The following is a 98,566-nucleotide window of genomic DNA, read 5'->3' as shown; positions in this document are numbered from 1 at the left end:
TGTTACAGGCTCATGTTCAACGACACGAATGCCGAACGGCCTGGGGCGGGCGAGAACATGGGCTGGTCGTTGCCGCCCCAGAAGAAGTTGTCGTACCAGACATATTCATATTCGCGGCCCAGCAAGTTCTTCACCTGCAGATCCACGCTGGTGGACGGGGTGATCCGGTAACTCACGCTGGCATCCACGACCACGAAGCCACCGTACTTGCCCTGCTCGTTGAGCTCATCGATGTAGTAGCTACCCTGTGCCCGCCCCTGCGCGCCGAACTTCCAATCGTCATTGTAGCGGTACTCGACGCCCACATTGCTGATGTAGCGAGGGGTGGAAAACACTTCTTTTCCTGACAGCGACTGGCCGTTGGCAGCCAGGCCCTTGACCACTTTCGCCTCCTGAACCGCGTGGGACGCCCAGACCGTCCACTGTTCATCCAGCTGTGCGCTGATCTGCATGTCCACGCCACGGCGGCGGGTTTCGCCGAGCCCCACCGTGGTACCGGTGCTGGGCATGTTCGCGACTTCATCGGTCGCATCCTGCTGCCACAGCGCAAGCCGCGCCTGGGCACCCGGGAACGGCTGGAATTTCACCCCAACCTCCTTGCCCGTGTTGATGGACGGGTCGTACGAGGCTTGCCCGGGCAGCAGGTAAGCCGGTTCCGCCGATCCGGTGAGCACCTGGAAGGTGCGCCCCCAATTGGCGTAAACGTCGATTTCGGGGGTGAGGCTGTAGATCACGCTGAGTTTCGGTTGGCGGATCCAGCCATAGTCCTGCAGGGATGCCTTGGCGCCGCCGAGCACCTCGGTGTTGCCGGAGAATTTATCCACCCGCATGGCCGGGATGATCTTCAGCGCATCGGTAGGCTGAATGACCGCCTGCACGTACCCGCCAATATTGCGCAGGGTGTAAGCGTCGTCATTTTGCACGCGCGCCGGCGGCGCGTCGAAGTCGGTTGGCACACCGTAGTTGTAGCGCAGGCGACGGTACAGGTTGTCCTGCTCTTCGTAGTTGATGCCGCCATCGAGCGTCAGCAACTCGTTGGCGCGCCAGGTCAGGTTGCTGAGCATGCCGCGCTGCTGCTCGTCCCACTGGCGTCGCTGGCGAGGTGCGTTGCCAGGCCGGTAATCGGTGAAAGTGACAGTGCGGTCATCGTTGTAGCTGTTGTAGTACAGCTTGCTGCTCAAGCCAAGGTCATCGGCCAGCTGCCAGTCACTGTGCAAACTCACCTGCTTCATGTCGCGGTCGTCACCATCATTGCCGTTCTTGGCAGGTGACTGGGTGCGGCTGGCGTGCAGCTGGTCACGGGTGAGGAAGCCCGGCTCCTGGGCTTGGTGATGATAAAGCCGGGCAATCAGCCCGACACGGAAGGTCTGGTCATCGTTGTTGACAAACCATTTGCCGCCCAACGCATATTTGTTCGAGTTGCTGTGGTCGCGGTAGCCGTTGCTGTCCTGCTTGGCGAGCATGTAGTTCTGGACGAAGTTGCCCTCCTCGTGGCCGACTGCCAACTGCACTTCACGGGTATCGAAGCTGCCGTAGGTCACCCGGCTATCGACATAGTTGCCGCCCTGGCGTGTGGCAAAGTTGATGTTGCCACCGATATTGTGCAGCCCATAACGCGGGTCGTTGGTACCGCGCACCACCTCGATGTATTCGATGTCCAACGGGAAAATCATGTCGATGAAGCGCTGGTTGCCGCTGTTGACGTTGCTTGGCACGCCATCGATCAACGTCTTGATGCCGTTGATGTAGCCCTCGCCGTTGAACGCACGGAAACTGACCTTGCCAGACTCTGCACCTTGGCCGGTTTCGGTCAACTGGATGCCTGGCATCTGCCCCAACAGCTGCCAGCTGTTCATCACGTTCTTGTCGCGCACCTGGTCGCTGCCAAGAACGTCGACCGAGGTCAGCACGTTTTCGGTGCTCAAGGCTACGCCGGCGGTCTGGGTGATGTTCACGTCACCGAGCGTGATGGTCGAGGTGCCGGTCTGTCCGGCGACAAGGTCAGGTGTGAACATTGCCGTAAAAATGGCAAACGATGCTTGGGGGAATCGCATGGAGAGTCCTGAGTCGGGCATGGGTTGTTGTATGGCAGACAAAAGCGCGGCAAGGCCAAAGGCCAGTGCCGCGTTAATTTATGTTATACCATAACCTTTTGCGCCACTAGCGTTGACTGCCGCTGCCCGATCACGCCTTGGCGCTGCGCCGCCTGCCCCAGCAGAACCGCCGGCTGCAGGCTGCTGGGGCCAGGCGGTTCTTGCCCATGCTAGGAAAGCTGACTTTTCTCCTGCCGAGCCTGAGCGTGCAGGCCTGCCAACACTTCCCCTGAGCGGGACCCGGCTGCCTGCGCATTCTGCGCGTACAAACTGTTCCCCTGCGCATCAATGGCAACCACTGCCGGCCCCAGGCCGTTCACATTGATTCGTGAAAGCCGATAGTGCGTGACCATCTCCGGCCAGCCGACCTCGACAACCCGCTGAATCGCCCGGGACAGCAAGGTGCAGCCGCCACCCAGGAAGGACAGGTATACGCACCCGACCTTCCTCATTGCCTCGACGCTATGTTCATCCAGGCCACCTTTGCCGCCGACCACCCGAAGGCCGAAACCCTCGATCAAGGTTGGCATGTACGGGTTGAACCGGGTGCTGGTCGTGGGGTTGATGTAGAGCATCTCGAAATGCTCGCCCTCCCCTTGGCTGTAGCCCCCAAGATGAAAAAGCGCTTGGCCGCGCAACTCGACAGGGGGGGCCTCGCCGCTTTCCAGGCAGTGCATCAACCGCTGGTGCGTGGGCAGGCCGGCGGTGATCACCACGTCGCCGTCAACCACCACCAGGTCGCCGGCACGAAGGGAACGGATAGCGTGTTCATCAAATGGCGCTTGAAGCCGCTTCATAGGGCGTTCCTCACTCGAAATAATCGACGCGACCGTCCGGGTGGATCCGGGCGGAACGACGTCGGTTGATCCAGCAGTTGAAGCACACGGCCACCGGCGTGAAACCATGGCCGGACGCGTAATCCACGTGCACCGCCATGGCCGTGCTATCGCCGCCGGTACCCATGGGGCCGAACCCTGTGGCATTGACGGCTTGGCGCAAGCGTTCTTCCATGTCCGCCAGCACTGGCTCGGGGTTGGATGTTCCGATCTGGCGCAGCATGGCTTGCTTGGCCAGTTTCGCGGCGTAGTCGAAGGTGCCGCCAATCCCGACACCGATCACCACCGGAGGACAGTGCTGAGGGCCAGCCTTGAGGACCACTTCCATGACATACCGCTCGATGTCTTCGAGGCTTGGAAAGGTGAAGATTTCCAGTGCTGCCCAGCGCCCGGAGCCCAGGGCCTTGGGTGAACAGGTGATCTCGACGTAATCAGCGTCATCGATCAATTCGAAGGTGGTGATGGGCATGTCCTTGCCCGCGTAGCCACGCTCAAGAGTCAGTGGGTTGGTCACATGGGCCAGCATGGGTGGCTGGATGGTGGCGACGAGGTCGCTGAACCCATCGGTGATGGCCTGCTTCACCGGCCCATCGAAATTGACCTTGGTGCCAACCTTGACGAAATACACCGGCACGCCCGAGTCGGAGCAGACAAAATGGTTTTCCTCTTCCGCCGCGCGTGCGCTGGCGATCATGATGTCCAGGGTCTGGCTTGCGGTCTGATTGCGCTCCACGGCCTTCGCCTGGGCAAGCGCGCGCTTGGTGTCTTCAGGGATTTTCTTCAGCGAGCGCTCATAGAGTTCGGCAGTCACTTGGCGTAGCAAGTCCGACGAGATGGTACCCATTACAGGCTCCTCAGCATTGTTCTTGTAAGAAGCCAGGCAAGCCTGGCTTGAGGTGTTGCGTCAAACGCGTTCAAAGGCCAGCACCAGGCCCTGGCCGACCCCAACGCACATCGTGGCCAAGCCGCGCCGGCCGCCCTGCCTCAGCCTTGCCCATTACAAACGGTGCTCTGGACATCGACTCGACCCCAACGGCAATGGCCAACACCATTTCGCCGCAGGCAACTGCCCGATTGCGGTTGTCCTCACCGGGCACAGCCCAGGAACACTTCCTCGTCAGTGGGCTTTAACGACGGGCTTGCCGGCTTCAGCCGGGGTGCCCAGCAGGATCATCGCGGCGCCGGTCAGCATCAGCACGCCATAGGCGGCCTGGGATGCGGCCATGCTGCCGGTCAGATCGATCAGTGCACCCACCAGCGCCGGCATGAACACGTTACCGACACCGGCCAGTGTGGTGACCAGGGCGATGCTGCCCGCTGCTGCCTTGCCGGTCAGCAGGCTGCCGGGCAATGTCCAGAACGGACCGGTCGCACCCAGAACCGATGCGGTGGCGACGATCAGCAGAATCACCGAGACAGTGGTGCTGGGTTGCAGAATGGCCAGGGTCAACCAGCCAAGCGCCGAAATGCTCAAGCAGATCGCCACATGCCAGCGGCGCTCCATGACCTTGTCCGAATGCTTGCCCACCAGGTACTGCGCGATCACACCCACCATGAACGGCAGTGCCGACAGCAGGCCGACATGGAACAGGTCGGTGATGCCCGTTTTGCGAATGATGGTCGGCACCCAGAATGCAGCCGCCACTGCGCCACTGAAAACCGCGAGTGCGGTGAACGCCAGCACATACACGCGCTTGTCCTTGAACGCCCCCCAGAGGGAATGGTGTTCGTTGGCATTGCTGGTGTCATCTGCCGCCAACTCGTCGAGAATGACTTGGCGCTCCTGCTCGGACAGCCACTTGGCTTCCTTGGGCGAGTTGTCCAGCAACAGGTAGGTGGCAACGCCCATCACGCAGGCCGGCAGGCCGGCGACCAGGAACAGTATCTGCCAACCCTTCAGGCCGAACAAACCGTCCAGGTGCTGCATGATGCCGCCCGCCAAGGGCCCGCCGATCATGCCGGAAATAGGGATCGCAGCCATGAACATCGCCGTTACGCTGGCTCGGCGGTTACGCGGCACCCACAGCGTGAGGAACAGCAACACCCCCGGGAAGAAGCCCGCTTCGGCCACACCCAGCGCAAAGCGCAGGATGTAGAACATGGTTTCGCTTTGCATCATGGAGAACGCCGCACAGGCGATACCCCACATGATCATGATGCGCAGCACCGTCTTGCGAAAACCGATGCGCTGCAGCATCAGGTTGCTGGGGATCTCGAACAGGATATAGCCGACGAAGAAAATGCCGGCGCCGATGCCGTACACCATTTCGCCGAAACCAAGGTCAGTCATGAAGCCGAGCTTGGCGAAGCCGATGACGTTGCGGTCAATCAGTGCCAAGACATAGCAGATCATGAGCAGTGGCAGGATCTTCCATTTCACACGGGCGAACGTCCGCTGGGCGAACTGTTCGTCGGTGTAAGCCTGGACGGCATCTGCACTTTCGCGCGCTGTGATCATTGTGGGTTGCCCTGTTGTTGTTATCGGTTTTGCCGTCACACGAGCGTGCCGCTCAGTGTACGGCTATCAGCCAAGCCCTGGGCGCTTGCTGTGATCCCATGAGACCGCTGCACGACCTAAAAGTCAATAGGTCATTTTTATAGCCTATTGACTTTTAGGCCGTCCTCGCCGGTAATTGTGGTGGGCTGACGCGATGCCAGCCGATAGAAACGCCCCCACATAGGACAGGTAACAATGACAACAAACCTGAACCGGCAGCTGCTGACGCTGACCACACTTACCCTCGCCGTGTCGTCAGGCGTACAAGCCGCTTTTCTCGATGACAGCAAGACCTCGGTGGACTCCAGAACCTTCTATTTCCAGAACGATTACCGCGATGGCAGCGGCCAGAACCGCGTCGAAGAAAGTGCCCAGGGCCTGACCTTTCGCTTCCAGTCTGGCTACACCGAAGGCGACATTGGCCTGGGCCTGGATGCAGCACTGATGTACGGCCTCAAGCTCGACTCAAGTCCGCAGCGAAGCGGCTCTGGTCTACTGCCGCGTAACGCCGAAAGCCGCCCGGGTGGCCCCAGCTATGCCCGCGAGTCACAGGACGAATACAGCAAACTGGCCCTCACCGCGAAGCTGAGGCTGTACCAGGACACGCAAGTGCTGGTCGGTACCATCAACCCGAGCCTGGGCGTGTTGCAGCCAAGCACCACCCGGCTGTTCCCTCAGGACTTCCGCGGCACCCAGGTCACCAACACCTCGATCACCGGGCTGACCCTGCGCGCCGGCAGGCTCGACCGCGCCCGCCACCGGGACTCCACCGATTACCAGGGCATCGGTATCGCCTACGCCAACGGGCAATACCCACGCACCGACAACCGCGACTTCAAATACGCCGCAGCAGACTACGCGCTGGGCAAGGATGTGGTGCTCAGTTACAACATCGGTGAGCTAGAAGACGTCTACCGCCAACACTTCGTCGGCATCAAAGGCAAGTTGCCGGCGGGGCCGGGGCGCCTGGTCAGCGACATCAGGCTGTTCGCTTCCCGGGAAGCCGGCGCTGGCGACGCCGGCGCTATCGACAACCGGGTGTACAGCGGGCTGTTCGGCTACGAGTGGAACGGCCACACGTTGCAGGCCGGCTACCAGAAGGTCGATGGCAAAGGCGCATACCCGCAGCTGGAAAATACAGCCACCTACCTGCACACCGAAATGATGCTGACCAACTTCGCCAAGCAGAACCAGGCTTCATGGCTGGCGCGCTATGACTACAACTTCGCGGCTGCCGGCCTTCCCGGGCTGATGCTGACCGTGCGCTATGTGAAAAGTGACAACGCCCACGTCGTCGGGGTGCAGCACGATGGCCGCGAGCGGGAACTGGATACCGATATCGGCTACGTGGTGCAAAGCGGCACGTTCAAGGACCTCGCCGTGCGCTGGCGCCATGGCGTGCTGCGCAGCAATTACCAGCGCAACAGCGACCAGGACCGCCTGATCGTCGACTACAGCTTCAAGTTCTGATCCAGCTCATTCCACCCTCCCCCACGCCGGCCACGCTCTGGCGGGTGGGGGGCAGGGGCTTCTCCCCAACCGGAAGGTGTTCAATGAAACTGTCGAAATTAGTCGCCCCTCTGAGTGTCTTGTGCGCAATTGCGCTCGCCCCGGCCGCCTGGTCGCAGGACAACATCGCCCACCGTACCATCCAGCATGCCGACGCCACCATCGCCTACTCGGTACAGGGCCAGGGGCCGCTGGTGATGATCCTGGCCTCCACTGGCCGCGGTAGCGCCGAATTCGCCCCATTGGCCGAGCAACTGGTGCGCCGCGGCTATCGCGTGGTCTTGCCCGAACCCAGGGGGGTGGCAGGCAGTAAAGGGCCGATGAAAAACGTGACGTTCCACGATTTCGGCGACGACTTCGCCAACGTGATCGCCGCCGAAGGCGGCCCGGCAATCGTTGCCGGGCATGCGTACGGCCAGTGGATCGCCAAGACCATCGCCAGCGACCACCCACAGGCTGTGCGTGGGATCGTGCTGCTTGCCGGTGGCGCACGCCAGTGGCCCAGCGAGCTGTCCGATGCCATCACCCGGATCAACGCCGAGCAAACGCCCGAGGATGAAAAACTCGCCGCGTTGCGCCTGGCCTTCTTCGCAGAAGGCAATGATCCGCGCCCCTGGCTGACCGGGTGGCACCCGCAGGTCACCCAAAGCCAGCGGGAGGCACGTGCCAATACCCCCAAGGAAAGTTACTGGGCAGGCGGCAGCGCCCCGATGCTGGACTTGCAGGCTGACGCCGACCCCTTCCGGCCCGAGCGCTCGCGCATGGAAACCAAGGAGGAGTTCGGCGACCGGGTAACGATCAAGGTCATCGCACATGCAAGCCATGCGCTGCCGGCGGAGAAGCCCTTGGAAACCGCCAACGCCATTGCCGATTGGGCTGATGGCTTACCTCGGTAAGCATGACGAAAAAAGGGAGATCATCACTGATCTCCCTTTGCGCCACCCCGCCTGATCAGCGCCCGACGAACACCGGGACGCGCTTCTCCACCACAGCCCGGGTCGCTTCACGGGCATCCTCGGTCGCCATCAGCCGGGTGCTGTAGCCCTGCTCGACCTGATAGCCGTCTTCGACCTGCATGAACTCGATCTCGTTGAGCGACGCCTTGCCCATGCGCAAGCCCAGCGGGCTCTTGCTCGCGATCAGCCGGGCCAGCTCCTGGGCCCGCGACATCAGCGCCTCAGGCGCCAGAACCTCCTCGACCAGGCCAATGCGCAGCGCCTCTGCGGCGTCGATCGACAGCCCGGTGAAGAACATCTTGCGCAGGTTGCCCTGCCCGATCAAACGCCCAAGGTGCGCGCCGCCGCCACAGCGGCCGACGTTGATCTCCGGCATGCTGAACTTTGCCCGTTCGCTGGCGAGGCGGATATCACAGACTGCCGCCAGCACGGTTCCGGCACCCAACGCAGGGCCGTTCACCGCTGCGATCACCGGCACGGCGCACTGGCGTACCGCCGCGAAACATTGCCGCACGACTGCCGCACGCGCAGGGTCTTCATCGACGGTCGCGGCAAGGAACTCGTGCAGATCCAGGCCAGCACAGAAGGCCCGATCACCGGCAGCGGTGAAAATCACGCAGTTGACCGCCGGGTCGTTTCCCAGGCGGGTGAACAGTTCGCCGATAGCCTGGTAGTGGGCCAAGGTGATTGCGTTCACCGGTGCACGGTCCAGCGTGACGACCGCCACGCCCTCGTTGATCTCAAGCTTCAAATCTTGCATCACGCGCTTTCCTTACTGTCGAAACCGAAAAGATGAGCAGGGTTGTCCACCAGGATCTGACGAACGATCGCTTCGTCCCCTACCCAGTTCATGAACACGTCCAGCAACTGGCCGACGTCCGGCGATTGTTCGGCCATGCGCACAAAGGGCCAGTCAGACCCCCACAGCAGCCTGTCTGGCCGCTTGTTCACCAGGGCCTGGTGGAATGGCTGCAGCTCGGCGTATGCAGGTGCCTGACGGGACACCCGGCACAGCGACAGCTTGGCCCACACCTGGCCGCTGTCGAGCAGGGCCAGAAACTGCTGGAACGCCGCACCTTCCACGCCGGCCGCCACATCGAATTGCCCCATGTGGTCGAACACGATCGGCATATCGAGATGCCTGACCGTCTCGAAGACACGCGGGCAGTCCTGGGCCTTGGCCCAGATGTGCGCGTGCCAGCCCCGTTCGCGCATGCGTGGCGCCAATTGGCACAGGGTATCGACGCCTATGCTGCCGGCGTAACGCTTGCCGCTGCTGGGGTCGAGCATCTCGATAAAGCGCAAACCGCGTACACCCGCCTGATGCAAGGTGTCGAGGCTGGCGTCGCTGATGCTCGCATCGGCAACGGCGACGCCCCGTGCCCGGCCGGCCAGCTCACCCAGGGCATTGACCAGGGCGCGGGTATCGGTGCCATAAGGTGCCGGCTGCACCAGCACGCCCCGGTCCAGGCCGACGCTGTCCAGCATCTGGCGATAGACCGAGGGCGCCGCCAATGGAATCGCATACGTGGCCGGGCCGGTGACAAAGGTATCGAGCGGGCCGAAGACGTGGCAGTGCACGTCACAGGCACCCGCCGGCACGCTTCGAGCGGTGTGCGCCGGCATGCGCGGTTCAATGGTGTCCATCAACGCTCCCCCATCGCAGGGTGTGCGCCAGCCTGGAAAACCGCCGGCGCCGGCTCTGTCAAACGCGGTAAGCCGCACTGGGCATCGGTTGCCACTTGCAGGGGCGCCTTGACCTCATCGGGCAACGGAATACGGTGCACGTTCAGGGTCATGGCAACCAAGGTGTAGTAGCCGATCACCGAAGACAATTCGACCACGCCCACCGTGCCCCAGCGCGCATGAATGCGCTCGTACACGTCTTCCTGAACGTCGCCATGCAGTTGCATCTGCCGGGCGAAGGTATAAATGTCCCAGGCCTCCGAGTCGTCGAACACCGGTGCCTCCCCTGCTGCAATGGCGTCGATGATCGTGCTCTGCAACCCGGCCTTGGCTGCGTCGTCGGCGTGAATATGCCATTCCAGCTGGCCATTCCAGCGCCGCGCAGTGACCAGGATCGCCAGTTCACTCAAGCGTTTGGGCAGCACCGTGTCGTAACGCAGTACCTCGCCCAGGCGCTGCCAGCGGTCAGCCAGCACCGGGTTATGCATGGCGGCCCGCAAAGGGCCCACAAGGCGCCCGCGGGGGCCACGGACAACGGCTTCATAAACTTCAGCCTGCGCCTCGGACATGGTGCGGGCATCAAACAGCGGAATTCTGGCCATGACTCACTCCTGCGAGGCGGCGGATGGAACAGGGATCGTGATGCCAAGCTCACGCAACACCTCAGCCGTGTGCTGGCCCAACAGCGGCGGTGCACGGTTGAAATCCAGGCTGGCATTGCGCATGCGAATCGGGCTTACCACTTGCGGTACCACGCCCGCCAGTGGGTGGGGCAGCTGACGCAGCATTTCTCGGGCCTGGACCTGCTCGTCGGCGAACACCATGGGCACCGTGTTGATCGGCCCGCACGGCACCTTGGCTGCTTCCAGCGCGCTCAGCCATTCCTGCAGCGGGCGCTCGGCAAGCCGCTCGGCGATAAGGCGCAGCAAGGACGGCAGGTTGTCGACCCGGGCCTGGTTGGTGGCATACAGGGGGTCGTCGGCCAGTGCTGGCACTGCAATCGCTTCGCAGAACCGCCGGAACTGACCGTCGTTGCCTACCGCCAGCACGATGTGGCCATCGGCACACTTGAAAACATCTTGTGGCTGTATGTTCGGGTGGCGATTGCCAGCGCGCTGCGGGGTCTTGCCCGATACCAGGTGGTTCATGGCCTGGTTCGCCAGCACCGCCGTCTGCACATCCAGCATGGCCAGGTCGATATACTCGCCCTCACCGGTGCGCTCGCGGTGCGCCAGTGCAGCCAGCACCGCCACGGTGGCATACATGCCGGTCATGATGTCGACGATCGGGATACCGACCTTCTGTGGCCCACCGCCCGGCAGGTCGTCCCGCTCCCCGGTCACGCTCATCAGGCCGCCCATGGCCTGGATCATGAAATCGTAGGCGGCGTTGTCACGCTTGGGTCCGGTTTGCCCGAACCCGGTAATGGAGCAGTAGATGATATCCGGCTTTACCGCCTTGAGATCGTCATAACCCAGGCCGTAGCGGCTCAAGGTACCGACCTTGAAGTTCTCCAGGACTATATCCGACGCGGCCGCCAGCTCCCTGACCACCTGCTGCCCGGCCGGGTCCGCCAGGTCGACGGTGACCGAGCGTTTGCCGCGGTTGACCGACAGGTAGTAGCCGGCTTCTTTCGTCGCGTTGCCTGCTTGGTCTTTCAGGAAGGGAGGCCCCCAGGTACGGGTGTCATCCCCGACCTCGGGGCGCTCGACTTTGATTACGTCAGCACCAAGGTCAGCCAGAACCTGTCCCGACCAGGGGCCTGCCATGATCCGGCTCAGATCGAGAACGCGGATATGTGAAAGTGGGCCTGCCATGTTATGGACTCCAGAGTTAGGTGGCGCTCGGCGCGTTGTCATCACGAATTGCGGTCGCGACCACGGCGGGGCGCGACTGGAACTGCTGATACCAGTGCGCCAGGGCCGGGTGGCCAGGGCGCCAGGCAATGAATGACCAGCGAAAATCCAGCTGGCCAAGCGCACAACCGATGGCGATATGGCCTAGCCCGAAGGGTGCGGCTTCAAGCTCGGCTGCCTGGGCTTCCAGGGCGGCGAGCACGGCGTGGCATTTTGCGTTGAAGGCATTGAGAAAGGGGTCGTCGGCACAGTCGTGGGGCAAGCCACGGTCGTTGTACCAGTTGCGCCACAGCAACAGCACATCGATGAAACCGTCACCCAGCGCTTGCCAGGTCATGGCTTGCAGGTACCGGGCGCGGTCGGCCGGGACCAGCCTGGTGCCATTGTGCAGGCCATCGAGAAAGTCACAGATGACACGCGAGTCGTAGAGCTTGCGGCCGTCAGCCAGCACCAGCGTAGGAATCTTGTTCAAGGGGTTATCCAGCATGACCTGATCATTGAGCTGGTTCATGCCCACGACATTGCGCACGCAGGTGACGCGGTCGAGCAGACCCGTTTCGTGCAGTACGATCATCACCTTGCGTACGAACGGTGAGCGCGGCGACCAGTGCAGGGTCATCGCTTGGCTTGCCGGGTGGGGAGTAGAGACAAAGGTCACTTTTGATCCTATGTGCTAACTTTATGACCTTTTCAGTATAGACCTATCTGAAAAGCGCTTGCCATCCCCCGGGCAATGATTTTTTCTCAGGCGTGCGCAGGCGCGCTCAACTGGCTGGATTCGCGCGCCTCGAAGCGCTGCTGCCATTGGGCAAGCTGGGGGTGGCTGGCATGCCACGACACGTCGGCGAAGCGAACCGCCAGGTAGCCCAGGGCGCAGCCGATCGCGATATGGCCAATACCGTAGGCAACCGTATCCAGTTGCGCCACCTCATGCTCCAGCAATTGCAGGGTCGATGAGAGCTTGAGTGCGCTGGCGTGCAGGAAGTCCTGCTGCTGTTGAGCCTCGGGCCGCTCACGTTCATGTCGCCATACAATCAGCGTGTCACACAAGCCATCGCCCAACGCCTGCCAGCGCAAGGCTTGCCAACGCCTGTCGGCCTGCTGCGGGTACAGCCCCGGGCCGTGCCCGAGGGTATCGAGGTATTCACAGATCACCACAGAATCGAACAACACCGAGCCGTTACCCAGCTCCAGTGTTGGAATGCGCATCAACGGGTTGATCGCCAGCAGCGCAGCATTGGGCACGTACCGGGAGACCTTGGTGCGCACACAGCGCACCTGGCCTGCCAGCCGGCGTTCATGGATCACGCACATGACCTTGCGCACGAACGGCGACAGTGGCGACCAATGCAGCGTCATCCCGCCAGTCATACGCTGACCTTGACGTCGAGCCTGACCACGTCACCTCGGTATACCCCATCCCCGACGAACACCAACCGCCCCTGGTCATCGATGGCAGACCGGTAACAATAGGCAACCGGGGCATTGAGCGGGATCTCCAGCGCCTCTGCAGTCGCCAGGTCTGCCGTGCCAATGGTGATCGTCTGGTGCACTTCCTTCAGCGTCAGGCCGGGCAGGTCCTTGAGGATTCGCAAGGTAGTGTGGGTTTCAAGCAGTTTCGCCGGAATCTTGCGCACCAGCCGCGCATCGATGAATGCGTTACCGATGTAATACGGTTTGCCTTCGCGCAGATGGCGGCGCCGCCAGCACCGGTACTCCGGTGCCATTTCACCGATCTTGTGCTGCACATTGACAGGCTGGGCCTTGACGTCGAAAGACAGCACCTCTGTCGTGACCCCTTCCGGTGACAGCAAGAGGCCCGACCAGTCGGTGGGCACTTCACACCACATCTGCTCTTGTGGCTGCTGGATGACGAAGGTGCCCTTGGCACGGAAGCGCCGTATCAGCTTGTCCTCTTCGAGGATGTCCAGCGCTTGACGCACCGTTGCGCGTGCGACGCTGCACTCCGCGGCAAGGTCATCCACCGTGGGTATCTGCCCGCCTACCGGCCACAAGCCTTGCTCGATCCTGCGGCGGAACAACGTGGCCAGCTGGATGTAGCGGGCTACGCCACTGCGGCTGAAATCAATGCCTGACTTGCTGGCCAATGCATCTAGGTCTTTCATCAATTGGTCTCGTCTGTGAGCCCCGTGGGGCATGCCTTGATCGCGCGGCGGCAGTATCGCATAAACCATAGGTTTGCATTATTAGCCTTTAAGGTCCATTGGTAGTTAATTCTATAGGTCATCCTATTGACCTTTAAGGCCTCGTGTACGTACAGTGTTGGCATCATTCGCACACTGTCACACGGGTATCAGGCATGAGCACCGCACTGAGCAAAACAGCCAGCATTGGCATCATAGGGGCAGGCACGATGGGTGCGGGCATCGTCGCCGTGGCCTTGCGAGCCGGGCATACCGTGTACTTGCACGACACGCGCCAGCAAGCGCTGACCCAGGGCGCCGAAAGCGTCACCGCCTCGCTGGATCGATGGGTCAAGCGCGGGCACCTGACTGCCCGGCAACGGGACGAATGCCTGGCCCGGCTGACCCTGGCAGCCGAGTTGAGCGAACTCTCGGCGTGCGCACTGGTGGTGGAAGCCATCATCGAAAACCTGGAAATCAAGCAACAACTGTTCAGCGCACTCGAAGCAGTGGTCGGCGAGCACACCATCCTCGCCAGCAACACCTCCTCCATTTCGATCACGGCGATCGCGGCAACCCTGCAAAGGCCGCAGCGCATGGTCGGCATGCATTTCTTCAACCCGGCAACGGTGCTGCCGCTGGTCGAGGTGGTCAAAGGCGAAGCCACCTGCACAACCGTGGTAGCCCAGGTCAGCGAACTGGCCACCCAGTGGGGCAAATGCCCAGTCGAGTGCAAGTCAACGCCAGGCTTCATCGTCAACCGCGTGGCCCGCCCGTTCTACGCCGAAGCCCTGCTGGGCCTGGAAGACCAGGTGGCGCCTGCTGCAGTGATCGATGCCGCGTTGCGCGATGCAGGCGGGTTTCGCATGGGGCCGCTGGAGCTGATGGACCTGATCGGCCACGACACCAATTTTGCGGTGACGCGAAGCATTTACGACGCCTTCTTCCAGGACCCTCGCTACCGCCCTTCGCTCACCCAGAAAGCACTGGTGGACGCAGGGTGGCTGGGCCGCAAGACCGGCCGCGGCTTCTACCGCTACGACCCGGGCTCGACGCCCGATGCCATCACCTATGAAGCCGCGTGCCCGCAACCAAAGCTGGTCCAGCAATTTGGCGATTTTCCTGGGGCGCAAACCGTTCGGCACGTGGCCGAGGAACATGGCTGCCACATCGAAAGGCACAACGGCGACGGCTACCTGATGGTAGACGGCGTGCAGCTACGCCCTTGCCTCGGGCTGACTGCCCTTGCGCTGGCGACCGCCCAGGAACTCGACCAGGTCGTGCTGTTCGACGCCTCTACCCACCTTGAAGCAGCCTCCCTGGTCGTGCTCAGCGGCGCCGACACCTGCAGGCGCGCCTCCCTGGATAGCGTGGTTGGCTTTTTCCAGGCGCTGGGCAAGCAGGTGGTCATCATCGACGACGTGGCGGGCATGCTCGTGACACGCACGCTGTGCATGCTTGCCAACGAAGCGGCGCAGGCCGTCAGCCAAGGCATCGCCACCGCGCAGGCGGTCGACCTTGCCATGCTCAAGGGGGTCAACTACCCGGTGGGCCCGCTGGCCTGGGCCGACGCGTTCGGCAACCACAACGTGGTCACCGTGCTGGACAACCTGGCCCGCGCCTGCCCCGATGGCCGCTACCGCGCCAATGCGCTGCTGCGCCGCAAGGCACTGACCAACACGCCCTGGAACCACGCTGAATAGAGCCCGAACATGCCTTCGACAAACCCCGTTCACCAGCAGATTCACACAGATGGCTACGCCATCATTACCCTCGACCGGCCAGAGCGTCGCAACGCCCTGAACCTGGAAATCAAACAGCTGCTGGCCGAGGCCGTAGAGGCACTGGCAGGCGACCCGCGCGTGCATGCCCTGGTGATCACCGGTGCAGGTGGCTATTTCGTCGCCGGCACAGATATCGCCGAGATGCGCGACATGACCCCCACTCAACACACGGCCCTGCAAACCGGACGCCTGTTCGAAGTCGTCGACCGCTGCGAAAAGCCGGTGATCGCCGCGATCGAGGGCTACGCCCTGGGTGGCGGCTGCGAGTTGGCCCTGGCCTGCGACATCATCATTGCCTCGCGCACGGCGCGCCTCGGCCAGCCGGAAATCAACGTTGGCATCATGCCAGGGGCAGGCGGCACCCAGCGCCTGCTGCGCACCATTGGCAAGTATCGCACGGCGTTGCTCACCCTCACAGGTGAACCCCTCAGCGCTGAACAGGCCTTCAATGCCGGCATGCTTTCCGAAGTGTGTGACGAAGGCGCTGCACTGCAGCGCGCATGTGCCATCGCCGCGCGTATCGCCGCTCAGCCGCCCTTGGCCGTGCGGGCGATCAAGGCACTGCTGGCCACCGGTGAGGACGCCCCCCTGCATAGCATGTTGAAGCTTGAAAGAAGCGCCTTCGTGCAACTGTTCGACAGCGAAGACCAGAAAGAAGGCATGACTGCCTTCCTGGAAAAACGCAAGCCAACCTATTGCGGGCACTGATGCCTGCTGCGGCAAGGCGAAACCCACCTGCAAGGACCATTGAACATGCCGACCATCGTCAATCTCGGGCCCATTCCCGACATGCTGGAGCGCCGCCTGCGGGCGCGCTTCGAGGTGTGCCCCATCGCGCAGGCCGAAGCGCCCGAGCAGATCGAAGTGGCCGTGACCACCAGCATGGTCGGCGCCAGTGCTCAGCAGATGGCCCAGTTGCCGCGTTTGCAGCTGATCCTGTGCAACGGTGCCGGCCTGGACCGTATCGACCTGGCTGAAGCGGCAGCACGGCACATCGAGGTGTTCAATACCGCCGACGCGGTTACCACAGACACCGCTGATTACGCCGTGGCTTTGCTGTATGCCGCCAAGCGCAGGGTTACCCAGGCGGATCGCTTCGTCCGGGCCGGCCAGTGGGGAAAGGAAGCCTTCACACCCACCCGCCGCGTCAGCGGCAGCAAAGTCGGCATTGTGGGGTTGGGCAAGATAGGCACGCTGGTGGCCCAGCGCATGCAGGGGCTGGGGCTTGAGGTGGGCTACCACACGCCCAGGCCAAAGCCGGCAGCCGGGCTTGCCTATTTCGATCACATCGAGCAACTGGCGGCCTGGTGTGATGTGCTGGTGCTGTGCTGCCCTGCAACCCCCGCCACCGACCGGCTGGTCGGTAGCCGGGTGCTGCAGGCGCTAGGCAGCACCGGCACGCTGATCAATATCTCGCGCGGCTCCGTGGTCGCGGAAGATGACCTGATCCAGGCGTTGGGCCAAGGCGTCATCGCAGCCGCGGCGCTGGATGTATTCGCCAGCGAGCCGGCAGTCGACAGCCGCCTCGCCACCCTGCCCAACGTCATTCTCTCCCCGCATGCGGCTGCCATTACCGTTGAAACCAGGGCCGAGATGGCAGCGCTGCTGTACCAGCGCGCTGCCGCTCACTTCCAGGCCGGGCTCACGGATTAGTGCACCGAACGGTCACGCCCATGTCAATGGGGCCCCATACGCCACCCAGCGGGATCACAAGCTCGGCACCTTTTTTTGACTCATTTTTCACAAGCGATGGGCGATCGTTGAGTCATCCCTACGTGTGATAGCAGTTCCCATTGGCCCGTCTAGCAGCGGGCTATCTTTTGTCCGCGATTTACGACCAGCGTCGGCAGTAGCCAATGCCAGCCACCGTTGCTGGCGCATCAGAACTCGGTGACCACGGTCACACCCGCGGTATCGAAGCGGTCCATGTTCATCAGCGCGTCGATGGACTGGGCCAGGCTGATGGTCTTGCCCACCAACTTTTCAGGGGCCAGCTTGCCCGAACTGATCATCTCGATCATGGCATCGTAGCGATGCGCTTGCATGCCATGGCTGCCGTAGATCTCCAGTTCATGGGCAATGACCTTGCTCATGGGGATCGCAGGCTGGGCGTGGTCTGCCAGCATCAGCCCGACCTGTACATGCCGGCCGCGACGGCGCAGGTTGTTGATGGAGTTGAAGCAAGTGGTCGGGTGGCCCAATGCGTCAAGCGACACATGTGCGCCGCCCCGGGTGATTTCCATCACCGCCTCCGTCACGTCCGCTACCTGACTGGCATTGATGGTTGCCACGGCGCCCAGTGCCCGCGCCAGTGCCAGCTTGTCATCCGCGATATCGATTGCGACCACATTGGCACCGATGGCCTGGGCGATCATCACCGCCGAAAGGCCCACGCCACCGCAGCCATGCACCGCGACCCACTGGCCTGCGCCGACCCTGCCCTGGTCCACCACCGCGCGGAATGAAGTGACGAAGCGGCAACCCAGACTGGCTGCAGTCGCATAGTCCATGGCTTCAGGCAGGGCGACCAGGTTCAGGTCCGCCTGATGGATACCCACGTACTCAGCGAAAGACCCCCAGTGGGTAAAACCGGGCTGGAACTGGGTGTGGCACACCTGCTGATTGCCACTGTGGCACTGCGCACAGGCGCCACAGCCGCCTACGAACGGAACGGTTACCCGGTCACCCACCTTCCACTGGGTCACATCGCCGCCTACGGCAGCGACCACGCCTGCCAGCTCATGGCCTGGAACGTGGGGCAGCTGTATGTCCGGATCGTGGCCTTTCCAACCATGCCAGTCGCTTCGGCACACGCCTGTGCCTTTGACTTCAATCACCACACCATGCCGCTCCGGGCTTGGATCGGCGATATTCATCAAACGCGGTGGCTGAGAAAAGGCTTCGTAGACGACAGCTTTCATGACTTTTACCCCTGCTGAAAACGGTTGGATGAGTCGTGGTTCCGGCAGCGCCCGAGCAGCGCCTTTCGGCGCCTATCAGTATGAAGAAACCGCCTGAAATTACCTTTCAGAGTTCGGTTGACATGGGTGCACAAGTGAAATAAACCTTCAAAAAGCTCATTGATTCTGAAGGATTTGCGCATGGCCGAGGCACTGGACAAAGTAGACATTGCAATAGCAGACAGGCTGCAACGTGACGGCAGGCTGTCGAACGTCAAGCTGGCCGAGCAGGTGTGCCTGAGTGAGGCATCATGCTGGAGGAAGCAGAAGCGGCTGGAAGCGAGCGGCGTGATAGAGGGCTACCAGGCCATACTCAACCGCAAGAAGCTGGGTTTGGGGGTGATGGCGTTCGTGCAGATTTCCTGCACCGACCACAGCGAAGAGGCGACTGCAAAGTTCGAAAAGATCATCGCGGCGGCTCCGCAGGTGCTGAGCTGCCACAACACCACGGGCGAAGCCGACTTCCTGCTTCAAGTTGTCGCTCGGGACCTGGACAGCTATAGCCGCTTCATCGACAAGGTGCTGCGCAAGCTGCCCGGCGTGGCAAGTATCAGGTCGAACCTGTCATTGCGCGAGATGAAAACAACCAACCAGTTCCCCGTGGCCGAACTCCTGAGCCTTTGAGCCGGGCTTGGGGCGCTGGCCGGCAGCGCTGGGCAACGCTGGTGGTCAGTCCTCCCGAATAGGCCGCTCCTGGCGTTCCTGACGCTCTTTCGCTTCGATGCACAGGGTGAGCCGCAAGCTCGGCACCGTGGAGGTCGGTGGGCGCTATACGTTCTTCTAGCGCCAAGCAGGCGTTCAGCGGGTGGTGCCAGCGGGCAGCCAAGTTGCACATCCGCCGCGAGCACGAGGCGCAGATACCGCCTCGGTGGACCCTTACACCTGCCGCAGCACTGCGTGTATTTCAGCCACTATCTGGCAGCTCGCCTGCTCGATGGTGCCTTCATTACGGCACAGCACCCAGCCCTGTTCGGCAACCGCACGTTCGAACGCCTCGGTGCAGGCTACCTGTTCATCCAGGGTGTGGATGACGGTACTGCGCAGCCCGCGGGTGCGCGCAGCCGCCCGGGCCCAGGAGGTTTCGGCGGCAGTGACCACGCCCACGTGCAGGTCAGGCACCTGCACGCCGCGCTCAAGGTTCAACTGCAGGATCTGCGCGAACGGCACGCTGCGGCGGAAGGCTGCGTCCGACGGGTACCAGCGATCGATCAGGATGATGCTGCCGGCCGGTTGCCGGGGCAGCACGTTTCGGGAAATCCAGGCACGGCTGTCGGCAAAGCGTTGGCAAACCTCATGCTCCAGCGTCAGGCAAGGGTTGCGAGCCAGCCTGTTGACCACGGCCATGGTATCGCCGCGGTAGGGATCGTTGTTTCTCTCGCACAGGCGGACCACCTTGTGCCCGCCCAGCCTGAGGGCTTGCGTAACGGCCTCCAGCAAGGTGGTCTTGCCGGTGCCTTTAGGGCCATCGAGAGAAACAAACAGCGGACGGTTCATCGTTCAAAACCCATAAGCGCAGGCGCGGGATGAGAGCATTGATCCCACCCCGCTTCAAGCGCTTCTGCTCAAGGAGTACATTTGTACTCCTCCGGAGACAGGCGGCCCATTCGCTAGCGCGAGGGTGCCCCCCCGTCAGATCTGCGCCTGCCCCCCATCGACGAACAACTCGGCGCCGTTGACGAAACTGGCTTCGTCACTGGCCAGGAACACTGCAGCGTTGGCAATTTCCACCGGTTCGCCGACCCGGCCCAGCGGTACCTGGGCGGCCAGGTAATCGAGCAGGCCCTGCTGTTGCTGGGCGTCCGGGCCAGCCAGCTCCACCAGGCCGGGCGTACGGGTGGCACCAGGGCTGAGCGTATTGACCCGTACCCCGCGGTCCTTCAGGTCGAGGATCCAGCTGCGGGCCAACGCGCGCACGGCGGCCTTGGAAGCGGAGTACACACTGAAGGCCGCCGTACCCGAGCTACCCGCGGTCGAGCCGGCCAGAATGACCGAGGCGTTGTGCGACAGCAGCGGCAATGCCTTTTGCACCGTGAACAACACGCCCTTCACATTGCGATCGAAGGTGTCGGCGTAGTGCGCTTCGGTGATTTCGCCCAGTGGCAGCATGCTGCCGCCGCCTGCATTGGCGAACAGGGCGTCGAGGCGCCCATGCTGCTGGCCGATCCGGGCATAGAGCTGGTCCAGCTGATCCAGGCGGGTGGAATCGACTGCCACCCCTGTCGCGTTGCCAATCAGCGCCACCGCCTTGTCCAGCTCTGCCTGGCGCCGCCCGGTGATGTAGACATGCGCGCCCTCCTCGGCGAAGCGTTTGGCGGTGGCCAGGCCGATGCCGGTGGTCCCTCCAGTGACCAGTGCGACTTTGCCTTCGAGTTTGTTGCTCATGGTGTTTCTCCCGTCAGTGTGGGTGAGTGACTGTGAGGAGAAGCGTATCGACCTGCAGGTAATTTCAAAATAGAATCATTTGAAAGTCATCATTGCAGAATTGAAATGGCAAGAATTCCGGATTTCGAAGGCTTGGCGATGTTCGCCAAAGTCGCAGAAGAAGGCTCCTACGCTGCGGCGTCCAGGGCCATGGGCGTGTCGGTGCCGACTGTTTCCCGGGCCGTGGCCCGCCTGGAGGAGCGCCTGGGTGGGCGCCTGTTCAACCGCACCTCACGCCAGCTGTCGGTGACCGAGTTTGGCCAGCGCATGGTGGACCAGGCCAGCGCGCTGTATCGCCAGGCCGAAGAGATGGAGAGCCAAGCGCTGGAACGGTCGGTGCAACCGCGCGGGCTGGTACGCCTGGCGATCCCCATGTCGTTCGGCCTGCGCTGGGTGGCACCGCTGTTGCCAGAATTGCTGGCACGTTACCCCGGCCTGGAGCTGGACCTGCATTTGTCCGACTCTACCGTAGACCTGGTGGCTGACGGCTTCGACGCGGCGTTGCGCATTGCCGCCCTGCCCGACTCTTCACTGGTGGCGCGGCATATCTGCGCAGTGACCCAGTACCTGGTGGCGGCACCCGGGTACCTCGCCAAGCATGGCCACCCTGCGCACCCGCGCGAACTGGCCGAGCATGCGTGCATGAGCTACGCCTACCGCGCCCGCAGCCAGGTGTGGCGTTTTACCCACGCCGATGGCACGCAACAGGATGTAACACCGCGAGGACCGTTGCGGGTCACCAACTCAGATGCACTGGTGGCGCCGTTGCTGGCAGGTGTCGCGCTTGCTGAACTGCCAGAGTTCATTGCGGCGCACTACCTGGCCGATGGTCGCCTGGAACGGGTATTGCCGGCATGGAGCATGACCCAGGGCGGCCTGTATTTCGTCACCCCTTCGGCGCGGAGTCGGCCACGCAAGGTGCAGGCATTGGCCGATTTCTTTGTCGAGCGCTTGTCCGCTGCTGCTTGGCGGGGCCCTCGGGCTGAGGGCTGAGCGCAGCGACCTGCCGGTGAAATGATTGGGGCCACCCTGCAGGCAGCCCCAAAGCGTCAGCTGGAGACTCAGGGCCGCATTGCGCTGGCCCTTTCACGGCGCCAGGACGCGCCCACCAAGGTGGGCTGCCCAGGCTCAGACCGCCAGCGCGCGCTCACGCAGCTCGCTATTGAGGATGCGGTCGTTTTCGCTGTAATCGACCGGGCAGTCGATCACGTGCACGCCTGGGGTCTTGATGCAGTGCTCCAGCAGCGGCAGCAGGCCGTCGGCGCTTTCCACGCGGTGACCATTGGCGCCGTAGGCTTCGGCATACTTGACGAAGTCCGGGTTGCCGTAGTCCAGGCCGAAATCGGTGAAGCCCATGTTGGCCTGCTTCCAGCGGATCATGCCGTAGCCGTCGTCACGCAGGATCACCACGGTGATGTGCATGCCCAGACGCACGGCGGTTTCCAGCTCCTGGCTGTTCATCATGAAGCCGCCGTCACCGCACACCGAAATCACCGGGCGATCCGGGTAGACCAGGTGTGCAGCCATGGCCGATGGCAAGCCGGCGCCCATGGTCGCCAGGGCGTTGTCCAGCAGCACGGTGTTCGGCTTGTGCGCCTTGTAGTTACGGGCGAACCAGATCTTGTAGATGCCGTTGTCCAGGGCCACGATGCCTTCGGACGGCAGCACGCGACGAATGTCGGCCACCAGGCGCTGTGGGTAGACCGGGAAGCGGTCATCGTCGGCACCTTCGGCGATCTGCGCTTCGTTGGCTTCACGAATCGCCATGAGGCGGGTGAAGTCCCAGTGCGAAGTGTCGCCCAGGCCTTCAGCGATCTGCCACACGGCGTTGGCGATGTCACCGATCACTTCAACCTGCGGGAAGTACACGGCATCGACTTCGGCGGAACGGAAGTTGATATGGATGACTTCGGTGCCGCCACGCACCATGAAGAACGGCGGCTTCTCGATCACATCGTGGCCGATGTTGACGATCAGGTCCGCCGCTTCGATCGCACGGTGCACGAAATCGCCGGACGACAGTGCGGCGTTGCCCAGGAAGCGCGGGCTGCGCTCGTCAACCACACCTTTACCCAGCTGGGTGGTGACGAATGGGATACCGGTATTATCGACCAGCTGCTTGAGGACCTTGGCGGTCATCTTGCGGTTGGCGCCGGCACCGATCACCAGGATAGGGCTACGTGCGGTGCGCAACTTCTCGATGGCAGCTTCGATGGCCACGTGCTCGGCCAGTGGGCGGCGGTGCAGGCTGCGCGGGATCGGCAGCGCGTCGGTCTGCTCGGCGGCGATGTCTTCCGGCAGCTCCAGGTGCACGGCACCCGGCTTTTCTTCTTCAGCCAGGCGGAAGGCTTCACGCATGCGCGAAGGGATGTTGTCGGCCGAAGCGAACTGGTGGGTGTACTTGGTGATGGGGTCCATCATGCCGCACACGTCGATGATCTGGAAGCGGCCCTGCTTGGACTTCTTGATCGGCTTCTGGCCGGTGATCATCATCATCGGCATGCCGCCCAGGTAGGCATAGGCGCTGGCCGTTACCAGGTTGGTGGCACCCGGGCCGAGGGTCGACAGGCTGACGCCGGTCTTGCCGGTCAGGCGACCGTAGGTAGCCGCCATGAAGCCTGCAGACTGCTCGTGACGGGTCAGTACCAGTTTGATCTTCGACTTGCGCAGGGATTCGAGCAGGTCGAGGTTTTCCTCACCAGGAATGCCGAATACATACTCGACACCTTCGTTTTCCAGACATTGCACAACGACATCGGCGGCCTTGGCCATTTAGGGTACTACCTCAAAATCTTTGGGGGATTGCAGCGAGATCGGCTGCGTGACTGAGATGTTGCAGGGGGTCTCAGTGGCGCGCATCGTAGGCCCTCTGGTTAATAATAATAAATATATTGTTATGATGCGTGGCATCACAGTTCGTTATAAATGCACTGACTAGGAAAGGTCTTACGCCCCAATGAACCTCAAGGCACTGCGTTGCTGCGTCGAAATCGTCCGCCAAGGCAGCTTCACCAAAGCAGCGCAACACCTGCACATTGCCCAGCCTGCGTTGAGCATGGCGGTTACCCGGCTGGAGGAAGAGCTGGGTGTGACCCTGTTTAACCGCACCACCCGCAAGGTGCTGCTCACGGCCGAAGGCGAGCAGTTTCTGCCACGCATTGCCTCGGCCCTGCGCGAAATGGATGTGGCCCGGCAGGAGCTGCGCGACATGGCTGACCTCAAGCGCGGCGAAGTGCGCCTGGGTATCCCGCCGATGTTCGGCCTGCACTACGTGCCAGGCTTGATGAACGCGTTCCGTCAGTCGTACCCCGGTATCGCCATGACCGTGTTCGAGGGCAGCGCCGCCGACATCGGCCAGCGCCTCGAACAACGGGAAATCGACCTGGCGTTGCTGGAATCGCGGCGCGTGCCGCAGGACAAGGAGTCGATCCTGCTGGGCAGCGACGAGATGCTGGCGTGCATGCACCCCGACCACCCCTATGCCGGCAAGGCATTTCTCACCGCCGAAGACTTGCGCAACACCGACATGGTGGTATTCGACCGGACGTTCGTGCAGCGCCACCTGCTGGACGCATTTTTCGCCGAACACGGTATTACCTACCAAGTGGCCCTGCAGAGCAATTTCGTCTCGCTGGTGGTGCAGGCAGCACTGGACAACATGGGCGTGGCCACCCTGCTGCGCTCGGTGCAGCAGCGTACACCGGGCATTGTCGGCGTGCCCTTCCGGCCAGCACAGCAGATGAGCTTCAGATTGTGCTGGCGTTCAGGGGAATACCTGTCGCTGGCCAGCAAACGCTTCATCGATTTCGCCGCGCAAACGCATTACCTGGAGCGCTGACCGGGGCCTGGCCCCTGATTTGAGCGGCGGCGTTGCCTCGACGTTACGCCCACCGATTGACTATCATCCCGCCTTGAACGTTTCAGCATGTTTCAATACAGGCCCAACAAGGGATTCAGATGTCAGTCCAGCAACTCCCCCCGTCGCCCAGCAAAAGCGCCGTCGCCAAGATGGAAGCCGCCATGGCGCTGGGCAGCTTCGCCATCGGTACCGGTGAATTTTCCATCATGGGCCTGATGCCCGACATTGCCAGCAACCTGCAGTTGAGCGAACCGCAAGTGGGCCACGCCATCAGTGCCTATGCACTGGGGGTCATGGTCGGTGCGCCGACCCTGGCGATTCTGGGCGCCAAACTGCTGCGCAAGCACATGCTGCTGCTGTTGATGCTGCTGTATGCGCTGGGCAACCTGGCCACCGCCCTCGCCCCGTCCTTCAGCGGCCTGGTGGCTTTCCGCTTCATCAGCGGCCTGCCCCACGGTGCCTATTTCGGCATCGCCGCGGTGGTGGCCTCGAGCATGGTTGCCAAGGACCAGCGTGCCGGGGCCGTGGCCCGGGTGATGCTGGGCCTGACGCTGGCCATGCTGCTAGGCAACCCTGTAGCCACCTTCCTCGGCCAGTACTTTGGCTGGCGCTCGGCCTTCGTGCTGGTCGGCGTGATCGCCCTGTGCACCATTGGCCTGGTCTGGCGCTTCGTGCCCCAGCCGCACGATGAGGTGCGCAGCGACCCACGCAAGGAACTGCGCGCCTTTGCCCTGCCGCAAGTGTGGATGGCACTGGGCATCGCGGCCATTGGCTTTGCCGGCATGTTCTGCGTATTCAGCTACCTGGCGCCGACCATGCTGCAAGTGACCCAGGTCGCGCCGCAGTGGATTCCGTTCGGCCTGGCGGCCTTCGGTGTGGGCGGTATCGTTGGCAACATTGCAGGCGGCAAGCTGTTCGACCGGTTGCAGTTCCGTGCGGTGGGCTTGGTGTTGGTATGGTCGATCGGCGTGCTGCTGTTCTTCACCGTCGCCGCGCAGGCGCTCTGGAGCCTGCTGCTGGGCATCGGCCTGGTGGGCACCATGATCGCCCTGGCGGCACCGTTGCAGATCCGCTTGATGGACATTGCCCATGAAGCGCCGAGCCTGGCCGCAGCGTCGAACCATGCCGCGTTCAACCTGGCCAATGCGCTGGGGCCTTGGTTGGGCGGTATGGCGATTACCGCCGGCATGGGCTGGACCAGCACCGGCTACATCGGCGCGGCTACCGCGCTGGTCGGGCTGGGTATCTATCTGGTCGCCCGGCGGATGCGTGGCGGTCATTGACCCGGCAGCGGCGCTGGGCAGGGGTAGGTTCACCGTCACACGGCGTTCGATGAACCTCCCCCCATTGCTCAACTCACTACCGTCAGCACCAGCCGCAGGCTGGGTTCATTCCTTCCCCTTCCAAGGAGATCACGATGCAGTACGTAAAGCTGGGTAGCACCGGCCTGGATATTTCCAGGCTGTGCCTGGGTTGCATGACGTTCGGCGAACCGGATGCCGGCACCCACCCCTGGACCTTGGGCGAAGAGGCCAGCCGGCCGATCATTCGCCATGCCGTCGAGCAAGGCATCAACTTCTTCGACACTGCCAACAGCTACTCTGCCGGCACGTCGGAAGTGATCGTCGGCAAACTGCTGAAGGCCTTCACGCGCCGTGAAGAAACGGTCATCGCCACCAAGGTGTTCTACCCACCGAACATGGGGCAAGGCACCCACCGGCCCAATGAACAGGGCTTGTCCCGCAAGGCGATCATGGCCAGCATCGACGCCAGCCTCGCGCGCCTGGGCACCGACTATGTGGACCTGTACCAGATTCACCGCTGGGACTACCACACGCCCATCGAGGAAACCATGGAAGCCCTGCACGACGTGGTCAAGGCTGGCAAGGCGCGCTATATCGGCGCTTCGTCGATGTATGCCTGGCAGTTCGCCAAGGCTCAGCAGGTGGCGGCCAGCAACGGCTGGAGCCGCTTCGTTTCGATGCAGAACCACCTCAACCTGCTGTACCGCGAAGAAGAACGCGAGATGATCCCGCTGTGCCTGGACCAAGGCGTGGGCTTGTTGCCCTGGAGCCCGATGGCCCGCGGCCGCCTCACCCGCCCCAACGGCCAGCAGACCGACCGCACCCGTAGCGATCTGTCCGGGCAGTCGTTCTATAAAGATACCGAGGTCGAAGATGGCCGGGTCATCGATGTAGTCGAGCAGATTGCCGGCGAACGGGGTGTGCCAATGGCCCAGGTCGCGCTGGCATGGGTGTTGGGCAAAAACGGCGTAAGCGCACCGATCGTCGGCGCCTCCAAACCCGCCCATCTGGATGATGCGCTGGCCGCGCTGTCGGTGCAGTTGAGCGCCGATGAAGTGGCACGGCTGCAGGCGCCGTATATCCCGCACGCGGTGGCAGGCTTCAAGTAGCGTGGGCCTTTGCCAGCTCGCCGGGTATGCCCGGCGTGCTGGCCAATGACGATGAAAGTATTACAATGCGCGTCCTCGCATTTGAATATTTTCTCTCATGAAATCACTGCTTTATGCCGTAACTCTACTGTTTTCCTTTAGCTTGCCCGCGTGGGCCACACCCCCTGCCACCTTCACCGAGGCCAAGGTCGTGGCCAAGCAGAAGGTGTACCTGGACCAAGCCAGCAGCGCCATGGGCGACTTGTATTGCGGCTGCAAATGGACCTGGGTCGGCAAGTCCGGTGGGCGGGTCGATGCGGCGTCGTGCGGCTATCAGACGCGCAAGCAGCAAAATCGCGCCGAGCGCACCGAATGGGAACACATCGTGCCGGCCTATACCTTCGGCAACCAGCGCCAATGCTGGAAGAACGGTGGGCGTGAGCATTGCGTGGACAGCGACCCGGTGTTCCGCGCCATGGAGGCCGACCTGTTCAACCTGTACCCAGCCGTGGGTGAGGTCAATGGCGACCGCAGCAATTTCAACTATGGCATGGTCAGCGGCAACGCCGGCGAATACGGCCAGTGCACCACCAAGGTGGATTTCGCCCAGCGTGCCGCCGAGCCCCGTGACGAAGTCAAAGGCCTGGTGGCGCGTACCACGTTCTACATGTACGACCGCTATCGCTTGAACATGTCGCGCCAGCAGCAACAAGTGCTGATGGCCTGGGACAAGCAGTACCCGGTGTCAGCGTGGGAAAAGGAGCGCGACCGCCGCATCGCCGCGATCATGGGGCATGCCAACCCTTTCGTCAGCGGCCAGCGCAAGTGGACGGCTGATTACAAACCCAGCGGGGTTGGCGTGGCGCAAGCGGCGCCCGCCCAGGCACCAGGCAAGCCGGGCCAGGCCAATGCGGGGGCGCCGGGCTCGGTGCTGGGCAACCGCAACAGCCACGTCTACCACCTGGCAGTGGGTTGCCCCGGCTACACCCAGGTAGCGGCCAAGAACCAGGTCAGCTTCGCCAATGAAGGTGAGGCGCAGGCGGCAGGTTACCGCAAGGCCGGTAACTGCCGCTGACGGCGCCGCCTGTGATCAGCCGTTGACCAGGTTCGCAGGCCGCTCCCCCGCCAGCGCGCTGAGCAGGTTGTCCACTGCACAGCGCGCCATGGCCTGACGAGTCTCTTGTGTCGCAGAACCGATGTGCGGGGTTGCCACCACGTTGTCCAGCTGCAGCAGTGGCGAGTCAACCGCCAACGGCTCCTGCACGAACACATCCAGCCCTGCACCACGGATACGCCTGGCGCGCAACGCGTCGATCAGCGCAGCCTCGTCTACCACCCGCCCGCGGGAAATGTTCACCAGAATCGCCTCGGGCTTCATCAACCCCAGCTCACGCGCACCGATCAGCCCTTCAGTACTGGCACTGAGCGGCACCGTCAGGCAGACGAAGTCCGCTTGCTGCAATAGCGCGTCCATGCTGCACCGGCGCGCAGCATGGCGTGCTTCTACTTCCGGCTTGGCGCGCTGGCTGTGGTACAGCACGCGCATGCCAAAGCCTGCGGCAGCACGCCGGGCCAACGCTTCGCCAATACGGCCCATGCCGACGATGCCCAGCGTTTTGCCATGCACATCACAGCCAAAATGCGCCGGCCCCAGGTTGGCCTGCCAATGGCCTTCACGCACCCAGTTGGCCAGCTCCACCACCCGCCTGGCGGTCGCCAGGATCAGGGCGAAACCGGTGTCCGCCGTGGTTTCGGTCAGCACGTCCGGGGTATTGGTCAGCATCACGCCACGGCGGCTGAGCTGCGCAACGTCGTAGTTGTCCACCCCGACCGAAACGCTGGACACAACCTCCAGCTGCGGCGCCAGATCGAGCAGGCTGGCGTCCAGGCGCAGGCTGGCGCCCAGCAACCCGTGCGCCCCTGGCAAGGCATCGCGCAGGCGCGCCAGGCCATCGGGCTGGGCAATGTCCACCCAGGTCACGTCCACCTGGGCGTGCAGGCGCGCCATCAGGTCATCGGAAAGGCGCTTGTACAAGACGATTCGTTTTTTCATTGCAGTCATTCCTAAGGGTTCAGCGCCAGGCGCGTGCCATTGCGTTTGGCCCGGCCGGAGGTCTGGGAGGTATTGAGGGCGGCCGTCAGCGCCACGGCAGTCAGCAGCGCACCGCACATGAACAGGTACGAGGCGCCAGGCCCACCCGTGGCGCCATTGAGGTAGCCCACCAGCCAGGAGCCGCCGAAAGAGCCCAGCGCCCCCATGCTGTTGATCAGCGCCATGGCACCCCCGGCGACATTGGCCGGCAGTATCTCGGGCACGATGGCGAAGAACGGGCCATAGGGTGCGTACATGCAGGCGCCAGCGACCACCAGCAGCGCGTACGACCACCAGAAGTGATCGGTGCCCAGGGCATAAGAGCCATAGAACGCCACGGCGGCGATCAGCAGCGGCGGCCACACGAAGCGCTTGCGCTTTTGCACGCGGTCAGACGCCCAGGACACGCCCACCATGGCCACAACCGCCGCCAGGTAGGGCACCGAGGCCAGCCAGCCGGCCTGCACAATGTCGACGTTGGCCGCCTGCTTGAGGATCGACGGCAACCACAGCACGAAGCCGTACACGCCAATGCTCCAGCAGAAGTACTGCAGCGCCAGGATGATCACCTGCGGCGAGCGGAATGCCTCGCGGTAGTTCTTGACCGGCTTGATGCCCTGTTGCTCGGCCGCCAGCGCCTGTTGCAGGTCTGCTTTTTCCTGGGCGCTCAGCCAGCTGACCTGGGCTGGGCGGTCATCCACCAGGCGCCACCAGAAGAACGCCCAGATCACCGCCGGCAGGCCCTCGATGATGAACATCCAGCGCCAGTCGTAATGCTTGATCAGGTAACCCGACACCACCGACATCCACAGGATGGTGACCGGGTTACCGAGCATCAGGAAGGTGTTGGCGCGGGAGCGCTCGGCACGGGTGAACCAGTGGCACAAGTACACCAGCATGGCGGGCATCACTGCGGCCTCGACCACGCCCAGCAGGAAGCGGATGCCGATCAGCATGTAGACATTGCTGACCATCCCGGTAAGCGTGGCCAAACCGCCCCAGAGGATCAGGCAGACGAATATCAGCTTCTTCACGCTGCGTTTTTCAGCGTAGATGGCCCCAGGTACCTGGAAGAAGAAGTAGCCAAGGAAGAACAACGCCCCCAGCAAGGACGACAGCACGGGCGTGATGTGCAGGTCTTCGGCCATGCCCGAGGCGGCGGCGAAGCCGTAGTTGGCGCGGTCCAGATAAGCCAGGCTGTAGGTGAAGAACACGATCGGGATGATGTACCACCAGCGACGCGGTGCCAGTTTTTGGCTTTGCATGGTCTTTGACTCCTGAGCTTGTTGTTTTTGTGGCAACAGGTGATTCCGGTTAGAGCATTCAGGCACTTCTGCGCAGGTCGTAGGCCTCCAGTTCGTGACGCAGCGGCAGCCCTTCCATGTCGCCGCGCGATTGCACGGCGCGGCTGCCGCACCAGTTGCCACGCGCCACCGCCTCTGCCACTGGGCGCCCCTCGAGCAGCGCGCTGAGCACGCCCACGGCAAACGCATCACCGGCGCCGACGGTGTCCACGACTCGGCTGACGGCTACAGGGGCGACCTGGCCCTCACCTTTGCCACTACGCCAGTAGGCCCCGGCGTCGCCCAGCTTGATCACCACCAGTTCCACGCCTTGGTCGAGGTAGAACGCTGCGATATCGGCGGGGCTGTGCTGGCCCGTCAGCAGGCGGCCCTCTTCCAGGCCAGGCAAGACCCAGTCGGCTTTGCTCGCCAGGGCATTGATTTCGCGCACCATGCTGGCCTGGTCCGGCCATAGCGAGGGCCGCAGGTTGGGGTCGAACGAGATGCTGCGCCCGGCTGCACGCATGGCGTCGAGCAGCCCGTGCGACAGTGCCCGGCAGCTTTCCGACAGCGCCGGCGGGATGCCCGTGGCATGCAGGTGGCGCGCTTGGAGCAAGCCAGGTTGCAGCAGCGCAGGCGACAGCCGGCTGGCTGCCGAACCCCGGCGGAAGTACTCGACCGCGGGGTCGCTGCCATCATCGCAACGGGCCTTGAGCTGGAAGCCGGTGGCGCAGTGGCCATCTATTTCAACCGCCGAACAGTCCAGCCCTTCACGGCGCAGGCTGTCGAGCACGAAGCGCCCCAGTGAGTCGTCACCTACCCGGCTCAGCCAGCGCACCTTGAAGCCCAGCCGCGCAAGGCCGATGGCCACGTTACTGTCCGCGCCGGCGATACGCTTGCCGAACTGCCCGACACTGGCCAGGTCGCCGCAGTGCTCGGCGACGAACATGGCCATGGTTTCGCCAAAGCACAGCACGTCATGCTCATGCATGGGCCACCTCCTGGTCAGCACCCAGCAGCGACAGGCTGTGCACCTGGGCCCTGGTCAGCGCCAACAGGTCGTCGCCGACCAGGGGATACTCGACGGCGCGTACCACCCCAGGGGCGAATTCGGCCAGTTGCTCGGCCCAGGCGCGCAGGTCTGGTGCTTGCGGCGGTACGGCGACCAGGCGGCCGTCGGCACGGCGCTGTACGCCCTTGCAATGCACATAGCGCACCCACCGACCAAGTTGGCGGGCAGCGTGCAACGCCACCTCGCCCTGCCAGTGCCAATTACCGATATCGAACGTCATGCCCAGGTTCAGGCCGTATGCATCGGCCTGCTCGAAGAAGCGCTGCAGGGGCTCGATTCTGCCGCCTTGCAGGGTCTGGTCGTTTTCCACCAACAGCAACGGCCCCTGCGCGGGCAGCAGCGCCGCCAAGGCCGAAAGGTCGCAGTGTTCATTGAAATGGCCCAGGGAAACCTTAAGCGCCACCGCGCCCAGCGCCCGCGCGGTGTCCAGTTTGTGCACCAGCGATGGGTCGGGTACGCCCTGCGCCGTCCACAGCTCCAGCGGGGTCGAATAAAGGCATTCCATGCCCAACCCGGCAATCACGGCGCCCAGTGCCGCGGCATCGGGTGCACTGGCGAACAATTCTTCACGCAACTCCACCCGGCTGACGCCTGCGGCGGCCAAAATGTCAAGAAACTGCTCCTGGCCACGTTGCCGGACAAAGTCGGCGCCATAGCTGGAGAGGCTGATGGAAACGGGGTTCGGGTACATTGTTTTTATCCTTTTGAAACCGGTTTCATTTTTATCCGGCAGCGTCAGGCACAAGGCCTGCCGTTGCTTACTGTGGTTGGGTCGAGCCGCGGATGATCAGGCTGGCCTTGAATTCGATGCGCCGTGCCGCTGCACCATCGCCACGAAGCCGGCCGAGCAGGCTTTCAAAGGCTGCTACGCCGATGCGTTCGGTAGGCTGGGCCAATGCCGTGATGCCAGTGCCGACCAGGGGGTACCAGTCAAGATCGTCGAGTGCGACCAGGCCGACATCGGCAAACAGATTGCACCCGGCGTCATGCAGGGCCCGGGTCACGGCCAGCGTGGCAACACCGTTACAGGTAAAAATGGCCTGCGGGCCATGACCCCGGTCAGCCAGGAAGGCGGCCAACCGCCCTGCCAGGCCAGCGCCGGTTTCCAGCACCTGCTGGCGCATGCCTGGGCGGCGGCTGACCGAGGCCCCGAAGGCCTGCACCCGCTCCAGGCGCGAGCTGGTGCCATCGAGCGGCTCGCTGACCGCCAGGATATCCCGGTAGCCGCGTGCCTGCAGGTGGTCCAGGGCCTGCTCGACGGCGTCGGCATTATCCAGGCCGACCAGGTCGGCATTCAGTTCAGGGAGTTGACGGTCGACCAGCACCATGGGCAGGTCGCGCTGGAGGTTGAGCAGTTCGCCCGGGTGGTGCCCCAGCGTGTTCACGATCAGGCCTTCGACGTTGTAGCTCTGCAGGGCGACCAGGTGGTGGCGCTCTTGGTCGTCGTCACGGTTGGTGTTGCACACAACCAGGCTGTAGCCATGCTGGCGGCAGGCGGTTTCCACGCCATGCATCACGGCTACGGAATAGGGGTTGAGAATATCGGCAACCAACATACCGATCAGGCGCGTCTGCCCGCGCTTGAGGCCACGGGCCATTTGGTTGGGGCGGTAGCCAAGGCGTTCGATGACCTCGGCCAGGCGCTTGGCGGTGGCGTCGGCCAACAACTGGCGATCACCACCGATGTAGCGCGAGACGGTGGCTTTGGAAACGCCCGCGACACGCGCGACTTCGCTGATGGTGACCCGTTCGCGGGCATGGGCAGGCGCGTCGGTCATGGCTGTCCTTATGATTATTAGGTGGACGATGAAACCGGTTTCAATACACCAAAACTTGGTGCTTTCGTCAATATGCCGTTGGTCGGCCGAAGCGATCGGGCTGGCCAGCCGGGCAAGGCCAGGTTCGGCGACACAATGCCCTCGCCGAACCTGAGGCAATCCCTCTCAGCGCAATGCCTTCACATCCCCCGCGGTAACCGCCCCTGCCTGGTTACCCCAGCTGGTCCTGATGAAGTTCACCACCTCGGCAACTTCCTGGTCGCTCAGGCGCCAGCCAAACGCTGGCATGGTGAAGTTCGACGGTGCGGTGTGCGTCGCCGGCACCGTACCGCCTGCCAGCACCACATGGATCAGCGAGGTGGCGTCCGCCGTCTGCACCACCGGGTTGCCGGCCAGGGCCGGGAACACACGGGTGTAGCCCTGGCCATCGGTTCGGTGGCAAGCCGCACAGTTGTCGATGTACACCGCGGCGCCAGGTTTGCTGTCGTCACCGCGCCAGAGAGCGTCGGCCACCTGCTTGTCGTAGACATGCGGCTGGTCGTTCGGGTCGCTGGGCGGCAGGGTCTTCAGGTAACGGGCAATCGCCGTCAGGTCGGCATCGGTCATGTACTGCATGCTGTGCTCGACCACGTCGCTCATGCCGCCGAACACCGCACTGCGGTCACTGCGCCCGGTCTTGAGAAACTGCACCAGCTCGGCTTCGCTCCAACTGCCCAGGCCGTCCTTGTGATCGCCCCGCAGGTTCTTGGCGATCCAGCCCTCCAGCGGCGCGCTGCCGGCAAGGAACTGTTTGCCCTCGGCCGGGTTCAGCGCCTTTTCCTGCATGGTCAGCGCCCGCGGGGTGTGGCAGGCACCACAATGCCCCAGGCCTTCGACCAGGTACGCGCCACGGTCGACCACCGGGTCAGCCGCTGCCGAGGCTTGCCAGGGCGTTGCCGCAGGCGCGAACAGGCCACGCCAGATTGCCAACGGCCAGCGCATGCTCAGCGGCCAGGGAATATCGGTGGCCTGGTTAGGCTGCTCCACCGGCTCGACACCCTTCATGAAATAGGCGTACAGCGCCTGCATGTCCTGCTCGGTGATCCGCGCGTACGAAGGGTATGGCATGGCCGGGTACAGGGTGCTGCCGTCCTTGCCGATGCCTTTGCGTACAGCCTGGTCGAAGTCTTCGAAGCTGTAATGGCCAATGCCACTGGCGGACGGGGTGATATTGGTGGAGTACACCGTGCCGATAGGTGTTTGCATCGGCAGGCCGCCGGCGAAGGGCTTGCCCCCCTTGGCGGTGTGGCAGGCCACACAGTCACCGGCGCGGGCCAAATATTCACCCTGGCGCACCTGCGCATCTTCAGCGGCAACGGCCTGGCCAGCCACGCCGGCGCCCAGCAGCAGGGTTGCGATCAACATTGTTTTCATGCTCATCGCTCCTCAAGCCTGGACCAGCGGGCCGGGGTTTTTCAGGTACTGCTCGCGAATGGCCCGAGCCGACCAGTAGGTCAACGCTGCTACCAGCCCGGTGGGGTTGTAACCCAGCCCCTGGGGGAATGCAGACGCCCCCGGAACGAACACATTGTGGACATCCCAGCACTGCAGGTAGCGGTTGAGCGCGCTGGTTTTCGGGTCTGTGCCCATTATCGCGCCGCCGTTCAAGTGGGTGGTCTGGTAGCTGGCGGTGTTGAAGTGGTCCTTGACCTTCTTGCCCAGCACGGCAATCGCCTTGGGGTTCATCGCCTGGGCAATCTTGCTCAGCTTGTCGACCATGAACTGGTTCATCCTGATGTCGTTTTCCTGCCAGTCGAAGGTCATGCGCAACAGTGGCTGGCCGTAGGCGTCCCGGTAGGTCGGGTCCAGGTCCAGGTAATTGCCGCGGTAGGACTGGTGGGCGCCGTGGGCGTCCATCGACACCTGATGGGTGTAATAGTCGGCCGTGGCCTTCTTCCAGGCGCTGCCCCAGGCCGGGGTGCCAGGCGGGTTGGCAGTACCGGCGATCGGCCGGCTGCCAGCCTGGTTCACCCACATTGGCGAGCCACCGACGAAGCCATGCGGGCCATGGTCGAAGTTGTCGGCGTTGAAGTCATCGATGGCGATGCCATTGCCACCGGCGCCGATGAAGTTGTTGGTGTAGGTGTCTTTGTCGAAGAACGCCTTGACCGTGCCCATGTTCTGGTAGGCAAAGTTACGCCCGACCACACCCTCGTTGCTCACCGGGTCGTACGGTTTGCCGATACCGGAGAGCAGCATCAACCGCACGTTGTTGAACTGGAACGCCGCCAGGATCACCAGGTCGGCCGGCTGCTCCACCTCGCGCCCCTGGGCATCGATGTAGGTCACGCCGGTAGCCTTGCGCTTGCTGTCGTCCAGGTTCACCCGCAGCACATGAGCGTTGGCCCGCAACTCGAAATTCGGCACTTGGCGCAGCGCCGGCAGAATATTCACATTCGGCGATGCCTTGGAATACATGTAGCACACGTAGCCGCTGCAGAAACCACAGAAGTTGCACGGCCCCATTTGCGCGCCGTAGGGGTTGGTGTACGGCCCTGACGTGTTGGCCGAGGGCAGGTTGTAGGGTTTGTAGCCCAGGCTGCTGGCGGCCTTTTCGAACAACCTGGCCGATACCACGTTCTTCTGCGCCGGCAGTGGGAACGGGTTGGAACGGTCGGGTGCATAAGGGTTGCCACCCCGCCCCTCACCTACCAGTTGGCCCTTGACCGTCCAGGCCTGACCGGACGTGCCGAACACCTTTTCGGCAAAATCGAAATACGGTTCCAGCTCTTCGTAGCTGACGCCGAAGTCCTGGATCGTCATGCCTTCGGGGATGAACTTGCGCCCGTAGCGCTCCTCGTAATGGCTGCGCAGGCGCAACTCCACCGGGTCTACCCGGAAATGCACACCCGACCAGTGCAAGCCTGCCCCCCCCACGCCCTTGCCAGGCAGGAAGGCGCCCAGTTGGCGGTTGGGCAGTGCCACGTCGTTCACGCTATGGCGAATGGTGACGGTTTCTTTCGACACGTCGACGAACAGCTTCTTGCGCACGCTGTAGGTCAGCTCGTCGATTACCTGCGGGTAGCTACCCTCCGGATAGGTGTCCTGCATCGGCCCACGCTCCAGGGCCACCACCTGCAGGCCGGCTTCGGTCAACTCCTTGGCCATGATCGCACCCGACCAGCCGAAGCCGACAATGACGGCATCCACTTTTTTCAAAACAGTCGCCATGCCTCAGGCCCTCTCGCCGCGGATCGATACAGCCGGGAACGGGTACGGCTCGTTGCGCTCGACCCAGTCCATGAAGTCGGCGCGCGCGCCCGGGAAGCCGATCTGGGTCCAGCCGACCATGCCCTTGTTGCCGCCATGAATCGGGTCACAGAAGAACCCCTCACGGGTGTTCTGCACCAGCAGGCTGAAGAATACCGTGGCCGGTACTGCCTCGAATGCCAGCTCACCCGCCTCGACTTTGCCGAGTATCCGGTCCTGGGTAGCGCTGTCTTGGGCAGCGAACACTTGCCCACTGTTGGCCTTGCACCAGCCATCCACTGCGGCGATGCCCAGGCGGTAGATCTGCTGCGGGTTCAACTGCAGTTGATAGCCCAGTTCGGGTGGGGCGTCGGCGTTGAACGGGCCTTGCATGTACCACTGGGCCCCGGTCGCGTAGGGGGTATTCATCTGCCGGTCTATGAACTCGGCGGCCCCGGCTTCGAGCGCACCGGGCCCAAGGGCATCAGCAGGGATGATGCGCGCTACGGCGGCCTGCACGAAGGCCCATTCCTCGGCACTGAAGAAAGTTGGCTGGTACTTGCCCGCCGGTGGCGCCACCGGCACCTTCGGTTCCTGCTGCGGCGCGGCCAGCAGCTGGCTGGCACCTGCCCCAAGCCCGGTGCTGGCGATGGTAACCACTGGGATCAAGGTCAAGGTCTTGCGCAGAAAGTCCCTACGCGGGTTGTCGGGGGCATGCTCGGGCATGGTGAATCCTCATCGGCTGCGGGCGGCCTTATAAGCGCCATCTGGTGGTGTGCGGGCGAGTCTTGTTAGGCCTTCAAAAAGACAGCCGAGTAATCTAGCGCGTTCAGAAATCTTTTGAAACCGGTTTCAGTCTTGACATTGCGACCACGTGTACTCGCCCGCGCATAGGCCTGGGCGACGAAGCCCATTACAATAGGCCTACCTCATTCGATACCCAGGCCATGATTCAGTCCGACCTCGACCTGTTCGGCCCTCAGCCACAACGCCTGGCAAGCGAAACCGTGCTGTTGCCCGGGTTTGCCCTGGGCGAAGTCGAACCACTGCTCGACGCGTTGCGCCCGGTGCTGCGTGCCGCACCGTTTCGGCACATGCACACGCCCGGCGGGCTGCGCATGGCGGTGGCGCTGAGCAATTGCGGCACATTGGGCTGGGTCAGTGATGCACAGGGTTACCGCTACAGCCGTTCGGACCCGCTTACCGGCCAGCCCTGGCCTGCCTTGCCGCCGATATTGCTTACCCTGGCCAACCGCGCTGCCGCCATGGCCGGTTTCGACGGTTTCACCCCGGACGCCTGCCTGATCAACCACTACCTGCCGGGCACACGGTTGAGCCTGCACCAGGACCGTGACGAGCACGATTTCGGCCAACCGATCGTTTCACTGTCGCTGGGCCTGCCGGCGGTGTTCCTGTTCGGCGGGTTGCAGCGGGGCGACAAAACCCAGCGCATAGCCCTCAGCCACGGCGATGTGCTGGTGTGGGGCGGCGAAGACCGCCTGCGCTTTCATGGCGTACTGCCGATCAAGCCCGGCGTGCACCCGCGCATGGGCGAGCGGCGCGTCAACCTCACGTTGCGCAAGGCGGGCGGCTAGGCTTTGTCGGGCCTGTGCAACACAGGCATTAAATAGGTTGAACGACTGCGCACCCCAGGGTTCACAGAATAATTACAGTGCCGCCCGCCAGGAGTCCGTCATGCCCTGCCAGACCTGCCGCCCTTGCCGTAATTACCGAGTCGACTCCCTATGAGGATGCCCGGTCGCGCGCCCAATGCCTCACTGCAACTGGACTACGTTCGCGATACCCTGTTCGGGCCGGTCGCTCAGTCCGTGGAATGCCAATGCCAACTTGCACCCTTGAATCTGCAGGGCCGCCCGGCGCTGCGTGTGCACATCTGCCCACCGCTCCCACACAAGGTCGAGCGCGCCCATAGCGTGGCGTTCATGTGGGATGGTCGCAGCTACCATGGGGTCGTTCGCGACAAGGGCAAGTGTGGCGATGGCGGGTTGAACCTGCTGGTGGAGCTGCAGTAGGCGATCAACGGCTGGCGACTGCGCGCGGGCCTTCCCCCGCCAGCCAAGGCTGGGCGGGGGGCGCGCATTGCCATCAAGCGATGGACTTGAGCAGTACTGGCCGGCTGTCACGCAGGGTACGCAATTGCTCCACCAGGTTCCGCAAATCGCGGCAGGTATTGAGGCTGCGCAATGGCACCCCGCTGAGGGTGCAGCCCTCATCGAGGCTCTGGCCCTGACCCAGGCGGATGGTCAGGTTGGCGCCGTCCGGGCAGCTGGTTTCACAGCGATCTGGTAGGCAAGCCTGCTCGATCATCTGGCGCAGCTCAAGCGTGGAAACTCCTATCAACGACATGGTACGACCCTCTCCGTTGGATGGCCTGTTGTGAGGAAGTACGCCCTCGTGGGGCTGGGTGCCAATTGATATTGCGCATGCCACGGCGGCCGTCCATGCGCCGGGGCAATGATGATGCGGGTAATTCTCTAGCACCTTAGTGGAAGATCGTCTGCGCCAGCCGGGTGTTCGATCGCAGCGATGCACTTAACGACGAATGGTTACGCAAGCTTCAACAGGGGCTGGCACCCAGCCCCATGCCCTTCTACGGCCGAAGCTGGCCAAACCGCCCAGCATGAAAGTCGTCGAACGACTCGGCGATCTCCGCCTGGCTGTTCATCACGAACGGGCCGTAGCCCACGATCGGCTCGTCGATCGGCTCACCGCTCAGCAGCAACACGCTGGCACCTTCGAGGGCTTCAACCCGGACATCCGCCTGCTCGCGGTCGAACAGCACCAGGCTGGACGGCCCGGCTTCGCGCTCACCATTGACCCGCACGCGGCCGCGCAATACCACCAGCGCCGCGTTACGCCCGGCGGCCACCGGCAACGCCAAGGCAGCGCCATTGTTCAGGCGCAGGTCCCAGACGTCCATGGTCGTGAAAGTGCGCGCCGGCCCCTGGTGACCGTGGTAATGCCCGGCGATCACCCGCACACTGCCGGCCCCATCATCCAGCGCCACCACCGGGATATCGCTGGCCAGCAGCGTCTGGTAGCCCGCCGCCGCACGTTTGTCGCGAGCGGGCAGGTTGACCCACAGCTGCACCATCTCCAGCATGCCGCCCCGCTCGGCAAAGGCTGGCGAATGGAATTCTTCATGGATGATGCCGTTGGCGGCGGTCATCCACTGCACGTCACCCGGCCCGATCAGGCCACCGGCACCCGTGGAATCGCGGTGCTCCAGCTCGCCCTGGTAGACAATGGTCACTGTCTCGAAACCACGGTGCGGGTGCTGACCAACGCCGCGCCGGGCCTGGGTTGGGGTGAACGCATGCGGGCCGGCATAGTCCAGCAGCAGGAACGGGCTGATGTGGCTGGCCAGATGGTCATAGGTGAACAGGCTGCGGACCGGGAAGCCATCACCCACCCAATGGGGGTGGGGGCTGTGGTGGATACCCAGAATGGTTTTCATGAGAAGGCTCCTGTTTCGGTTTGGATCACCTTATCAATGATGACAATCAGCCGGTAGAGGACATTAACGGCCCACATCGTTCCACCACCAGAACAATCACCGCTGCAAGAAAGCCAGCACCTGCTCGGCTGCCATCGCCGGGTCTTCCTGCATGAAGCAGTGCCCACCGGCGACCTCCTGCGCGCTGATGCTGGCATTCAGCGACACCAGGCGCTGCACCGAGCGGGGCACAAATGGATAGGTGTGCTTGCCATAAATCACGTGGGTCGGTGTATTGATTGCACACAGGCTGGCCCACATGCGCTTGGGGAACGAGCTGAAGATTTCCACTTCGCGGCTGGGTCGGCACTTGAGCACCACGGCCTCGCCGCAATCGCCGATGGCATGCTCGACATACGCCTGCAACGCCGCATCGGCCCAGCCTTTGAAGATGCCCCGGCCCTGCAGCGAAGCCAGCGCCGCTGTGCGATCAGGCCAATGGCTGCGGCGGCTGGCGGCCTTGCGCGCCAAGGCATGACGCTGGTGCAGGCCAACCAGCGCCGCCGCGCCCATCACGCCGAGCATGCGGCGGCTGAACAACACCGGATCGAGCAGCACAGCACGGGCGAACAACTGCGGGTCACTGGCCAACATCAACCCGGTCAACACGCCGCCGAAGCTGTGGCCCACGGCAAACCGGGCCACCTCGCCGTATTCGCCACGGCCCGCTTCGAAGGCTTCCACGGCCAGCGCCGCCGTACGGTTCCAACCCAGAAACGCCCCGCCATGGTCACTATCACCGTGCCCTTGCACATCACACAGCCACAGGTCGAAATGTTCACCCAGGCGCATCAGCAACGGCTGGTAGGCCAAACAGCAAAAACCGTTGCCATGCAAGAAATGCAGCAGTGGCTTGCCGCTGGCCGGGGTTCGCCAACCACGCAAGGTGAAGCCTTCGGCGCATTGATGGGACCAGGGAATCAACTGCATGGGTTTACGGCACTCGCAACGCTAGGGGAACACCGATTCTACAAACAGCAGCGGGTACAGTGAAATCACCAGCAGCAGGGCCATCAGGACATTGAACAGCATCAGCCAGCGCGGGTTCTGCAGCAGGTTGCGCAAGGCGCTGCCGAACATCACCCACACGCCCACGCTCGGCAGGTTGACCAACGCGAACACTGCGGCAATGACCATTACATTGGTCACGTAGCCTTGCGCCGGGGTGTAGGTGGTAATGGCCCCCACCGCCATGACCCAGGCCTTGGGGTTGACCCATTGAAATGCGGCTGCGCCCCAGAAGCCCAGCGGCTTGCGCGCGCCAGGCGAGGCAGCATCCACAGGCCCTGAAGTGGCAATTTTCCAGGCCAGGTACAGCAAGTAAGCCGCACCTGTGTAGCGCAATACCGTGTACAGCGGCGGCCAGGCCTTGAACACTTCACCCAGGCCCAGGCCGACCGCCAGCACCATGACCATGAAACCGCAACTGATACCCAGGGCGTGGGGAACCGAGCGGCGCACGCCAAAATTCACGCCCGAGGCCAGCAGCATGGTGTTGTTTGGACCTGGCGTGATCGAAGACACAAAGGCGAACAGCACGAAGGCGCTCAGCAGGTCGACAGAGGCAAGCATGGCGGGCATTCCACTTTCATCGAAGGTGCTGCCACACTACCTGAGTCGTCCTCCTCGGCGACCACTACAGTTAAAACAAATTATGCAGATACACTTTACTGTACTGCCATTCTGGATCAAGGAAGCCGCCTCATGAGCCTTCTCATTCGCCCTGCCGCGCCTACCGATGCCGCGCAGATCCTCAACTTCATCACCGAGCTGGCCGAGTACGAGCGCGCGCGCCACGAGGTGGTCGCGACCCTGGCCGATATCCAGCACAGCCTGTTCGGTGCAGGCAGTACCGTGCACAGCCTGGTCTGCGAACGCGATGGCCAGGCGATCGGCTTTGCCGTGTATTTCTACAGCTATTCCACCTGGCTGGGGCGCAACGGCATCTACCTGGAAGACCTGTACATCACCCCCGAACAGCGCGGTGACGGGGCTGGCCGCCAGTTGCTTCAGCACATCGCCCGCGAGGCGGTGGCCAACAACTGTGGGCGCCTGGAGTGGAGCGTGCTGGACTGGAACGAACCGGCAATCGGCTTTTATCAGAAGCTGGGCGCCGAGGCCCAGGATGAGTGGGTACGCTACCGCCTGGACGGGGACAAGCTGGCGGCATTCGCGCGGGGGTAACGGTTGCTTCAGCCAGCATGGGCACATGCGCGCCCTACCGGGCAATTGACGCCAGGGCCGCCCCATGCTCTCCTTACGCCTCACGTTCAGGTGCCCCTTCATGGGGTGAAACGGGAAACCGGTGCGTCGCAGGCCCTGACCAGGGCCCGACAATGCCGGTGCTGCCCCCGCAACGGTAAGCGAGCGAAGCGTCTGTACCACTGTGCCATGTAGTGCGGCATGGGAAGGTGACGCTTGCCAGGAGCCCTGCTCCTCCTCGCAAGCCCGGAGACCGGCCTGGCGTTCATGAACAACCCGCGGTGGGCGGGCGCTGTTGCATTCCCCTGGGTAACCGCGCCCGGGGCTGCCGCGCTTGCCCATTGCCCACAAAAAGCAGAGGAACGCGTCATGCCCGTCGCCAGCACCAAGCCACACAGCCTTGCCACCCCCGCTACTCTCAGCCAGCGCGTCATCATTGCCGTCGGTGCCAGCTTGCTGGGCCTGTGCCTGGTCTACTTCGCCGGGTTCTCGCACATCGAGGCGGTGCATAACGCCGCCCACGACACGCGCCACAGCGCCGCCTTCCCCTGCCACTGAGTACGCCCCCATGATCATGCGCATTGCCCGCACCGCGGGTTTCAGCGGGCTGCTCGCCGCCCTGCTGCTGACCTTGCTGCAAAGCTTCTGGGTGGCCCCGCTGATTCTTCAGGCGGAAACCTACGAGTCCTCGGCACCTGCCGCGCACCATGAGCATGGCAGTGAAGTGCCTGCCCATGAACACAGCGCCGAGGCCTGGTCGCCGGAAGATGGCTGGCAACGGGTGCTCGCCACCACGGGCGGCAACCTGGTGGTTGCCGTCGGCTTCGCCCTTGTTCTCGCCGCGCTTTACAGCTTGCGCGCACCCACGCGCGCCAGTACCGGTGCCTTGTGGGGGCTGGCCGGGTTCGCCGTGTTCTGCCTGGCCCCAACCTTGGGCTTGCCGCCCGAGCTGCCAGGCACCGCTGCAGCAGACCTGGGTCAACGCCAGGCGTGGTGGGTCGGCACCGCCAGCGCCACCGCGCTCGGCCTGGCCTTGTTGGTGTTCGCCCGGCACGGGCTGCTGAAACTGCTGGGCGCGGTGCTGCTGGTGATCCCGCATGTGCTCGGTGCTCCGCAGCCCGAGGTTCACCAAAGCCTGGCCCCGCAAGCCCTGGAAACCCAGTTCAAGCTGGCCTCGTGGCTGACCAATGCGGCCTTCTGGCTGGCCTTGGGCCTGCTCAGCGCCTGGTTGTTCCGCCGTTCCAGCCAGGCCTGATGGGCACTTTCTATGCCGGCTTTGGCTGCCGCCGGGGTTGCCCGGCGGCCACCCTGCACACCCTGTTGCGCCAGGCCCTGGCCAACCACGGCCTGGCACTGGCAGACCTGCGCGGCATCGCCAGCATCAGCCTGAAGGCTGACGAGCCGGGTTTGCAGCAGCTGGCCGAGCACCTGGGTGTGCCGTTGGTGCTGTACCATAGCCAGCACCTGCAAGCTTACCAGCCACTGCTCAGCCACCGCTCCGCCGCCGCCCATGCCCACACCGGGTGCTGGGGCGTGGCCGAGAGCACCGCACTGGCCCTGGCCGATCGGCAACAAGGCAGCCCACGGCTGTTGCTCAAGCGCCAGGTGCTCGGCCCGGCGACACTCGCCCTGGCCTGCTGAACGCTCCATACCCTTTTTTGCAAGGACATTGCATGACCGTCTACTTCATCGGCGCCGGCCCCGGCGACCCCGAACTGATCACGGTCAAGGGCCAGCGGCTGATCCGCCAATGCCCGGTGATCATCTACGCAGGCTCGCTGGTGCCGGCTGCCGTGCTCGAAGGCCACCAGGCCAGTACCGTGATCAACAGCGCCGAACTGCACCTGGAGCAGATCATCGCCGCCATGCGCACCGCCCACGAACACGGGCAGGATGTCGCCCGCGTACACAGCGGCGACCCCAGCCTCTACGGCGCCATCGGCGAGCAGATCCGCCACCTCAAGGCACTGGGTATCGACTATCAGATCATCCCCGGGGTCACTGCCACCGCCGCCAGCGCTGCATTGCTCGGCTGTGAACTGACCCTGCCGCAAGTGGCGCAGACCGTGATTCTGACCCGCTACGGCGACAGTTCGCCCATGCCACCCGGGGAACAGCTGTCAGACCTGGCCCGCCACGGCAGCACCCTGGCGATTCACCTGGGGGTCAAGCACCTGCCACGGATCGTTGAAGCGCTGCTGCCCCACTACGGCACCGAGTGCCCGGTGGCCGTGGTGCACCGCGCCACCTGGCCAGACCAGGACTGGGTGCGCGGCACGCTGGGCAACATCGTCGAGCGCAGCGCGGCCAAGCACTTCCGGCGCACGGCACTGATCCTGGTAGGCCATGTCCTGGGGGATGCGCCGTTCGCCGAATCTGCCTTGTACCGTGCCGGTCACGCCCACCTGTATCGGCCTGGCGACTGAGCACGCCCGGGCTTGCCCCTGCGCATGATCAAAACTCCCGCTGCCTGCGCCTGAGCGCCCTCTCCTGTCCGACATCACCACTATGGCAGTGGTGATGTTTTTCCATTATTTGTAGGAATTTTCGACAAGTAGTCGGGAAACTATCAACACTTCTATACTCGGGATTACCAAACGTCAGGTTTGGTCGTATGGTGCTGCGCTTCCGATTAACCCGCTTGCAAACGTATTCCTGAGTGTTCCAGGAAGCGGACCACATCCTGACAGGAGTTTTCCCCATGACAACCGTGCTGATCGTCGACGACCACCCTATCGTGCGGTTGTCGTTGCGCCTACTGCTCGAGCGTGAGCGCTTTCATGTCGTCGGCGAAGTCGGCAATGGCAGCGAGGTGGCGCAGGTGGCCCGTGAACTGCGCCCGGACGTGGTGGTGCTGGATATAGGCCTGCCTGGCCTGGACGGCATGGAGGTCATCAAGCGCCTCCAGTGCCTGGAGCCAACCCCCAAGATCATGGTGCTCACCGGCCAGGCCACCGACCTGTACGTGCGCCGTTGCCTGGATGCCGGTATCGGCGCGTTCGTCACCAAGGAAGAGGACTACGAGGCCCTGCTGTTCGCCCTCAAGGCGTTGGTAAAGGGTTATTCGACGTTTCCGCAGATGTCGGTCAACAGCAACTCCCTGGAGAGCGAACCGGTGCGCCTGGCCAGCCTTTCCAACCGTGAGATGGAAGTGCTCCGGCGCCTGGCACGCGGGGAGAACAACAAGAATATTGGGACCTGCATGAACCTGAGCGCCAAGACCATCAGTACCTACCGGGGCCGCATCATGGAAAAACTCAAAACCGAATCGCTGGTCGAGATGGTCGACCTGGCCAAGCGCAATAGCGTCTACTGAGCGGCTGGCGAGCATGAAGTTCCTGCTGGCGAGCGCCTTCATGATCATCGGCCTGGCCAACGCCAGCGGGTTGCAGGCCAGCAGCGAACCCCGGCAGTTGTTGGCCCGCTCGGTCAGTGCTGCCGCGCCGCTGGTGCTCTCGGCCGAAGACCGCCAGTGGCTGCAGCAGCACCGGCAACTGGTGCTGGGCAGTTCGCGGCCGGACTACCCGCCCTTCGAGATCAATGTCAGCCCCCGTGATTACGAAGGCCTGAGCGCCGATTACGCCGGCCTCATCAGCGAGCAGCTTGGCATTGGCATCGAAGTGCGCCGCTTCGCCAGCCGCCACGAGGCCATCACTGCCCTGCATGAGGGGCGCATCGACCTGCTGGGCAGCTCCAACGCCTTCGAGGCAGCAGACGCCCACCTCAGCCTGAGCACACCTTATGCCGACGACCTGCCGGTGGTCGTGACCCGGGAGGGGCGCAGCCTGAAGGGCACGCCCGACCTGGCCGGCTTGCGCCTGGCCATGGTTGATCACTACCTGCCCGCCAACACCGTACGCAGCCTGTACCCCAAGGCGCAACTGAGCCTGTACCGCTCCACCCTGGCCGGGCTTGCCGCTGTCGAACTGGGCGAGGCCGACGCCTACCTGGGCGATGCCATCAGTACCGACTTCATGATCGGCAAAAGCTTCCAGGGCACGTTGAAGATCGACCACTTTTCCCCGGCCGCCCCCGAAGCGTTCGCGTTCGCCCTGTCCAGCGACAACCTGCACTTGCGCCAGCTGGTCGACAAGGCATTGGCCCGCATCAGTGAAAGCGAGCGGCTGAACATCCTGCGCCGCTGGAGCGGTGGCAATACCAGCCTGTTGTTACAGCGCCACCTGACGGCCCTCAGTGCCGAAGAGGAAACCTGGATCGCCGAGCACCCCGTGGTCAACGTGCTGATCAACACATCCCTGGCGCCATTGACTTTCAACGACGCCCAGGACAACGCCAACGGCATCACCCTGGATCTGCTCAAGCAGATCGGCTTGCGCACCGGGCTGCAGTTCAAGACCGTTGAAAGCACATCGGCCTACCACATGGTCGAGCGGCTCAAGCATGGTGACGCGCTGATGATCGGCGCCTTGGGCTACGGCGCCGACCGCGCCAGGCAACTGCGCTACACCCGGCCCTACCTGGTCAGCCCAAGGGTGTTGGTCACCCGCAGCGACACTACCGCGCCCGCCCAGGTGAAGGCCCTGGACGGCCAGCGTATCGCGGTGGTCAAAGGCTCGCCGCAACGGGCCTTGCTGCAGCAACGCTACCCGCAGGCCCGCCTGGTCGAAGTGGACAACCCGCTGGGCCTGATGGAGGCCGTGGCCAATGGCCGTGCCGACGTCGCCCTGAGCAACCACATCAATGCGGCCTACTACATCAGCCATGTTTTCAAGGACCGCCTGCGCATTGCCAGTGTGCTCGATGAAGACCCTGCCCTCGCCGCCTTCGCCGTAGCCGCCGACCAACCCCAGCTACAGGCCATTCTCGACAAGGCGCTGCTGAGCATTCCGCCTGAAGAACTGGCCCAGTTGATCAACCGCTGGCGCACCAGCTCACTGGTCAGCGACAGCCCGTGGCGCGACTACCGCACCCTCGCCCTGCAAGTGCTGGTGCTGTCGGCGCTGCTGCTGGCCGGCGTGGTGTTCTGGAACAGCTACCTGCGCAAGCTGATCAACCAGCGCACCGAGGCGCAACACGCCCTGCAGGACCAGCTGGCACTGAGCCGCGGGCTGCTGGAGCAACTACGCCAGGCCAAGGACGACGCTGAACAGGCCAGCCAGACCAAAAGCACGTTCCTGGCCACCATGAGCCATGAAATCCGTACCCCGATGAATGCCGTGATCGGGTTGCTGGAACTGGCGCTGGAGGACTGCCGTAGCGGCCGCAGCGATATCCATACGCTGCAGACGGCACATGATTCAGCGCTTGGCCTGCTGGAACTGATTGGCGACATTCTCGATATTTCCCGGATCGAGTCCGGGCACATCACCCTGCAACCCGTGCCCACGGACCTGCGCGAACTGGTGCGCGCCACCCTGCGCGTGTTCGAAGGCAACGCCCGGGCCAAAGGCCTGCACCTGCACGGCGAACTGCCCGCCGAACCTGCCTGGGTGCTGGCGGACCCGCTGCGGCTCAAGCAGATCCTCTCGAACCTGATCAGCAACGCCATCAAGTTCACTGACCGTGGCGAGGTGCAGGCCAGCCTCGTTCTGCCGGTTATCGCCGGCCATGACGTGTTGCCGGTGGAGCTGGATGTGCGCGACACCGGCATCGGTATCAGCCCTGCCGACCAGGCCCGCCTGTTCAACGCCTTTGTCCAGGCCGACGGCCCCAGGGCCCGCCAGGGCGCAGGCCTGGGCCTGGTCATCAGCCGTACGCTTGCCGAGCTGATGGGCGGCACGCTGAACCTGCAAAGCGTTCAAGGCGTCGGCACCCGGGTGCAAGTGAACCTGCAACTGCCCACCTGCGCCCCCCCGGCCACCATGCCCGAGGACGCGGCCCAACTGGAAAACAGCGACGGTCCTTTGAGCGTGCTGATCGTCGATGACTACCCTGCCAACCTGCTATTGCTGGAGCGGCAATTGCACACCCTTGGGCACCAGGTAAGCCTGGCGCAGAACGGTGATGCCGCCTGGGGCCGGTGGCAAGCGGCGCGTTTCGATGTGGTGATCACCGATTGCAGCATGCCGGTCATGGACGGCCATGAACTCACCCGGCGCATTCGCCAGTTCGAGGCCGAGCAAGGCCTGCCCAGGTGCCGGATTGTTGGCATCACCGCCAATGCCCAGGCCGAGGAACGTACCCGCTGCCTGGCCAGCGGAATGGACGTGTGCCTGTTCAAGCCGATAGGCTTGCGAACCCTCAAAGCTCACCTACCCCAGGCCCGCCCACCCGCGCCAGCAGCGCGCGCGGGCGGCTTGAACCTGGATGAGCTACGCCACCTGACTCAGGACGACGCGCAGCTCACAAAGCATTTGCTCGAGCAACTGTCGATCAGCGTTGGTGAAGACCTGGCGGCCCTGCGCGCGCTGGCGGCGGACGCGCCCGAAGAGGCGCTGCGTGCCTTGGCCCACCGCATCAAGGGCGGTGCCAAGATGATCAGGGTACGCGCCGTGGTCCAGGATTGCGAAGCGATCGAAGCGGCCCAGGCGCAAGGCTCGCCGACCGACGAGCCATGTGCACGGCTGCAAGCCAGCCTGCAGGCGCTGCTGGACGATATGCGCGCTGCGCTCAATGCAATTGCAGGGTCGAACTGATCTGGCTAATGGCATCGACCACGTGCCTTGAGCCCTGCTGAATCTCCATGATCACGGTGCCGGCTTCATTGGCCAGCGCCACGCCATGGCCGGTCCGGTTCAGGCTTGACTGCATGCTGGCCACAGCCAGCAGCGACAGGTCGTGGTTCTGCCGCACCACATCGACGATCTCCAGGGTGGCCTTGCTGGTGCGCGCGGCCAGGTTGCGCACCTCATCGGCGACCACGGCAAAGCCGCGCCCGTGTTCGCCGGCACGGGCGGCTTCGATGGCCGCATTCAGCGCCAGCAAGTTGGTCTGGTCGGCGATACCACGAATGGTCAGCACAATCTGCCCGATCACATCCGACTGTTTGCTCACCGCATCGATGCTGCGCGCTGCGTCGTTGAGCTCCACGGAAATCTGCTCGATCACCTGTACGGTCTGCTGTACCACTTCGGTGCCTTTGCGCGCGCAGGCATCGGTCTGCACCGAACTGGCATGGGCCGCATCGGCGGCACTTTGCTGGGTACAGACCTGGTGGGTGATGTCGCTGGCGAACTTGACCACCTTGTACAGGCGGCCCTTGCTGTCGAAGATCGGGTTGTAGGAGGCTTCCAGGTACACCGTCTGGCCTTGCTTGTTCACCCGCTCGAAGCGGTGCGAGTGGTATTCGCCACGGTTAAGCGAGGCCCAGAACTGGCGGTAATCGGCCGACTCACGCTCGCGCGGCAGGCAGAACAGGCCATGGTGGCGGCCTACCACCTCGTCGAGCCGGTAACCCATGGTGTCCAGGAAGTTCTTGTTGGCCTTGATCACCCGCCCTTGCGGGGTGAACTCGATCACTGCCATGGCGCGGCTGATCGCCTTCAGCAGGCTTTCGCTTTCATGCTCCAGGGCGACGCGCTGACTGATGTCGGACGCCACCTTGATCACACTGCTGACCTGGCGCTGGGCATCCAGCACGGGCATGTAGCTGGCCTCCAGCCAGACTTCACGCCCGGCCTTGTCGACGCGCTCGAACGTGCCGCTGATGGCCTTGCCCTGGCCAAGCTCATGCCACAGTTGCTGGTACTCGGCGCTCTGGGCATAGCCCGGCTCACAGAACAGCCGGTGGTGCTTGCCGCGCAGCTCTTCAGCGCTGTAACCCATGGCCTGGCAGAAGCGTTCATTGGCGTCGAGAATGGTGCCATCGGGGGCGAATTCGATCATTGCCATGGAGCGACTGATGGCAGCCAGTTTGGCCTGTACGTCGGCCAACGCCTGATGGCTGCGTTGGATCTCGACCAAATCGGATTTGCGATGGAAATCGAACATGACGCCGGGCCTCCTTTATGCGCGGTTTCATGAGCATAGATGGCCGTATGCGCGGTGCAAGCACAGTGCCATCGCTTTGTGATTATTCCATTTTTGTTAGGCCGGCACGCCGCCAGGGGGTGGTCAACGCCATTGCACAGGCGAGCGAATCAGGTACTTTCCCGCACCATCAGCTCAAAGCCCAGGTCCTGCTGTGCACTGGCCACCCGCTTGCCATCCAGCAACGCGAGCAAGGCTTGGGCTGCGCCCCGACCGACGGCAGCCCGCGGGGTACGGATAGACGTGAGGCGCGGCACCATGTGCGCCGAAGCCGGCAGGTCGTTGAAGCCCACCATGGCCACCTGGCGAGGCACCTCCACACCTTGGCGCAACGCCTGCAAGACAGCGCCCTGGGCCAGGTCGTCGTTGCAGAAGAAGATGCCGTCCACATCCGGGGCCTGCTGCATCAGGCGGCTGAACAGTGTGCTGCCCAAGGCAATAGAAGAAGGCTCCGGGGCCAACACTTCCAGTTCAGCAGCGTGCAGGCCCGCCTCGGCCAGGGCCTGACGGAAGCCCTCGGCCCGCTGCATCACCCGCGGGTCGAGTTGCGCGGCAATGAATGCCAGGCGCTTGCGCCCGCGCTCGATCAGGTGCCGCGCTGCAGCCCGCCCCGCCTGCTCCTGGGAAAAACCGACCGATACTGCCCCCGGCTCGCCCTTGAGCTCCATCATGTGCACGCAGGGTACGCCGCTGGCCGCCAGCAGCTGGCGGGCCGCATCACTGCGCTCAAACCCGGTCAGCAACATGCCGCAAGGCTGATAGGCCAGGTAATTGCGGATCAGGTTCTCTTCTTCGGCCAGGTCATAGTGATAGTTGCCGATCAGCACCTCGAGCCCACGCGGGCGCATGACCTCGTGGATGGCCTCCAGGGTATCGATGAACAGCTGGTTGGACAACGACGGGATCAGCACCACGATGGACTGGCTGCGCGCCGAGGCCAACGCCCGGGCCGCAGGGTTGGCCACGTAGCCCAGGCTGGCTGCGGCAGCCATGACCTTTGCGGCCAGCTCTGGCGCAACCGTGCTCACGCCGCGCAGCGCGCGCGACGCGGTGATCGGGGAAACCCCGGAAAGCCTGGCCACTTCAGCCAGGGTAGGACGACCTGTGGTACGGGAGCCGGTGCGGGACATGGATGTTGTAATTTTACTACTTGCAAGGATGGGGAACGGCCACTAAGGTAGCGCTGTCTCAGGATGCAGGCAATGTAATCTTTGGTAGCTGCCGCTACACGCGTGCTGCCAGGCGTCCATACTGCGTAAGGACAAGACCAATAACACCGGGGAGGTGGCTGTTCGTCAGCGACGAGACAGCGCTACCTCACCCCGCAGGAGGTACTGATGAATTCTCCCCTGTCCGCCATCGTGGTGATGGGCGTGGCCGGTTGCGGCAAAAGCTGCATCGGTGCTGCCATCGCTGCCCGAAGCGGCGGTCGCCTGATCGAAGGCGACGCTTTCCACCCTGCCGAAAACATCCGCAAGATGAGCGCGGGCACCCCCCTGGACGACGCCGACCGCGCCGGCTGGCTGGTGCGCCTGGGCGAAGAGTTGCAAGCCATCAGCCAGGCCGGCGAACGCCCGATCCTGACCTGCTCGGCACTCAAGCGCCGCTACCGCGACACCCTGCGCGAGGCCATGCCTGGGCTGGTGTTCGTTTTCCTCGAACTGTCGCCTGCCGAAGCCGAAAAGCGCGTGCTGGCGCGCCCTGGGCATTTCATGCCGGCCAGTCTGATCGACAGCCAGTTCGCCGCACTGGAATCGCCGCGTGGCGAGCCCCTGACCCTGGCCCTGGACGCTACCCAGCCCATCGAAGCCCTGGCCGAAGCGGTAGACCGCTGGCTAAAGCGCTGCGGTGAGCGGGGCCTGGCGCAGACCGCTTGACCCAGCGGTTTCCCGGCTCACCAAAGACAGCGCTACCCGACCCCGCGAAAGCGCGAAAAGTTCCCACAACGCTACGCCCAAAACAACGATAAGACCGAGGCCTTAAAACCATGTTCGGACTGGCTACTGATACCTTCCTGTTGCTCGACGCGCTCGTGACGATCGTCGGGCTGATCCTGCTGATCACCCACTTCAAGGTTCACCCCTTCGTCGCCCTCACCCTGGCGGCTGGCTTTTTGGGCCTGACCTCCGGCATGCCGGTGGCCAAGGTGATGAAGTCGTTCCAGGACGGCTTTGGCGGTGTACTGGGCTTTGTCGGCATCGTGCTAGCCCTGGGCACCATGCTTGGCAAACTGATGGCCGACTCCGGCGGTGCCGACCAGATCGCGCAAACCCTCATCCGCGCCTTCGGCAAGAAGAACGTGCACTGGGCCATGATGTTCGCCGCTTTCCTGGTGGGCATTCCGCTGTTCTTCGAAATCGGCTTCGTGCTGCTGATTCCACTGGTGTTCATCGTGGCCCGGCGCTCCGGGGTTTCGCTGGTGAAAATCGGCATTCCATTGCTGGCGGGCCTGTCGGTCGTGCACGGCCTGGTACCGCCGCACCCGGGCCCGTTGCTGGCAATCGGCATCTTCCACGCCGACATCGGCAAGACCATTTTCTACGGCCTGATCGTGGCGCTGCCTACCGCCATCATCGCCGGGCCGCTGTTCGGTAACTTCATCTCCCGCTACATTCCCGGCAACCCGTCGCAGGAGCTGATGGACCAGATCGCCAAGGAGTCCGACCAGGGCAACCTGCCGAGCTTCAGCATCACCCTGATCACCGTGCTGCTGCCGGTGGCCTTGATGCTGCTGAAAACCTTCGCCGACGTGGTGCTGCCTGCCGAGCACATCGTGCGCCAGTGGATGGACCTGATCGGCCACCCGATCACCGCCCTGCTCGCTGCCTTGCTGCTGGCCTTCTACACCTTTGGCTCGGCCCGCGGTTTCAACCGCCAGCAAATCATGAAAATGCTCGACCAGAGCCTGGCGCCAACCGCTGCGATCGTGCTGATCGTCGGTGCCGGCGGTGGTTTCAAGCAAATGCTGGTGGACACCGGGGTGGGCAACGTGATCGGGCAAATGGCCGTGCAAGCGGAAATTTCGCCGATCCTGCTGGCCTGGCTGGTGGCGGCGGTGATCCGTATCGCCACCGGTTCGGCCACCGTCGCGACCATCACCGGCGCGGGTATCGTGGCACCGGTGATCGACCTGGTGCCGGGCGTGAACCGTGAGTTGCTGGTGCTGGCCACCGGCGCCGGGTCGCTGATCCTGTCGCATGTGAACGACGCCGGCTTCTGGCTGGTGAAGCAGTACTTCAACATGACCGTGGCTGAAACCTTCAAGACCTGGAGCATGATGGAGACGATTCTTTCCATCGTCGGCATCATCTTCATCATGTTGTTGTCGCTGGTGGTGTAACCGCTGATCGGAACGATGAGCGTAACAATGGCACGTTAGCGTCACGGGTGGGGCCAAAAGGGAGTAAGCCCCACCCGACGCAACGGAGACTGCCATGAACCGCTCAAGCGTGCTGCTGATTGCCCTGCTCGCCTCGCCACTGGCGCTTGCCGCCGGCACTGGCCCGACCTACCCCGACGACCCGCACAACAACGCCCCGCAGCCCGGCGTGGACAGCACCCTCAACCCGATCGAAAAACCCATGCCGCGGGATACCGACCCGCGCATCAAGGGCAATGACCCGGACAGCCCGCCCGCCCAGCAGAACGACAATCGTGACTTGCCAGGCATGGACGGTACAGGGTCCGAAGGGACCGGTGGTGCCGACGCAGGCGGCGCTGGCGGCAGCCAACGCTAAGCCCGTGGCAGCGGGCCTTGGCACCGGCTTCGGGTGCAGGCCCGCACCCCCGATTCACCACACGCTGATCCCGACCTATCATTCAGCGTGATAATAGATTTCGGCCCGTTCGATTCGTGCCTCTCGCGCAAGACACTCACACTCCGCCCATCACTAATACATTGGCGGAGTTCTCCATGGAACAATCACTTAAACCCTTGCGCTTTCCCCTTGCGGCCTTGGCTGTGGTGGTGATCAGCGCTTGCGGCCGAACCCCCGACGCCGTGCAGGCTCCCGCCGCGCCGAAGGTCACCGTGGCCAAGGTGATCGAGCAACCGATCAATGAATGGGACGAGTTCACCGGGCGTCTCGAAGCCCCGGAAACCGTCGAGGTGCGCCCGCGGGTGTCCGGCCAGATCGACCAGGTCGCCTTCACCGAGGGCGCCCAGGTCAAGAAAGGCGACCTGCTGTTCCAGATCGATCCGCGTCCGTTCCAGGCAGAAGTCCGCCGCCTCGAAGCGCAGTTGCAACAGGCCAAGGCCACCGCCATCCGCAGCGCCAATGAAGCCCGCCGTGGTGAGCGCCTGCGCGACAGCAACGCCATTTCCGCGGAGCTGGCCGAATCGCGCAGCAGCGCCGCCGCCGAAGCCCGGGCCGGGGTCGACGCCATCCAGGCACAACTGGACCTCGCCCGCCTGAACCTCAGCTTTACCCGGGTTACCGCGCCGATCAGCGGCCGGGTCAGCCGCGCCGCGTTCACGGCCGGCAACATCGTCAGCGCCGACGTGACCCCGCTGACCAGCGTGGTCTCCACCGACAAGGTCTACGCCTACTTCGACGCCGACGAGCGCGTGTACCTCAAGTACACCCAGCTGGCGCGCGAGGGCCAACGCGGCCAGAGCACCCCGGTATATCTCGGCCTGACCAATGAAACCGGCACCCCTCACCTGGGCCAGATGAACTTCGTCGACAACCAAGTCAACCCGCGCACGGGCACCATCCGTGGCCGCGCCGTGTTCGACAACCGCGACGGCCAGTTCACCCCCGGCCTGTATGCCCGGCTGAAGCTGGTGGGCAGTGCCCAGTACGACGCGGTACTGATCAACGACGAGGCCGTGGGCACCGACCTTGGCAAGAAGTTCGTGCTGGTCATGGACAAGGACAACAAGGCCGCCTACCGCGCCGTGGAACTGGGGCCGAAACTCGAAGGCCTGCGCATCGTGCGCAGCGGCTTGGGCAAGGACGACCGCATCGTGGTCAAGGGCCTGCAGCGCGTACGCCCGGGTTCGCCGGTGACGCCGCAGGAAACCCAGATGGCCAGCGAGCAGACCCTCGCCGCCCTCGCCCAGCAGCGCCAGGCCCTGGAGGCCAGCAACCCGGCGCCCAAAGTGGCGGGCAACAACGTGAAAAACGCCAGCGCCCAGGCGCCACGCGGTTAAGGGACCAGACCGATGAACTTCTCCAAATTCTTCATAACCCGGCCGATCTTCGCCGCCGTGCTGTCGCTGGTGCTGCTGATTGCCGGCTCGATCTCGCTGTTCCAGTTACCCATCAGCGAATACCCCGAGGTGGTGCCGCCAACCGTGGTGGTACGCGCCAACTTCCCGGGCGCTAACCCGAAAGTCATCGGCGAAACCGTGGCTGCGCCGCTGGAGCAAGCCATTACCGGTGTGGAGAACATGCTGTACATGTCTTCCCAGTCCACCGCTGACGGCAAACTGACGCTCACCATCACCTTCGCCCTGGGCACCGACCTGGACAACGCCCAGGTGCAGGTGCAGAACCGCGTCACCCGCACCCAGCCCAAACTGCCCGAAGAAGTGACCCGCATCGGTATCACCGTTGACAAGGCCTCGCCCGACCTGACCATGGTCGTGCACCTGACCTCGCCGGACAACCGCTACGACATGCTCTACCTCTCCAACTATGCCATCCTCAATATCAAGGACGAGTTGGCACGCCTTGGCGGCGTGGGTGATGTGCAGCTGTTCGGCATGGGCGACTACTCGCTGCGCGTCTGGCTCGACCCGAATAAAACCGCCTCGCGCAACCTCACCGCCAGTGACGTGGTCGCGGCCATTCGTGAACAGAACCGCCAGGTCGCCGCCGGCCAGTTGGGCGCCCCGCCCGCCCCGGGTTCGACCAGCTTCCAGCTGTCGATCAACACCCAGGGCCGCCTGGTCAACGAGGAAGAGTTCGAGAACATCATCATCCGCGCCGGCGCCGACGGCGAAATCACCCGGCTGAAAGACATCGCCCGGGTCGAGCTCGGCTCCAGCCAATATGCCCTGCGCTCGTTGCTGAACAACCAGCCGGCAGTGGCACTGCCGATCTTCCAGCGCCCAGGCTCGAACGCCATCGAGATCTCCGACGAAGTACGGGCAAAAATGGCCGAACTGAAGAAGGACTTCCCCGAAGGCATGGACTACAGCATCGTCTATGACCCGACCGTGTTCGTGCGTGGCTCCATCGAGGCGGTGGTGCACACCCTGTTCGAAGCGCTGGTGCTGGTGGTGCTGGTGGTCATCCTGTTCCTGCAAACCTGGCGCGCCTCGATCATCCCGTTGCTGGCAGTACCGGTATCGCTGATCGGCACCTTTGCGGTCATGCACCTGTTCGGCTTCTCGCTCAACGCGCTGTCATTGTTCGGCCTGGTGCTGGCCATCGGTATCGTGGTGGACGACGCCATCGTGGTGGTGGAAAACGTCGAGCGTAATATCGGGTTGGGCCTCAAACCCCTGGAGGCGACGCAGAAGGCCATGGCCGAAGTGACCGGCCCGATCATCGCCACCGCCTTGGTCCTGTGTGCGGTGTTCGTGCCTGCTGCCTTCATTTCTGGCCTGACCGGGCAGTTCTACAAGCAGTTCGCGCTGACCATCGCCATTTCCACGGTGATCTCGGCATTCAACTCGCTGACCCTGTCACCGGCGTTGGCTGCCGTGCTGCTCAAGGAACACCATGCGCCCAAGGACCGTTTCTCGCGGTTGCTGGAAAAACTCCTGGGCAGCTGGCTGTTCGCCCCGTTCAACCGCTTTTTCGATCGTGCCTCGCACCGCTATGTGGGCGGCGTGCGCCGGGTCATTCGCTCCAGCGGCATCGCCCTGTTCGTGTACGCCGGCCTGATGGGCCTGACCTACCTGGGTTTCTCGTCTACCCCCACCGGCTTCGTACCGGCCCAGGACAAGCAATACCTGGTGGCCTTCGCCCAGTTGCCCGACGCCGCCAGCCTCGACCGCACCGAGGCGGTGATCAAGCGCATGAGCGAAATCGCCCTCAAGCAACCTGGCGTGGCCGACTCGGTCGCCTTCCCTGGCCTGTCGATCAATGGTTTCACCAACAGCCCGAACAGCGGCATCGTGTTCACCCCACTCAAGCCGTTTGACGAGCGCAAGGACCCAAGCCAGTCGGCTGCCGCCATCGCTGCCGCGCTCAATGCGCAGTTCGCCGACATCCAGGACGCCTACATCGCGATCTTCCCGCCACCGCCCGTACAAGGCCTGGGCACCATCGGCGGCTTCCGCCTGCAGATCGAAGACCGCGGCAACCTGGGCTATGAAGCCCTGTACAAGGAAACCCAGAACATCATCGCCAAAAGCCACGAGGTGCCGGAGCTGGCGGGCCTGTTCACCAGCTACCAGGTCAACGTGCCGCAGGTCGATGCCGCCATCGACCGGGAAAAGGCCAAGACCCACGGCGTGGCGATCAACGACATCTTTGACACCCTGCAGGTCTACCTGGGCTCGCTGTACACCAACGACTTCAACCGCTTCGGCCGCACTTACCAGGTCAACGTCCAGGCTGAGCAGCAGTTCCGCCTCGATGCCGAGCAAATCGGCCAATTGAAGGTGCGCAACAACCTGGGGGAGATGATACCGTTGGCGACCTTCCTCAAGGTCAGCGATACCTCCGGGCCGGACCGTGTGATGCACTACAACGGTTTCATCACCGCTGAAATCAACGGTGCCGCAGCGCCCGGCTACAGCTCCGGCCAGGCCGAGGCGGCCATCGAAAAACTGCTGAAAGCGGAACTGCCCAACGGCATGACCTTCGAGTGGACCGACCTGACCTATCAGCAGATCCTGTCGGGCAATACCGCGCTGTTCGTGTTCCCGCTGTGCGTGCTGCTGGCCTTCCTGGTACTGGCTGCCCAGTACGAAAGCTGGAGCCTGCCGCTGGCAGTGATCCTGATCGTGCCGATGACCCTGCTGTCGGCGATCACCGGTGTGATCGTATCGGGTGGCGACAACAACATCTTCACCCAGATCGGCCTGATCGTACTGGTGGGCCTGGCGTGCAAGAACGCGATCCTGATCGTCGAGTTCGCCAAGGACGAACAGGCCAAGGGCCTCGACCCGCTGGCTGCCGTGCTCGAAGCGTGCCGCCTGCGCCTGCGGCCGATCCTGATGACCTCCATCGCCTTCATCATGGGTGTGGTGCCGCTGGTCTTCAGCTCGGGTGCAGGCTCGGAAATGCGCCATGCCATGGGTGTGGCGGTGTTCTCCGGGATGATCGGCGTGACCGTATTCGGCTTGTTCCTCACCCCGGTGTTCTTCTTCCTGATCCGCCGTTTCGTCGAGCGTCGCCAGGCCCGCAAGGCCGACCGCGTGCAAGTGCTGGAGAACAACGCATGAACCTGCTCAAACCCCTGACGCCAAGCCTGCTGGCCCTGGCCCTGGCCGCCTGCGCGGTCGGCCCGGACTACCAGGCCCCCGCCACCGCACCTGCCCAGCTGGGCGCTGATGCGCAAGCCAACGCCTATGACCGCAGCCACTTTGAAAGCTTGTGGTGGAAGCAGTTCGACGACCCGGTACTGAACCAGCTGGTGCAGGCTTCGTTGACCGGCAACCGGGATCTGCGCGTGGCCTTTGCCCGCCTGAAGTCGGCCCGCTCGATCCGTGAAGACGCCGAGAACGACCCGTTCCCGGTGGTCACCAGCCGTGCCAGCAGCGATATCGGCAAAGGCCAGGTTCCTGGCCAGACCGAGCAACGGGTGAACAGCGAACGCTATGACCTTGGCCTGGACATGGCCTGGGAGCTGGACCTGTTCGGCCGCATCCAGCGCCAGATCGAAGCCAGTGAAGCGCAGGAAGCGGCCGCTGCCGCGGACCTGCAGCAGTTGCAGGTCAGCCTGATCGCCGAACTGGTCGATGCCTATGGGCAATTGCGCGGTGCACAGCTGCGCGAGAAGATTGCCCTGGCCAACCTCAAGACCCAGCAGCAATCGCGTAGCATCACCGAAACCCTGCGCGACGCCGGGGTCGGCAACGACCTCGACGTGGTGCGCGCCGATGCCCGCCTGGCCGGGGTCGAAGCGACGGTGCCGCAACTGCAGGCCGAACAGGCCCGGGCGCGGCACCGTATCGCCACCCTCCTCGGCCAGCGCCCCGACGCCCTCAGCGTTGACTTGTCGCCCAAGGCGCTGCCGGCCATCGCCAAGGCGCTGCCGGTGGGCGACCCCGGTGAACTGTTGCGCCGCCGCCCGGACATTCGCAGCGCCGAACGCCAACTGGCCGCCGCCACGGCCAACGTCGGCGTCGCCACCGCCGACCTGTTCCCGCGGGTCAGCCTCAGCGGCTTCCTGGGCTTTACCGCCGCGCGCGGATCGCAGCTCGGCTCGTCGGCAGCCAACGCCTGGGCCTTGGGCCCCAGCATCACCTGGGCGGCGTTCGACTTGGGCAGCGTACGGGCCCGCCTGCGCGGGGCCAAGGCCGACGCCGAAGGCGCCATGGCCAATTACGAGCAGCAGGTGTTGCTGGCACTGGAAGAGTCGGCCAACGCCTTCAGCGACTACGCCAAGACCCAACAACGGCTGCTGTCGTTGATGCGCCAGAGCGAAGCCAGCCGCAAGGCGGCGCAGCTGGCCTCGATTCGCTACCGCGAGGGTACCGTGGACTACCTGGTGCTGCTCGATGCCGAACGCGAACGGCTGAGCGCCGAAGATGCGCAGGCGCAGGGCGAGGTCGAGCTGTACCGCGGTATCGTGTCGATCTACAAAGCGCTGGGGGGCGGCTGGCAACCACAGAGCGTGGCCAGCGCGCACTGACCCAGGCACGACGATGGCCTGTGGCGCTACACCGCTGCAGGCCGTTAGCGCAGTATGGCGTGGTTATGGTCGATGTCGGGCACAGGCACCTGCCCGCGCTGCTCGACCAGCCACTCGCGCATGCGCTCGGTGTCGAATATCTGCCCCTCATCCATCATCGCCAGGATGAGCGACTGGGACATTCGGTAACACCCGCATTGGGAACAGCGCCGCTCCTCCCATCCAAGGTTGCATTCGACGGATTCCGCATGCCCTGCGCAAATCAGACAACTCATGTTAGCCCCCTTTCTTGTTCTTCCGTGGAGGTGATGGAGGTAGTGCAGTAGGTGGAGACTGGACTCCTGACTGACATGGGATATTCATGCCAACTTGAAAATTCCGTACCTTTAGTCTGGAAAATTGCGAGCAAGATCACAGCGGCAAACCGCCCGCGCTCGACCGCAAGCACAGTATTTCCCAGCCGTTGCCTACGCTCGACACCCCACTATCATGAGGGCTGCTAAATCATTAGTGATTTATCTTCAATATCATTCATGCAAGACCCTGCCTAGAATACGGCCTGAACACGGACATCACGTCGCTCGCGCCACGGCAATAGTTGCCTGCTTGCACTACCCAACGGCGCTAGCCAGGCATCAGGACACCGCACAACATGGCTTACGCACCGCAATTCACTGTGCAGCGCATCGCTTTCGACGAACACTACCAGCCCGGCGAAAACACTCGCATCACCACCAATTTCGCCAACCTGGCGCGGGGAAAAAACCGCCAGGAAAACCTGCGCAACACCCTGCAGATGATCGACAACCGCTTCAACGCCCTGGCCCACTGGGACAATGATTGTGCAGACCGTTACAGCGTAGAGCTGGATATCATTTCGGTAGAACTGCACCTGCACAGTGAACAGCGCAGCAGCGGCCTGCCGCTGATCGAGCTGTTGCAGACCCATATCGTCGACCACACCACCAACCGCCGTATCGACGGCATGGTCGGTAACAACTTTTCCTCGTACGTGCGGGACTACGACTTCAGTGTCTTGTTGCTGGAACACAACAAGGGTCGGCCAAGCTTCAGCACGCCGGACAACTTTGGCGAACTGCATGGCAAGCTGTTCAAGTGCTTCATCAACTCGGCCACCTACAAGGCGCACTTCGACAAGCCGCCGGTCATCTGCCTGAGTGTGTCGAGCAGCAGGGTTTACCACCGCACTGAAAACCAGCACCCGGTGTTGGGCGTCGAGTATCACCAGAACGACCACTCGCTGACCGACGAATACTTCAGCAGGATGGGGCTCAAGGTGCGCTACTTCATGCCGCCCGGCAGTGTGGCGCCATTGGCCTTCTACTTTGCCGGTGACCTGTTGGCCGACTACAGCAACCTGGAGCTGATCAGCACCATCAGCACCATGGAAACCTTTCAGAAGATCTACCGCCCCGAGATCTACAACGCCAATGCGGCAGCCGCAATGGCCTACCAACCGAGCCTCCAGCACCAGGACTATTCGCTTACACGCATTGTCTACGACCGCGAAGAGCGCAGCCGCCTGGCGCTCGAACAAGGCAGGTTTGCCGAGGAGCGCTTCGTCAAACCGTACCAGGCAACCCTGGAGCAATGGTCCGCTCAATACGCCGGCTGATCACCTCAACGCACAAGGTAACCGCTGATGAACACGCTACTTCCCACCTCCACTGCCGGCAGTTTGCCCAAGCCTTCCTGGCTGGCGGAGCCTGAAACACTCTGGTCACCCTGGAAGTTGCAGGGCGCGCAGCTGGCCGAAGGCAAACAGGACGCCTTGCGCCTGGCCTTGCAGGAACAGCAGCACGCGGGCATCGATATCGTCAGTGACGGCGAACAGACCCGCCAACATTTCGTGACTACGTTCATCGAACACCTGAGCGGGGTCGATTTCCAGCAACGCCAGACCGTGCGCATTCGCGATCGCTATGACGCCAGCGTGCCCTCGGTGGTGGGTGCTGTCGCGCGACAGGCACCGGTATTCGTCGAAGAGGCCAGGTACCTCCGTCAGCAAACTGCCCAGCCAATAAAGTGGGCGCTGCCGGGCCCCATGACCATGATCGACACGCTGTATGACAGCCATTACAGAAGCCGGGAAAAACTGGCCTGGGAATTTGCCAAGCTACTCAACCAGGAAGCCCTGGAACTGGAAGCGGCGGGCGTCGATATCATCCAGTTCGACGAACCGGCGTTCAATGTGTTCTTCGATGAGGTCAACGACTGGGGCGTGGCCGCCCTGGAGCGCGCCGTTCAAGGGCTCAAGTGCGAAACGGCGGTACACATCTGCTATGGCTACGGGATCAAGGCCAACACCGATTGGAAACAGACCCTGGGGGCGCAATGGCGGCAATATGAGCAGGTGTTCCCGACGTTGCAGCAGTCGAGCATCGATATCATTTCGCTGGAGTGCCACAACGCCCATGTGCCGATGGAACTGCTTGAGCTGATTCGGGGCAAGAAGGTCATGGTCGGTGCCATCGATGTCGCCAACCCTGCCATCGAAACGCCCGAAGCCGTGGCCGACACCCTGCGCAAGGCGTTGCAGTTCGTCGACGCCGACAAGCTCTACCCCTGCACCAACTGCGGCATGGCCCCACTGCCGCGCGCGGTCGCCAGCGGCAAGCTCAAGGCGTTGAGCGCCGGGGCTGCCATCGTTCGCCAGGAGCTGACCGCCAACGCGGGTTGAGGGTATTGAACCGCCTGCTTGGCCTGGCCGGCATGGCGGTACGCACCAACGCGGTTCAAAAAACGCGGCTGCACACCAGGCGCCCTGTTTTGATGCACGCCGGCCGGTCAGCCGGCCGCCACCTCACCCCGCCTGGATCAGGCGCCGCCCAGCAAAACCGCTGCCCACCGCCCATTCCCTGGCCTGCCCGGCACTGCACCGGGTTTTCGGCACTTTCATTGCAATGCTGGTTGGTGAACGGAATGCACCCGCAACCCAACGCGACCGAGGCTGACGACACCCCCACTTACCAGCAAGGCAGCACCCTGAAAGACGCAGATGAACGGCAATGAAGCTGCCGGTAACGGCGGCAAGGAGTGGGTATGTCCCGGGCTTTTTTCAATGAAATGTACGACGCGAACGGCAGCTGCCGCCCGCACTACCAGGAGTTCGCCCGCTGGCTGGCGAACACCCCGCTGGAGCTGCTGGAGCAGCGCCGGCGCGAGGCCGACCTGCTGTTCCACCGCGCCGGTATCACCTTTACCTTGTATGGCGACAAACAGGACACCGAGCGGCTGATCCCCTTCGATATCATCCCGCGCAGCATCCGCGCCAGCGAGTGGCGTACGGTCGAGCGCGGCTGTATCCAGCGCGTGCAGGCCCTGAACCTGTTCCTGGAAGACATCTACCATGACCAGCGCATCCTCAAGGCCGGGATCATCCCGCCAGAGCAGGTCCTGGCCAACGAGGGTTATCAGATCGCCATGCAGGGCCTGGACCTGCACCGGGGCCTGTATGCGCACATCGCCGGCGTGGACCTGGTGCGCGATGGCGATGGCAGCTATTTCGTGCTGGAAGACAACCTGCGCACCCCCAGTGGTGTCAGCTACATGCTCGAAGACCGCAAGATGATGATGCGCCTGTTCCCCGAGCTGTTCGCCGCCCAGCGCATCGCGCCCATCGACCACTACCCCAACCTGCTGCTGGACACGCTCAAAAGCGCCAGCCCGCTGGATAACCCCACTGCTGTGCTGCTTACCCCAGGACGCTTCAACAGTGCCTATTTCGAGCATGCCTTCCTCGCCCGCGAAATGGGCATCGAGCTGGTCGAAGGCGCCGATCTGTTCGTGCGCGACGAGCATGTGTACATGCGCACGACCGCCGGCCCGCAACGGGTCGATGTGATTTACCGCAGGCTGGACGACGACTACCTCGACCCCCTCTCATTCAACCCCGACTCGATGCTGGGCGTGCCCGGGCTGATTTCGGTGTACCGCGCCGGCAACGTAGTGCTGGCCAACGCGGTGGGCACCGGCGTAGCCGACGACAAGTCGATCTACCCTTATGTCGCCGACATGATCCGCTTTTACCTAAGCGAGGAGCCGATCCTCAACAACGTACCGACCTGGCAATGCCGCAAGCCGGCCGACCTGTCCCATGTACTGGCCAACCTGCCCGAGCTGGTGGTCAAGGAAACCCAGGGCTCCGGCGGCTACGGCATGCTGGTCGGGCCCGCCGCCACTGCCGCGCAGATCGAGGACTTCCGCGCCCGCATCAAAGCGCGCCCACATGCCTATATCGCGCAACCGACCTTGTGCCTGTCCACCTGCCCGACCTTTGTCGACAGCGGCATCGCGCCGCGGCATATCGACCTGCGCCCGTTCGTACTGTCGGGCGGCGAAACCCGCCTGGTGCCAGGCGGCCTGACCCGCGTGGCGCTGAAGGAAGGCTCGCTGGTGGTCAACTCGTCGCAAGGCGGCGGCACCAAAGACACCTGGGTGGTGGAGGACTGAACCATGCTTTCGCGAACTGCTTCCGATCTGTACTGGATGTCCCGCTACCTGGAACGTGCGGAAAACCTGGCGCGCATGCTCGAGGTCAGCTACTCGCTGTCACTGATGCCGCAGGCGGGGCGCAGCGACGGCCATGCCGAACTGGCCATGTCACTGTTGGCCTCGGGCACGCTCGACGACTACATCCGTCGCCACGCCGAGCTCGACACCGAGCGCATGCTGCACTTCTTCGCCCTTGATGCCACCAACCCCGGCAGCATCTACTGCTGCCTGCAGGCGGCCAGGACCAACGCCCATGCAGTGCGCGGGCGGATAACGGCCGACATGTGGGAGAACATCAACGCCACCTGGATCGAAATGCGCAACATTGCCAGCAACGGGCTGGGCCGCTACGGCATCAGCCAGTTCTGTGACTGGGTCAAGGAGCGCTCGCACCTGTTCCGCGGCGCCACCTCCGGTACCATCATGCGCAACGATGCCTACAGCTTCATTCGCCTGGGCACCTTCCTGGAACGGGCCGACAACACCCTGCGCCTGCTCGATGCGCGCTATGAAATGTTCGGCGAGGCCTCCGACGAGGTCAGCGACGACTCGGCCCGGGGGTTTTACCAGTGGAGCGCCTTGCTGCGCGCCCTGACCTCCTACGAAGCCTTCAATGAAATCTACCGCGCCGCGCCCAGTGCCCGGCCGGTGTCAGAATTGCTGTTGCTGCGCGTCGACGTGCCGCGCTCGCTGCATGCCTGTATCGAGGAGTTGGACCAGATCCTGGCCGGCCTGCCTGGCAGTACCGGGCGAGCGGCCCAGCGGCTGGCTGCGGAACTCAACGCGCGGCTGCGCTACACCGCCATCGACGAAATCCTCGACGCCGGGCTGCATCCCTGGCTCAGCGATTTCATCGGCCGCGTCAACCAACTGGGCCAGGCGGTCCATCACTCCTACCTGGAGGTTGTATGAAACTGTCCATCCGCCACGACACCACCTACAGCTACGCCAGCGATGTGTCCAACAGCATTCAGTTCCTGCGCCTGACCCCGCGCAGCAGCGAACGCCAGCGCATCGTCGAATGGCAACTGGACCTGCCTTGCAAGGTGAAGGGCCAGATCGACCCGTATGGCAACATCCTGCATGTGCTGACGCTGGACAAACCCCATGGGCATCTGGCCCTCACTGCCAGCGGCCAGGTCGAGATCGACCCGGGCTGCGAACAGGAGGCAGCCTGCCAGTCACCCCTGCCGTTCTTGCGCGGCAGCCACCTGACCCTGGCCGACGATGCGCTGGTGGCCTTCGCCGCCCAGCAATGCGGCACGCACCGTGACCGCGCCGCATTGATCGACCTGATGCAGGGGCTGGCCGAGCGCATGCCCTACAGCCCAGGGTCGACCTGCGTCGGCACTACGGCCAGCGAAGCGTTCAATGCCGGTGCGGGCGTGTGCCAAGACCATACCCATGCCTTCCTGGCCTGCGCCCGTAGCCTGGGGGTACCGGCCCGCTATGTTTCCGGCTACCTGTGCACCGAGGATGAACAGCACCTGGCCAGCCATGCATGGGCCGAAGCCTGGGTCGACGACGCCTGGTACAGCTTCGACATCACCAACCGCCTGACCCGGCCCGAGCGGCACCTGAAGCTGGCCGTGGGCCTGGACTACCTCGATGCCTGCCCGGTCAGGGGCGTGCGCCGTGGGGGTGGCACCGAGTCCATGCAAGCCAGCGTCCACGTGCATCGCCAGTGACGCCTGGCCCTCAAGCCAGCCTTGCTGCGCGCCTGCAGCAAGGCCACTACCTCTGCCACACAAGGGAACTTGCATGACTTACTGTGTCGCCATGCACCTGCAAGACGGGCTGGTTTTCATCAGCGACTCACGCACCAATGCCGGTATCGACCAGATCTCCACCTTTGCCAAGTTGTTCGTCTTCAGCGTACCGGGTGAGCGCCTGATCGTGCTGCAGACGGCGGGCAACCTGGCAACCTCGCAGTCAGTGGTCAACCTGCTGCAGCAGCGCAGCCAGGGCAGCGGCCCGCACCTGCTGAATGTCGCCACGCTCTATGATGCCACGGTGCTGGTGGCCGATACCCTGCGCGAAGTGGTGTGCCGCGACCGCAGCAAGCTGACTGCCGGTATCGACCTGAGCAGCTCGTTCATCGTCGGTGGCCAGATTGCGGGCGGGCCGATGGCGATCTACAACGTCTATGCCCAGGGCAACTTTTTCCAGGCCACGCGCGACACGCCTTTCCTGCAGTTGGGGGAAAGCAAATACGGGCGGCCCATACTCGACCGCAACCTTGACTATCGCACCCCGCTGGATGAGGCGTTGCGCTGTGGCCTGATCTCGTTCGACTCCACCATCCGCAGCAACCTGTCGGTGGGCATGCCCCTGGATTTGCTGGTGTACCGTGCCGATGCACTGGAGGCATCGCAGCCCATCCGCATCGCCAGCGACGATGCCTATTACCAGCAGATCCGCCGGCAGTGGGGCGAAGGCCTGAAAACCTTGCTGGCCGAGCTGCCGGCGCCGCCGTATGGCTGAAAAACTAGCCAGCAGCCCCGCCCTCATTGCGGTTGCCCCCACAAAAGGCTCGTCGGTCCGCGGACACGCAGTCACCACAGACCAGCGTAGGAGCGGATTTACCCGCGAATGCGGTGGCGGCTGCAACGGTGAATGGTCAGGAATTTCGCCAGCAGGCCCGGCCTCTTCGCGGGTGAACCCGCTCCTACAACGGGCGGTGCCTATCCGCATTACGTAGCCATCAACAACCAGCGAATGCGGCGGCGGCTGCAACGGCGAGTGGCCAGGAAATCCCGCCAGCATGCCCGGCCTCTTCGCGGATGAGCCCGCCCCTACAACGGGCGGTATCGATCCGCAGATATGTAGTCATCAGCAACCAGCGTAGGAGCGGGTTTACCGCGAATGCGGTGGCGGCTGCAACGGCGAATGGCCAGGAAATCCCGCCAGCAGGCCCGGCCTCTTCGCGGGTGAACCCGCTCCTACAACGGGCGGTATCGATCCGCAGATATGTAGTCATCACCGACCAGTGTAGGAGCGGGTTTACCCGCGAATGCGGTGGCGGCTGCAACGGCGAATGGCCGGGAAATCCCGCCAGCAGGTCCGGCCTCTCCGCGGATGAGCCCGCACCCTCAACGGGCCGTGCCGCCCCCAATACGCTTCACGCCCCTCAGCCAAGCAACTGGCTCAATACCGCACGCAACTTGCCTGGTTTCACCGGTTTGTTCAGCAACGGTGCGCCAAGCTTGCGCAACGAGCGCCGGCACTGGTCACTGCGGTCGGCAGTGATGATGACCGCCGGTATGGCGGTGGCGAAATGTTCGCGCAACTGCCGCACCACCTCACACCCCACCACGCCGTGATCCAGATGAAAGTCAGCCAGGATCAGCTCCGGAGCGCGGCCTTCAAGCGCCTGCAAGGCACCCTGCTGGTCGGTGGCGGTAACCACCTCGCAGCCCCACTGCCCCAGCAACGCGCCCATGCTTTCGAGAATGCTCACTTCGTTGTCCAGCACGAGCAGGCGACGGCCCGGCAGCGGGTTGCCGGCAGTGGGCGGGGGCAGCGCGGGCTGCAGGGGCGGCGGCAGCGCCTGGCCAAGCGGCACCTCGATGCTGAACACCGACCCACGCCCAGGCCACGAACGCACTTCGATTCGGTAGCCGAGAATCTTGGCGATCCGCTCGACGATGGCCAACCCCAGGCCTACCCCCTTGCGGTCCGCCGCGCGGCCAACGTCCAGTTGGTTGAACTCCAGGAATATGGCTTGCAAACGGTCCTGGGCAATGCCGCGCCCGCTGTCCCATACCTCCAGGCGCAAGTGTTCGCCGCGGCGCCTCGCGCCCAACAGAACCCGACCCTCGTCGGTGTAGCGGCAGGCGTTGCTGAGGAAGTTGCGCAGAATGCGCGTCAGCAAGCGCAGATCCGTGCTGACGGCATAATCGGCAACCCTGGCGTGAAATTTCAGGCCCGCGGCATCGGCCACCGAGCGGAATTCTGAAATCAAAGGCGCAAACAGCTCGTCCAGGCGATAAACCGCCACATCGGGCCTGACCGCAGCCTGGTCGAGCCGCGAGATATCCAGCAAATCGGTCAGCAGGTCTTCGGCGCCCTCCAGCGCCTGGTGGGTACGCTCCACCAGCACATGTTCGGCGTCTGCCAGCGGCCGCTCACGCAAGGTGGAGATCAACAGGCGCGCGGCGTTCAGCGGTTGCAGCAGGTCATGGCTGGCAGCGGCCAGGTACTTGTCCTTGCTGCGGTTGGCGGCTTGGGCAGCATCGCGCGCCTCGATCAGCTCATCGGTACGTGCAGCAACCCGTTGCTCCAGTTCATCATTGAGCTGTTGCAGGCGCTGCTGGGCCTGCTTGCGCTCGGTGATATCGGCCACGAACCCTTCAACCAGGCCTTCGTGACCGGGCTTGAGCAGCAAGTTCATCAGCACATCGAGGTGGCTGCCATCCTTGCGCCGCAGCCGGGTTTCATAGCCATGCAGGCTGTGCTCCCTGGCGAGAATCGCGGTAATCGCCTGTAGCTCTTGCGCACCGCCATCGAACAGGTGGGTCGCCAGGTCGGTCAGGGAAAACAGCACTTGCTGTGGGTCGTCATAGCCGAGCATGCGGGCCAGTGCCGGGTTGGCAGCACGCATGCCGTCCTGCAGGCTGGCCTGGAAAATGCCGTGTACGGCGTTCTCGAACAGCCATTTGTAACGGTTGCGCTCAGCTTCCAGTTCATCCAGCCGGGCAGACAATTCCGGGTAATGGCTTTTGCGCGCCGAGTGGTCGCCCAGGCCCAACAGCCCTGCCAGCGCGCGCTGCTGCTCGTCAGAGGGCCTCGCCATAGACCACCTCGACATCTCGCTGGCTCGACGCGCGCGGGTTGGTGAGGATGCACGGGTCATCCATCGCATGTTGCGACAGGAACGGAATATCGGCCGTGCGCACCCCGTGCAGGCCCAAGGTTTCATGGAAGCCGATGGCGTGCTTCAGGGCAATCAGGTGTTCCACCAGGCGGCCGCAGATCTGCCGGTGGTTGAGGCCGCGGCAGTCGATGCCGAAGACCTCGGCAATGACCTTGAAACGCTCGGGCGCCGAACTGTAGTTGAACGCCACCACGTGCTCGACCAGCACCGCATTGCACAGGCCATGAGGCAGGTCGAGGAAACCGCCGAGGCTGTGCGACATGGCATGCACCGCGCCCAGGATCGCGTTGGAGAACGCCAGCCCCGCCTGCATGCTGCCAAGCATGATCTTCTCGCGCAGGGCGATGTCGCCGGGGTTGGCGATCATTTCTACCAGGTTGCCGTTGATCAGGCGCATGGCTTCCAGCGCATGGGGGTCGGTCAGCGGGCCATGACCGGTAGACACGAACGCCTCGATGGCATGCACCAGCGCATCGATGCCGGTACAGGCCGACAGGAACGGGTCCATGCTCAACGTGGTTTGCGGGTCGATCAGCGACACGTCGGGCACCACCGCCTTGCTGACGATGGAGAACTTCATGCGCTCCTGCTGGTTGGAGATGATCACGAACTGCGACACGTCGGCCGAGGTACCGGCGGTGGTTGGGATCAGGATCAACGGCGGGCTGGGCACGCGAATCATGTCCACGCCCTCGAACTCGAGGATGCTGCGCCCGTGGGCGACCACGATACCAATGGCCTTGCCGCAATCCATCGGGCTGCCACCACCGACCGCGACGATCACATCGCAGTGATTCTGCCGGTAGATCTCGGCGCCGAGCATCACCTCCTCGACCCGGGGGTTGGGCGAGACGGCCGTGTACAGGCAATAGTCGATACCCTGCGCCTGCAGGCTGGCCTCGACGTCGGCCACCCAGCCAGCGGCAATCACCCCAGGGTCGCTGACCACCAGGACCTTGCGCGCACCAAAGGTCTTGGCGTAGTTGGCCACATTGTGGCGGCAGCCGGCACCAAAGATGATTTCAGGCGAAACGAACTTGCGAAGGGGGCTGAAACTCTGGCTCATCGTAAAGCCTGTTCTTATTGTTCTGGAAGATAACCGCCAGCGTAAAGCATCCCGCGGCGAAAGCAACCAGACCAAAGCGGCACAGGCATCATTCGATCCACGCCTTGGCGCGGGCCACCTCCAGGAACGCCAGTACGTCCTCGCCAAGGCCGGGAACCTCGGGAAAACGCTGTGCCAGCTGGTCGATGATCGCTGCCGTACTGCGCTGGCCGTCCAGCAACTCCAGCACCCAGCCAGCGCTGGCGTTGAGCTCGATGACGCCCCCCGGGTACAGCAGCACATGGCATGCCTGCAACGGGTCCCAGCGTAGCCGCAAGCCCTTGGCCAGGGCCAGTGTCTGCTGGCGGTCGATCAGTTTCACGTCAGGCACCGGGCGTGGGGATCCGGCCACCTTGACGGTGGCCGGTAGACGTCAGCGATTGGCGAAGTACATCGTCACTTCAAAGCCAATGCGCAGGTCGGTGTAGGCGGGTTTGGTCCACATGGGGCATGTCCTCTTCTTGTGCCGGGCGATTCCGGTAGAGGCATTAATGCATGGGCGGTGGTGCGGGCGAATGCTACTTTGGAACGAGTTTGCCGGGTGCATTGGTAGCAACGGGGTTGCCCCACATTGCCGTCAGGCCAGCCAGGGCGCCTGGGGAGGCGGCCCGGCATTCGTTGCACCGCTACAGCAATGAGGGTGGCTGCGCAGCCGGGCCGCGACACAAAGCCGCTGCTCCAACCGCGCAGGTTCATCAGGGGGTCAGAAGAAGCCCAACGGGTTGATGTCGTAGCTCACCAGCAGGTTCTTGGTCTGCTGGTAATGGTCGAGCATCATCTTGTGCGTCTCGCGGCCCACACCCGACTTCTTGTAGCCACCGAATGCCGCATGCGCGGGGTAAAGGTGGTAGCAGTTGGTCCACACCCGCCCGGCCTTGATGCCGCGGCCCATGCGGTAGGCGCGGTTGATGTCGCGGGTCCACAGGCCGGCACCCAGGCCGAACTCGCTGTCGTTGGCGATCGCCAGGGCCTCGGCTTCGTCCTTGAAGGTGGTCACCCCCACCACCGGGCCGAAGATCTCTTCCTGGAACACGCGCATCTGGTTGTGGCCCTTGAGCAGGGTCGGCTGAATGTAATAGCCGCTGGCCAGATCACCCTGCAGGCGCTCGGCAGCACCGCCAGTGAGCAATTCGGCACCCTCCTCCCGAGCAATCTGCAGGTACGAGAGGATCTTGTCGTACTGCTGCTCCGACGCCTGAGCGCCGACCATGGTTTCGGTGTCCAGCGGGTTACCACGGCTGATCTTGGCGATCTTCTTCATCACCTCGGCCATGAACGGTTCGTAGATCGACTCCTGGATCAGCGCGCGCGACGGGCAGGTGCACACCTCGCCCTGGTTGAAGAACGCCAAGACCAGGCCCTCGGCGGCTTTCTCGATGAACGCCGGCTCCGCCTGCATGATGTCTTCAAAGAAGATGTTCGGCGACTTGCCACCCAGTTCGACAGTCGACGGGATGATGTTCTCGGCCGCGCACTTCATGATGTGCGAGCCCACCGGGGTGGACCCGGTGAAGGCGATCTTGGCAATACGCTTGCTGGTGGCCAGCGCCTCTCCAGCCTCACGGCCATAGCCCTGGACGATGTTCAGCACCCCGGCCGGCAGCAGGTCGGCGATCAGCTCGGCAAAAATGGTGATCGACAGCGGCGTCTGCTCGGCCGGTTTCAGCACCACGCAGTTACCCGCCGCCAACGCCGGGGCGAGTTTCCAGGCGGCCATCAGCAACGGGAAGTTCCACGGGATGATCTGCCCGACCACACCCAGCGGTTCGTGCAGGTGATACGCCACGGTGGTCTCGTTGATTTCCGCCGCGCCACCTTCCTGGGCACGAATGCAGCCGGCAAAATAACGGAAGTGATCCGCCGCCAGCGGCACGTCGGCATTCAGGGTTTCGCGTACGGCCTTGCCGTTGTCCCAGCTTTCGGTAACCGCCAGCACTTCGAGGTTCTGCTCGATTCGGTCGGCGATTTTCAGCAGTGCCCGGGCACGCTCCTGCACCGAGGTCTTGCCCCACGCGTCAGCCGCGGCATGTGCAGCGTCCAGTGCGCGCTCGATATCCTGCGCGGTAGAGCGTGGGAATTCGGCAATCGGTTGGCCGTTGACCGGCGAGCTGTTGGTGAAGTACTGGCCAGCCAAAGGCGCCACGAACTCGCCATTGATGAAGTTGCCATAGCGCGGCTTGAAGGAGACGACGGCGCCTGGGGTTCCGGGTTGTGCGTAGATCATGCTGAGCCTCTGCAGGTCAATGCCTGTCCCACGACAGGCGATATGCCGATGGTAAGAAGCCCCGCCTGCCAGGCGAATGCATCGTTGGCAGCGGGGCTCTCGTCATTTGGTAGTAGGGGTCAAGGTTTGGCGCTGGCGGTCTGCTGCAACTGCTTGGGCAACTTGAAGGTCCAGAGCATGCCGCCCTGGTTGAAGTCCTTGACCCGCTTGGCCACTTCGCCGCCCCACAGCGGCACCGCGCCGCCCCAGCCGGACACCACCGACACGTACTGCTCGCCGTCCATTTCCCAGGTCACCGGCGAACCGAGCACGCCAGAGCCGGTCTGGAACTCCCAGACCTTGTCGCCGGTCTTGGCGTTGAACGCCTGCAGGAAGCCTTCCGGGGTACCGGTGAACACCAGGTTGCCCTTGGTGGTCAGTACCCCACCCCACAGCGGTGCATAGTTCTTGTGGCGCCACACTTCCTTGCCGCTGACCGGGTCGATGGCACGTAGCACACCGATGTAATCTTCGTTGAGCGGCTTGATGGTGAAGCCGGCGCCCAGGAACGCCGCCCCTTTCTTGTAGGCAATGCCCTCGTTCCAGATGTCCATGCCCCACTCGTTGGAGGGCACGTAGAACAGACCGGTGTCCTGGTTATAGGCCATCGGCATCCAGTTTTTCGCACCGAGGAACGCCGGGGCAACGAACACCGAGCTGCCCTTGGCTTCGCTACCCGGTGCCCCCGGGCGGCTGGCCTCGTTGTAGATCGGCCGGCCGTTCTTGTCCAGGCCAGTGGCCCAGGTGATTTTGTCGACGAAGGGGAAGCCGCGGATGAACTTGCCGTTGGTGCGGTCCAGCACGTAGAAGAAGCCGTTGCGGTCGGCAGTGGCGGCGGCCTTGACCTCTTTGCCGCCGTCCTTGTAGTTGAACGAGATCAGCTCGTTGACGCCGTCAAAGTCCCAACCGTCGTGTGGCGTGCTCTGGAAATGCCATTTGATCGTGCCATCGTCCGGGTTCAGTGCCAGGCGCGATGAGGAATACAGGTTGTCCCCTGGGCGCAGGTGGGAGTTCCACGGCGCCGGGTTGCCAGTGCCGAACAGGATCAGGTTGGTTTCCGGGTCGTAGTAGCCGCCCAGCCACGGCGCTGCACCGCCGGTCTTCCACAGGTCGCCCGGCCAGGTCTTGCCGGCTTCGCCACCGGAAATACCGTTTTCGATGGCCTTGCCGTCCTTGTACACATACCCCATGTGGCCTTCCACGGTAGGACGCATCCACAGCAGCTCACCGTTTTCCGGGTTGTAGGCCTGGATCTTGCCCACCACACCGAACTCGCCGCCAGCCACGCCGGTAATCAGCTTGCCGTTGACGATCATTGGCGCGGCGCTGATCGAATAGCCTTCCTTGTGGTCGGCCACCTTCTTGCTCCACACCACCTTGCCGGTGTCCTTGTTCAGCGCCACCAGCTTGGCGTCGAGGGTGCCGAAGAACACCAGGTTGCCGTACAACGCCACGCCCCGGTTGATCACGTCGCAGCATGGGCGGATGTCATCGGGCAGGCGCGCATCGTACTGCCACAGTTTCTTGCCGGTGCGCGCGTCCACGGCGAATACCCGCGAGTAGGAGCCGGTCAGGTACATCACCCCATCCTTGATCAGCGGCTGCGCCTGTTGGCCGCGCTGCTTCTCACCGCCGAAGGAAAACGCCCAGACCGGGCGCAGTTCCTTCACGTTGTTGGTGTTGAGCATGTCCAGCGGGCTGTAACGCTGGCCCTGCACGCCCAGGCCATTGGTCACGATCTGCTGGGGGTTCTTCGGGTCCTGGAGGATGTCTTCAGTGCTGACGGCGGCGTGGGCAGCGCCGGCCAGCAACATGGCGCTGAGCACCAGGCTCACGGCGAACGCGGGACGACGTGGGGATCGGGTCATGTCGGCTACCTTTGGTTTTTTTGTTGTGCCCGGGAAATTTTCCCGGTGTGCCGGGAATTCTTGGTCCCGGGGTGTTTGCCAACAATTGCTCGCAGTGTGGAGATTTCTAGTTCCTTGGTATGGGGCTGGGTTGTGTTGCAAAACACCACATGGCTGCCGCCCCGATCATGGCGCTCAGCACTGCAAGCATCAAAATCACACCATCAGCACCCACCGAGGCCGCCAGCGATGCGACCAGCAAACCTGCCAACGGTTGTGACAGGTTGTTGAGCAACGTGATCACCCCCACCGTCTTACCGAAATCCTGCGCCGGAATGACACGCTGACGAACATTGCGCATATAGACATTGAACATTTTGTCAAAGCCGACAATTAGCAAAAAACCCAGCGCATAACCTGCAAGGTTGGAACTCATGGCACTGATTAAGCCACCGACGATGATCATCGAATAGCCCACACTGCCCATTATTCGAAGCGGCATCGACACCCGGGCGAGCACGAACAAGATCAAGATCGTGATCACCGCGCCGATCGCTTGCAGGCCTGCGTAAGCGTCATCGTCTGCGCCATGCTCACCAAGCACCATGGCCGCTGAGGTGGCCAGAGTGACCCCGACGACCAGATTGACGCCGATAGCCAAGGTTATGACCTTCTTGAGTTCGGGCTGCTCACCAATGTGCGCGAAGGCGATGCGCACGGGTCGAAACCAGATGTTCCCCTGCTGCTCGAATAGCGGCAGCGTTACCTGGCTGGCCCGCTGCCATATCCGCAGGCTCAGATCGGCCAGCAGGAACAGCCCAGCGATCCATAGCGCTACCCAGTCCCACGCCATCATCTGCAGCAACGCGGCCGCCAGTAGCGGCCCAAGTACCAGGCCGGTCTGATCTGCGATCTGCGAATAGGCAAGTGTTCTGGTATAGCTGTAGTGCTTGAAGATATGCGGCATTACCACCTCGCGGGCCATGACGCCCTGGGTGGTCAGCACCCCACATAACGCCGACAGTACCACCAGCCAAGCCAAACCTCCGAAGAAGGCATGGAGCCCCACTGCCAGTACACAAAGCAAGGCTCGGTAGATTTGGCTGATGTGCAGGATTCTGATGGGTGAGAATTTATCGCAGAGTGCGCCGCATATTGGAAACGCGAGAAAACGCGGGAGTGACTCGACGAAGAATGCCAGCCCTGCCCAGGCGACGCTGTTGGTTACCTGGAACACTACCAGCGGCACAATGAATAACAGAACCTGGTCCGCTAGGCGCGAAAGAAATAGCGAAATGAAGAAAGCAAGGTAATCCTTGCGCATGCTCGGCTCCTCAAGAAAAGCGGGAATACAGACCTGACCGTCCCTCAGTAGGCCGAGCCCGAGCGATCGTTGAGGTTGTGTTTCTCGTCACCGCGCAGTGGAGGATTGAACACACTGACCAGTATCAAATCCTGCTGATCACCGCCTCGCAGGTAATGTCGATCATGTTGGTCCAGTACATAAACGTCCCCGGGATATATGGGATAGACATTACCTTGCATATCTTCAACCTCACCTTGTCCACCAATGCAGTAGCATGCCTCCAAGTGGTTCCGATAATGCAAAAGCGACTCGGTGCCGGCACGAACCACTGTGTGACAGATGGTAAAGCCCATGGCGTCACGTTCAGTGATTAGCCGATGACTAGTACCGGCACCCCACTCTACGAAGTAAGGTGTCTGTTCCACTTCAGATATTCTGCGAATAAACATGTAATCCTCTTTAAGAAACGAGATTGAATTAAGGTCATGTTTGGCTTGGAGTGCTGCGTCGCAAGATGGCTTCTCCGCTAGCCAGCATCGCATCACTCCAAGCCAAATCACGATGTGCAGCGATAGCCTGGATGTCGTACCAGTGCCGCTGAAATGGATGTCCAGCCGACAGGGAAGATGCGCCAAGCCACCTCACTAGGCGCTGCACAGCTTTCACGCACTGCATCGCCAGATAGGCACGATCGCGGCGTAAATCCAGAAGTTGCAAAGCATTAAGGACGCGATCATGAGTGCCAGCGTCATGCAATCGTGAGATCAATGAGCTATACAGAAGCCCGGCGCTTTGCAATTGCGCAGCTGAGTGAGCGACCTGCTCAGCTACCCTTGAATCGCTGGCTAGGGATTCATTGAGCGTTGCGACGAAGGCTTCATGTGCTCCCTCCGCACAGCCGAGCAAAGGACCGATGATAGAGGTGCTGAGGAAGGGCACCAATGGCACTTGATCAATGTAATCCGGTCCTGATTTAGGTGGCTGCCGGCCTACGATCTCGTGCATGGCGAACACTCGATCGTGGGGCACGAGCAGTTGGAAAGCCTCGATGTCGTGGGAGCCGGTCGCGGCCATTCCACAGCTGTCCCAGCTGTCAAACCGCTTAACATCTTCCGCGGCAATCAGTACAAGGAAGCGTGGGATATGCCCAGCCTCTGGGTGTTTCTCGCAAGGTGCGTTGAGTATCAACCAAGTCGCATCCTCAATACCTGAGCTGAACCGCCAGCGTCCGTTTACACGTATGCCATCCGGTTCGTAGGTAAGTTGGCTGCTGGCGCTCGAAGACGCTGAGGCGAAAAGCTGCCGAAGGCCACCGGCGTACAGTTGACTCTGGCACGTCGGAGGTAGACGTCGGACTAAGCAACTGTGTGCACCGACCAAGGCTATTATCCACCCGGTGGAGGGACAGGCCCTCGCAGCAATCCGCGAGCTCTCCACCACTGTGGGCCAGTGCGAACTCTGCGTTGCAGGTGCGTGAGGGGACAACAAATCCAGCCACGAACCAATGAATAACTCGTTGAACGTATCCCGGGTCAAGCGACGGTTTGACTGCGCTGTTTTCGCCCGCTCGCGCCAGCTTGGCAAAAGGTTTAAGGCCCGTTGACAGAATTCGGGATTGGCAGCGTGATGCAAAGCCGTTGGGAAATATTCAGACATCGCCCGTCACCTCTGACCCATCATGATGTACCGATGCTGAACCCAGTCGCGGACCTTCAAAGCAAAAGCCCGGTGGCTGGGCGATCGGACCCAGCAGGCTGAGGAATTGCTCGATGCGTTGCGTATCGTTCGAAGCTACAAATTCGCAAAAATTGCTGCTATTCCAAAGCATATGGACGTGTTTGAAGCGAACCGACAGGGCGCTGGCAAGCTCGTCCCAACTAACCTGTCCATTCTGCATTTGTGCAAGCATCTGCTCGCGTTTCCAAAAAATTTCATCCTCCGTGAAGTAGCGGGTTTTAAATACTTCATCCTTTACACGTTCTCGCCGCCGATACTCTTTTAAATCGGGATGGTTGAGCTTCTCAAGGAAAAAAACCAGTCCGGTGGGCTTCAAGCAACGTTGGATGTGATCTATTTGCTGACCGCGATCACGACTATAGAACTGGAATGCTGCCATTTCGTAAATGAAGTCGAAGCCGTGCTTGAAGGCGTGATATTCGCGCTTTTGCAGCAAGTCCGTGGTCACCTTCAAGAATGAGTGTGGGTAAAAGTACGACATGGCTGGGTCAGCATGCCGTTCGAATACGACCTGATTGGCGAGATTTGGAGAGCATGTGAAACTAACGATCAAGCCCTTCGAGTGGCCAGCCAATGCACGTCCATTGCTGCCATCAAACCCATCTACTTCAAACATGCTATACCGCTGCCCAGCAAGCGGCGGGTTGGCCGAGACCAGTCGAGAAAGCGCCACCCCAACCCTGGAGAGCTCCTCGAGTATGTAAGGTACGCTCGCCAGAAAATGAGAAAAAAGTGGACCTGCACCCGCAATTAATCGATCGTGGTACTCAAGCACCTGAGGATCATCAATCTGTGATTTGATATGACTGTCCAGAGGCTGCGATGGTACTTGGCTCGCACCAGTAGCAAGGTCGTGAAAATATGTAGCCAACTTCAGCATGGCGCTCTGTTCCAGGTCATGATCTAGGCTGGCTTCGCCCAACGATTGCTGCGAAAAAGTGTCCATGCTCCACTCCATCTGTCAGATCAGAACTTTAGTACTCAACTTACCCGAGTGGGTTTTTGGCAAAGCATCAGCGAACACGCAGTTAGCCGGTACCATGTGCCAGTCTAATGAAGCTTTACAGTGTTCGATAAGATCTTGCTCGCTGGTCTGCGCCTTGCCAGACTCGAGCACAACATAAGCCCGCGGAACGTGCCCGGCCAATTCATCCTCAACTGGCACAACCAATACCTCTGCAACCGCATGATGCGTCGCTAGGCACTGTTCGATTTCCCGCGGATTTACCTTCCAGGCACTGCGTGCGAATACATCATCCTTGCGTGCCACGTAATACAAGTAGCCTTGGGCATCTTGCTTGAATAAGTCGCCCGTGCGGAACAGTCGTGAGTGGCCGAATGCATCGCGTACGATACTCACGGCGTTAGCTTCCGGCATATTCCAGTACTCGAGCATAAGGTAGCTACTGGCAACCAAGAGTTCGCCGACTTTTCCGGGATAGTCGATGGCTCGACCGCCCTCATCAACTAGATAAACATTCACGCCGGGCAAGGGTTTGCCCACAGATGCCGGGCGCCGGTCAATTTCTTCGGGGGGGAGGTAGCTGACGCGTTTGCATTCGGTTAGCCCGTAGCTGGAAAAAATTAGAACTTGTGGAAATGCTTTCCGAAACTGCTGAATATGTCGAGCATACAGAGACTGACCACTGCTCGAAATGTATCTTAGACTTCGAACTCGTGCTTCCCAATCTGGACTACTGTGGGCAAGCAACGAAAATATTGGGGGAAACACATGCATGGCGGTCACCCCTTCGCGCTCTACCACTGCCACAACATCTTCTGCAGTAGTAGCAGGCTGACTTTCAATCACGGCAGTACCGCCGATATAAAGTGGCATCATTATATTATAGACACCGTAATCAGATGCCAGGGTCGAGTAACTTAGGATACGATCGTTGGCGGTATTGGCTAGGTAAGCGGTCACTCGACGTGTAACGTCTATCATGATTCGATGGTTGACTAGCACGCCTTTCGGATTGTTGGATGACCCGGATGTATAGAATATTGAAGTAGGCCATTCGGGATCTTCACATGTTCCCGAAATATCCGGGTTTGGCAGCTCAAGCCTTACCGAAGTGGCATCCGACAGCTGAATCACTCGGTGCGGTAGGGAGGTGCATGGGCATGTAAGCAGTATCCATTCCAGTCCAACCGCCTCCATCAGACCTGGAAGATCCTCGGTGCAGTCAGTGATCAGCACCCGAGCGCCTGAGTGCTTGAGCTGATGAATCAACTTAATGCGACTCAACGTGTGATGAACCGCTGCTGTAACAGCCCCAACTTCGAGCACCCCAAGATAAGCAGCAATCAGTTCGACCGACACAGATGAATACAGCCCCACTCTGCTGCCCGGAGTAACTCGTAGATTACGCAATACAGATGCGGTGTAACTCACCTGTTGCTGAAAGGTTTTATAAGAGGTCGCGACACCATCTAAAACAATCGCTGATTTATTAGGAAAAACTCTGGCACGACTGGCAATGACTCGATGTAACAAACACATAACTCTCTATCCTCTCAGTCCATTGCTTGGGTGCTAACGGCGCTTTCTTGCGCACACGGATATTAGCTGTTCTAACACTGATCGTAACGGACTGCCACCCGATTGATGATTATCAAGGATCGACCATGCATAAGTTCTGCGGCAACACCTTATGATCATGAGGGCAATTATCCAGAAATATCCCGAATTGACTTTCCACCTTGCAGGAATTTAGTTATTAACTAATGCTTGAAATGTATTCTGACCCACACGAGAAAACCACATATACGGTTTAGCGGAAGGAACCCCATAGTGCACATAATGCAAATATCAGGAAGCTTGCATGGCGCATATTCGATCATCACTCTCGATGGCTCGGCACGTAAAGATGCTCCACCACCAAAAAACTCATGTCAATAAAATTGTGCGCGCGACAAAATGATTTTTGTCACGCCGCAGTGACATTCAACTTGAATGCGCACAGACATATATTTTTATGGGAAATATCTGTAAGAATTCAGGAAGGGTAATGAGGTTAGCAACATTCTTAACAAGCGCTGAGATTTATATCGGCGACGTACTATCTACCCGCCGAAGTTGCTGGCGTTCGTACCGCGGGTATAGGTGGCTGACACTGCGAATAAGTTCGTAACGCGTCAGGCTCAGGCCAGCAAAGCGCTCGGGTATCGGGCTGCGGATCATTTCGGCCATGTCGTCGCCACGGGCGGCGCCGTCGCGCAGCAGGTTGTCCAGCCAGGTGAGGTAGTCGCGCATCTGCACAAAGGGTTGCGCATCACTGGCCAGCGGCCCGTGGCCGGCTACCAGCTGCTTCCAGGGCAGCGCCTGCAAGGTGTCGAGGTCGTGCAGCCACACATCGAGGCCCGGGCTGTTGGGGGTGGTCAGGGCACGCTGATAAAACAGCAGGTCGCCGACAAACAGCACCCCGGTCGTTTCATCGAGGATCGCCAGGTCCGCACCGGTATGCCCGCGTAGCCCGAGCAGGCGCAGGCGGTGCCCGCCCACCTCGCGCACACCCGGCTCCACGACTCGGGTCGGCAGCACCACCTCGGTGCCTCGCATCCAGTCACCAACCAGGCGGTACATGTTTTCCGCCATGGCATCGCCTTGCTCGCGCAGCAACGCTGCGGTGCCGGCCAGGGCGCCGATGGGCACGTCGGTGAACGCCTGGTTGCCCAGCACATGGTCCGGGTGATGATGGGTCAGCAGCACTTCCAGCACCGGCTTGTCGGTCACCGTGGCAATCGCCTGGCGCAAGGCCTCGCCATAGCGTCTGGACGGCCCGCTGTCGATCACCACCACCCCCTCGTCGGTCACGATGAAGGCCGTGTTGACCACGTTGCCGCCATTGGCCTTGGCGAAGTTGTCGGTACTGCCCTCCAGCAGCCAGGTACCCTCGGCAATCTGCCGGGGGGCGAGCCGGTAATCCAGGTTGGCCTGGACCGGAAGGCCCAGGCACAACAGCAACAGCAGGATCCAACGCATGGCAGGCGCCTCGGTTCAGGGGTGGATGGCGACCGCGCTCAAGGCACTGCCGCTTCGAACTGGTTACCGCTGTTGTCCTGCAACAACAGCCGGGTCGGCCCGGGGCCCTGGATATCGAAACTCAGGTTCGGGTTCTCGCTGACTGCCGGGTACAGCGTCAGGCTGGCCAGGCGCTGGCCATCGGCGCCTTGCAACTCGGCATGGTTGAGGTAGAACTCGGGAATGCCACTGACCAGGCCGTTGTCCATCGGGTGCGCCACCTGCAGGCGCAGGCGGCTGCTGTCGCCACGCGGGTAGCGGCCCCCCAGCACCTCGCCGAGGTGCTCTTCCCAGCCGGGCTGGGTGCGCACCACGCTGGGGGCGGTACAACCACCGCCGGCAGCATCGATCAGGGTCGAGCCCACGTGCCACAGGCCGTCGCGCGTGAGCACCGCCGCGCGAAGTGGTGTGGCCTGCTCGATACGGATACGCAGCGATAACCACGGCAGTACCCGTTCGCCGGGCTGGAAGTCGACAATGCGCGGCAGCGGGTTGAGTTCGGCCCAGGCAATGATGCGCACCACCTCGCCAGTGAACGCGCGGGCATCGATTTCCAACGGCACCTGGCGTGCGTCCTCGGCAAAAGGGGGAGCCAGCAGCTTGACCCGCTCATCGAAGACGAACGCTGCCTGGTCGAGCAGTTGCTTGTGGTAGAAGTCCCACATCACCGAGGGCACCGGGTCCTGGCTGGCACGCGGCTCGCTGGCCAGGGCCTGGCTTGCCCAAGGTAGCCAGCAGGCCAGCAGCAAGGTTGCTTTGAGGTTCATGATCCGCTCCCATTTACCGGGCTGCCGAGCCCAGGCTACTGGTACATTTCCGGCACCTGGTAACGCAGGCCGTACTGGGCATAGATCGCCTGCATGCGCCCCTCCCGTATCAACACCTCTAGCGCCTCCTCGACCGCATAGGCCAACTGCCGGTTGCTTTCATGCACGGCCATGCCGATGTCCCAGGCCTGCTTGCCCAGGTTGGGGTACGCATTTTCCGCCAACGCCAGCTGTGGGTTCGCGGCCTCATGCAGTTGCCAGTCGACCTCGCCGCGCATGGCCATCACCGCGTCTACCTCACCGGCCTGCATGGCGGCGAAGGCTTGCTGCACGCCGGGGTAATGGTGGGTCTTGGCGCTGAGCATGCCGTTGAACACCGAGGTCAGGTAGAACGACGGCACGCTGTCGACCTCTACCCCAATCGGGTGCTGCTGGAATACCGCGACACTGGCCACCGAAGGCAACCGGCGGCGGTCATAGGCCACCTGCCAACGTTCTTGCTGATACGGGCCGAACATCACCACCTGGGCGTTTTCCAACTCGCCCAGCTCGTTGCGCCTCTGCGCATAATCGTGGTCGTAGGGCACCCGCAGCATCAGGTCTGCCAATTGCTGATGGCGCAGCGGGCTGCCGCGCCAGATGTAGTCCCGCAGGTCGTCGTCGAGCTTTTCCCCAGGCGGCGCCCAGATCAGTTTCAGGCGCACGCCCATCGCCTCGGCCAGCGCCTGCGCCAGGTCCACATCCACGCCCCGCGGCTGGCCGTGGTCCTGGAAACTGTAAGGCGCAAAGTCCTTGTACACCGCGACCTTGAGCTCCCCGGCGGCGATGATCGTATCGTAGTTGCGCACTTGCGCCTGGGCCGCCGCACAGCACAGCAACAGGGCACTGAACAGCACCGCCATCAGGCGCATGGCCGTTACTCCTCGACGTGCACGCTGTCCAGGTATGTGCGCACCGCCCACAAGGCCTCCTGGCTCAGGTAGTCGGCCATTTTCGGCATGTACACGCGGCCGTCGCGCACCGCGCCATGGCGCACACGCTCGACGAACCATTCATCGCCGGCGTCGCCGGCATCGAGCAGCCGCAGGTCCGGGGCAATGCCGCCAGACTTGGCTTCCAGGCCATGGCAGGCCGCGCAGTTCTGGTTATAGGCCGAGGCGCCGATCTCGACTGCCTTGTCGTGTTCCGGCGAGCTACGGTAAGGGTTGACCGCCGCCCAGCCGTCTGCGTCCAGGCTCACCCCAGCGTCCTTGACCGGGGTCAGCCCCTTGGTCTCTACCGCCTGTGGGACTACATTGCCATGGGCCCAGGCCGTACCGGTCATTACCGCGCCGGCCAACAAGCCTGCAGCAAGCCACACATTGCGTTTTGTTGTCATTGTTATGCCCTCACCATTGCACGCAAAGCCTCAACCACAGAGGCCGTGTCGCCATCTTAAAAACACCCGGCACACGGCCGAATGCTGCTTTGGTGGTCGCGCCTTACTCCCTTGGTAGTAGGGCTTGTGGCGAACGGCCAAATGAGGTGCCGGCCGGGAACTCTTCCCGGCAATGGCGGGATTTTTTCCGTATCCGGCGAGCGCCCCGGCGGCCCACCCTGTGCAGGCCAAAACCTCCACTGGGAACTGCAACCATGACAATAAGATCGCTACCCGCCCTTTCCCCGCTGGCCTTGAGCGTGCGCGTGCTGCTGATGGCCGGTAGCCTGGCCTTGGGCAGCGTGGCAACAGCGGCCACCCCCCCTGCGGCACCTGCCACCAAGAACGTCACCTGGGAAGACATCGCCAACGACCACCTCACCACCAACGACGTGCTGCAGTACGGCATGGGCACCAATGCCCAGCGCTGGAGCCCGTTGGCCCAGGTCAACGACAAGAACGTGTTCAAGCTCACCCCGGCGTGGTCCTACTCATTCGGCGACGAGAAGCAGCGCGGCCAGGAATCGCAGGCCATCGTCAGCGACGGTGTGGTCTATGTGACAGGGTCGTACTCACGGGTATTTGCCCTCGATGCCAAGACCGGCAAACGCCTGTGGACCTATAACCACCGCCTGCCCGACAACATTCGCCCCTGCTGCGACGTGGTCAACCGGGGCGCCGCCATCTACGGCGACAAGATCTACTTCGGCACCCTCGACGCGCGGGTCGTGGCCCTGGACAAACACACCGGCAAGGTGGTCTGGAACAAGAAGTTCGGCGACCACAGTGCCGGCTACACCATGACCGGCGCGCCGGTGCTGATCAAGGACAAGACCAGTGGCAAGGTCCTGCTGATCCACGGCAGCTCGGGGGATGAATTCGGCGTGGTCGGGCAATTGTTCGCACGCGACCCGGACACCGGGGAAGAAGTGTGGATGCGGCCTTTCGTCGAGGGCCACATGGGCCGCCTGAATGGCAAGGACAGCACCCCGACCGGCGACGTCAAGGCACCGTCCTGGCCAGACGACCCCACCACCGAAACGGGCAAGGTCGAAGCCTGGAGCCATGGTGGCGGCGCCCCTTGGCAAAGCGCCAGCTTCGATCCGCAAACCAATACCATCATCGTCGGGGCGGGCAACCCGGGGCCTTGGAACACCTGGGCGCGTACCTCGAAAGACGGCAACCCGCACGACTACGACAGCCTGTATACCTCCGGCCAGGTCGGTGTAGACCCGAGCACCGGCGAGGTCAAGTGGTTCTACCAGCACACCCCCAACGACGCCTGGGACTTCTCCGGCAACAACGAACTGGTGCTGTTCGACTACAAAGGCAAGGACGGCAAGGTGGTCAAGGCCACCGGCCACGCCGACCGCAACGGCTTCTTCTATGTGGTCGACCGCAACAATGGCAAGTTGCAGAACGCCTTCCCCTTCGTCGACAACATCACCTGGGCCAGCCATATCGACCTGAAGACCGGGCGCCCGGTGGAAAACCCCGGCCAGCGCCCGGCCAAGCCGCTGCCGGGTGAAACCAAAGGCAAGCCAGTCGAGGTTTCACCGCCATTCCTCGGCGGCAAGAACTGGAACCCCATGGCCTACAGCCAGGACACCGGCCTGTTCTACATCCCCGGCAACCAGTGGAAGGAGGAATACTGGACCGAGGAAGTGAACTACAAGAAAGGCTCGGCCTACCTCGGCATGGGCTTCCGCATCAAGCGCATGTACGACGACCACGTCGGCACTTTGCGTGCGATGGATCCGACCACCGGCAAACTGGTGTGGGAACACAAAGAGCACCTGCCACTGTGGGCAGGCGTGCTGGCAACCAAGGGCAACCTGGTGTTCACCGGCACCGGCGATGGTTTCTTCAAGGCCTTCGACGCCAAGACGGGCAAGGAGCTGTGGAAGTTCCAGACCGGCAGCGGCATCGTGTCCCCGCCCATCACCTGGGAGCAGGATGGCGAGCAGTACATCGGCGTGACGGTCGGCTACGGCGGTGCGGTGCCGCTGTGGGGTGGCGACATGGCCGAACTGACCAAGCCCGTTGCCCAGGGTGGCTCGTTCTGGGTGTTCAAGATCCCGAGCTGGGACAACAAGACCGCCCAGCGGTGATCGCCTGAGGTGGCGTATACCCGGGGCCGCGTTGCGGCCCCTTCACCTGGTGCTTACACCCACGAGAGCCATTCGCCATGAACTACCTGCCCATTGCCCTGCTGTTGGCGCTCTCGCCTGCCCTGGCCGCACAGGCCGAAGACGCTGGCGACGATGCCCCACTGACCATCAACGGCTGCGTCATCGCCGAAGCCAGCCAGTGCCCGGGTGCCAACCTGCGCGGCGCCAACCTGGCCAACCAGGACCTGCGCAAGATGAACCTGGCCGGCGCCGACTTGCGCGACGCCGACCTGCGCCACGCCCAACTGGACCTGGCCAACCTGGAAAAAGCCCGCCTGCAAGGCGCCAACCTGACCCGCGCCAGCCTGCAGCAGAGCAACCTGCGCCTGGCCGACCTGAGCAATAGCCACCTGGTGGCCATTCAGGGCTGGGGCCTGTTCGCCCAAGGCGCGCAGTTCGAGAACGCCGACCTCAGCGCGGCCTATCTGCAGTTCGCCCGGTTGTCCGGGGCCAAGTTGCACAAAGCCAACCTGCAGGCTGCCGACCTGGAAATGGCCTGGCTCAGCAAGGCCGACCTGCAGGAGGCCAGGCTGGCCGATGCCAACCTGCAGGAGGCCAAGTTCGGCCAGAGCAACCTGGCGCGCGCCGACCTGCGCGGCGCACGGCAGCATTACGGGAATTTCCAGAAGGCCAACATGGAGGGATGCACAGGCTGCCCCGAAACCTGGGACAAATGACTGATTGCCCCTGCCTGTAGGAGCGGCCTTGTGTCGCGATGGGCTGCAAAGCAGCCCCGGCAATTTGTGCACCATGCTGAAACCCTGGGGCTGCTTTGCAGCCCATCGCGACACAAGGCCGCTCCTACAGGCAGCCCATCCCGACACAAGGCCTACCCCGCTACCCGCACCAGCCCCAGGTCAATCCCCAGGTGCACCAGCTCGGCATGCGAGCTGACCTGCAGCTTGCTCTTGAGCAAGGTCAAATGGTTGGACACGGTCTTGCCACTGATGCACAGTTGCTCGGCAATCAGCCGCGCCGGGGTGCCCTTGGCAAGCATGACGAAAATCTCCAGCTCGCGCTGGGTCATGCGCTGCAGGCGCGGGTCGCTTTCATTGTGCGGGGTGGTGCAGGCCAATTGCGTGGCCAGCGGCTGTTCAATGTAGGCATGCCCGGCCAACACACGCTGCACCGCCTCGATCAGCACCTCGGGCGCCGAATTCTTGGTCAGGTAGCCCGACGCCCCGGCCTCCAGCGCCTGCCGCACCAGGGGCAACTCGTCGTGCATGCTGAAGAACAGCACTCGCAGCTGGGGCAGGCGCTGACGCAGCCGGCGGGTGGCTTCCAGGCCGCTGATGCCCGGCAGGCCGAAGTCCATGACCACCAGGTTGGGCACCTGCTCGTGCACCAGGGCCAGCGCCTCTTCGCCACTGGCCGCTTCGCGCACCTGGATGTCTGGCAATACCGCCCGCAGCAGGCTGGCATAGCCTTGGCGGACCACAGCATGGTCGTCGACCAGTACGATATTCATCACACCTCCTTGGGGATGTTCAGCGCCAACGCCCAACCGCCACCCGGGCGGCTGAAAATGCGTAATTCACCCCCCAGGCTGCGCGCGCGTTCGGCCATCGAGTGCAGGCCAACCCCAGGCCGGCGCGGTTGGCGCGCGCCGCACCCGTTGTCGCGCACGAACAAGCGCAACCCCTTGGCGCTGCGCTGCAGGCGCACCCGCACCTGGCTGGCGCCGGCATGCCGGGCGACATTGGTCAACGCCTCCTGCAGCAGCCGGTACAAGTGCGTCCTGCTCGGCGCGGGCAAGTCTGGCAAATGCTCGCCAACCCGCAGCCGGCAATCGATGCCCTGGCTGGCCTGCCACTGGCTCACCAGCAGGCCAACGGCCTGCGCCAGCGGCATGTGTTGCAGCGCCACCGGATACAGGTCTTGTACCAGGGCACGAAACCCTTGCTGCAAATGTTCGCAATTGAGTTCCAGCTGCTGTGTGGTCTGCTTGACCACGGCGGGCTGGTCGGCCGCCATGCGCAACAGGCAGCCCTGGGCGCGAATCCCGGCCAGGTATTGCCCAAGGTCATCGTGCAGGGCCTGCGCCAGCCGGGTGCGCTCCTGCTCCTGCACCGCCAGCAGGGCCTGGGTCAGCTGCGTATTGTCGGCCCGGGCCTGCTCCAGGTTTGCCACCATCGCGTTGAAGTGCGCAGCCAACTGGCGTGCCTCCGGCAGGTTGGCCTCGCGCAACCGCACGGCCAGGTGCCCCGCCGACACCTGCCGCAGCGCCCCCAGCAATTCAGCCAGCAGCCCCATGGCCCGCCCGACCGCCCAACGGATGGTCACCAGGCTCAATACCAGCGCCAGGCCGCACAAGCTCAGCAATTGCACCAGCGACTCCCAGACTTCGTCGATTTCATCGCGGGCATCCACGGCAATCAGCACCCGCCGGCCATCGCTCAGTGTCAGTAAACGGCCACCTGGGTGGTGTTGACCGAACAGCTGGCGGCCCAGCCAGGCATCCACACCGGCATCCCCCGGCAACAGGGCGGCATCGCCAGCTGCCAGCCAATGCACCCGTACATGGCGCAGGTTCTGGGTCAGGCCCGGCTGCAAACTGGCCGGGTCACGCTCGGCAGTCTCGGCAAGGTAGGTCACCACGGCTTCGGCAGACTGCAGCTCACGCTCCACGTCGGCCACAGCCTGGTGCAGCAGCACCCCGGCACAAGCCACCGTCACCAGGGCGAAGCAGCCGGTGACCCAAAGGTTGATGCGCCACAGCGCAGACAAGTTGAACAGGCGCATGGGAGCTCTCTTCAGGGGTGCCGAGGCCCATCGTAAAACCGTAGGTGGCGCGGGAAATTACTACCTTGGTACCAGCCGAGCGCTACTTTCTGCATATTTCCCGCGCCCGGTGGGGTTCCTATGCTGGCGCCATCTGCCGTGGAGTGTGTCATGCGCCAGCCTGCCCACCTTGCCTTGTCCTGCCTGCTGGCCTTGGTCGCCGTGTTGTCCGCGCCCCTTGCGTCGGCCGCTGCGGGCCAGGCCGACGCCCTACTGCACGTGGGCATCGGCTATCTGGGTTACCGGCCCGACCCGGGCCCGCTGCTGTCCAATATCATCCCCGAACCGGCCGACGCTGGCCTGCAGGGCGCCGAGCTGGCGATCGTCGACAGCAACAGCACCGGCCGTTTTCTCAAGCAACAGTTCCAGCTGGCCAGCGCCAACGTGGACAGCCCCGAGGCGCTGTTGCAGGCGGCCCAAGCACAACACGAGCAAGGCCTGCGCCTGTTCGTGGTCAACGCCCCGGCCACCAGCCTGCGCGCGTTGGCCGCGGCGCTGCCCGACAGCCTGCTGTTCAATGCCGGCAGCCCCGACGACAGCCTGCGCAGCAGCCAGTGCCTGGGTAACGTGCTGCACAGCCTGCCGGGCCGGGCAATGCTCGCCGATGCGCTGGTGCAGTTCCTGGTGCTGCGCAAATGGCAACGCGCGCTGCTGGTGGTCGGCCAGACCGCAGATGACCAGGCCTACGCCGCCGCCCTGCGCCGCTCGGCGAAACGCTTCGGCGTGCAGCTGGTCGCGGAAAAAGCCTGGACCTTCGACAACGACCAGCGCCGCAGCGCCCAGGCCGACATGCCGCTGTTCACGCAAACCGCCGAATACGATGTGGTGCTGGTGGCCGATGAGCGCGGTGACTTTGGCGAATACCTGCCCTACCAGACCTGGTACCCGCGGCCAGTGGCGGGCACCCAGGGGTTGACCCCCACCGGTTGGCACAAGACCGTGGAAACCTTCGGCGCGGCGCAACTGCAAAAACGTTTCGAGGCCCAGGCCGGGCGCTGGATGAACGACCGTGACTTCGCCGCCTGGATGGCCGTGCGCAGCATTGCCAGCGCGGTCAGCAAACTGCGCCAGGCCGACCCACGGGCGCTGCAACAGCTGCTGCTCAGCGAGCAACTGCCCCTGGACGGTTTCAAAGGCCGCAAGCTCAGCTACAGGCCCTGGAACGGCGAGCTGCGCCAACCGATTGCGCTGGTACAGCCTCGCGCACTGGTCAGCACGTCGCCACAAGAGGGCTTCCTGCACCCCTTCAACGAAATGGACAGCCTGGGCTACGACAAGCCCGAAGTGACCTGCACGTACCCCTGAGCCGACAACCACAACAACAAGGAATACGCCATGCGCCGCCCTCTGCTTTCCCGCGCCCTGCTCTACCCCAGCCTGCTGACGGGCGCCCTGGCGCTGGCCTGCGGGCATGCGGTGGCCGCCACTGCCTGGGTGTCCAACGAAAAGGACAACAGCCTCAGCCTGATCGACCTGCAGACCCTGGAGGTCACCGAAACCCTTGCGGTCGGCCAACGCCCTCGTGGGCTGCTGCTGTCGCATGACAACAAGCTGCTGTACATCTGCGCCAGCGATTCCGACCGGGTACAGGTGATGGACGTGGCCACCCGCAAGATCATCAAGGAACTGCCCTCCGGCAAGGACCCCGAGCAGTTCGCCCTGCACCCCAACGACCGCTGGCTGTACGTTTCCAACGAAGACGATGCGCTGGTGACCGTGATCGACACCGTGACCGACCAGGTACTGGGGCAGATCGATGTTGGTATCGAACCTGAAGGCATGGCCGTCAGCCCCGATGGCAAATGGGCGGTCAACACCAGCGAAACCACCAACATGTTGCACTGGATCGACACCAGCACCCAGACCCTGGCCGACAGCACCCTGGTCGACCAGCGCCCGCGCTTCGTCGAATTCAGCCAGGACGGTTCCAGGCTGTGGGCCTCGGCGGAAATCGGCGGCACGGTGACTGTCCTTGACGTTGCCACGCGCCAGGTGCTGAAAACCCTGAACTTCCAGATCAAGGGCGTGCACCCGGACAAGGTCCAGCCGGTGGGCATCAAGCTCAGCGCGGACGGCAAGTATGCCTTCGTCGCCCTGGGCCCGGCCAACCATGTGGCGGTGATCGATGCCAAGACCTACGAGGTGCTCGATTACCTGCTGGTCGGGCGGCGGGTCTGGCAGTTGGCGTTCTCCCCCGACCAGCGCCGCTTGCTGGCCACCAACGGGGTCAGCGGCGATGTATCGGTAATCGATACGCAGAACCTCAAGGTGCTCAAATCGGTGAAAGTCGGGCGCTACCCCTGGGGCGTGGTGGTCACCCCATGAACGCCCTCGAGGTGGCCGATGTGAGCTTCGCCTACGGCCAGCGCGAGGCGCTGCGGCAGGTCGGTTTCAGCCTGGCACCGGGCCGTTTTGCCGCGTTGCTGGGCCCCAATGGCGCCGGCAAGTCGACCCTGATCGCCCTGCTGACCCGCCTGTACGACCTGCAGCACGGCGATATCCGGGTGTGCGGCTGCTCGTTGCGCGACGCCCCGCGCCCGGCGCTGCGGCAGATGGGCGTGGTGTTCCAGCAGAGTACCCTGGACCTGGACCTGAGCGTGGAGCAGAACCTGCGCTACCACGCCGCGCTGCATGGCCTGTCACGGCGCCAGGGCAACCAGCGGGTAGAGGCCGAGCTGGCGCGTCAGGGCCTGGGTGAGCGCCGCCACGACAGCGTGCGCGAGCTGAATATCGGCCACCGCCGGCGGGTGGAAATCGCCCGTGCGCTGCTGCACGAGCCACGCCTGCTGCTGCTCGACGAGGCCAGCGTCGGCCTCGACCCGGCCAGCCGCCTGGCACTCAACCAGCACGTGCGGCAGCTGTGCCGCGAGCACCAGTTGAGTGTGCTGTGGACCACCCACCTGCTGGACGAAGTGCAGCCTAGCGACGACCTGCTGATTCTCCATCAAGGGCGCCTGGTGGCCAGCGGTACCGCCGATGCCCTGAGCCTGCAGCACGGCGGCGACCTGGACCACGCCTTTGCCCACCTGACCCGGCAGCCTTCAGGAGCCCACACCCGATGAACGCCTACTGGCAGTGTTTCAACGGCATCATGCTGCGCGAATGGCTGCGCTTCGTATTGCAGCGCACGCGCCTGCTCAGTGCCCTGGTGCGCCCGCTGCTGTGGTTGCTGGTGTTCGCTGCCGGCTTTCGGGCAGCGCTGGGCATTGCCATCATCGAGCCGTACGACACCTACATCCCCTACGAGGTGTACATCATCCCGGGGCTGGCCTGCATGATCCTGCTGTTCAACGGCATGCAAGGGTCGCTGTCGATGGTCTATGACCGGGAAATGGGCAGCATGCGCGTGCTGCTGACCAGTCCCCTGCCGCGGCCGTTTCTGTTGGCCAGCAAGTTGCTGGCGACCTCGCTCATTTCCTTGCTGCAGGTGTACGCGTTCCTCGCCATTGCCTGGGTGTACGGTGTGCAACCGCCGGCGGCGGGGTTGCTGCTGGCACTGCCGGCGCTGCTGCTGGTGGCGTTCATGCTCAGTGCCCTGGGGCTGCTGCTGTCTAACGCCATCCGCCAATTGGAGAACTTTGCCGGGGTGATGAATTTCGTGATCTTCCCGCTGTTTTTCCTGTCTTCGGCGCTGTATCCGTTGTGGAAGATGCGCGAAGCCAGCGAGTGGCTGTACTGGCTGTGCGCGGTGAACCCGTTCACCCATGCCGTGGAGCTGGTAAGGTTTGCCTTGTACCAGCGCCTGAACCTGTTGGCGCTGCTGGTGTGCCTGGGCTTGACGGTGCTGTTCACGCTGCTGGCGATCGCCACCTTCAACCCCCAGCACGCAGCGTTGCGCAAGCCGCGATGATCCCGTGGCCTGGCGCAGCCCTTACGGGCAGCGCTAAGCCACCTACTACTTTAGTACTGCATTTACTGTCTATCGTCGCATTCACAAAGCACCGCTACTGGCATGTAATGGGCTCATAACAAAAAGGAAGAACCCCATGCCACGTGCCCTGCCCCGGCTGCCACGCCCCTTGCTGGCGGCACTTTCACTGAGCCTGACGCTGGGCATTGCCCAGGCCGACACGGCGCCGCTGTTCTCTGCCGACGGTTACCGCATCACCCTTTACCGCAGCCCGACCCCGGCGCAGGTCGAGGGCGGCCAGGTGGTAGACACCGCCACATTGCAACGCCTGCTCAGCCAGCAGCCGCGGCCGGTACTGATCGACGTGTACCGCCGCCAGTGGCTGCAGGGCCGCTTCATCGAAGACGAGCCGCACGCCAACCTTCCCGGCAGCCTGTGGCTGGCCAACACCGGCGATGGCGAGCTGAGCCCGGCCTGGCAGGCGTACTTCGCGCAAAACCTGCAAAGCGCCACCGCCGGGCACCCCGACCAGCCTGTGGTGTTCTACTGCCGCGCCGATTGCTGGCTGAGCTGGAACGCGGTAAAACGCGCTAAAGCCCTGGGTTACCACAACCTGTACTGGTACCGCGACGGCATTGACGCGTGGCAGCAGGCCAACCTGCCGCTGCAGCCGGCGCAACCGGTGCCTTTGCCCTGATCTGTTCAACTGCCACTGCGTGCCCTGCTCCATCCAATAAAAACAAGGTGAAAAGGCCATGTACAAAATTCTGATTGCCGACGATCACCCCCTGTTTCGCGAAGCCATCCACAACGTCATCAGCGATGGGTTCCAAGGCAGCGAGGTCATGGAAACCGCCGACCTGGACAGCGCCCTGGCACTGACCCAGGCGCATGACGACCTCGACCTGATCCTGCTCGACCTGAACATGCCCGGCATGCACGGCCTCAACGGCCTGATCACCCTGCGCAACGAAGCACCGACCACGCCGGTGGTGATCGTGTCGGCCGAACAGGAGAAACAGATCGTGCTGCAGGCCATCACCTACGGCGCGGTGGGTTTCATTACCAAGTCCTCGCCGCGCTCACAGATGATCGAGGCGATCGAGCAGATCCTCAACGGTAATGTCTACCTGCCGCCCGACATCATCCGCGCGCAGAAAAGCAGCACCAGCCGGCGCCAGAACGATGCGCCGAGCTTCCCGCCGGAAATGCTCCAGGCCCTGACCCGCAAGCAGTTGCTGGTACTGGAACGCATGACCAAGGGGGAATCGAACAAGCAGATCGCCTACACCCTGGATATCGCCGAGACCACGGTCAAGGCGCATGTGTCGGCGATCTTGCGCAAGCTCAATGTGCACAACCGCGTACAGGCCATTCTCAGTGCGGGCGATATCGATTTCGCTGACTACCTGCGGCGCTGACCGCCTGCAGCTTCATGGGGGCCGCTTTGCGGCCCCAATAGCACAGGCCCTAGCCTTGGATGCCCAGCAAATGGCTCATCGCAGTCTTCAATTTCAACGGCCGCACCGGCTTGTGCATCAGGGTATGGCCCAGCTCACGTATCTGCTGCTTGAGGTCGTTGCTGTAATTGGCCGTGATCATCAGCGCCGGTAGCGGCTGGGTGCGGCGGGCATTGATCCGCGCCACCGCGTCGAGGCCGGTGCAGTCATTGTCCAGGTGGTAGTCGGCAATCAGCAGGTTGGCCTCGGCGTGGTAATTGTCCACCTGGCGCGCCAGGTCTTCCTCCGACAGCGCGGTGATCACCTTGCACCCCCAGCCTTCGAGCAGCGTGCGCATGCCGGCACAAATGGCCGCATCGTTGTCCAGCACCCAGACTTGCGCCCCACGCAGGCGTTCGAACATCGGTTCGCACACGGGCTGGCTTGGCTGGGCCTTGGGCGCAACGGTGCTCAACGGTACCTCGACGGCAAACACCGATCCCTTGCCAAGCCATGACCGCACGCGGATGCGATGGCCCAGGATACCGGCGATCTTCTCCACGATCGCCAGGCCCAGGCCCAGCCCGCGATCCTGCTCGGGGCGCTGCACATCACCGCGCCGGAACTCCTGGAACATTTCCTCCAGGTGTTCCTCGGCGATGCCGATGCCGCTGTCCCACACCTCGATCCGCAGGCCGCCACGCAGGCGCCGGCAACCCAGCACCACCCGCCCGCTGCGGGTGTAACGGATGGCATTGCTGAGCAGGTTGCGCAGAATGCGCGCCAACAGCTGGATATCACTGCGCACCACCGCCGAACACCCCACGAAATGCAGGGCCAGGCCCTCACTACGCGCGACCTGGGCATATTCGGCCGCCAGGTTGTCCATCAGCTCGCTGAGCGCGAAAGGCGCGATATCGGCCTTGATCACGCCCGCATCAAGTTTGGAGATGTCGACCAGAGTGCCCAGCAGGCTCTCCACATCCTCCAGCGAGTTGCTGACATTGCGGACCAACTGGGCACTGTGCTGCGGTTCGCGGCTTTCCAGCAACGCGCTGGTGAACAGCCGCGCCGCATTCAGCGGTTGCAGCAAATCATGGCTGACTGCAGCCAGAAACTTGGTTTTCGACAGGTTGGCCTGTTCGGCCTCGCGCTTGGCTTCGCGCAGCCGCGCTTCTGCCTGGCTGCGCTCTTCGATTTCCCGCAGCAACTGGTCGTTGAGGCTGGTCAGCTCCGCCGTGCGCTCACGCACCCGCTGCTCCAGGTGCTGATAGGCCTGGTGCAATGCCTGCGCGGTATTGCGCCGCTCGGTGATATCGCGGATCAACACGAAGATACCCACCACCTCGCCGCTGGCCAGGCGGTTGGGTACATAGGAGCGCAGCATGTAGCGCTCCTGCCCCTTGATGTTGGTTTCGGCAAACTCGAAGGTCACGCTCTCCCCCGCCAACGCCCGCGCCACATAGCTCTCAAGGCGCTGGTAATGCTGTTCGCTGTGCGCCTCGCGCAGGCTCTGCCCCAGCATCACGCCACGCGGCCAGCAGTACCATTCCTCATACACCTTGTTGGTGAATTCATAGACCAGGTCGGCATTGAGGTAGGCGATCAACGCCGGAACGTTGTCGGTAATCAGTCGAATCTGGTGCTGGTGCGCGGTCTCGGCCCGCTGCCGGGCCTCGCTGAGCAGGTGGTTCACCGCCTTCAGCTCGGCCATGGCCTGGCTCAGCGCATCGGTGCGCTCGCGGACCTGCTCGGCCAGCACCACCGAATGCTGGAATGCCGCGTACGGGTCGTTGCCGCGGGTAACCCCGGACTCGACACGTTCGATCAGCGCGCCATTGATGCGCTGCAGCTTGTGGTTCTGCTGCTGCAGCCGGGTCACCTCGGCCTGCAGGTCAGCGACCGACAGGAGGCCGGTTGCGGGCAATGGCGACGCCGGTGAAGGTCTGGTTGATATGCATGCCATTGAACTGTTCTCCGTAGGTGTTGAACCCGACCACCCGTTGCTCGCGCAGAAACGCCCCCACCGGTTCCAGGCTGTGTTGCCCCTCCAGTTCCAGACGCCGCAGGAAGCAGTCGCAACCAATGGTCAACAACAGCGGGCCCAAGCGCTGGTGCAGGCCGTCGAACAGCTGATGCAGGTTCGGCAGCAACGGCCCTGGGGTCATGGCCGTAAGCACGATGCCGTTCTCCACGGCACAGTAGAAACTCAGGCTCAAGTCATCGTGCACACGCTGGACGGCGCGCATGTAGTACTGGTCGTGAATGCGCACGGCCAACGGGTGCGCGGCGAATACCCGGTAATCGAGCGCCGCCACCGGCACACCGATAAGGCGGGCGTATTCCTCGGCAGCGGGTTCGGCATTCAACTCGAATACCCGGCGCTGGCCGCTGTCGGCGCCGGTGACCACCAGTTTTTCCTGGCGCGGCTGAATGTGATGGGTGGTGAACACTTCGAAGTCGAGCCAGGTGTTGACCAGCACCACCACCGCTGCGCCGCTGTGGAAGGCGCCGCCGTGGTAGACATGCGTGCGGTTGAGGTAGTTGTCGTCGCCGGCCGAACCGCCGAAGTGCGGGATGTCGCCCAACGCCGCGCTCAGGGCAGCGAGGACCATCTCCTCCCGGCTGGACAGCCCGTCGAGCAGGGTCAGGGCAAAGCTGTGGCCTTTGATCGGCGCCAACGAATTGCTGCGGCAGGTGCCGACCAGCCGCTCGACCATCTGTTGCGCATCGATGAGGCTGAAGTGCTCCATTTCGTCGATCAGCCCGGTGGCGATGGAAAAGTGCCGGTGATCGAAGCCCAGCGCGGTCACGCAGTTGCGGCCGTACCCCTGCGGGGTGATTTCGCCGGCACTGGTGCAGCCCACCAGGCGGATGCCGCCAAACCCCTGTTCCAACGCCTGGGCCAGTTCCTGCAGGTTGTATTCGGCGGAACAGAAAAACAGCACCAAGCCCAGGTGGGGGTGCAGGAGCTGTCGCGCCAGGTCCTGGGCGGCCAACCGGGCATCGGTGGCCTGGGACATGGCGCTGAGCACACCGTCGTTGAGGGCCTGTTGCATCAAAGTCTCCGGCGCTGGGCGGCTGAGGGTGCAGTGTACGAAGCCGGGTGCGTGGGGCGAATGCTACTTGGGTAGCGGGTGGGCGGGCCCAAGGGTGTAAATGCCAGCTTCACCCGCGCCTCCCTCGCCGCCCCGTGATTACCAGGTCAGCACTGCGCCCACAGCCAAGGTATCGGTGTCTTCGTTCTGCGCACTGCCCTCATGCCCATCGATGGAGAACTGGTTGTACTCGGCCACCAGCTTGAGGTTGTCGTTGACGTCATGGAACAATGCCACACCACGGGTCTTGTAGTCGGCACCGCTGCCCACCGCACCGTTGCCATCGTCCTTGGTCTTGCCATACGACAGCGCCACGCGGTTTTTGCCGAACCTGTAGGAGCCCTGCAACAGGTAGCCGTCGCTGTCCACATTACGCAACACCGGCTCGCCCGCGTTATTGGTGAAGAACGGGTTGATGCCTTTGGCCTGGAACCCCGAGCCGGTCAATGACCAGCCGCCCAGCTTCGCCTGCACCCCATAGCCAACCCCTTTGGAGGTGACGGACTTGACCGTCGAGTCGGTGTTGTCCGAGGTCTGGTAGCTACCGTTGACCCAGCTGTAGATCTGCGCCCCCGCCAGGTCGAACTGGTAGGTGATTTCGCTCTCGGTGCGTGGGTTTTCCTGGTAGGCCTTGCCGGTCGGGCTGCTGTCGTTGGTATCCACGGGGTCCATGATGCCCACCGCCACGCGCAGGCCGTCCATCACCGGCGTGCGGTAGGTGATCTGCGAGGTGGGGAACGGATAGGGGTAACCGCTGCCGATGTTGCCGAACGACACCCCGCCGCCATCTACCAAGCCCAGCGTGTCACTGACCTGGCCATAACCGGCCAGCAGCTCGTCCAGCAGGATGTTGGAGCGCGCGAACAGGCCAAAGTCCTTGCCGATCAGTACTTCGCCCCACTCAGGGTTGGCCACGGTGCCGTAGAACTGGCGCACGTCGATGGCGGTATCGGTGCCGTTGGTTTCGCTGTCGTTGATGGTGACCCAGAACGACGCCCGCGCGCCGAGTTTCAAGTCGTCTACCTGCTTGCCCATGTTGAACCCGATGTAGTTGGGCAAAAAGCCCATCTTCACCCGCGACTGGCGCCGGTCGAACTGCTCGCCCTCGCGGTCGACCTTGCTGTTGACATAGAAGGCGTTGATGTAGCCATCGGTGGAGAATGTCGTCTGGTCCTTGTCGTACAGCATGATCTCGGCCTCGGCGACACCGCTCAGGCCCAAGGCGGAAACACTGGCGAAGGCAGCAGCGAGAAAACCAGGCGGCAGGTGCTTTTTGTTGTTGTGCATGGCGCGCTCCAAACGGGGGACAGGATGTCGGAGGCGATTATCAGAAGCCGGCAGGCCACCCGGAACGCTGCTTTGGCGTGGGTTGGCGGGTGCTTTGGGGCGGAGGGTGTGGCGCGGTGATTTGGTCTTGGGACCTGCTGGGGTCGGGGTGGCAAGACTTAGGGTGTAGGCAGGCGTGGCAGGCGGGTATCAATACGCCTGAATGAACCGGGGCCTGGGGTCCCTGTGGG

89 protein-coding genes, 3 pseudogenes and 1 riboswitch are annotated in these 98,566 nt (G+C 63.0%); of the genes and pseudogenes, 40 read left to right on the top strand and 52 right to left on the bottom strand.

Going from position 1 to position 98,566, the window contains the following annotated elements; translation table 11 throughout:
- Positions 1-2: 2 nt before the first annotated feature.
- The 5 genes and pseudogenes from ACF8SD_RS04590 to ACF8SD_RS04570 all read right to left on the bottom strand — a co-directional run bounded on the left by ACF8SD_RS04590 (position 3) and on the right by ACF8SD_RS04570 (position 5,387).
- Positions 3-2,054 (bottom strand): TonB-dependent receptor, encoded by a 2,052-nt coding sequence (locus tag ACF8SD_RS04590; protein WP_392483946.1) that lies wholly within the window; start codon positions 2,052-2,054, stop codon positions 3-5.
- A 209-nt stretch (positions 2,055-2,263) separates the two neighbouring features.
- Complete coding sequence (locus ACF8SD_RS04585) at positions 2,264-2,890, bottom strand: fumarate hydratase C-terminal domain-containing protein (RefSeq protein WP_392483945.1); 627 nt, start codon at positions 2,888-2,890, stop codon at positions 2,264-2,266.
- Between the two features lie 10 nt (positions 2,891-2,900).
- On the bottom strand, positions 2,901-3,773 hold the full coding sequence (locus ACF8SD_RS04580; RefSeq protein ID WP_054911565.1) for a fumarate hydratase: 873 nt from the start codon (positions 3,771-3,773) through the stop codon (positions 2,901-2,903).
- A 136-nt stretch (positions 3,774-3,909) separates the two neighbouring features.
- Positions 3,910-4,002: pseudogene (locus ACF8SD_RS04575) on the bottom strand (hypothetical protein); the annotation flags it as partial.
- Positions 4,003-4,046: 44 nt separating this feature from the next.
- Positions 4,047-5,387 (bottom strand): MFS transporter, encoded by a 1,341-nt coding sequence (locus ACF8SD_RS04570; protein WP_173889283.1) that lies wholly within the window; start codon positions 5,385-5,387, stop codon positions 4,047-4,049.
- Positions 5,388-5,621: 234 nt separating this feature from the next.
- Here ACF8SD_RS04570 and ACF8SD_RS04565 point away from each other — a divergent pair, with 234 nt between their 5' ends.
- On the top strand, positions 5,622-6,896 hold the full coding sequence (locus ACF8SD_RS04565) for an OprD family outer membrane porin (RefSeq protein WP_392483944.1): 1,275 nt from the start codon (positions 5,622-5,624) through the stop codon (positions 6,894-6,896).
- A gap of 83 nt (positions 6,897-6,979) precedes the next feature.
- Positions 6,980-7,831, top strand: coding sequence for an alpha/beta fold hydrolase (locus ACF8SD_RS04560; protein WP_392483943.1), 852 nt, complete (start codon positions 6,980-6,982; stop codon positions 7,829-7,831).
- 55 nt (positions 7,832-7,886) lie between these two features.
- Here ACF8SD_RS04560 and ACF8SD_RS04555 read toward each other — a convergent pair whose 3' ends face one another.
- The 7 genes from ACF8SD_RS04555 to ACF8SD_RS04525 form a co-directional block, all read right to left on the bottom strand.
- The gene (locus ACF8SD_RS04555) at positions 7,887-8,651 is read right to left on the bottom strand and encodes an enoyl-CoA hydratase-related protein (RefSeq protein WP_392483942.1); all 765 of its coding nucleotides are present in this window, start codon (positions 8,649-8,651) and stop codon (positions 7,887-7,889) included.
- Positions 8,651-9,538, bottom strand: a complete 888-nt coding sequence (locus ACF8SD_RS04550) for an amidohydrolase family protein (protein WP_392483941.1) — start codon at positions 9,536-9,538, stop codon at positions 8,651-8,653. The genes ACF8SD_RS04555 and ACF8SD_RS04550 overlap by 1 nt, the downstream gene beginning before the upstream one ends.
- The gene (locus tag ACF8SD_RS04545; protein ID WP_054911572.1) at positions 9,538-10,179 is read right to left on the bottom strand and encodes a carboxymuconolactone decarboxylase family protein; all 642 of its coding nucleotides are present in this window, start codon (positions 10,177-10,179) and stop codon (positions 9,538-9,540) included. Before ACF8SD_RS04545 ends, ACF8SD_RS04550 begins: the two co-directional genes overlap by 1 nt.
- 3 nt (positions 10,180-10,182) lie before the next feature.
- Positions 10,183-11,394: a CaiB/BaiF CoA-transferase family protein gene (locus ACF8SD_RS04540; RefSeq protein ID WP_173889293.1), complete on the bottom strand. Its 1,212-nt coding sequence runs from the start codon at positions 11,392-11,394 to the stop codon at positions 10,183-10,185.
- Positions 11,395-11,410: 16 nt separating this feature from the next.
- Entirely contained in the window at positions 11,411-12,091 is a 681-nt protein-coding gene (locus ACF8SD_RS04535) for a glutathione S-transferase family protein (protein WP_392483940.1), read from the bottom strand.
- 86 nt (positions 12,092-12,177) lie between these two features.
- Positions 12,178-12,804 carry a glutathione S-transferase family protein gene (locus tag ACF8SD_RS04530; RefSeq protein ID WP_218581704.1) on the bottom strand — a complete coding sequence of 209 codons (627 nt, stop codon included), beginning with the start codon at positions 12,802-12,804 and terminating at the stop codon, positions 12,178-12,180.
- Positions 12,801-13,559: a GntR family transcriptional regulator gene (locus ACF8SD_RS04525; RefSeq protein WP_082416100.1), complete on the bottom strand. Its 759-nt coding sequence runs from the start codon at positions 13,557-13,559 to the stop codon at positions 12,801-12,803. The genes ACF8SD_RS04530 and ACF8SD_RS04525 overlap by 4 nt, the downstream gene beginning before the upstream one ends.
- Positions 13,560-13,753: 194 nt before the next feature.
- Between ACF8SD_RS04525 and ACF8SD_RS04520 the strand changes: the two genes are divergently transcribed.
- Genes ACF8SD_RS04520 through ACF8SD_RS04510 form a run of 3 tightly spaced genes read left to right on the top strand, consistent with a single transcriptional unit; the run spans position 13,754 to position 17,014 of the window.
- Entirely contained in the window at positions 13,754-15,280 is a 1,527-nt protein-coding gene (locus tag ACF8SD_RS04520) for a 3-hydroxyacyl-CoA dehydrogenase (protein WP_392483939.1), read from the top strand.
- A 9-nt stretch (positions 15,281-15,289) separates the two neighbouring features.
- Complete coding sequence (locus ACF8SD_RS04515) at positions 15,290-16,069, top strand: enoyl-CoA hydratase-related protein (RefSeq protein WP_392483938.1); 780 nt, start codon at positions 15,290-15,292, stop codon at positions 16,067-16,069.
- A gap of 45 nt (positions 16,070-16,114) precedes the next feature.
- Positions 16,115-17,014: a 2-hydroxyacid dehydrogenase gene (locus ACF8SD_RS04510; protein WP_392483937.1), complete on the top strand. Its 900-nt coding sequence runs from the start codon at positions 16,115-16,117 to the stop codon at positions 17,012-17,014.
- Positions 17,015-17,241: 227 nt separating this feature from the next.
- Here the strand turns inward: ACF8SD_RS04510 and ACF8SD_RS04505 are convergent, their stop codons facing one another.
- Positions 17,242-18,282: a zinc-dependent alcohol dehydrogenase family protein gene (locus tag ACF8SD_RS04505; protein WP_173889299.1), complete on the bottom strand. Its 1,041-nt coding sequence runs from the start codon at positions 18,280-18,282 to the stop codon at positions 17,242-17,244.
- 180 nt (positions 18,283-18,462) lie between these two features.
- Between ACF8SD_RS04505 and ACF8SD_RS04500 the strand changes: the two genes are divergently transcribed.
- Positions 18,463-18,945, top strand: coding sequence for an Lrp/AsnC family transcriptional regulator (locus ACF8SD_RS04500; protein ID WP_173889300.1), 483 nt, complete (start codon positions 18,463-18,465; stop codon positions 18,943-18,945).
- A 252-nt stretch (positions 18,946-19,197) separates the two neighbouring features.
- Here the strand turns inward: ACF8SD_RS04500 and ACF8SD_RS04495 are convergent, their stop codons facing one another.
- Together ACF8SD_RS04495 and ACF8SD_RS04490 are read right to left on the bottom strand one after the other, a co-directional pair.
- Positions 19,198-19,815 carry a dTMP kinase gene (locus tag ACF8SD_RS04495; protein ID WP_173889302.1) on the bottom strand — a complete coding sequence of 206 codons (618 nt, stop codon included), beginning with the start codon at positions 19,813-19,815 and terminating at the stop codon, positions 19,198-19,200.
- A 135-nt stretch (positions 19,816-19,950) separates the two neighbouring features.
- Entirely contained in the window at positions 19,951-20,703 is a 753-nt protein-coding gene (locus ACF8SD_RS04490) for an SDR family NAD(P)-dependent oxidoreductase (RefSeq protein WP_392483935.1), read from the bottom strand.
- 105 nt (positions 20,704-20,808) lie between these two features.
- Here ACF8SD_RS04490 and ACF8SD_RS04485 point away from each other — a divergent pair, with 105 nt between their 5' ends.
- The gene (locus ACF8SD_RS04485) at positions 20,809-21,735 is read left to right on the top strand and encodes a LysR family transcriptional regulator (RefSeq protein WP_173889306.1); all 927 of its coding nucleotides are present in this window, start codon (positions 20,809-20,811) and stop codon (positions 21,733-21,735) included.
- Between the two features lie 135 nt (positions 21,736-21,870).
- Here ACF8SD_RS04485 and ACF8SD_RS04480 read toward each other — a convergent pair whose 3' ends face one another.
- Positions 21,871-23,514 carry an acetolactate synthase large subunit gene (locus ACF8SD_RS04480; protein ID WP_054881147.1) on the bottom strand — a complete coding sequence of 548 codons (1,644 nt, stop codon included), beginning with the start codon at positions 23,512-23,514 and terminating at the stop codon, positions 21,871-21,873.
- A gap of 184 nt (positions 23,515-23,698) precedes the next feature.
- Here ACF8SD_RS04480 and ACF8SD_RS04475 point away from each other — a divergent pair, with 184 nt between their 5' ends.
- From ACF8SD_RS04475 to ACF8SD_RS04460, 4 genes are all read left to right on the top strand, one after another.
- Positions 23,699-24,580: a LysR family transcriptional regulator gene (locus ACF8SD_RS04475; protein WP_009682269.1), complete on the top strand. Its 882-nt coding sequence runs from the start codon at positions 23,699-23,701 to the stop codon at positions 24,578-24,580.
- A gap of 119 nt (positions 24,581-24,699) precedes the next feature.
- Positions 24,700-25,884 carry an MFS transporter gene (locus tag ACF8SD_RS04470; RefSeq protein ID WP_173889308.1) on the top strand — a complete coding sequence of 395 codons (1,185 nt, stop codon included), beginning with the start codon at positions 24,700-24,702 and terminating at the stop codon, positions 25,882-25,884.
- A gap of 134 nt (positions 25,885-26,018) precedes the next feature.
- A complete protein-coding gene (locus ACF8SD_RS04465; protein ID WP_392483932.1) occupies positions 26,019-27,014 on the top strand; it encodes an aldo/keto reductase in 996 nt (331 codons plus the stop codon).
- 97 nt (positions 27,015-27,111) lie between these two features.
- The gene (locus tag ACF8SD_RS04460; protein WP_054913492.1) at positions 27,112-28,068 is read left to right on the top strand and encodes an endonuclease; all 957 of its coding nucleotides are present in this window, start codon (positions 27,112-27,114) and stop codon (positions 28,066-28,068) included.
- A 15-nt stretch (positions 28,069-28,083) separates the two neighbouring features.
- Here ACF8SD_RS04460 and ACF8SD_RS04455 read toward each other — a convergent pair whose 3' ends face one another.
- From ACF8SD_RS04455 to ACF8SD_RS04420, 8 genes are all read right to left on the bottom strand, one after another.
- Positions 28,084-29,046, bottom strand: a complete 963-nt coding sequence (locus tag ACF8SD_RS04455; RefSeq protein ID WP_392483930.1) for a 2-hydroxyacid dehydrogenase — start codon at positions 29,044-29,046, stop codon at positions 28,084-28,086.
- 11 nt (positions 29,047-29,057) lie between these two features.
- Entirely contained in the window at positions 29,058-30,350 is a 1,293-nt protein-coding gene (locus ACF8SD_RS04450; RefSeq protein ID WP_009682274.1) for an MFS transporter, read from the bottom strand.
- Between the two features lie 58 nt (positions 30,351-30,408).
- Positions 30,409-31,359: a sugar kinase gene (locus tag ACF8SD_RS04445; RefSeq protein ID WP_173889313.1), complete on the bottom strand. Its 951-nt coding sequence runs from the start codon at positions 31,357-31,359 to the stop codon at positions 30,409-30,411.
- Positions 31,352-32,131, bottom strand: a complete 780-nt coding sequence (locus ACF8SD_RS04440) for a sugar phosphate isomerase/epimerase (protein ID WP_173889315.1) — start codon at positions 32,129-32,131, stop codon at positions 31,352-31,354. The genes ACF8SD_RS04445 and ACF8SD_RS04440 overlap by 8 nt, the downstream gene beginning before the upstream one ends.
- Positions 32,132-32,198: 67 nt before the next feature.
- On the bottom strand, positions 32,199-33,218 hold the full coding sequence (locus tag ACF8SD_RS04435; protein ID WP_173889317.1) for a LacI family DNA-binding transcriptional regulator: 1,020 nt from the start codon (positions 33,216-33,218) through the stop codon (positions 32,199-32,201).
- A 165-nt stretch (positions 33,219-33,383) separates the two neighbouring features.
- On the bottom strand, positions 33,384-34,631 hold the full coding sequence (locus ACF8SD_RS04430) for a cytochrome c (RefSeq protein ID WP_173889319.1): 1,248 nt from the start codon (positions 34,629-34,631) through the stop codon (positions 33,384-33,386).
- 12 nt (positions 34,632-34,643) lie between these two features.
- A complete protein-coding gene (locus ACF8SD_RS04425) occupies positions 34,644-36,428 on the bottom strand; it encodes a GMC family oxidoreductase (RefSeq protein ID WP_009682279.1) in 1,785 nt (594 codons plus the stop codon).
- A gap of 3 nt (positions 36,429-36,431) precedes the next feature.
- Complete coding sequence (locus ACF8SD_RS04420; protein ID WP_173889321.1) at positions 36,432-37,172, bottom strand: gluconate 2-dehydrogenase subunit 3 family protein; 741 nt, start codon at positions 37,170-37,172, stop codon at positions 36,432-36,434.
- A 221-nt stretch (positions 37,173-37,393) separates the two neighbouring features.
- Here ACF8SD_RS04420 and alkB point away from each other — a divergent pair, with 221 nt between their 5' ends.
- Positions 37,394-38,041: a DNA oxidative demethylase AlkB gene (gene alkB, locus ACF8SD_RS04415; RefSeq protein ID WP_173889323.1), complete on the top strand. Its 648-nt coding sequence runs from the start codon at positions 37,394-37,396 to the stop codon at positions 38,039-38,041.
- 150 nt (positions 38,042-38,191) lie between these two features.
- Entirely contained in the window at positions 38,192-38,479 is a 288-nt protein-coding gene (locus ACF8SD_RS04410) for a hypothetical protein (RefSeq protein WP_173889325.1), read from the top strand.
- Positions 38,480-38,552: 73 nt separating this feature from the next.
- Here ACF8SD_RS04410 and ACF8SD_RS04405 read toward each other — a convergent pair whose 3' ends face one another.
- The 4 genes from ACF8SD_RS04405 to ACF8SD_RS04390 form a co-directional block, all read right to left on the bottom strand.
- The gene (locus tag ACF8SD_RS04405) at positions 38,553-38,813 is read right to left on the bottom strand and encodes a DUF1652 domain-containing protein (RefSeq protein ID WP_173889326.1); all 261 of its coding nucleotides are present in this window, start codon (positions 38,811-38,813) and stop codon (positions 38,553-38,555) included.
- Positions 38,814-39,057: 244 nt separating this feature from the next.
- Positions 39,058-39,924, bottom strand: a complete 867-nt coding sequence (locus ACF8SD_RS04400; protein ID WP_173889328.1) for a pirin family protein — start codon at positions 39,922-39,924, stop codon at positions 39,058-39,060.
- A gap of 96 nt (positions 39,925-40,020) precedes the next feature.
- Positions 40,021-40,893 (bottom strand): alpha/beta fold hydrolase, encoded by an 873-nt coding sequence (locus tag ACF8SD_RS04395; protein ID WP_173889330.1) that lies wholly within the window; start codon positions 40,891-40,893, stop codon positions 40,021-40,023.
- 21 nt (positions 40,894-40,914) lie between these two features.
- Positions 40,915-41,544, bottom strand: a complete 630-nt coding sequence (locus tag ACF8SD_RS04390; protein ID WP_009682286.1) for a LysE family translocator — start codon at positions 41,542-41,544, stop codon at positions 40,915-40,917.
- A 123-nt stretch (positions 41,545-41,667) separates the two neighbouring features.
- Between ACF8SD_RS04390 and ACF8SD_RS04385 the strand changes: the two genes are divergently transcribed.
- From ACF8SD_RS04385 to ACF8SD_RS04355, 7 genes are all read left to right on the top strand, one after another.
- On the top strand, positions 41,668-42,147 hold the full coding sequence (locus ACF8SD_RS04385; protein WP_173889331.1) for a GNAT family N-acetyltransferase: 480 nt from the start codon (positions 41,668-41,670) through the stop codon (positions 42,145-42,147).
- A gap of 71 nt (positions 42,148-42,218) precedes the next feature.
- Positions 42,219-42,442, top strand: a riboswitch (cobalamin riboswitch).
- 92 nt (positions 42,443-42,534) lie between these two features.
- Positions 42,535-42,723: a CbtB-domain containing protein gene (locus ACF8SD_RS04380; protein WP_009682288.1), complete on the top strand. Its 189-nt coding sequence runs from the start codon at positions 42,535-42,537 to the stop codon at positions 42,721-42,723.
- 10 nt (positions 42,724-42,733) lie between these two features.
- Entirely contained in the window at positions 42,734-43,420 is a 687-nt protein-coding gene (locus ACF8SD_RS04375; RefSeq protein WP_173889333.1) for a CbtA family protein, read from the top strand.
- The gene (locus tag ACF8SD_RS04370; RefSeq protein ID WP_173889335.1) at positions 43,420-43,806 is read left to right on the top strand and encodes a cobalamin biosynthesis protein; all 387 of its coding nucleotides are present in this window, start codon (positions 43,420-43,422) and stop codon (positions 43,804-43,806) included. The genes ACF8SD_RS04375 and ACF8SD_RS04370 overlap by 1 nt, the downstream gene beginning before the upstream one ends.
- Before the next feature lie 32 nt (positions 43,807-43,838).
- Positions 43,839-44,591: a precorrin-4 C(11)-methyltransferase gene (cobM, locus tag ACF8SD_RS04365; RefSeq protein WP_173889338.1), complete on the top strand. Its 753-nt coding sequence runs from the start codon at positions 43,839-43,841 to the stop codon at positions 44,589-44,591.
- Between the two features lie 275 nt (positions 44,592-44,866).
- Positions 44,867-45,481 (top strand): response regulator transcription factor, encoded by a 615-nt coding sequence (locus ACF8SD_RS04360; protein WP_173889340.1) that lies wholly within the window; start codon positions 44,867-44,869, stop codon positions 45,479-45,481.
- Positions 45,482-45,494: 13 nt separating this feature from the next.
- Positions 45,495-48,761, top strand: coding sequence for a transporter substrate-binding domain-containing protein (locus tag ACF8SD_RS04355; RefSeq protein WP_173889342.1), 3,267 nt, complete (start codon positions 45,495-45,497; stop codon positions 48,759-48,761).
- On the opposite strand, the pseudogene ACF8SD_RS04350 reads toward ACF8SD_RS04355, so the two are convergent.
- The 3 genes and pseudogenes from ACF8SD_RS04350 to ACF8SD_RS04340 form a co-directional block, all read right to left on the bottom strand.
- Positions 48,736-49,167: pseudogene (locus ACF8SD_RS04350) on the bottom strand (methyl-accepting chemotaxis protein); the annotation flags it as partial. The gene ACF8SD_RS04355 and the pseudogene ACF8SD_RS04350 sit on opposite strands and share 26 nt — an antisense overlap.
- Positions 49,168-49,272: 105 nt before the next feature.
- A pseudogene (locus tag ACF8SD_RS04345) lies at positions 49,273-50,055 on the bottom strand (PAS domain-containing protein); the annotation flags it as partial.
- 149 nt (positions 50,056-50,204) lie between these two features.
- Complete coding sequence (locus ACF8SD_RS04340; protein WP_173889346.1) at positions 50,205-51,224, bottom strand: LacI family DNA-binding transcriptional regulator; 1,020 nt, start codon at positions 51,222-51,224, stop codon at positions 50,205-50,207.
- A 207-nt stretch (positions 51,225-51,431) separates the two neighbouring features.
- Here ACF8SD_RS04340 and ACF8SD_RS04335 point away from each other — a divergent pair, with 207 nt between their 5' ends.
- From ACF8SD_RS04335 to ACF8SD_RS04310, 6 genes are all read left to right on the top strand, one after another.
- Entirely contained in the window at positions 51,432-51,971 is a 540-nt protein-coding gene (locus ACF8SD_RS04335) for a gluconokinase (protein WP_173889347.1), read from the top strand.
- A 110-nt stretch (positions 51,972-52,081) separates the two neighbouring features.
- The gene (locus ACF8SD_RS04330; protein WP_054905444.1) at positions 52,082-53,434 is read left to right on the top strand and encodes a GntP family permease; all 1,353 of its coding nucleotides are present in this window, start codon (positions 52,082-52,084) and stop codon (positions 53,432-53,434) included.
- A 94-nt stretch (positions 53,435-53,528) separates the two neighbouring features.
- Complete coding sequence (locus ACF8SD_RS04325; protein WP_054905445.1) at positions 53,529-53,831, top strand: hypothetical protein; 303 nt, start codon at positions 53,529-53,531, stop codon at positions 53,829-53,831.
- Positions 53,832-54,007: 176 nt separating this feature from the next.
- Positions 54,008-55,249, top strand: coding sequence for a multidrug efflux RND transporter periplasmic adaptor subunit MexE (gene mexE, locus ACF8SD_RS04320; RefSeq protein WP_173889349.1), 1,242 nt, complete (start codon positions 54,008-54,010; stop codon positions 55,247-55,249).
- A 12-nt stretch (positions 55,250-55,261) separates the two neighbouring features.
- A complete protein-coding gene (locus ACF8SD_RS04315; protein WP_392483927.1) occupies positions 55,262-58,441 on the top strand; it encodes an efflux RND transporter permease subunit in 3,180 nt (1,059 codons plus the stop codon).
- Positions 58,438-59,853 (top strand): efflux transporter outer membrane subunit, encoded by a 1,416-nt coding sequence (locus ACF8SD_RS04310; RefSeq protein ID WP_392483926.1) that lies wholly within the window; start codon positions 58,438-58,440, stop codon positions 59,851-59,853. Before ACF8SD_RS04315 ends, ACF8SD_RS04310 begins: the two co-directional genes overlap by 4 nt.
- A 44-nt stretch (positions 59,854-59,897) precedes the next feature.
- On the opposite strand, the gene ACF8SD_RS04305 is transcribed toward ACF8SD_RS04310, so the two are convergent.
- Positions 59,898-60,035 carry a hypothetical protein gene (locus ACF8SD_RS04305; protein ID WP_173889355.1) on the bottom strand — a complete coding sequence of 46 codons (138 nt, stop codon included), beginning with the start codon at positions 60,033-60,035 and terminating at the stop codon, positions 59,898-59,900.
- A 470-nt stretch (positions 60,036-60,505) separates the two neighbouring features.
- Between ACF8SD_RS04305 and ACF8SD_RS04300 the strand changes: the two genes are divergently transcribed.
- The 6 genes from ACF8SD_RS04300 (at position 60,506) to ACF8SD_RS04275 (ending at position 66,852) form a co-directional block, all read left to right on the top strand.
- Positions 60,506-61,489, top strand: a complete 984-nt coding sequence (locus ACF8SD_RS04300; RefSeq protein ID WP_173889357.1) for a DUF1852 domain-containing protein — start codon at positions 60,506-60,508, stop codon at positions 61,487-61,489.
- A gap of 27 nt (positions 61,490-61,516) precedes the next feature.
- Positions 61,517-62,554, top strand: coding sequence for a methionine synthase (locus ACF8SD_RS04295; protein WP_392483924.1), 1,038 nt, complete (start codon positions 61,517-61,519; stop codon positions 62,552-62,554).
- A 362-nt stretch (positions 62,555-62,916) separates the two neighbouring features.
- The gene (locus ACF8SD_RS04290) at positions 62,917-64,326 is read left to right on the top strand and encodes a circularly permuted type 2 ATP-grasp protein (RefSeq protein ID WP_173889361.1); all 1,410 of its coding nucleotides are present in this window, start codon (positions 62,917-62,919) and stop codon (positions 64,324-64,326) included.
- 3 nt (positions 64,327-64,329) lie between these two features.
- Positions 64,330-65,280, top strand: coding sequence for an alpha-E domain-containing protein (locus ACF8SD_RS04285; protein ID WP_173889363.1), 951 nt, complete (start codon positions 64,330-64,332; stop codon positions 65,278-65,280).
- Entirely contained in the window at positions 65,277-66,056 is a 780-nt protein-coding gene (locus ACF8SD_RS04280; RefSeq protein WP_173889365.1) for a transglutaminase family protein, read from the top strand. The genes ACF8SD_RS04285 and ACF8SD_RS04280 overlap by 4 nt, the downstream gene beginning before the upstream one ends.
- A 73-nt stretch (positions 66,057-66,129) precedes the next feature.
- The gene (locus ACF8SD_RS04275) at positions 66,130-66,852 is read left to right on the top strand and encodes a peptidase (protein WP_392483923.1); all 723 of its coding nucleotides are present in this window, start codon (positions 66,130-66,132) and stop codon (positions 66,850-66,852) included.
- A 646-nt stretch (positions 66,853-67,498) separates the two neighbouring features.
- On the opposite strand, the gene ACF8SD_RS04270 is transcribed toward ACF8SD_RS04275, so the two are convergent.
- From ACF8SD_RS04270 to pedF, 15 genes are all read right to left on the bottom strand, one after another.
- On the bottom strand, positions 67,499-69,163 hold the full coding sequence (locus tag ACF8SD_RS04270) for a NahK/ErcS family hybrid sensor histidine kinase/response regulator (protein ID WP_392483922.1): 1,665 nt from the start codon (positions 69,161-69,163) through the stop codon (positions 67,499-67,501).
- Positions 69,147-70,310, bottom strand: coding sequence for an alcohol dehydrogenase-like regulatory protein ErcA (gene ercA, locus ACF8SD_RS04265; protein WP_009682320.1), 1,164 nt, complete (start codon positions 70,308-70,310; stop codon positions 69,147-69,149). Before ercA ends, ACF8SD_RS04270 begins: the two co-directional genes overlap by 17 nt.
- Before the next feature lie 88 nt (positions 70,311-70,398).
- A complete protein-coding gene (pqqD, locus tag ACF8SD_RS04260; protein ID WP_173889370.1) occupies positions 70,399-70,671 on the bottom strand; it encodes a pyrroloquinoline quinone biosynthesis peptide chaperone PqqD in 273 nt (90 codons plus the stop codon).
- Positions 70,672-70,722: 51 nt separating this feature from the next.
- A complete protein-coding gene (gene pqqA / locus ACF8SD_RS04255; protein WP_003243383.1) occupies positions 70,723-70,794 on the bottom strand; it encodes a pyrroloquinoline quinone precursor peptide PqqA in 72 nt (23 codons plus the stop codon).
- A gap of 258 nt (positions 70,795-71,052) precedes the next feature.
- Complete coding sequence (locus ACF8SD_RS04250) at positions 71,053-72,573, bottom strand: aldehyde dehydrogenase family protein (protein WP_173889372.1); 1,521 nt, start codon at positions 72,571-72,573, stop codon at positions 71,053-71,055.
- A gap of 119 nt (positions 72,574-72,692) precedes the next feature.
- Entirely contained in the window at positions 72,693-74,480 is a 1,788-nt protein-coding gene (pedH, locus tag ACF8SD_RS04245; RefSeq protein ID WP_173889374.1) for a PQQ-dependent alcohol dehydrogenase PedH, read from the bottom strand.
- A 106-nt stretch (positions 74,481-74,586) separates the two neighbouring features.
- Positions 74,587-75,783 (bottom strand): MFS transporter, encoded by a 1,197-nt coding sequence (locus tag ACF8SD_RS04240; protein WP_274410368.1) that lies wholly within the window; start codon positions 75,781-75,783, stop codon positions 74,587-74,589.
- A gap of 44 nt (positions 75,784-75,827) precedes the next feature.
- A complete protein-coding gene (locus tag ACF8SD_RS04235) occupies positions 75,828-76,214 on the bottom strand; it encodes an ectoine synthase (protein ID WP_274410369.1) in 387 nt (128 codons plus the stop codon).
- 34 nt (positions 76,215-76,248) lie between these two features.
- Positions 76,249-76,770 carry a hypothetical protein gene (locus ACF8SD_RS04230; RefSeq protein WP_274410370.1) on the bottom strand — a complete coding sequence of 174 codons (522 nt, stop codon included), beginning with the start codon at positions 76,768-76,770 and terminating at the stop codon, positions 76,249-76,251.
- Positions 76,771-77,413: 643 nt separating this feature from the next.
- The gene (locus ACF8SD_RS04225; protein WP_392483921.1) at positions 77,414-78,448 is read right to left on the bottom strand and encodes a class I SAM-dependent methyltransferase; all 1,035 of its coding nucleotides are present in this window, start codon (positions 78,446-78,448) and stop codon (positions 77,414-77,416) included.
- 15 nt (positions 78,449-78,463) lie between these two features.
- The gene (locus ACF8SD_RS04220; protein WP_274410372.1) at positions 78,464-80,005 is read right to left on the bottom strand and encodes a class I adenylate-forming enzyme family protein; all 1,542 of its coding nucleotides are present in this window, start codon (positions 80,003-80,005) and stop codon (positions 78,464-78,466) included.
- Between the two features lie 543 nt (positions 80,006-80,548).
- Positions 80,549-81,487: a quinoprotein relay system zinc metallohydrolase 1 gene (locus ACF8SD_RS04215; protein WP_392483920.1), complete on the bottom strand. Its 939-nt coding sequence runs from the start codon at positions 81,485-81,487 to the stop codon at positions 80,549-80,551.
- Between the two features lie 38 nt (positions 81,488-81,525).
- On the bottom strand, positions 81,526-82,293 hold the full coding sequence (locus ACF8SD_RS04210; protein ID WP_054913001.1) for a quinoprotein dehydrogenase-associated SoxYZ-like carrier: 768 nt from the start codon (positions 82,291-82,293) through the stop codon (positions 81,526-81,528).
- Between the two features lie 35 nt (positions 82,294-82,328).
- Positions 82,329-83,204 carry an ABC transporter substrate-binding protein gene (locus tag ACF8SD_RS04205; protein ID WP_029885147.1) on the bottom strand — a complete coding sequence of 292 codons (876 nt, stop codon included), beginning with the start codon at positions 83,202-83,204 and terminating at the stop codon, positions 82,329-82,331.
- A gap of 5 nt (positions 83,205-83,209) precedes the next feature.
- Positions 83,210-83,671 carry a cytochrome c-550 PedF gene (pedF, locus tag ACF8SD_RS04200; RefSeq protein WP_009682327.1) on the bottom strand — a complete coding sequence of 154 codons (462 nt, stop codon included), beginning with the start codon at positions 83,669-83,671 and terminating at the stop codon, positions 83,210-83,212.
- A 254-nt stretch (positions 83,672-83,925) separates the two neighbouring features.
- Here pedF and exaA point away from each other — a divergent pair, with 254 nt between their 5' ends.
- Together exaA and ACF8SD_RS04190 are read left to right on the top strand one after the other, a co-directional pair.
- On the top strand, positions 83,926-85,821 hold the full coding sequence (exaA, locus tag ACF8SD_RS04195; RefSeq protein WP_392483919.1) for a quinoprotein ethanol dehydrogenase: 1,896 nt from the start codon (positions 83,926-83,928) through the stop codon (positions 85,819-85,821).
- A gap of 77 nt (positions 85,822-85,898) precedes the next feature.
- Positions 85,899-86,558, top strand: coding sequence for a pentapeptide repeat-containing protein (locus ACF8SD_RS04190; RefSeq protein WP_392483918.1), 660 nt, complete (start codon positions 85,899-85,901; stop codon positions 86,556-86,558).
- Between the two features lie 152 nt (positions 86,559-86,710).
- Here the strand turns inward: ACF8SD_RS04190 and ACF8SD_RS04185 are convergent, their stop codons facing one another.
- Both ACF8SD_RS04185 and ACF8SD_RS04180 read right to left on the bottom strand, forming a co-directional pair.
- Complete coding sequence (locus ACF8SD_RS04185; protein ID WP_054913003.1) at positions 86,711-87,349, bottom strand: response regulator transcription factor; 639 nt, start codon at positions 87,347-87,349, stop codon at positions 86,711-86,713.
- A complete protein-coding gene (locus ACF8SD_RS04180) occupies positions 87,349-88,623 on the bottom strand; it encodes a histidine kinase (protein WP_173889385.1) in 1,275 nt (424 codons plus the stop codon). The genes ACF8SD_RS04185 and ACF8SD_RS04180 overlap by 1 nt, the downstream gene beginning before the upstream one ends.
- Before the next feature lie 150 nt (positions 88,624-88,773).
- On the opposite strand from ACF8SD_RS04180, the gene ACF8SD_RS04175 reads away from it, so the two are divergent.
- The 6 genes from ACF8SD_RS04175 (at position 88,774) to ACF8SD_RS04150 (ending at position 93,933) form a co-directional block, all read left to right on the top strand.
- Positions 88,774-89,967, top strand: coding sequence for an ABC transporter substrate-binding protein (locus ACF8SD_RS04175; protein ID WP_392483917.1), 1,194 nt, complete (start codon positions 88,774-88,776; stop codon positions 89,965-89,967).
- A gap of 30 nt (positions 89,968-89,997) precedes the next feature.
- The gene (locus tag ACF8SD_RS04170; RefSeq protein ID WP_110679312.1) at positions 89,998-90,987 is read left to right on the top strand and encodes a YVTN family beta-propeller repeat protein; all 990 of its coding nucleotides are present in this window, start codon (positions 89,998-90,000) and stop codon (positions 90,985-90,987) included.
- The gene (locus ACF8SD_RS04165; RefSeq protein WP_392483916.1) at positions 90,984-91,724 is read left to right on the top strand and encodes an ABC transporter ATP-binding protein; all 741 of its coding nucleotides are present in this window, start codon (positions 90,984-90,986) and stop codon (positions 91,722-91,724) included. The genes ACF8SD_RS04170 and ACF8SD_RS04165 overlap by 4 nt, the downstream gene beginning before the upstream one ends.
- Positions 91,721-92,512 (top strand): ABC transporter permease, encoded by a 792-nt coding sequence (locus ACF8SD_RS04160; RefSeq protein ID WP_173889393.1) that lies wholly within the window; start codon positions 91,721-91,723, stop codon positions 92,510-92,512. The genes ACF8SD_RS04165 and ACF8SD_RS04160 overlap by 4 nt, the downstream gene beginning before the upstream one ends.
- Before the next feature lie 136 nt (positions 92,513-92,648).
- Positions 92,649-93,209, top strand: coding sequence for a PQQ-dependent catabolism-associated CXXCW motif protein (locus tag ACF8SD_RS04155; RefSeq protein WP_173889395.1), 561 nt, complete (start codon positions 92,649-92,651; stop codon positions 93,207-93,209).
- A 58-nt stretch (positions 93,210-93,267) separates the two neighbouring features.
- Positions 93,268-93,933 (top strand): response regulator, encoded by a 666-nt coding sequence (locus ACF8SD_RS04150; RefSeq protein ID WP_392483914.1) that lies wholly within the window; start codon positions 93,268-93,270, stop codon positions 93,931-93,933.
- Between the two features lie 49 nt (positions 93,934-93,982).
- On the opposite strand, the gene ACF8SD_RS04145 is transcribed toward ACF8SD_RS04150, so the two are convergent.
- From ACF8SD_RS04145 to ACF8SD_RS04135, 3 genes are all read right to left on the bottom strand, one after another.
- The gene (locus tag ACF8SD_RS04145) at positions 93,983-95,878 is read right to left on the bottom strand and encodes a NahK/ErcS family hybrid sensor histidine kinase/response regulator (RefSeq protein ID WP_173889399.1); all 1,896 of its coding nucleotides are present in this window, start codon (positions 95,876-95,878) and stop codon (positions 93,983-93,985) included.
- The gene (gene nosP / locus ACF8SD_RS04140; RefSeq protein ID WP_392483912.1) at positions 95,847-97,010 is read right to left on the bottom strand and encodes a nitric oxide-sensing protein NosP; all 1,164 of its coding nucleotides are present in this window, start codon (positions 97,008-97,010) and stop codon (positions 95,847-95,849) included. The genes ACF8SD_RS04145 and nosP overlap by 32 nt, the downstream gene beginning before the upstream one ends.
- A gap of 138 nt (positions 97,011-97,148) precedes the next feature.
- Positions 97,149-98,336 (bottom strand): porin, encoded by a 1,188-nt coding sequence (locus ACF8SD_RS04135; protein WP_392483911.1) that lies wholly within the window; start codon positions 98,334-98,336, stop codon positions 97,149-97,151.
- Positions 98,337-98,566 lie beyond the last annotated feature (230 nt).

The sequence above is a fragment of the Pseudomonas sp. CJQ_9 genome (assembly GCF_043106615.1).
GTDB lineage: Bacteria > Pseudomonadota > Gammaproteobacteria > Pseudomonadales > Pseudomonadaceae > Aquipseudomonas > Aquipseudomonas juntendi.
Note: the sequence above shows the minus strand (reverse complement) of the source record. Positions and strands in the feature narration are given on the sequence as shown.

Bases quoted from the DNA above. Each gene is read 5' to 3' on its own strand.
- ACF8SD_RS04445 (WP_173889313.1), bottom strand. From the start codon at position 31,359: ATGCATGAGCATGACGTGCTGTGCTTTGGCGAAACCATGGCCATGTTC.
- cobM (WP_173889338.1), top strand. From the start codon at position 43,839: ATGACCGTCTACTTCATCGGCGCCGGCCCCGGCGACCCCGAACTGATC.
- ACF8SD_RS04275 (WP_392483923.1), top strand. From the start codon at position 66,130: ATGACTTACTGTGTCGCCATGCACCTGCAAGACGGGCTGGTTTTCATC.
- ACF8SD_RS04300 (WP_173889357.1), top strand. From the start codon at position 60,506: ATGGCTTACGCACCGCAATTCACTGTGCAGCGCATCGCTTTCGACGAA.
- ACF8SD_RS04250 (WP_173889372.1), bottom strand. From the start codon at position 72,573: ATGATCTACGCACAACCCGGAACCCCAGGCGCCGTCGTCTCCTTCAAG.
- ACF8SD_RS04520 (WP_392483939.1), top strand. From the start codon at position 13,754: ATGAGCACCGCACTGAGCAAAACAGCCAGCATTGGCATCATAGGGGCA.
- ACF8SD_RS04410 (WP_173889325.1), top strand. From the start codon at position 38,192: ATGAGGATGCCCGGTCGCGCGCCCAATGCCTCACTGCAACTGGACTAC.
- exaA (WP_392483919.1), top strand. From the start codon at position 83,926: ATGACAATAAGATCGCTACCCGCCCTTTCCCCGCTGGCCTTGAGCGTG.
- ACF8SD_RS04425 (WP_009682279.1), bottom strand. From the start codon at position 36,428: ATGGCGACTGTTTTGAAAAAAGTGGATGCCGTCATTGTCGGCTTCGGC.
- ACF8SD_RS04545 (WP_054911572.1), bottom strand. From the start codon at position 10,179: ATGGCCAGAATTCCGCTGTTTGATGCCCGCACCATGTCCGAGGCGCAG.
- ACF8SD_RS04390 (WP_009682286.1), bottom strand. From the start codon at position 41,544: ATGCCCGCCATGCTTGCCTCTGTCGACCTGCTGAGCGCCTTCGTGCTG.
- ACF8SD_RS04420 (WP_173889321.1), bottom strand. From the start codon at position 37,172: ATGCCCGAGCATGCCCCCGACAACCCGCGTAGGGACTTTCTGCGCAAG.
- ACF8SD_RS04540 (WP_173889293.1), bottom strand. From the start codon at position 11,394: ATGGCAGGCCCACTTTCACATATCCGCGTTCTCGATCTGAGCCGGATC.
- ACF8SD_RS04185 (WP_054913003.1), bottom strand. From the start codon at position 87,349: ATGAATATCGTACTGGTCGACGACCATGCTGTGGTCCGCCAAGGCTAT.
- ACF8SD_RS04190 (WP_392483918.1), top strand. From the start codon at position 85,899: ATGAACTACCTGCCCATTGCCCTGCTGTTGGCGCTCTCGCCTGCCCTG.
- pedF (WP_009682327.1), bottom strand. From the start codon at position 83,671: ATGACAACAAAACGCAATGTGTGGCTTGCTGCAGGCTTGTTGGCCGGC.
- ACF8SD_RS04380 (WP_009682288.1), top strand. From the start codon at position 42,535: ATGCCCGTCGCCAGCACCAAGCCACACAGCCTTGCCACCCCCGCTACT.
- ACF8SD_RS04525 (WP_082416100.1), bottom strand. From the start codon at position 13,559: ATGAAAGACCTAGATGCATTGGCCAGCAAGTCAGGCATTGATTTCAGC.
- ACF8SD_RS04470 (WP_173889308.1), top strand. From the start codon at position 24,700: ATGTCAGTCCAGCAACTCCCCCCGTCGCCCAGCAAAAGCGCCGTCGCC.
- ACF8SD_RS04290 (WP_173889361.1), top strand. From the start codon at position 62,917: ATGTCCCGGGCTTTTTTCAATGAAATGTACGACGCGAACGGCAGCTGC.
- ACF8SD_RS04340 (WP_173889346.1), bottom strand. From the start codon at position 51,224: ATGTCCCGCACCGGCTCCCGTACCACAGGTCGTCCTACCCTGGCTGAA.
- ACF8SD_RS04480 (WP_054881147.1), bottom strand. From the start codon at position 23,514: ATGGCCAAGGCCGCCGATGTCGTTGTGCAATGTCTGGAAAACGAAGGT.
- ACF8SD_RS04500 (WP_173889300.1), top strand. From the start codon at position 18,463: ATGGCCGAGGCACTGGACAAAGTAGACATTGCAATAGCAGACAGGCTG.
- ACF8SD_RS04565 (WP_392483944.1), top strand. From the start codon at position 5,622: ATGACAACAAACCTGAACCGGCAGCTGCTGACGCTGACCACACTTACC.
- ACF8SD_RS04465 (WP_392483932.1), top strand. From the start codon at position 26,019: ATGCAGTACGTAAAGCTGGGTAGCACCGGCCTGGATATTTCCAGGCTG.
- ACF8SD_RS04180 (WP_173889385.1), bottom strand. From the start codon at position 88,623: ATGCGCCTGTTCAACTTGTCTGCGCTGTGGCGCATCAACCTTTGGGTC.
- ACF8SD_RS04355 (WP_173889342.1), top strand. From the start codon at position 45,495: ATGAAGTTCCTGCTGGCGAGCGCCTTCATGATCATCGGCCTGGCCAAC.
- ACF8SD_RS04490 (WP_392483935.1), bottom strand. From the start codon at position 20,703: ATGAGCAACAAACTCGAAGGCAAAGTCGCACTGGTCACTGGAGGGACC.
- ACF8SD_RS04485 (WP_173889306.1), top strand. From the start codon at position 20,809: ATGGCAAGAATTCCGGATTTCGAAGGCTTGGCGATGTTCGCCAAAGTC.
- alkB (WP_173889323.1), top strand. From the start codon at position 37,394: ATGATTCAGTCCGACCTCGACCTGTTCGGCCCTCAGCCACAACGCCTG.
- ACF8SD_RS04405 (WP_173889326.1), bottom strand. From the start codon at position 38,813: ATGTCGTTGATAGGAGTTTCCACGCTTGAGCTGCGCCAGATGATCGAG.
- ACF8SD_RS04395 (WP_173889330.1), bottom strand. From the start codon at position 40,893: ATGCAGTTGATTCCCTGGTCCCATCAATGCGCCGAAGGCTTCACCTTG.
- ACF8SD_RS04475 (WP_009682269.1), top strand. From the start codon at position 23,699: ATGAACCTCAAGGCACTGCGTTGCTGCGTCGAAATCGTCCGCCAAGGC.
- ACF8SD_RS04135 (WP_392483911.1), bottom strand. From the start codon at position 98,336: ATGCACAACAACAAAAAGCACCTGCCGCCTGGTTTTCTCGCTGCTGCC.
- ACF8SD_RS04305 (WP_173889355.1), bottom strand. From the start codon at position 60,035: ATGTCCCAGTCGCTCATCCTGGCGATGATGGATGAGGGGCAGATATTC.
- ACF8SD_RS04270 (WP_392483922.1), bottom strand. From the start codon at position 69,163: ATGGCGAGGCCCTCTGACGAGCAGCAGCGCGCGCTGGCAGGGCTGTTG.
- ACF8SD_RS04330 (WP_054905444.1), top strand. From the start codon at position 52,082: ATGTTCGGACTGGCTACTGATACCTTCCTGTTGCTCGACGCGCTCGTG.
- ACF8SD_RS04550 (WP_392483941.1), bottom strand. From the start codon at position 9,538: ATGGACACCATTGAACCGCGCATGCCGGCGCACACCGCTCGAAGCGTG.
- ACF8SD_RS04220 (WP_274410372.1), bottom strand. From the start codon at position 80,005: ATGTGTTTGTTACATCGAGTCATTGCCAGTCGTGCCAGAGTTTTTCCT.
- ACF8SD_RS04460 (WP_054913492.1), top strand. From the start codon at position 27,112: ATGAAATCACTGCTTTATGCCGTAACTCTACTGTTTTCCTTTAGCTTG.
- pedH (WP_173889374.1), bottom strand. From the start codon at position 74,480: ATGACCCGATCCCCACGTCGTCCCGCGTTCGCCGTGAGCCTGGTGCTC.
- ACF8SD_RS04325 (WP_054905445.1), top strand. From the start codon at position 53,529: ATGAACCGCTCAAGCGTGCTGCTGATTGCCCTGCTCGCCTCGCCACTG.
- ACF8SD_RS04555 (WP_392483942.1), bottom strand. From the start codon at position 8,651: ATGCAAGATTTGAAGCTTGAGATCAACGAGGGCGTGGCGGTCGTCACG.
- ACF8SD_RS04230 (WP_274410370.1), bottom strand. From the start codon at position 76,770: ATGCACGAGATCGTAGGCCGGCAGCCACCTAAATCAGGACCGGATTAC.
- ACF8SD_RS04440 (WP_173889315.1), bottom strand. From the start codon at position 32,131: ATGTACCCGAACCCCGTTTCCATCAGCCTCTCCAGCTATGGCGCCGAC.
- ACF8SD_RS04510 (WP_392483937.1), top strand. From the start codon at position 16,115: ATGCCGACCATCGTCAATCTCGGGCCCATTCCCGACATGCTGGAGCGC.
- ACF8SD_RS04455 (WP_392483930.1), bottom strand. From the start codon at position 29,046: ATGAAAAAACGAATCGTCTTGTACAAGCGCCTTTCCGATGACCTGATG.
- ACF8SD_RS04215 (WP_392483920.1), bottom strand. From the start codon at position 81,487: ATGCGTTGGATCCTGCTGTTGCTGTTGTGCCTGGGCCTTCCGGTCCAG.
- ACF8SD_RS04590 (WP_392483946.1), bottom strand. From the start codon at position 2,054: ATGCGATTCCCCCAAGCATCGTTTGCCATTTTTACGGCAATGTTCACA.
- ACF8SD_RS04435 (WP_173889317.1), bottom strand. From the start codon at position 33,218: ATGACCGACGCGCCTGCCCATGCCCGCGAACGGGTCACCATCAGCGAA.
- ACF8SD_RS04335 (WP_173889347.1), top strand. From the start codon at position 51,432: ATGAATTCTCCCCTGTCCGCCATCGTGGTGATGGGCGTGGCCGGTTGC.
- ACF8SD_RS04385 (WP_173889331.1), top strand. From the start codon at position 41,668: ATGAGCCTTCTCATTCGCCCTGCCGCGCCTACCGATGCCGCGCAGATC.
- ACF8SD_RS04585 (WP_392483945.1), bottom strand. From the start codon at position 2,890: ATGAAGCGGCTTCAAGCGCCATTTGATGAACACGCTATCCGTTCCCTT.
- ACF8SD_RS04450 (WP_009682274.1), bottom strand. From the start codon at position 30,350: ATGCAAAGCCAAAAACTGGCACCGCGTCGCTGGTGGTACATCATCCCG.
- ACF8SD_RS04150 (WP_392483914.1), top strand. From the start codon at position 93,268: ATGTACAAAATTCTGATTGCCGACGATCACCCCCTGTTTCGCGAAGCC.
- ACF8SD_RS04160 (WP_173889393.1), top strand. From the start codon at position 91,721: ATGAACGCCTACTGGCAGTGTTTCAACGGCATCATGCTGCGCGAATGG.
- ACF8SD_RS04315 (WP_392483927.1), top strand. From the start codon at position 55,262: ATGAACTTCTCCAAATTCTTCATAACCCGGCCGATCTTCGCCGCCGTG.
- ACF8SD_RS04560 (WP_392483943.1), top strand. From the start codon at position 6,980: ATGAAACTGTCGAAATTAGTCGCCCCTCTGAGTGTCTTGTGCGCAATT.
- ACF8SD_RS04155 (WP_173889395.1), top strand. From the start codon at position 92,649: ATGCCACGTGCCCTGCCCCGGCTGCCACGCCCCTTGCTGGCGGCACTT.
- ACF8SD_RS04165 (WP_392483916.1), top strand. From the start codon at position 90,984: ATGAACGCCCTCGAGGTGGCCGATGTGAGCTTCGCCTACGGCCAGCGC.
- ACF8SD_RS04310 (WP_392483926.1), top strand. From the start codon at position 58,438: ATGAACCTGCTCAAACCCCTGACGCCAAGCCTGCTGGCCCTGGCCCTG.
- ACF8SD_RS04210 (WP_054913001.1), bottom strand. From the start codon at position 82,293: ATGAACCTCAAAGCAACCTTGCTGCTGGCCTGCTGGCTACCTTGGGCA.
- ACF8SD_RS04430 (WP_173889319.1), bottom strand. From the start codon at position 34,631: ATGAAAACAATGTTGATCGCAACCCTGCTGCTGGGCGCCGGCGTGGCT.
- nosP (WP_392483912.1), bottom strand. From the start codon at position 97,010: ATGCAACAGGCCCTCAACGACGGTGTGCTCAGCGCCATGTCCCAGGCC.
- ercA (WP_009682320.1), bottom strand. From the start codon at position 70,310: ATGAGCCAGAGTTTCAGCCCCCTTCGCAAGTTCGTTTCGCCTGAAATC.
- ACF8SD_RS04285 (WP_173889363.1), top strand. From the start codon at position 64,330: ATGCTTTCGCGAACTGCTTCCGATCTGTACTGGATGTCCCGCTACCTG.
- ACF8SD_RS04375 (WP_173889333.1), top strand. From the start codon at position 42,734: ATGATCATGCGCATTGCCCGCACCGCGGGTTTCAGCGGGCTGCTCGCC.
- ACF8SD_RS04370 (WP_173889335.1), top strand. From the start codon at position 43,420: ATGGGCACTTTCTATGCCGGCTTTGGCTGCCGCCGGGGTTGCCCGGCG.
- ACF8SD_RS04570 (WP_173889283.1), bottom strand. From the start codon at position 5,387: ATGATCACAGCGCGCGAAAGTGCAGATGCCGTCCAGGCTTACACCGAC.
- ACF8SD_RS04205 (WP_029885147.1), bottom strand. From the start codon at position 83,204: ATGCGCCTGATGGCGGTGCTGTTCAGTGCCCTGTTGCTGTGCTGTGCG.
- ACF8SD_RS04235 (WP_274410369.1), bottom strand. From the start codon at position 76,214: ATGTTTATTCGCAGAATATCTGAAGTGGAACAGACACCTTACTTCGTA.
- ACF8SD_RS04360 (WP_173889340.1), top strand. From the start codon at position 44,867: ATGACAACCGTGCTGATCGTCGACGACCACCCTATCGTGCGGTTGTCG.
- mexE (WP_173889349.1), top strand. From the start codon at position 54,008: ATGGAACAATCACTTAAACCCTTGCGCTTTCCCCTTGCGGCCTTGGCT.
- ACF8SD_RS04400 (WP_173889328.1), bottom strand. From the start codon at position 39,924: ATGAAAACCATTCTGGGTATCCACCACAGCCCCCACCCCCATTGGGTG.
- ACF8SD_RS04515 (WP_392483938.1), top strand. From the start codon at position 15,290: ATGCCTTCGACAAACCCCGTTCACCAGCAGATTCACACAGATGGCTAC.
- ACF8SD_RS04580 (WP_054911565.1), bottom strand. From the start codon at position 3,773: ATGGGTACCATCTCGTCGGACTTGCTACGCCAAGTGACTGCCGAACTC.
- ACF8SD_RS04295 (WP_392483924.1), top strand. From the start codon at position 61,517: ATGAACACGCTACTTCCCACCTCCACTGCCGGCAGTTTGCCCAAGCCT.
- ACF8SD_RS04505 (WP_173889299.1), bottom strand. From the start codon at position 18,282: ATGAAAGCTGTCGTCTACGAAGCCTTTTCTCAGCCACCGCGTTTGATG.
- ACF8SD_RS04175 (WP_392483917.1), top strand. From the start codon at position 88,774: ATGCGCCAGCCTGCCCACCTTGCCTTGTCCTGCCTGCTGGCCTTGGTC.
- ACF8SD_RS04170 (WP_110679312.1), top strand. From the start codon at position 89,998: ATGCGCCGCCCTCTGCTTTCCCGCGCCCTGCTCTACCCCAGCCTGCTG.
- ACF8SD_RS04495 (WP_173889302.1), bottom strand. From the start codon at position 19,815: ATGAACCGTCCGCTGTTTGTTTCTCTCGATGGCCCTAAAGGCACCGGC.
- ACF8SD_RS04280 (WP_173889365.1), top strand. From the start codon at position 65,277: ATGAAACTGTCCATCCGCCACGACACCACCTACAGCTACGCCAGCGAT.
- ACF8SD_RS04225 (WP_392483921.1), bottom strand. From the start codon at position 78,448: ATGGACACTTTTTCGCAGCAATCGTTGGGCGAAGCCAGCCTAGATCAT.
- ACF8SD_RS04240 (WP_274410368.1), bottom strand. From the start codon at position 75,783: ATGCGCAAGGATTACCTTGCTTTCTTCATTTCGCTATTTCTTTCGCGC.
- ACF8SD_RS04530 (WP_218581704.1), bottom strand. From the start codon at position 12,804: ATGACTGGCGGGATGACGCTGCATTGGTCGCCACTGTCGCCGTTCGTG.